General features: G+C 62.2%; 117 protein-coding genes (1 of these 117 running past the window's edge). 52 read left to right on the plus strand and 65 right to left on the minus strand.

Annotated elements, in window-relative coordinates:
• The 8 genes from KO538_RS15860 to KO538_RS15895 all read right to left on the minus strand — a co-directional run.
• On the minus strand, positions 1–226 hold a 226-nt coding region (locus KO538_RS15860; RefSeq protein WP_219328913.1), incomplete at its 3' end, for a DUF4880 domain-containing protein.
• Complete coding sequence (locus KO538_RS15865; protein WP_219328914.1) at positions 223–732, minus strand: sigma-70 family RNA polymerase sigma factor; 510 nt, start codon at positions 730–732, stop codon at positions 223–225. The genes KO538_RS15860 and KO538_RS15865, both read right to left, overlap by 4 nt.
• 128 nt (positions 733–860) lie before the next feature.
• The gene (locus KO538_RS15870) at positions 861–2,063 is read right to left on the minus strand and encodes a HupE/UreJ family protein (RefSeq protein WP_219328915.1); all 1,203 of its coding nucleotides are present in this window, start codon (positions 2,061–2,063) and stop codon (positions 861–863) included.
• Positions 2,060–3,271, minus strand: a complete 1,212-nt coding sequence (locus KO538_RS15875; protein ID WP_219328916.1) for a lipopolysaccharide assembly protein LapB — start codon at positions 3,269–3,271, stop codon at positions 2,060–2,062. The genes KO538_RS15870 and KO538_RS15875 overlap by 4 nt, the downstream gene beginning before the upstream one ends.
• Before the next feature lie 66 nt (positions 3,272–3,337).
• Positions 3,338–3,586, minus strand: a complete 249-nt coding sequence (locus KO538_RS15880; protein ID WP_128143105.1) for a hypothetical protein — start codon at positions 3,584–3,586, stop codon at positions 3,338–3,340.
• A 13-nt stretch (positions 3,587–3,599) separates the two neighbouring features.
• On the minus strand, positions 3,600–5,099 hold the full coding sequence (locus tag KO538_RS15885) for a DUF4331 domain-containing protein (RefSeq protein WP_219328917.1): 1,500 nt from the start codon (positions 5,097–5,099) through the stop codon (positions 3,600–3,602).
• 375 nt (positions 5,100–5,474) lie between these two features.
• Positions 5,475–6,122: an NrsF family protein gene (locus KO538_RS15890; RefSeq protein WP_219328918.1), complete on the minus strand. Its 648-nt coding sequence runs from the start codon at positions 6,120–6,122 to the stop codon at positions 5,475–5,477.
• Entirely contained in the window at positions 6,119–6,703 is a 585-nt protein-coding gene (locus tag KO538_RS15895) for a sigma-70 family RNA polymerase sigma factor (RefSeq protein ID WP_219328919.1), read from the minus strand. Before KO538_RS15895 ends, KO538_RS15890 begins: the two co-directional genes overlap by 4 nt.
• A gap of 145 nt (positions 6,704–6,848) precedes the next feature.
• Here KO538_RS15895 and KO538_RS15900 point away from each other — a divergent pair, with 145 nt between their 5' ends.
• The 8 genes from KO538_RS15900 (at position 6,849) to KO538_RS15935 (ending at position 12,581) form a co-directional block, all read left to right on the plus strand.
• Complete coding sequence (locus tag KO538_RS15900; RefSeq protein ID WP_219328920.1) at positions 6,849–7,655, plus strand: thioredoxin family protein; 807 nt, start codon at positions 6,849–6,851, stop codon at positions 7,653–7,655.
• On the plus strand, positions 7,655–8,251 hold the full coding sequence (locus KO538_RS15905) for a cytochrome b/b6 domain-containing protein (protein WP_219328921.1): 597 nt from the start codon (positions 7,655–7,657) through the stop codon (positions 8,249–8,251). The genes KO538_RS15900 and KO538_RS15905 overlap by 1 nt, the downstream gene beginning before the upstream one ends.
• A 49-nt stretch (positions 8,252–8,300) precedes the next feature.
• On the plus strand, positions 8,301–9,032 hold the full coding sequence (locus KO538_RS15910; protein ID WP_374106859.1) for a molybdopterin-dependent oxidoreductase: 732 nt from the start codon (positions 8,301–8,303) through the stop codon (positions 9,030–9,032).
• Between the two features lie 83 nt (positions 9,033–9,115).
• Positions 9,116–9,403, plus strand: a complete 288-nt coding sequence (locus tag KO538_RS15915; protein ID WP_219328923.1) for a pentapeptide MXKDX repeat protein — start codon at positions 9,116–9,118, stop codon at positions 9,401–9,403.
• 108 nt (positions 9,404–9,511) lie between these two features.
• On the plus strand, positions 9,512–10,066 hold the full coding sequence (locus tag KO538_RS15920) for a GNAT family N-acetyltransferase (protein WP_219328924.1): 555 nt from the start codon (positions 9,512–9,514) through the stop codon (positions 10,064–10,066).
• Between the two features lie 66 nt (positions 10,067–10,132).
• On the plus strand, positions 10,133–11,341 hold the full coding sequence (locus KO538_RS15925) for an MFS transporter (RefSeq protein WP_219328925.1): 1,209 nt from the start codon (positions 10,133–10,135) through the stop codon (positions 11,339–11,341).
• A 54-nt stretch (positions 11,342–11,395) separates the two neighbouring features.
• A complete protein-coding gene (locus KO538_RS15930) occupies positions 11,396–11,878 on the plus strand; it encodes a hypothetical protein (protein ID WP_219328926.1) in 483 nt (160 codons plus the stop codon).
• Positions 11,879–11,939: 61 nt separating this feature from the next.
• Positions 11,940–12,581: a CatA-like O-acetyltransferase gene (locus KO538_RS15935; protein ID WP_219328927.1), complete on the plus strand. Its 642-nt coding sequence runs from the start codon at positions 11,940–11,942 to the stop codon at positions 12,579–12,581.
• On the opposite strand, the gene KO538_RS15940 is transcribed toward KO538_RS15935, so the two are convergent.
• A complete protein-coding gene (locus KO538_RS15940) occupies positions 12,578–13,336 on the minus strand; it encodes a helix-turn-helix domain-containing protein (protein WP_219328928.1) in 759 nt (252 codons plus the stop codon). The two genes, KO538_RS15935 and KO538_RS15940, sit on opposite strands and share 4 nt — an antisense overlap.
• A gap of 86 nt (positions 13,337–13,422) precedes the next feature.
• Here KO538_RS15940 and KO538_RS15945 point away from each other — a divergent pair, with 86 nt between their 5' ends.
• Positions 13,423–14,184, plus strand: coding sequence for an alpha/beta fold hydrolase (locus tag KO538_RS15945; RefSeq protein WP_219328929.1), 762 nt, complete (start codon positions 13,423–13,425; stop codon positions 14,182–14,184).
• Here KO538_RS15945 and KO538_RS15950 read toward each other — a convergent pair whose 3' ends face one another.
• Entirely contained in the window at positions 14,185–14,826 is a 642-nt protein-coding gene (locus KO538_RS15950; protein WP_034755914.1) for a LysE family translocator, read from the minus strand.
• A gap of 106 nt (positions 14,827–14,932) precedes the next feature.
• The gene (locus KO538_RS15955) at positions 14,933–16,009 is read right to left on the minus strand and encodes a YeiH family protein (RefSeq protein ID WP_219328930.1); all 1,077 of its coding nucleotides are present in this window, start codon (positions 16,007–16,009) and stop codon (positions 14,933–14,935) included.
• Between the two features lie 106 nt (positions 16,010–16,115).
• Here KO538_RS15955 and KO538_RS15960 point away from each other — a divergent pair, with 106 nt between their 5' ends.
• Complete coding sequence (locus KO538_RS15960) at positions 16,116–17,018, plus strand: LysR family transcriptional regulator (protein WP_070302580.1); 903 nt, start codon at positions 16,116–16,118, stop codon at positions 17,016–17,018.
• A 12-nt stretch (positions 17,019–17,030) separates the two neighbouring features.
• Here KO538_RS15960 and KO538_RS15965 read toward each other — a convergent pair whose 3' ends face one another.
• On the minus strand, positions 17,031–18,119 hold the full coding sequence (locus KO538_RS15965) for a flavodoxin family protein (RefSeq protein WP_219328931.1): 1,089 nt from the start codon (positions 18,117–18,119) through the stop codon (positions 17,031–17,033).
• Positions 18,120–18,235: 116 nt separating this feature from the next.
• Here KO538_RS15965 and KO538_RS15970 point away from each other — a divergent pair, with 116 nt between their 5' ends.
• The 4 genes from KO538_RS15970 to KO538_RS15985 all read left to right on the plus strand — a co-directional run bounded on the left by KO538_RS15970 (position 18,236) and on the right by KO538_RS15985 (position 20,152).
• Entirely contained in the window at positions 18,236–18,808 is a 573-nt protein-coding gene (locus KO538_RS15970; RefSeq protein ID WP_219328932.1) for a helix-turn-helix domain-containing protein, read from the plus strand.
• Positions 18,809–18,815: 7 nt separating this feature from the next.
• A complete protein-coding gene (locus KO538_RS15975; protein WP_219328933.1) occupies positions 18,816–19,346 on the plus strand; it encodes a GNAT family N-acetyltransferase in 531 nt (176 codons plus the stop codon).
• A 179-nt stretch (positions 19,347–19,525) separates the two neighbouring features.
• Entirely contained in the window at positions 19,526–19,789 is a 264-nt protein-coding gene (locus KO538_RS15980; RefSeq protein ID WP_051991725.1) for a DUF378 domain-containing protein, read from the plus strand.
• 12 nt (positions 19,790–19,801) lie between these two features.
• On the plus strand, positions 19,802–20,152 hold the full coding sequence (locus KO538_RS15985) for a hypothetical protein (RefSeq protein WP_219328934.1): 351 nt from the start codon (positions 19,802–19,804) through the stop codon (positions 20,150–20,152).
• Between the two features lie 59 nt (positions 20,153–20,211).
• Here KO538_RS15985 and KO538_RS15990 read toward each other — a convergent pair whose 3' ends face one another.
• The 3 genes from KO538_RS15990 to KO538_RS16000 form a co-directional block, all read right to left on the minus strand.
• Positions 20,212–20,619, minus strand: coding sequence for a cytochrome c family protein (locus tag KO538_RS15990; protein WP_219328935.1), 408 nt, complete (start codon positions 20,617–20,619; stop codon positions 20,212–20,214).
• Between the two features lie 82 nt (positions 20,620–20,701).
• A complete protein-coding gene (locus tag KO538_RS15995) occupies positions 20,702–21,580 on the minus strand; it encodes an EamA family transporter (protein ID WP_189396476.1) in 879 nt (292 codons plus the stop codon).
• A 176-nt stretch (positions 21,581–21,756) separates the two neighbouring features.
• Positions 21,757–22,473, minus strand: a complete 717-nt coding sequence (locus KO538_RS16000) for an immunity 52 family protein (RefSeq protein WP_219328936.1) — start codon at positions 22,471–22,473, stop codon at positions 21,757–21,759.
• 427 nt (positions 22,474–22,900) lie between these two features.
• Here KO538_RS16000 and KO538_RS16005 point away from each other — a divergent pair, with 427 nt between their 5' ends.
• From KO538_RS16005 to KO538_RS16015, 3 genes are all read left to right on the plus strand, one after another.
• Positions 22,901–23,344 (plus strand): hypothetical protein, encoded by a 444-nt coding sequence (locus KO538_RS16005; RefSeq protein WP_219328937.1) that lies wholly within the window; start codon positions 22,901–22,903, stop codon positions 23,342–23,344.
• Between the two features lie 355 nt (positions 23,345–23,699).
• On the plus strand, positions 23,700–23,843 hold the full coding sequence (locus KO538_RS16010) for a hypothetical protein (protein ID WP_219328938.1): 144 nt from the start codon (positions 23,700–23,702) through the stop codon (positions 23,841–23,843).
• 78 nt (positions 23,844–23,921) lie between these two features.
• Positions 23,922–24,338: a hypothetical protein gene (locus KO538_RS16015; protein WP_219328939.1), complete on the plus strand. Its 417-nt coding sequence runs from the start codon at positions 23,922–23,924 to the stop codon at positions 24,336–24,338.
• A gap of 60 nt (positions 24,339–24,398) precedes the next feature.
• On the opposite strand, the gene KO538_RS16020 is transcribed toward KO538_RS16015, so the two are convergent.
• Both KO538_RS16020 and KO538_RS16025 read right to left on the minus strand, forming a co-directional pair.
• Entirely contained in the window at positions 24,399–26,267 is a 1,869-nt protein-coding gene (locus KO538_RS16020; RefSeq protein WP_219328940.1) for a phytase, read from the minus strand.
• Between the two features lie 17 nt (positions 26,268–26,284).
• Positions 26,285–28,807, minus strand: coding sequence for a TonB-dependent receptor (locus KO538_RS16025; RefSeq protein ID WP_257620403.1), 2,523 nt, complete (start codon positions 28,805–28,807; stop codon positions 26,285–26,287).
• 315 nt (positions 28,808–29,122) lie between these two features.
• On the opposite strand from KO538_RS16025, the gene KO538_RS16030 reads away from it, so the two are divergent.
• The 6 genes from KO538_RS16030 (at position 29,123) to KO538_RS16055 (ending at position 36,163) form a co-directional block, all read left to right on the plus strand.
• Positions 29,123–30,031: a GGDEF domain-containing protein gene (locus tag KO538_RS16030; protein WP_070302561.1), complete on the plus strand. Its 909-nt coding sequence runs from the start codon at positions 29,123–29,125 to the stop codon at positions 30,029–30,031.
• Entirely contained in the window at positions 30,031–31,056 is a 1,026-nt protein-coding gene (locus KO538_RS16035) for an AraC family transcriptional regulator (RefSeq protein ID WP_257620404.1), read from the plus strand. The genes KO538_RS16030 and KO538_RS16035 overlap by 1 nt, the downstream gene beginning before the upstream one ends.
• A 264-nt stretch (positions 31,057–31,320) precedes the next feature.
• A complete protein-coding gene (locus tag KO538_RS16040) occupies positions 31,321–32,715 on the plus strand; it encodes a class I SAM-dependent methyltransferase (RefSeq protein WP_219328942.1) in 1,395 nt (464 codons plus the stop codon).
• Positions 32,715–34,058 (plus strand): sensor histidine kinase, encoded by a 1,344-nt coding sequence (locus KO538_RS16045; RefSeq protein WP_219328943.1) that lies wholly within the window; start codon positions 32,715–32,717, stop codon positions 34,056–34,058. Before KO538_RS16040 ends, KO538_RS16045 begins: the two co-directional genes overlap by 1 nt.
• A gap of 1 nt (position 34,059) precedes the next feature.
• On the plus strand, positions 34,060–35,157 hold the full coding sequence (locus KO538_RS16050) for a hybrid sensor histidine kinase/response regulator (protein WP_219328944.1): 1,098 nt from the start codon (positions 34,060–34,062) through the stop codon (positions 35,155–35,157).
• Positions 35,150–36,163, plus strand: coding sequence for a response regulator (locus KO538_RS16055; RefSeq protein ID WP_219328945.1), 1,014 nt, complete (start codon positions 35,150–35,152; stop codon positions 36,161–36,163). The genes KO538_RS16050 and KO538_RS16055 overlap by 8 nt, the downstream gene beginning before the upstream one ends.
• Before the next feature lie 72 nt (positions 36,164–36,235).
• On the opposite strand, the gene KO538_RS16060 is transcribed toward KO538_RS16055, so the two are convergent.
• Positions 36,236–36,763, minus strand: coding sequence for an SRPBCC family protein (locus KO538_RS16060; protein WP_034755971.1), 528 nt, complete (start codon positions 36,761–36,763; stop codon positions 36,236–36,238).
• Between the two features lie 227 nt (positions 36,764–36,990).
• Here KO538_RS16060 and KO538_RS16065 point away from each other — a divergent pair, with 227 nt between their 5' ends.
• Both KO538_RS16065 and KO538_RS16070 read left to right on the plus strand, forming a co-directional pair.
• The gene (locus KO538_RS16065; RefSeq protein ID WP_034755976.1) at positions 36,991–37,776 is read left to right on the plus strand and encodes a DNA/RNA non-specific endonuclease; all 786 of its coding nucleotides are present in this window, start codon (positions 36,991–36,993) and stop codon (positions 37,774–37,776) included.
• A 21-nt stretch (positions 37,777–37,797) separates the two neighbouring features.
• Positions 37,798–38,052, plus strand: a complete 255-nt coding sequence (locus KO538_RS16070) for a hypothetical protein (RefSeq protein WP_070218411.1) — start codon at positions 37,798–37,800, stop codon at positions 38,050–38,052.
• Positions 38,053–38,104: 52 nt separating this feature from the next.
• On the opposite strand, the gene KO538_RS16075 is transcribed toward KO538_RS16070, so the two are convergent.
• From KO538_RS16075 to KO538_RS16100, 6 genes are all read right to left on the minus strand, one after another.
• The gene (locus tag KO538_RS16075) at positions 38,105–40,939 is read right to left on the minus strand and encodes a TonB-dependent receptor (protein ID WP_175560463.1); all 2,835 of its coding nucleotides are present in this window, start codon (positions 40,937–40,939) and stop codon (positions 38,105–38,107) included.
• Positions 40,940–41,596: 657 nt separating this feature from the next.
• Complete coding sequence (locus tag KO538_RS16080) at positions 41,597–44,473, minus strand: pitrilysin family protein (RefSeq protein WP_219328946.1); 2,877 nt, start codon at positions 44,471–44,473, stop codon at positions 41,597–41,599.
• Between the two features lie 80 nt (positions 44,474–44,553).
• A complete protein-coding gene (locus KO538_RS16085; RefSeq protein ID WP_219328947.1) occupies positions 44,554–44,886 on the minus strand; it encodes a type II toxin-antitoxin system RelE/ParE family toxin in 333 nt (110 codons plus the stop codon).
• A 1-nt stretch (position 44,887) separates the two neighbouring features.
• Positions 44,888–45,175 (minus strand): type II toxin-antitoxin system Phd/YefM family antitoxin, encoded by a 288-nt coding sequence (locus KO538_RS16090; protein ID WP_219328948.1) that lies wholly within the window; start codon positions 45,173–45,175, stop codon positions 44,888–44,890.
• 82 nt (positions 45,176–45,257) lie between these two features.
• Positions 45,258–46,244 carry a diguanylate cyclase gene (locus KO538_RS16095; protein WP_257620405.1) on the minus strand — a complete coding sequence of 329 codons (987 nt, stop codon included), beginning with the start codon at positions 46,242–46,244 and terminating at the stop codon, positions 45,258–45,260.
• A gap of 89 nt (positions 46,245–46,333) precedes the next feature.
• The gene (locus KO538_RS16100) at positions 46,334–47,233 is read right to left on the minus strand and encodes a sensor histidine kinase (protein WP_219328950.1); all 900 of its coding nucleotides are present in this window, start codon (positions 47,231–47,233) and stop codon (positions 46,334–46,336) included.
• A 288-nt stretch (positions 47,234–47,521) separates the two neighbouring features.
• Here KO538_RS16100 and queE point away from each other — a divergent pair, with 288 nt between their 5' ends.
• From queE to KO538_RS16140, 8 genes are all read left to right on the plus strand, one after another.
• Positions 47,522–48,157 (plus strand): 7-carboxy-7-deazaguanine synthase, encoded by a 636-nt coding sequence (queE, locus tag KO538_RS16105; RefSeq protein ID WP_219328951.1) that lies wholly within the window; start codon positions 47,522–47,524, stop codon positions 48,155–48,157.
• A 9-nt stretch (positions 48,158–48,166) separates the two neighbouring features.
• Positions 48,167–48,613 carry a 6-carboxytetrahydropterin synthase QueD gene (gene queD / locus KO538_RS16110; RefSeq protein ID WP_034755997.1) on the plus strand — a complete coding sequence of 149 codons (447 nt, stop codon included), beginning with the start codon at positions 48,167–48,169 and terminating at the stop codon, positions 48,611–48,613.
• Positions 48,606–49,115 (plus strand): tRNA adenosine(34) deaminase TadA, encoded by a 510-nt coding sequence (gene tadA / locus KO538_RS16115; RefSeq protein ID WP_219328952.1) that lies wholly within the window; start codon positions 48,606–48,608, stop codon positions 49,113–49,115. The genes queD and tadA overlap by 8 nt, the downstream gene beginning before the upstream one ends.
• 201 nt (positions 49,116–49,316) lie before the next feature.
• Complete coding sequence (locus KO538_RS16120; RefSeq protein ID WP_219328953.1) at positions 49,317–51,680, plus strand: TonB-dependent hemoglobin/transferrin/lactoferrin family receptor; 2,364 nt, start codon at positions 49,317–49,319, stop codon at positions 51,678–51,680.
• A 62-nt stretch (positions 51,681–51,742) separates the two neighbouring features.
• On the plus strand, positions 51,743–52,900 hold the full coding sequence (locus tag KO538_RS16125) for a hemin-degrading factor (RefSeq protein WP_219328954.1): 1,158 nt from the start codon (positions 51,743–51,745) through the stop codon (positions 52,898–52,900).
• A gap of 151 nt (positions 52,901–53,051) precedes the next feature.
• Positions 53,052–53,969: an alpha/beta fold hydrolase gene (locus tag KO538_RS16130; RefSeq protein ID WP_219328955.1), complete on the plus strand. Its 918-nt coding sequence runs from the start codon at positions 53,052–53,054 to the stop codon at positions 53,967–53,969.
• Positions 53,970–54,001: 32 nt separating this feature from the next.
• Positions 54,002–54,919 (plus strand): muramoyltetrapeptide carboxypeptidase, encoded by a 918-nt coding sequence (gene ldcA, locus KO538_RS16135; protein ID WP_219328956.1) that lies wholly within the window; start codon positions 54,002–54,004, stop codon positions 54,917–54,919.
• Positions 54,920–54,933: 14 nt separating this feature from the next.
• The gene (locus tag KO538_RS16140; RefSeq protein WP_219328957.1) at positions 54,934–56,115 is read left to right on the plus strand and encodes a DUF418 domain-containing protein; all 1,182 of its coding nucleotides are present in this window, start codon (positions 54,934–54,936) and stop codon (positions 56,113–56,115) included.
• A gap of 1 nt (position 56,116) precedes the next feature.
• On the opposite strand, the gene KO538_RS16145 is transcribed toward KO538_RS16140, so the two are convergent.
• Positions 56,117–56,830 carry an SOS response-associated peptidase gene (locus tag KO538_RS16145; protein ID WP_219328958.1) on the minus strand — a complete coding sequence of 238 codons (714 nt, stop codon included), beginning with the start codon at positions 56,828–56,830 and terminating at the stop codon, positions 56,117–56,119.
• A 146-nt stretch (positions 56,831–56,976) separates the two neighbouring features.
• On the opposite strand from KO538_RS16145, the gene KO538_RS16150 reads away from it, so the two are divergent.
• On the plus strand, positions 56,977–57,198 hold the full coding sequence (locus tag KO538_RS16150) for a hypothetical protein (RefSeq protein WP_219328959.1): 222 nt from the start codon (positions 56,977–56,979) through the stop codon (positions 57,196–57,198).
• A 7-nt stretch (positions 57,199–57,205) separates the two neighbouring features.
• On the opposite strand, the gene KO538_RS16155 is transcribed toward KO538_RS16150, so the two are convergent.
• The 10 genes from KO538_RS16155 to KO538_RS16200 form a co-directional block, all read right to left on the minus strand.
• On the minus strand, positions 57,206–57,451 hold the full coding sequence (locus KO538_RS16155; protein WP_034756010.1) for a hypothetical protein: 246 nt from the start codon (positions 57,449–57,451) through the stop codon (positions 57,206–57,208).
• Positions 57,452–57,524: 73 nt separating this feature from the next.
• Entirely contained in the window at positions 57,525–57,830 is a 306-nt protein-coding gene (locus KO538_RS16160) for a hypothetical protein (RefSeq protein WP_034756011.1), read from the minus strand.
• Positions 57,831–58,063: 233 nt separating this feature from the next.
• A complete protein-coding gene (locus KO538_RS16165) occupies positions 58,064–58,270 on the minus strand; it encodes a hypothetical protein (protein ID WP_034756014.1) in 207 nt (68 codons plus the stop codon).
• An 87-nt stretch (positions 58,271–58,357) separates the two neighbouring features.
• Positions 58,358–58,927: a manganese efflux pump MntP gene (gene mntP / locus KO538_RS16170; RefSeq protein ID WP_034756017.1), complete on the minus strand. Its 570-nt coding sequence runs from the start codon at positions 58,925–58,927 to the stop codon at positions 58,358–58,360.
• Positions 58,928–58,985: 58 nt separating this feature from the next.
• Positions 58,986–59,840 carry an undecaprenyl-diphosphate phosphatase gene (locus KO538_RS16175; RefSeq protein WP_219328960.1) on the minus strand — a complete coding sequence of 285 codons (855 nt, stop codon included), beginning with the start codon at positions 59,838–59,840 and terminating at the stop codon, positions 58,986–58,988.
• A gap of 110 nt (positions 59,841–59,950) precedes the next feature.
• Positions 59,951–60,802, minus strand: coding sequence for an alpha/beta hydrolase (locus tag KO538_RS16180; protein WP_219328961.1), 852 nt, complete (start codon positions 60,800–60,802; stop codon positions 59,951–59,953).
• A gap of 85 nt (positions 60,803–60,887) precedes the next feature.
• Positions 60,888–61,523, minus strand: coding sequence for a hypothetical protein (locus KO538_RS16185; RefSeq protein WP_219328962.1), 636 nt, complete (start codon positions 61,521–61,523; stop codon positions 60,888–60,890).
• Positions 61,524–61,627: 104 nt separating this feature from the next.
• Positions 61,628–61,960, minus strand: coding sequence for a hypothetical protein (locus KO538_RS16190; protein WP_219328963.1), 333 nt, complete (start codon positions 61,958–61,960; stop codon positions 61,628–61,630).
• A 25-nt stretch (positions 61,961–61,985) separates the two neighbouring features.
• Positions 61,986–62,666 carry a hypothetical protein gene (locus KO538_RS16195; RefSeq protein ID WP_219328964.1) on the minus strand — a complete coding sequence of 227 codons (681 nt, stop codon included), beginning with the start codon at positions 62,664–62,666 and terminating at the stop codon, positions 61,986–61,988.
• Between the two features lie 97 nt (positions 62,667–62,763).
• A complete protein-coding gene (locus tag KO538_RS16200; protein WP_219328965.1) occupies positions 62,764–64,437 on the minus strand; it encodes a DUF6138 family protein in 1,674 nt (557 codons plus the stop codon).
• A gap of 137 nt (positions 64,438–64,574) precedes the next feature.
• Here KO538_RS16200 and KO538_RS16205 point away from each other — a divergent pair, with 137 nt between their 5' ends.
• A complete protein-coding gene (locus KO538_RS16205; RefSeq protein ID WP_219328966.1) occupies positions 64,575–64,943 on the plus strand; it encodes a DUF1488 family protein in 369 nt (122 codons plus the stop codon).
• A 304-nt stretch (positions 64,944–65,247) separates the two neighbouring features.
• On the plus strand, positions 65,248–65,940 hold the full coding sequence (locus tag KO538_RS16210; protein WP_034756036.1) for a DUF3334 family protein: 693 nt from the start codon (positions 65,248–65,250) through the stop codon (positions 65,938–65,940).
• A 69-nt stretch (positions 65,941–66,009) separates the two neighbouring features.
• Here the strand turns inward: KO538_RS16210 and KO538_RS16215 are convergent, their stop codons facing one another.
• From KO538_RS16215 to KO538_RS16225, 3 genes are all read right to left on the minus strand, one after another.
• Positions 66,010–66,456 carry a GNAT family N-acetyltransferase gene (locus tag KO538_RS16215; RefSeq protein WP_219328967.1) on the minus strand — a complete coding sequence of 149 codons (447 nt, stop codon included), beginning with the start codon at positions 66,454–66,456 and terminating at the stop codon, positions 66,010–66,012.
• Positions 66,457–66,521: 65 nt separating this feature from the next.
• Positions 66,522–67,175 carry a hypothetical protein gene (locus KO538_RS16220; protein ID WP_219328968.1) on the minus strand — a complete coding sequence of 218 codons (654 nt, stop codon included), beginning with the start codon at positions 67,173–67,175 and terminating at the stop codon, positions 66,522–66,524.
• 12 nt (positions 67,176–67,187) lie between these two features.
• Positions 67,188–67,736 (minus strand): DUF2939 domain-containing protein, encoded by a 549-nt coding sequence (locus tag KO538_RS16225; protein ID WP_219328969.1) that lies wholly within the window; start codon positions 67,734–67,736, stop codon positions 67,188–67,190.
• Between the two features lie 210 nt (positions 67,737–67,946).
• Here KO538_RS16225 and KO538_RS16230 point away from each other — a divergent pair, with 210 nt between their 5' ends.
• The 4 genes from KO538_RS16230 (at position 67,947) to KO538_RS16245 (ending at position 72,511) form a co-directional block, all read left to right on the plus strand.
• Positions 67,947–69,545 carry an ABC-F family ATPase gene (locus KO538_RS16230; protein ID WP_034756044.1) on the plus strand — a complete coding sequence of 533 codons (1,599 nt, stop codon included), beginning with the start codon at positions 67,947–67,949 and terminating at the stop codon, positions 69,543–69,545.
• Between the two features lie 211 nt (positions 69,546–69,756).
• The gene (gene nadA, locus KO538_RS16235) at positions 69,757–70,890 is read left to right on the plus strand and encodes a quinolinate synthase NadA (protein ID WP_034756048.1); all 1,134 of its coding nucleotides are present in this window, start codon (positions 69,757–69,759) and stop codon (positions 70,888–70,890) included.
• Positions 70,887–71,753, plus strand: coding sequence for a carboxylating nicotinate-nucleotide diphosphorylase (gene nadC, locus KO538_RS16240; protein WP_219328970.1), 867 nt, complete (start codon positions 70,887–70,889; stop codon positions 71,751–71,753). Before nadA ends, nadC begins: the two co-directional genes overlap by 4 nt.
• The gene (locus KO538_RS16245) at positions 71,753–72,511 is read left to right on the plus strand and encodes an ABC transporter substrate-binding protein (RefSeq protein WP_034756058.1); all 759 of its coding nucleotides are present in this window, start codon (positions 71,753–71,755) and stop codon (positions 72,509–72,511) included. The genes nadC and KO538_RS16245 overlap by 1 nt, the downstream gene beginning before the upstream one ends.
• 51 nt (positions 72,512–72,562) lie before the next feature.
• Here the strand turns inward: KO538_RS16245 and KO538_RS16250 are convergent, their stop codons facing one another.
• The gene (locus tag KO538_RS16250; RefSeq protein ID WP_219328971.1) at positions 72,563–73,453 is read right to left on the minus strand and encodes a neutral zinc metallopeptidase; all 891 of its coding nucleotides are present in this window, start codon (positions 73,451–73,453) and stop codon (positions 72,563–72,565) included.
• A 153-nt stretch (positions 73,454–73,606) separates the two neighbouring features.
• Between KO538_RS16250 and KO538_RS29425 the strand changes: the two genes are divergently transcribed.
• A complete protein-coding gene (locus KO538_RS29425; protein WP_257620406.1) occupies positions 73,607–74,500 on the plus strand; it encodes a GNAT family N-acetyltransferase in 894 nt (297 codons plus the stop codon).
• A 9-nt stretch (positions 74,501–74,509) separates the two neighbouring features.
• On the opposite strand, the gene KO538_RS16265 is transcribed toward KO538_RS29425, so the two are convergent.
• The gene (locus KO538_RS16265) at positions 74,510–75,208 is read right to left on the minus strand and encodes a DAPG hydrolase family protein (RefSeq protein ID WP_257620407.1); all 699 of its coding nucleotides are present in this window, start codon (positions 75,206–75,208) and stop codon (positions 74,510–74,512) included.
• A 107-nt stretch (positions 75,209–75,315) separates the two neighbouring features.
• On the opposite strand from KO538_RS16265, the gene KO538_RS16270 reads away from it, so the two are divergent.
• The gene (locus tag KO538_RS16270; protein ID WP_034756065.1) at positions 75,316–75,990 is read left to right on the plus strand and encodes a TetR/AcrR family transcriptional regulator; all 675 of its coding nucleotides are present in this window, start codon (positions 75,316–75,318) and stop codon (positions 75,988–75,990) included.
• Here the strand turns inward: KO538_RS16270 and KO538_RS16275 are convergent.
• From KO538_RS16275 to KO538_RS16305, 7 genes are all read right to left on the minus strand, one after another.
• On the minus strand, positions 75,953–76,633 hold the full coding sequence (locus KO538_RS16275) for a DNA alkylation repair protein (protein ID WP_219328972.1): 681 nt from the start codon (positions 76,631–76,633) through the stop codon (positions 75,953–75,955). The two genes, KO538_RS16270 and KO538_RS16275, sit on opposite strands and share 38 nt — an antisense overlap.
• A gap of 66 nt (positions 76,634–76,699) precedes the next feature.
• Positions 76,700–77,476 (minus strand): peptidylprolyl isomerase, encoded by a 777-nt coding sequence (locus KO538_RS16280; RefSeq protein WP_034756072.1) that lies wholly within the window; start codon positions 77,474–77,476, stop codon positions 76,700–76,702.
• Positions 77,477–77,587: 111 nt separating this feature from the next.
• Positions 77,588–78,367: a peptidyl-prolyl cis-trans isomerase gene (locus KO538_RS16285; protein WP_034756076.1), complete on the minus strand. Its 780-nt coding sequence runs from the start codon at positions 78,365–78,367 to the stop codon at positions 77,588–77,590.
• A 113-nt stretch (positions 78,368–78,480) separates the two neighbouring features.
• Positions 78,481–78,783 carry a BolA family transcriptional regulator gene (locus KO538_RS16290; protein WP_235194306.1) on the minus strand — a complete coding sequence of 101 codons (303 nt, stop codon included), beginning with the start codon at positions 78,781–78,783 and terminating at the stop codon, positions 78,481–78,483.
• Positions 78,780–79,409: a septation protein A gene (locus KO538_RS16295; RefSeq protein WP_219328973.1), complete on the minus strand. Its 630-nt coding sequence runs from the start codon at positions 79,407–79,409 to the stop codon at positions 78,780–78,782. The genes KO538_RS16290 and KO538_RS16295 overlap by 4 nt, the downstream gene beginning before the upstream one ends.
• An 80-nt stretch (positions 79,410–79,489) precedes the next feature.
• Complete coding sequence (gene msrB, locus KO538_RS16300) at positions 79,490–79,891, minus strand: peptide-methionine (R)-S-oxide reductase MsrB (RefSeq protein ID WP_034756083.1); 402 nt, start codon at positions 79,889–79,891, stop codon at positions 79,490–79,492.
• A 9-nt stretch (positions 79,892–79,900) separates the two neighbouring features.
• Positions 79,901–81,343, minus strand: a complete 1,443-nt coding sequence (locus tag KO538_RS16305) for a YdiU family protein (RefSeq protein ID WP_219329128.1) — start codon at positions 81,341–81,343, stop codon at positions 79,901–79,903.
• Positions 81,344–81,604: 261 nt separating this feature from the next.
• On the opposite strand from KO538_RS16305, the gene KO538_RS16310 reads away from it, so the two are divergent.
• Positions 81,605–83,257 (plus strand): 3-(methylthio)propionyl-CoA ligase, encoded by a 1,653-nt coding sequence (locus KO538_RS16310; protein WP_257620408.1) that lies wholly within the window; start codon positions 81,605–81,607, stop codon positions 83,255–83,257.
• A gap of 5 nt (positions 83,258–83,262) precedes the next feature.
• Here the strand turns inward: KO538_RS16310 and KO538_RS16315 are convergent, their stop codons facing one another.
• Genes KO538_RS16315 through KO538_RS16330 form a run of 4 tightly spaced genes read right to left on the minus strand, consistent with a single transcriptional unit; the run spans position 83,263 to position 87,819 of the window.
• The gene (locus tag KO538_RS16315) at positions 83,263–84,786 is read right to left on the minus strand and encodes a chemotaxis protein CheW (protein WP_257620409.1); all 1,524 of its coding nucleotides are present in this window, start codon (positions 84,784–84,786) and stop codon (positions 83,263–83,265) included.
• Complete coding sequence (locus KO538_RS16320) at positions 84,773–85,297, minus strand: chemotaxis protein CheD (protein WP_219328974.1); 525 nt, start codon at positions 85,295–85,297, stop codon at positions 84,773–84,775. The genes KO538_RS16315 and KO538_RS16320 overlap by 14 nt, the downstream gene beginning before the upstream one ends.
• Positions 85,294–86,118, minus strand: a complete 825-nt coding sequence (locus tag KO538_RS16325; RefSeq protein WP_034756091.1) for a protein-glutamate O-methyltransferase CheR — start codon at positions 86,116–86,118, stop codon at positions 85,294–85,296. Before KO538_RS16325 ends, KO538_RS16320 begins: the two co-directional genes overlap by 4 nt.
• Positions 86,119–86,121: 3 nt before the next feature.
• Positions 86,122–87,819, minus strand: a complete 1,698-nt coding sequence (locus tag KO538_RS16330) for a PAS domain-containing methyl-accepting chemotaxis protein (RefSeq protein WP_219328975.1) — start codon at positions 87,817–87,819, stop codon at positions 86,122–86,124.
• A gap of 566 nt (positions 87,820–88,385) precedes the next feature.
• Between KO538_RS16330 and KO538_RS16335 the strand changes: the two genes are divergently transcribed.
• The gene (locus tag KO538_RS16335) at positions 88,386–90,473 is read left to right on the plus strand and encodes a 3-hydroxyacyl-CoA dehydrogenase NAD-binding domain-containing protein (protein WP_219328976.1); all 2,088 of its coding nucleotides are present in this window, start codon (positions 88,386–88,388) and stop codon (positions 90,471–90,473) included.
• A 94-nt stretch (positions 90,474–90,567) separates the two neighbouring features.
• On the opposite strand, the gene KO538_RS16340 is transcribed toward KO538_RS16335, so the two are convergent.
• The 3 genes from KO538_RS16340 to KO538_RS16350 all read right to left on the minus strand — a co-directional run bounded on the left by KO538_RS16340 (position 90,568) and on the right by KO538_RS16350 (position 92,253).
• Entirely contained in the window at positions 90,568–91,416 is an 849-nt protein-coding gene (locus KO538_RS16340) for an alpha/beta fold hydrolase (RefSeq protein WP_219328977.1), read from the minus strand.
• Between the two features lie 100 nt (positions 91,417–91,516).
• A complete protein-coding gene (locus KO538_RS16345; RefSeq protein ID WP_219328978.1) occupies positions 91,517–91,915 on the minus strand; it encodes a VOC family protein in 399 nt (132 codons plus the stop codon).
• A 98-nt stretch (positions 91,916–92,013) separates the two neighbouring features.
• Positions 92,014–92,253 (minus strand): DUF2798 domain-containing protein, encoded by a 240-nt coding sequence (locus KO538_RS16350; RefSeq protein ID WP_034756106.1) that lies wholly within the window; start codon positions 92,251–92,253, stop codon positions 92,014–92,016.
• Positions 92,254–92,363: 110 nt separating this feature from the next.
• On the opposite strand from KO538_RS16350, the gene KO538_RS16355 reads away from it, so the two are divergent.
• Positions 92,364–93,302, plus strand: a complete 939-nt coding sequence (locus KO538_RS16355; RefSeq protein ID WP_219328979.1) for a LysR family transcriptional regulator — start codon at positions 92,364–92,366, stop codon at positions 93,300–93,302.
• A gap of 116 nt (positions 93,303–93,418) precedes the next feature.
• Positions 93,419–93,622, plus strand: coding sequence for a hypothetical protein (locus KO538_RS16360; RefSeq protein ID WP_070302494.1), 204 nt, complete (start codon positions 93,419–93,421; stop codon positions 93,620–93,622).
• Positions 93,623–93,713: 91 nt separating this feature from the next.
• Here KO538_RS16360 and KO538_RS16365 read toward each other — a convergent pair whose 3' ends face one another.
• Entirely contained in the window at positions 93,714–95,414 is a 1,701-nt protein-coding gene (locus KO538_RS16365) for an MFS transporter (RefSeq protein ID WP_034756115.1), read from the minus strand.
• 229 nt (positions 95,415–95,643) lie between these two features.
• Here KO538_RS16365 and KO538_RS16370 point away from each other — a divergent pair, with 229 nt between their 5' ends.
• The 3 genes from KO538_RS16370 to KO538_RS16380 all read left to right on the plus strand — a co-directional run bounded on the left by KO538_RS16370 (position 95,644) and on the right by KO538_RS16380 (position 98,416).
• The gene (locus tag KO538_RS16370; protein ID WP_034756118.1) at positions 95,644–96,822 is read left to right on the plus strand and encodes an acetyl-CoA C-acyltransferase; all 1,179 of its coding nucleotides are present in this window, start codon (positions 95,644–95,646) and stop codon (positions 96,820–96,822) included.
• A 127-nt stretch (positions 96,823–96,949) separates the two neighbouring features.
• Positions 96,950–97,252, plus strand: a complete 303-nt coding sequence (locus tag KO538_RS16375; RefSeq protein ID WP_219328980.1) for a Dabb family protein — start codon at positions 96,950–96,952, stop codon at positions 97,250–97,252.
• A gap of 165 nt (positions 97,253–97,417) precedes the next feature.
• Positions 97,418–98,416, plus strand: a complete 999-nt coding sequence (locus tag KO538_RS16380) for an NADP-dependent oxidoreductase (RefSeq protein ID WP_219328981.1) — start codon at positions 97,418–97,420, stop codon at positions 98,414–98,416.
• A 73-nt stretch (positions 98,417–98,489) separates the two neighbouring features.
• On the opposite strand, the gene KO538_RS16385 is transcribed toward KO538_RS16380, so the two are convergent.
• Positions 98,490–99,686 carry an FAD-dependent monooxygenase gene (locus tag KO538_RS16385; RefSeq protein WP_219328982.1) on the minus strand — a complete coding sequence of 399 codons (1,197 nt, stop codon included), beginning with the start codon at positions 99,684–99,686 and terminating at the stop codon, positions 98,490–98,492.
• Between the two features lie 125 nt (positions 99,687–99,811).
• Here KO538_RS16385 and KO538_RS16390 point away from each other — a divergent pair, with 125 nt between their 5' ends.
• The gene (locus tag KO538_RS16390; protein WP_219328983.1) at positions 99,812–100,612 is read left to right on the plus strand and encodes a helix-turn-helix domain-containing protein; all 801 of its coding nucleotides are present in this window, start codon (positions 99,812–99,814) and stop codon (positions 100,610–100,612) included.
• 68 nt (positions 100,613–100,680) lie between these two features.
• Complete coding sequence (locus KO538_RS16395) at positions 100,681–101,106, plus strand: GNAT family N-acetyltransferase (protein ID WP_219328984.1); 426 nt, start codon at positions 100,681–100,683, stop codon at positions 101,104–101,106.
• Positions 101,107–101,180: 74 nt separating this feature from the next.
• Here the strand turns inward: KO538_RS16395 and KO538_RS16400 are convergent, their stop codons facing one another.
• The 9 genes from KO538_RS16400 to KO538_RS16440 all read right to left on the minus strand — a co-directional run bounded on the left by KO538_RS16400 (position 101,181) and on the right by KO538_RS16440 (position 110,824).
• Complete coding sequence (locus KO538_RS16400; RefSeq protein ID WP_034756126.1) at positions 101,181–102,191, minus strand: hypothetical protein; 1,011 nt, start codon at positions 102,189–102,191, stop codon at positions 101,181–101,183.
• 160 nt (positions 102,192–102,351) lie between these two features.
• Positions 102,352–103,851, minus strand: a complete 1,500-nt coding sequence (locus tag KO538_RS16405; protein WP_070302480.1) for a sugar ABC transporter ATP-binding protein — start codon at positions 103,849–103,851, stop codon at positions 102,352–102,354.
• 82 nt (positions 103,852–103,933) lie between these two features.
• Entirely contained in the window at positions 103,934–104,869 is a 936-nt protein-coding gene (locus tag KO538_RS16410) for an ABC transporter substrate-binding protein (protein ID WP_161781521.1), read from the minus strand.
• Positions 104,870–104,922: 53 nt separating this feature from the next.
• Positions 104,923–105,873, minus strand: coding sequence for a transaldolase (tal, locus tag KO538_RS16415; RefSeq protein WP_072453545.1), 951 nt, complete (start codon positions 105,871–105,873; stop codon positions 104,923–104,925).
• Positions 105,874–105,875: 2 nt separating this feature from the next.
• Positions 105,876–107,360 carry a xylulokinase gene (xylB, locus tag KO538_RS16420; RefSeq protein ID WP_219329131.1) on the minus strand — a complete coding sequence of 495 codons (1,485 nt, stop codon included), beginning with the start codon at positions 107,358–107,360 and terminating at the stop codon, positions 105,876–105,878.
• 31 nt (positions 107,361–107,391) lie between these two features.
• Complete coding sequence (locus tag KO538_RS16425) at positions 107,392–108,399, minus strand: LacI family DNA-binding transcriptional regulator (RefSeq protein ID WP_219328985.1); 1,008 nt, start codon at positions 108,397–108,399, stop codon at positions 107,392–107,394.
• 292 nt (positions 108,400–108,691) lie between these two features.
• Positions 108,692–109,429, minus strand: coding sequence for an NRDE family protein (locus KO538_RS16430; RefSeq protein WP_034756140.1), 738 nt, complete (start codon positions 109,427–109,429; stop codon positions 108,692–108,694).
• Positions 109,420–109,710: a DUF4936 family protein gene (locus KO538_RS16435; RefSeq protein WP_034756144.1), complete on the minus strand. Its 291-nt coding sequence runs from the start codon at positions 109,708–109,710 to the stop codon at positions 109,420–109,422. The genes KO538_RS16430 and KO538_RS16435 overlap by 10 nt, the downstream gene beginning before the upstream one ends.
• 7 nt (positions 109,711–109,717) lie before the next feature.
• Entirely contained in the window at positions 109,718–110,824 is a 1,107-nt protein-coding gene (locus KO538_RS16440; protein WP_219328986.1) for a folate-binding protein YgfZ, read from the minus strand.
• Positions 110,825–111,000: 176 nt separating this feature from the next.
• On the opposite strand from KO538_RS16440, the gene mltG reads away from it, so the two are divergent.
• Positions 111,001–111,311, plus strand: the 5' portion of a protein-coding gene (gene mltG / locus KO538_RS16445) for an endolytic transglycosylase MltG (protein ID WP_034756592.1). It continues 676 nt past the right edge of the window; only the first 311 of its 987 coding nucleotides appear in the window; the start codon lies at positions 111,001–111,003; the stop codon falls past the right edge of the window.

Genomic DNA, 111,311 nt, shown 5'->3' on the forward strand with positions numbered 1-111,311 from the left:
GCGCCAGGGCGCTGCGCGCCACGTCGCGCGGCAAAGTGTCGAATTGCCGGGCGAAGCGCTGCAGCCGGGCCCAGGCCCGTTCGTGTTCGGGGTGGGCGGCGCGCCAGGCGGCGCAGGCGTCCGCATCGGCCGCGCTGGCGTCTTCCGCCCACAGCCGCGCCATCCACTCGGCGGCGCGCTGCAGCGCGGCGGGGGCGATGGGGGCGCTGTCCAGCTGGGAGCTCATGCGAATTGCGCCGCGCAGCAGGCCAGCAGCGCGCGGGCGATGTATTTTTCCACCGACGAGACGGAAACGTCCAGGCGCGCGGCGATGTCGGCGTAGCCCATGCCTTCGAGCTTGCACAGCAAGAAGGCGTCGCGCACTTTAGCGGGCAGGCTGGCGAGGATAGCATCGATTTCCATCAGTGCCTCGACGATCAGCGCGCGCATTTCCGGCGTGGGTGCGGCCGCTTCCGGCTGCGCGGCGATGGCGTCCGCGTAGGCTGATTCGATATGCCGGCGGCGGAACAGGTCGACCACGAGGCCATTGGCGATCTGCGCCAGGTGCTGGCGTGATTCGTCGCGTCCGGGCGCGCGGCCCCGCGCGAGGATGCGCAGATACGTGTCGTGCGCCAGGTCGGCCGCATCGAAGGCGTTGCCCAGCTTGCGGCGCAGCCAGCCCTGCAGCCAGCCGTGGTGGTCGCTGTAGAGCACTTCGATTTGCCGGTGCAGTTCCAGTTCGGGGCGTAGCATGCAACCTTTCCATGCCATGGTCCGCGGACAAACAGGCCTTGATGCGATTGAGAATTGTTCGTATTGTAGCCCGGTTGTGCGCGCTTGTGGCCGGCTTGTGGCCGGCTAGTGGCTGTCCAACAACGCCATCAGCTTGAAATCAGCTTGATGTCGACCACTCTCTCCACCAGCCAGACGGCCGCCACCAGGGCGATGGCCAGCGAGCCGACGGTCAGCACTTGCCGGTACAGCCACGTCTTGCGCAGCAGCCAGGCAGCGGGCAGGAACGCGGCGACGATGGCCAGCTGGCCCAGTTCCACGCCCACGTTGAAGCCCAGCAGGCTGGCCAGCAAGGAACCCTGCGGCAAGCCCAGGTCGCGCAGCACGCTGGCAAAGCCGAAACCGTGGATCAACCCAAACGCGAAGGCGGCTACGGGGCGCTTGCCGCGGAACAGCGGCAGCAGGTTGTTCAGCGCGGCCAGGATCACGGAGGCGGCGATCGCCGATTCCACCCAGCGCGATGGCAGCGAGATGAGCGACAGGCTGGCCAGGGTCAGGGTGATGGAATGGGCGAGTGTGAAGGCGGTGACGACTTTCAGTACGTCGATGAATGCGCCTCTTAACCCCCAGCTCAAGACCTGGGGTCGGACCCGCCGGGTCCGACCCCGGCTCTCCGCTGCGGGGGGCAAGGGATTCTGCGGCACGTTTGAGCGTGTGGACTGGTGGGCTTGAGGCAGCAGCACGGCTGGCAGCAGCAAGGACAGCAAGAACAGGATATGGTCGTAGCCGATCCAGATATGCCAGACGCCGTGTTTCACATAGGCGCCGAACTGCGCCAGGCGGTCGGGCGCGGCCAGGGAAAGCGTCTGGCGCGGGCTGTCCGGGTCGAAGATGGCCGTTTGCGTATTGCCACCGCTATCGATTTTGACGAGTCCCTTGTGCTGCGGATCGAGGTCGGCGAACAAGGTGTAGCCGATGGCGAGACTGGCCGGCGCAGCGCCGGGGCAGCTGGCCTGGAAGCGCAGCACGCTGTAGGCGCCGTCGGTATGGTTGTCGATCAGCTGCTCGACGGCTTTCAAGGGGCATGCGCCCTGGTCGCTGGCCACTTGCAGGCGCTGCAGCGCGTACGCGGCGATGGCTTCGTGGCGCGCGCGGATTTCATTCCAGGTCAGGGCGCCATCGCCATTGCCATCGAGGCCGATGGCGAAATCGAGGTCGCGCAGGGCGATATCCCATTGTCCTTCGATCTGCTGGCCGTGGACCTCCAGGCTCAGGTAACTGTCGCTGGGCTTGTGGGCTTGTGCGGGAGAGAGCCAGGCGCACAGCAGCAGGATGAACAGGTATCGCTTCACAGTACACCTGCCTTCTTCGCAGCACTGATTTTTGCGCCATCCTGTGGCCCCAGCTGCCTGACGAGGCGCTGCAAGGCCACGTCTTCCACGCCATTGGCCGCGATCCAGGCCAGCACGGGCTGTGCCGCCGTATAGTTGCGCGCGGCCAGCGATGCTTCCAGCAAGATGCGCATGTCGGGCACTTCCTTCTGGATGGCCCAGTTTTTCTGCGCCAGTTGCAGGGCGGCGGGAACATCCTGCTGCAAAAACAGGGCGAAGCGGGCCTGTTCGCGCTGGTGCACGGTGTCGCCGCGCTGCATGGCGGCGTTGAAGCGGGCCGCCAGCTCCGCTTTTGCCGCCAGGAAGGCGGGCTGCTGGCCGGGCAGCGCCTGCAGGGCCAGCGCGTAGCGCAGCAGCAGGGCATCGATGCGCTGCTGCTCTTTCAGCAGCTTGGCGACTTCCTGCGGGCGCTGCCGGTCGAGCAGGAAATCCGCGTAGGCGCCCAGCAGATAGCTGTCGCGCGGCTGCTGGGCCAGCGCCTTGGTGTAGCGGGCTTCGGCCAGCGCCCACTCTCCGCGCCGGGTGGCCATTTCCGCCAGCAGGGTTGCGGCCCAGCTTTCCAGTTCGGGCGCCGCGCCGGCGCTACGCTGCAAGGTCAGGTCCAGCAAACGCTCGCTGGCGGCGGCGCGGCCCGTGACGCTGGCGATGTTGGCAAGGCAGGTGACGGTGACGAGCTGCGTTGTCAAGGCGGACAGCCGGGCGCAGCTGGCGGTCGCTTTCGCATAGTCGCCCTGCACGGTGAGCACGGTGGCGCGCGTCAGCCACGCTTGCCCGTTGGCTGGCTCCTGCGCTATAACGGCGTCGAGATCCTGCAGCGCGGGGCCGAAATGGTGGGTGCTTTGCAAAATGGTGGCGCGCAGCAGGCGCACGGGGACGGGCGGCGCCGCTTGCCGCCACCACGGCGCCAGCGCCGCTTGCGCGTAGCCCAGGTAGCGCGGATCCGTGTCGCTGCGCGCCAGGGCAATGTAGCGCTGCGCCAGGCCGCTGGCCAGGGCCAGGTCTTGTGGCTTGGCGTCGAGTTGCTGGCGCAGGCCGCGCAGGGCCAGCTGCGTGGCGTCGGCGCGGCGCGGCAGCTGTTCGATGACGGCGCTGCCATCTTTCGGCGTGTAGGGCGCGGCCCATGCCAGCAAGGGCAAACAGGCGCACAGCAGGGAAATCGGTGTTTTCATCGTGGACGCCATCGACGGGAATGGGCAAGGGCGCCGGGGAGCTGACTCCCCGGCGCCCGATAGGGCTTACAGAGGCACCGGCTCCGTATTGTCCGGAGACGTCGCCATGATGGCGTCGATGCCGACGCCATCCTTGTCATCGCTGGTGGTCAGGATGACGTTGCTGACGGCCACATAGAAGGCGTCGAGCAGCACGACGGGAGGAGGGTTGACGCCGCCGTCGCCATTATCGCCACCGTGGCTGCTACCGCCGCCACCGCAGCCGGCCAGCAGGGCCGTGAGCGCCAGGGCGCCGCATACATAGAGCTTTTTCATCGCGTTCTCCTGGTTACAGCTGCGGCGAACCAGCCACGGGATTTTTCAGGTAGGGGAAGCCTGCCGTGAACGACGTTTCGTCGAGGAAGGCGCCATCCGTGAAGTGCAAGCCGCCGGCGGGAGCGTCGGCCGGGGCGCAGCCGATGTTCAGGGTGCACAGCTTGCCCATGGCCACGCGCAGGACGACGTCGACCACGTCGTCGCCAGGGCGGCGGCCGTTCGGGAAGCCGGCGTTATCGCCGCCGATGACGCCGAGGCGGTTCTGCGCACCGACGCTGGTGGCGGCGATGGACGTATTGAGGCGCAGCATTTCCGACGCCGTCACGGTGACGGGCTGGTTCACGCCCTTGATGCCCGTCAAGAAGGTGGCGACCAGGTCGTTGCGGGGAAAGTTGGTGGGCGCCTTGGCGCCGGCCGAGCCGTACAGCACTTCCACCAGGGCAGGCGCCGTGGGGTTGGTGACGTAATCGGCAAATTGCGCGTCGCCCGATGGCTTGCTGGCGTTGAAGCGGTCCTTGTCCTTCAGGCCGATCACCAGTTCATTTACCAGCGGCATGCCCAGGCGCGACACTTGTACCCACGCGCCGCCTTCCTTCGACGCCGCGGTGGCCGTGCCGGGAGCAGGATTGAGCAGGCGTCCCTGGCGCAGGCTGGCCGTGGTCCAGCCGCCGATGACGGGGTCGGCGCCCGCCGTCAGGCAGGCGGTCGGCACTTCCATTTCGATGGCCGTGACATTTTTCTTGGCCAGGTCATCCTTTGCGGCCGACTCCGCATTCGCGGCAAACTCCGTGGCTGGCGCCTTGATGTTGATCAAGTCGAACGTTTCGCCCAAGTTTACGACGAACGGGTCCTTGCGCTGGCCGACGAACAGGCGCGCCGGCGTGGCGCAGCCGGGAATGTTGACGGCGTACACATGCTGCGCGGCATACGCGGCGTAGTTGGGGATGGCCTTGTTGCCGATATTGTCGACAGGCTTGTCGAAGGTCGTGCCGCCGCCCGTGGCATTCGTGACGCTGCTGCGCGTGCCTGTGCGGCGGTCGCCCCGCACCACCGTCACGCTATAGGTTTCGCGCACGTTCAGGCCGGCCGGGTTGACGGAATCGATGGCGCCGCCGTTGATAACGAGCGGAATCGAGACTTTCTTGCCGCCCACGGTGAACTGGCCATCCTTGATGGTGTTGGTGAAGCGGAACTGGAAGGTGAGGTCTTCCTTGCCGTCGCCATTGTTGTCGATATGGATTTCGTACAGCGCGTTCGGGTCCATGGCGAAGTAATTCGGCCCGCCGTAGGCGTCCTGCAGGGGGATATAGTCGGCCACCAGCGTGGTGTAGGCGCCGCGCCCCGTTTCATAGCTGCGGAACATATAGAAGTCGGTGGCGTCGACCTTGGGGTTTTGCGTGATGAACGGCGCTTCGCGGTGGCTGGAGGCAAAGGCCGATGGCGTGATCGCCAAGGCCAGCAGGTTGCCCAGGAGGGCGGCGCCCAGTGCGGTTTTCGAGTGTAACAATGACATGTCGATTCTCCCTGATTGTTATGTGCATACGTAGGACTAGCGGGAATTACGGGGCTGCATCAGTTGTACGGGGCGCCAGCACGATCGGATTCATTCCTTGCAAATTATTTTTAGGCAGCGGAATGAACGGCCGTCGATCGTCAGGGGGCTGGCGCACGAGGTCGAATCTACGTGGATATTGCACGGCAGTAAGAAAAAATATTTTGTGGACACGAAGAGACGCCGCCGTCAGTGATGGCGATAGCCTGTTGCGCTATGTCGCAGTGTCTGCGAAGGCGTGCACGGGGCGCGTGGGAATGCGTGAGTATGCGGATATGGAGACGATAGACGCTCGAAATCCGCTTGACCGGCGCCCCGCTTGCGGGGAGAGTGCGCTTACCAGGCCAGCACTTTGGGGCCGATGGCCGCGCCGATGGCAGTTGGCGCCAGCATGCCCAGCACATACCAGAAACCGACGAAACTGGCGGCCAGCTCGGGGCAGTGCAGGCAGTACACGAGGGCCGCCATGGCTCCGGCGGCAAACCCGGCGGCAGCGCCGGCCAGGCGCAGGCGCGTGGGCGCCAGCTGGCGCATCAGGCGCAGCACAGCGGCCAGGATGGGCAGCGACAGCAGGGCGATGAGCAAGGGACAGCTGCGCCAGGTGGCGCCCCAGAACAGCTCGGCGCGTTGTTCGGGCAGGGCTGCCTGCAGGATGATGGCGCCCAGCGCCCACATCAGCAGCAGCGGCATGGCGAGCAGCAGGGGCAGGGCGCGCGTGGCGGCGCCCGGCACGCACAGGCGGCGGCTGACGTGCCAGGCCGCCAGGGAGAGGCAGATGACGAAACCGACCTTGATCCAGAAGTCGGGCAGCAGGGCCAGCTGTTCCAAATTGGGCCGCACGCCCAGCAGCATGACCATCAGCGTCACGCTGGCCAGCAGTCCGGCGCCCAAGGTGGACGCGGTGCGCCAGTGCGTGCCCGGGGGCGGGGCGGCTGCCACGTCGGGGCCGTTGGCCAGCATGGATATCAAGTCATCGGTTTTCATGGTGTCGTTATCCTCAAGTTGGCTGCCAGTGCCTTCAAGCCGCGATGTACTGCCACTTTGACGCTGGCTTCCGAAATCTGCATGGCCGCGGCCGTGTCGCGTACGGACCAGCCGTCGAGCTTGGTATGCACGATGGCGTCGCGCTGCTGCGCCGGCAAGGTGGCCAGCAGCTTGCCCAGGTCGCGGCTGGCCTCGGCCGCCTCGGCATCGGCGCTGGAAAACAGTTCCTGCGCGCTATCTTCTTCGTCATACGGCAAGTGCTGTGCCTCGCGCCGCCCATGCCGGCGCAGCCAGTCGATCAACTTATAGCGCGCGATCGCATGGATCCACGACGTCAGCGGCACCCCCGTGTCATACGTCAACCGCTGGTTGTGGATGGCCAGCAGACACTCCTGCACCAGGTCTTCCACCTCGTCCGGCCAGCGCAGCAGGCGGCGCCGGAAAAACGCGCGCAAGTGCTGGCTGCTTGCCTGCAAAAAACTGCGGTAGGCCGCCGCATCGCCATCGAGCCCGCGCAGCATCAAGCCATGCAGCCGCAATTCCGTGCCATGCAGGTGTTCGCTTACAGGTATTCGTTGCATGCAGGCCTTTGGTGACAGGCGTTGAAAAAAATAAATTCAAAAAATAATGGAGGGTGGCTGTAACCAATCCGCGGCATGCGGCGAATTGACAGGCAAGCACGCTTCTTCATTCACGCTTCTTATTTCAATATACCGGGTAACGACCATGGACATCAAGCACCGCCTTGCAACACTGCTTTTACCCGTACTGAGCATGGCTGTGGTCGCCCCGGCCATGGCGCAAATGGTATCCGGCCAGCGCTGCGCCGTGCAAAGCGGGCCGCAGACGGCGGCGCTGGTGGAGCTCTACAGCAGCGAAGGCTGCTCCAGCTGCCCGCCCGCCGACCAGCGCCTGAGCGCCTTGCGCAAGGAAGCGGGAGCGGCCAGCCTGATCGTGCCGCTGGCCTTGCATGTCACCTACTGGGACCAGATCGGCTGGACGGACCCGCTGGCGCGGGCGCAATTCGATGCGCGCCAGGCCGAATTGCTGCGCCACCAGCCGCGCCACGTGGCCTACACGCCGCAGTTTTTTGTGGGCGGCACGGAATTGCGCAGCTGGGATACGCAACTGCCGGCCGCCATCCGCCGCATCAACGCCACCGCCGCGCCCGTCAACATCGGCCTGTCCGCCACGCCGGGGCCCGGTGGGAAACTGGTGCTTGAAGCCAATGCCAGCGCGCCGGACGCGCAGACGAGCGGCCAACTGTACGTGGCCATCAGCGAAAGCGCCATCGTGTCCAAAGTGCTGCGCGGCGAAAATCGCGGCGCCACCCTGCATCACGATGCGGCCGTGCGCCTGTGGCTGGGGCCAGTTGCGATGTCGCAAGGCCGTGCCCAGCTGCGCCGTGAAGTCAAGCTGCCCGCCAGCTGGCGCCCGGAGCAGCTGCAAGTGGTGGCCTTCGTGCAGCGCAGCGACAGCAGCGCCATCCTGCAAGCCGTCAGCACGGCATCCTGCGCGAAGGGAGCGATGTGATGAACGGACAAGCAAGCGTGATCCATCCAGCCTGGCTGCGCATCACGCACTGGCTCAATGCCGTGGCCGTCGTCGTGCTGGCCACCAGCGGCTGGCGCATCTATAACGCGGCGCCATTCTTCCCGTTCGAGCTGCCGCGTGCCCTGACCCTGGGCGGCTGGCTCGGCGGCGCGCTGCAGTGGCATTTCGCCGCCATGTGGCTGCTGGTGGCCAATGGCTTGCTGTATCTGATCATTAATATCGTCTCGGGGCGGCTGCGGCGCCAGTTCTTTCCCCTGTCGCCGCGACTGCTGCTGGCCGATTTCATGGCCGCGCTGAAGGGCAAGCTGGCTCATTCTGACCCGCGCCACTACAACATGGTGCAGCGCGCCGCCTACCTGTTCGTCATGCTCGACTGCATCGTGCTGGTGCTGTCCGGCCTCGTGCTGTGGAAATCCGTGCAATTCCCCCTGCTGCGCGAGCTGATGGGCGGCTACGAGAGCGCGCGCATGGTCCACTTCATCGCCATGGCGCTGCTGACGGGTTTTGTCGGCGTGCACCTGCTGATGGTGGCGCTGGTGCCGCGCACCCTGGTCGCCATGCTGCGCGGCCGCTAAGGAGATGAGCATGAAAAAAACCATCATCGTGCAAGAGCAGGGCCAGGCCATGCTGGCCGACGCCTTGCGCCAGATCAAGCAGCCGTCGCGCCGCCTTTTCCTGCAGCGCAGCTTGACGTTGGGCGGCCTGTCCTTGCTGACGGGGTGCAGCGCCAGCGACCCGGCCAGCATCGAGACAGCCTTGACGGCGGTGTCGCGCTTCAATGACAAGGTGCAAGGCTGGCTGTTCGACCCGAGCAAGCTGGCGCCCACGTATCCCGATTCCATGATCACGCGGCCGTTTCCCTTCAACGCGTATTACGGCGAGGATGAAGTGGAAGAAGTTGACGGCGACGCCTGGCGCCTGGAATTGAGCGGCCTGATCGCCGACAAGAAAGCGTGGACCCTGCCGCAGCTGCGCGCCTTGCCGCAGGAAACGCAGGTGACGCGCCACATCTGCGTGGAAGGCTGGAGCGCCATCGGCAAGTGGGGCGGCGTGCCGTTTTCCCACTTCCTCAAGCGGGTGGGCGCCGACACGACGGCCAAATACATCGGTTTCAAATGCGCCGACGATTATTTTACGAGCATCGACATGGCCACGGCCCTGCACCCGCAAACCATCATGGCCCTGACGTATGACGGCCAGGAATTGCCGCCGAAATATGGCTACCCGATGAAACTGCGCATGCCGACCAAGCTGGGCTACAAGAACCCCAAGCACATCCAGGCCATTTTTGTCACGAATACCTACCCGGGAGGGTATTGGGAGAATCAGGGATACAACTGGTTCGGCGGCTCTTGATTACTTTTGGCAACACCTGTAGCACAGCAACAGCTTTACCACCGGGCAATCTCGCCCATCCCACACTGAGACAAGGACTTATCATGAAAACCACCATCACCGCCATCATCGCTTCCGCCATCCTCATGTCGGGCGCCGCTTTCGCCCAGGACGCCATGAAAAAAGATCCGATGGCCAAGGACGCTTCGGCCGATGCCATGCACAAGGATGCGATGGACAAGGACGGCATGAAGAAGCCGATGGCCAAGAAGCACATGAAGAAGGATCACATGGCCAAGGATGGCATGGCGAAAGACGGCATGAAAAAGGATGAAATGAAAAAGGATGAAATGAAGAAAGATGGCATGGCCAAGGATGCGATGGCCAAGTAAGTAAAGAACCCTTGCGCCGCCTGTCGTGGCGGTGCAAGGCCAACGATGGTATTGACGCGGCAGGCCGGATACCGCAGAGTGAGGTGACAATACCGACTCCGGATACCCATGCAGCCATTGCCCACGATTGTAACGCCACAGACCATTTTGACCGTGCTCCACTCCGGCAATGCGGATCTGCTGCTTGCCTACCAGCAGGAAAACAGGCATCACCTGGCGCCGTGGGAGCCTGAACGCGACAGCCAGTTCTATACCGCAGATGCCTGCCATGCGCGTGCCGCAAGCGCGTATCGCGCATTCTTGGATGGCAATGCCGTCAATTTCATCGCCATCGGACGCGACTCGCAGAAGATGGTTGCCGGGTGTAACTTCACGAATATCGTCAGGGGGCCGCTGCAAGCGTGCAATCTTGGCTACTCCGTCGCCAAGGCTTGCGAGGGCCGAGGCCTGATGCGCGAAGTGGCGGCGGCGGGGATCGGCTATGCCTTCGGGGAGCTGGGCTTGCACCGCATCATGGCCAACCACATGCCGGCCAACGTGAAAAGCGAGCGCCTGTTACGTACGCTGGGATTCGAGCGCGAAGGTTATGCCAGGGCCTATCTGAAAATTGCCGGCCAGTGGGAAGATATGGTGCTCAATGCGCTGATCAACCCGCAAGGATAGGAAGCGGTGGCACGCGGATGAGCAGAGACTTGTATACTAGATATCTCTCCCGATACCCGCAGAGCCATGACCGACCCATCTGCCACCTCGCTGTCCGCAACGCCCACCGTTACCGACAAATCCCTGCGCCGCCGCTCGCTGTTCGCCGCCTGCAGCGCGCATGCCGTGCATGACGGCTTGACGGACGTGATCTATGTGCTGCTGCCCATCTGGCAGACGCAGTTCGCCATCAGCTATGCCATGGTGGGCCTGCTGCGCGGTTCCTACTCGGGCATGATGGCCGGCTTCCAGTTGCTGGCCAGCCGCATGGCCAAACGCTGGGGGCGCGAACGCCTGCTGGTGGGCGGCACGGCGCTGGCCGGCGTCGCTTACCTGATCGCGGGGCAGGCGGGCGGCCTGGCCGTGCTGCTGTTCGCCTTGCTGCTGGGCGGCCTGGGCGCCAGCACGCAGCATCCGCTGGCCTCGTCCATCGTCACCGACACGCACGAGGCGGGCGGCGGCGTGAAGGAAGCGCTGTCGCACTACAACTTTGCCGGCGATATCGGCAAGACCCTGATCCCCGCGCTGGTGGGCTTGCTGTTATTGGTCTGCAGCTGGCAAGCCAGCGTCTCGCTGCTGGGCTTGTTGGGCCTGGCGGCGGCCGGCTTGTTGTGGTGGCTGCTGCCGAAACCGGGCGAATTGCCGGCTGGCGCAAAGAAGGCGGGCAAGACCATTGCCGGCAGCGGCTCGAAAGGCAGCTTTCGTGCGCTGCTGGCCACGGGCACCCTGGACAGCGCCGTGCGCATGGGTTTTCTCACCTTTTTGCCATTCCTGCTGAAAAGCAAGGGTGCGGGCACGGCCGGCATCGGCGTGGCCTTATCTCTGCTGTTCGTGGGTGGCGCCTTTGGCAAGCTGCTGTGCGGCTATCTGGGCGCGCGCATCGGCATGATGAAGACCGTGTGGCTGACGGAATCGATGACCTCGCTGCTGATCGTGCTTGCCCTGTGGCTGCCGCTGGCCGGCGTCATGGCCATGCTGCCCCTGCTGGGACTGGCTCTCAATGGAACTTCGTCCGTGCTGTATGGCGCCGTGCCGGAACTGGCCGAGCCCGGCAAGCGCGAGCACGCGTTTGCCCTGTTCTACACGGGCAGCATCGGCGGCGGAGCCCTGTCGCCCGTGCTGTTCGGCGCGCTGGGCGACCATACGAGCGTGCACACGGCCTTGCTGGCGCTGGCGGCCGTATTGCTGCTGACCTTGCCACTGGCGTGGAAAGTGCAGCGGGGTTTGGCAAACTGAGGGGTATAGCAAATTGCCCTTAAATCATCATTTCACGCATTTCAAGAGCTAAACATGCCACAACTCGCTAACATTGGGGATGCCCAGGCTGCTGAACTGGCCTGCGCGCATATACTTGCGCAAAAGGAATTGTTCTACAAAAATATGTTCTTTCATGAGGGCGATAATTTGCTCTGCGGCCGTCTTCTTGCTGTCTTGGGCAGCAAACCGGTATTCGGCAACAGCGGCATCGCGCCTGTCCTGTTGCTGCATTACTCGGACCAGGCCGGATTGACGGAGTTCCGTGCCGGATCATATTGGACGCTCGGCGTTTCGCTGGACAGGGGGCGCATCCAGCGGCTCACGAATGTGCCAAATATGAGCGACATCAAGGCCGTGTATGCGATGCGGTATGCACAGGAGGGGGCGCATGCCGATGGCACCCGTTCGGGTGAATATGCAAGCTTTGCATTCACCAGGCAGGCAGGCGCTGAAGAAGTTACCTTGTTCCAGGACGTCGGCAGCGAATACTTTGTCTGCCTGCCGTTCTCCAATTGAATCATCCGGGGCGATGGCAGCACAGCTTGCCCGCGATCACCCCATCGTCTACACTCGCCGCATGAAAAATTTTGAAAAGCGGCGCGACCGCTATGACTTGTTCCGGGCATTTGACAATCCCCTCGTCAATATCAACTTCCAGCTCGACGTGCCGGATTTCCGGCCCTGGTGCAAGGAACGGAAAATTCCCGTGTTTCACTTTTTCCTGTTCTGCCTGCTCAATACGGTCAGGGAAATCGACAACTTCATGTACCGCATCCACCAGGGCGAGGTGATCAAGATCGACGATTTTCCCGCCTCGTACACCGTCATCAACGGCGACGAGAACCTCAACTACACGCGCTTCGCGATGACGGACCAGCTCGATCTATTCATTGCACGCAGCCTGGAAGCGAAACGCCTGGCCGAAGCGAGCTGCGCGCTGATCAACACGGGTGAGGGAGAAACCGAGCGCGAGCAGCGCAACAATATCTTCATCACCTGCCTGCCATGGCTGGAGCTGGCGGCCATCGAACACCCGATCTATCGCCACCGCGACGCCGACATCCCGACCTTTACCTGGGGCAAGTTCGGCCCCGCGCAGGACGATGGCCGCATGCGCGTGCCGTTTTCCGCGCAAGCCCACCATGGCTTTGTCGACGGCTACCATGTGCAGAAACTGGCGCACGCATTGGCGCAGCGCATTGAGAACGTCATTTCCTAGGCTAGATAATCGCTGGGCGCCTGGCCCAGCACACGGCGGAAGGCGGCCGTGAAGGCGCTGGGGCTGGCATAACCGAGGTCGAGCGCGATCCTGGTGACGGCTTGTCCCTCGGCCAGCCGCGTGATGGCTGCCAGCAGGCACGCTTGCTGGCGCCATTGGGCAAAGGCCAGCCCCGTCTGGGCGCGGAATTGCCGCGTAAAGGTGCGCCGGCTCATGCCCGCCTGCGCCGCCATCGCATCCAGGCTGCTATCCAGGCTCGGTTGCTGCAGCATCTCCGTACACAGCCGCGCCAGCCGCGGTTCCTGCGGCAGGGGAGCACTCAGGGGCAGGGGCCTGGCCGCTGCAATGTCATCGAGCAGCAAGGCCATCAATCGTCCGGCCCGCGATTGTTCCGCATACAGGGCGTCGACGGTCACTGCCTCGGCCAGCAACTGGCGCAGCAGCGGCGAGGCATTGAGCACCTGGCAGTGGGGCGGCAAGCCGGCCCCGTCGATGGCGGGCGCGTCGATAAACACGTTGTGCATGGTCACGACGCCATGCATGCGCATGCCGTGGACGAGCTGGGCCGGCACCCAGCAAGCGCGCTGTGGCGGCACCAGCCAGTTGCCTTGCGGCGTGTGTACGCTGATGACGCCGCGCGCCGCATACGCGAATTGCCCGCGCGCATGACTGTGACTGGGAAACATTGCGCCTGCGCCATAGTCGCGCGTCGTGGCGATCAAGGGGCGCGGCACTTCCGTATAAAAATCATCCATGACCCGTACTCTACAGTATTTGACCTAGCATCGAAGGCGGGCCGACGGCTGGCCGCTTACCATCACACTCTTTTTCAGGAGTGAATATGCACAACACCTATCATCGCGTGGGCCATGGCCCCCACGCCGTCATCGTCCTGCACGGATGGTTTGGCGACGCGCACGCGTTCGGGCCGATGGAGGCGGCCCTCGATGGCGGCGCTTTCAGCTATGTCTTCATGGACAATCGCGGCTATGGCGGCATGCGCGGTGCGCAGGGCAATTACTCGATGGACGAGGTCGCCCGCGACGCGCTGGCCCTGGCCGATGCGCTGGGCTTTGCCACCTTCAGTGTGGTGGGCCACTCGATGGGCGGCATGGCGCTGGAACGGCTGGCCTTGCTGGCGCCCTTGCGCCTGCGCAAACTGGTGGCCGTGGCTCCCGTGCCCAGCTGCGGCATGGCGCTCGATGGGGCGGCGCGGCAACTGTTTCTCGACGCCAGTGGCAATGTGCAGGCGCGGCGCGCCATCATCGACCGCAGCACGGGCGAACGCTTGCCAGCCGCCTGGCTGGACTGGAAGGCGAAATATTCTTGGGAAAGTGCGGACCAAGCGGCGTTTGCCGCCTATTTTCTCGCGTGGAGCGGGACGGATTTCAGTGAAGACATCAAGGCGGCGCGCGTGGAACTACCGTTGCTGGCGCTGGTGGGGGAGCACGACCCCCGTTTTGATACGGCCCTGATGCGCCGCACGTATCTGGCGTGGTACCCGCAAGCCCGGCTCGAGGTGCTGGGCAATGCGGGACACTATCCGATGAACGAAACGCCGCTGGCCCTGGCGGCCAGCATCGAGGCGTTTTTACTACAGTAGTTACGCGGCCTTGCTGCGCAGGCGCAGCAGGCTCAGGCCCAGCAAGACGAAGGCGCCGCCCGTGATGCGGTTGAACAGCTTGGCGCGACCCGGCGTGGCCAGCTGGGTTTTCAGCAGGCGCGCCAGGTTGGCGTAAAACAAGTGGGCCAGCATGGCGCAGGCGACAAACGAGGTCGTCAGCACGGTGAACTGGATCGCCACCGGTTCGCCTGGTGTGATGAATTGCGGGAACAGTGCCGAAAAGAACAGGATGGCTTTCGGATTGGTCAACGCGACCGTCAAGCCCTGGCGGAACAGTTTCCAGAAGGAATTTGGATTCGCCGCGCCGGCCACCACGGGAGCATCGGCCACGACGCTGGTCTTGCTGCGCCATTGCTTGATGCCCAGGTACACGAGGTAGAGGGCGCCAGCCAGTTTCAGCAGCATGAAGGCCGTGGCCGAGGTGGCCAGAACCACGCCCATGCCGGCCATGGCCACGCCGGAAATGATGAACAAGCCAAAACCATTGCCCATGCTGCTGATCATCGCGCGGCGGGGGCCGACGGCGATGGCATTCGAGATGGCCAACAAGACGGCCGGGCCGGGAGAAAACGTGACGAGCAGGGCGACGCTGCAGAAAAGCAGCCAGTTCGAGAGGTGCATGGATGTTCCTGGATGGGGCCGAAGCCGGTTTGAGAGTCAAAACACCTGTATTGTACGAAGTTTTCGGCTCCCGCGTCAGCGGCCCCGGCTTGAATCCGGCTCGAGGTCAGGCAAACAGGCTGGCAACCACGTGGTTGATGGCGGCGCCACCGGCGATCAGCCAGCAGAACAGCAGGCCGGCCAGCAACAGGGGCTTGATGCCGGCGCGGCGGATGGCCGACATATGCGTCGTCAAACCCAGGGCCGCCATGGCCATGGCTAGCAGGACCGTGTCGAGTTCGGTAATGGCGGCCACGGTGTCCGCTGGCAGCAGGCCCAGCGAATTGAAGGCGACCACGGCAATGAAGATGAAGGCGAACCAGGGGATGGCCAGCTTGGCCGCTTTTTCCTTGCCACCGGCCTTCGCCTTGCCGCGCGCCAGCACGGCCGACAGGATGACGAGAAACGGCGCCAGCATCATGACGCGCACCATCTTGGCGATCACGGCCGCATTAGCCGCTTCCTGTCCGATCGACTTCCCGGCCGCCACCACTTGCGCCACTTCATGCACGGTCGAGCCGATATACACGCCAAAGGCGGCAGGCGTGGCACCCAGCACATGCCAGCCCAGGTTCAGCTGGTACAGCAGCGGATACAAAAAGATGGCGATGGTGCCGAACACCACGACCGTCGAAACTGCCACGGTGACATCCTCGCTGCGTCCCTTGACGACGGGTTCCGTCGCCATCACGGCCGCCGCGCCGCAGATCGAACTGCCCGCGCCGATCAAAATGGCGCTGTTGCGTTCCAGCTTGAATACCTTGGTGCCGAGGAACATGGCCAGGCCAAACGTGGACGCCAGCACCAGCGCATCGATGGCGATGCCGGCCAGGCCGACCTGGCCGATATCCTGGAAAGTCAGACGGAAGCCGTACAGGATGATGCCGAGTCGCAATAACGTCTGCTTGGAAAAGGCCACGCCCGCGCCGCAAGTAGGCGCCAGGCGGCCGTACACGCTGTTGCCCAGCACGATGCCCAGCATGATGGCCAGGGTCAGCGCGCTCATGCCGTGGCTTTGCATCCATTCCAGCTTGCCCAGCGCGATGGCGGCATAAGCGATTGCGCCGCTCAGCAGCAGGCCCGGCAGAAGGCGCCCATAGCGGTCGCTGAAACTTGTTGTGTTCGTTGTTGAGAGGGATGACATACCGTACTCCGTGTTCTGTATTCGTATGCCATGACTGTACAGTTCGCTGATTAAATGGTAAAACGGATTGTTTTTGTATGTTTAACTGAAAAAATAGGTAGATGAGATGGCGTTGACCTTGCGGCAGTTGCAGATTTTCCTCGCCGTGGCGGACACGGGCAGCACCAGCGCGGCGGGCGACTTGATTGCGCTGTCGCAATCGGCCACGAGCGCGTCCCTGAATGAGCTGGAAACCTTGCTGGGCGCGCAATTGTTCGACCGCGTGGGCAAGCGATTGTTGCTCAACGACAATGGCCGGCTGCTGTTGCCGCAGGCGCGGCAGATGCGCGACGGCGCCGCCAGCATCGAGCGCCAGTTCGCGGGCGCCGACCCGTCCGTGCCCGTCAGCCTGCAGATCGGCGCCAGCACCACCATCGGCATCTATCTGCTGCCGCAGATCCTCGCGCAGGCGGCTCAGCAATACGGGCGCAGCATTCCGCAGGTGACGATTGCCAACACGGCCGACATCGCGGCCGCCGTGGCGGAGTTCCGTGTCGATATCGGCCTGATCGAAGGGCCGTGCCACGAAGCGGGCTTGCTGGTGGAACCGTGGCTGACGGACCAGATGCTGATCGTGGCCGCGCCCACGCATCCCCTGGCGCAGCTGCGCCATCTGCTCAGCTTTACGGAACTGAACCAGGCAGGCTGGCTGCTGCGCGAAGCGGGCTCAGGCACGCGCGAAGCCGTCGAGCAGGCGCTGGTGCCGTATCTGCACTATCTGCGCGCCGCAGGCGAATTCAGCAACTCGGAAGCCATCAAATATGGTGCGGCGGCGGGGCTGGGCATCGCCTGCCTGTCGCGCGTCGTTGTGGCCGATTTGCTGGCCAGCGGGCAACTGGTGGAACTCGAGACCATGCTGCCGCCATTGGAGCGCAACTTTTATCTGATCCGCCAGTCCAAGAAGATACTGTCGCCGCGCCTGGCCGGTTTCCTGGAGCTGTGCCGCCACGCATCGCGCATGGCCGGGTAGCTGTGCCGGGTGTCATTTTGGCCGGGGAGGCTGGAGCTCCGCATCGGGCGGCGCCAGCGTGCCTGCGCGCAGCCGTTGGGTGGCGATGGCCACGGCGCGCGCCACGTTGCGCACTTCTTCCTGCAGATTGGTGTCATGGTCGAGAGTATCGTGGCTTTGCGCGTAACTGTCGTAATAGCCGATGTAGCGGTCCAGCCGCGCCTTGGCGCCTGCGTCAATCAAGCCCATCCAGTCCAGCCAGTCGGACAGGCCCCGCCGCACGCCTTCGATGCCGGCCACGTCGCCATGCACGACGAGGCCATACGCGCGCCCGGCCAAGTGTTTCGGATAATTCCAGCCTTGCAATTCGAGTGCCTTCGCTTCCACGGCTTTCTTGCCGTGCGTGGACGTGGGATCGGGATTGCCGCCATCGGCGCAGACGAGCCGGTCTATCATCAGTTTCAGCACGCTAGGCGTCTGGTACCAGTACACGGGCGTGAGGATGATGACGGCGTGCGCAGCCGTCCAGCGCTCGTAAATTTCCGCCATCCAGTCATTCGTCTGCCGTTCGCCATGGTTCGGGTAGCAGCTGCATGGCCAGTGGCACAGTGGCATGGCTGTCGAGACACAGCCCTTGCACGGATGAATGTGCAAATCATATGAAGAGGTCAGCAAGCTCAGGTCCAGCACGTCCGTTTCGATATTGTCGGCCTGCAGCACTTCCCTGGCCCATTGCGTCATGCGCCACGTTTTCGACATTTCACCGGGGCAAGAACCGTCATTGCGTGCCGCGCCGCAGATCAGCAGCACGCGCGACGCCGTGCCGGGGTCTTTCTGGCGCGCTTCGGCGGCCAGCAGGCGGTCGCGCGTGGCTTTCCACTCCACGGACAAGTCGTAATCGGGGTCAAGAAAACCGGGCCCCGCCTTTTGTGTCACGGGCGCCTTGCGGCCATCCTGGTAATTCTTCCACGCCACTTCTTCCACTTGCACCAAGGCACCGCGCACGGCGTCGAACGCGGGATCGGCATACGAGCGAATGAACTGCAAATGGAATTCGACCCTGCCCAGCGGCGCGGGCGCCTGGCCCAGACGTAGCTGGGGAGTGGCGGGAGTGGAGGCCATGGCTTTTCCTTGAAGTGATGGCGTATCGTGCCTGGGGAGGGCTTGCTGGTCTGTGCGCTGAACAACTGTACAGCAACTGCTTGCCAAGTTCTCTTTTGTGGGATAAATTCCCATATATGGAAAATCCAACATTGACTGATAACGAGACGGAACAGCGGCTGGCGGCGCGTTTAAAGCAGTTGCGCGTGGAGCAGGGCTGGTCGCTGGACCAGCTGGCCAGTGCCAGCCAGGTCAGCCGCGCCACCCTGTCACGCCTGGAAAATGGCGAAGTCAGCCCGACGACTAGCGTGCTGGGCAAGCTGTGCGCCGCGTATGGTTTGGCGATGTCGCGCCTGCTGCGCATGGTGGAAGACGATTTTCCACCGCTGCTGCGGCGGGTACAGCAAAGCGTGTGGACTGACCCGGACATGGGTTTCCGGCGCCGCTCCGTCTCGCCCCCGTCACGCGCGCTGGCCGGCGAAGCGCTCGAATGCGAACTCGATGCGGGCGTGACGATCACTTATGCCGCCTCGCCCCGGCCCGGCATGGAACACCATCTGTTACTGCAGGAAGGCAAGTTGAACGTGACCGTCGATGGCCGCGCACACGATTTATTGGCCGGCGACTGCCTGCGCTACCAGCTGGACGGCCCCAGCGCGTTCACGACGCCGCCAGACAGCGGCGCCCGCTATTTTCTCTTTCTTGTCTGAGGTCGCCATGTCCGCATCGCTACGCCATTTTTCATCCACCGATATTCGTGAACGCTTGCCGGAACTGGGCGCCTTGCTGCAAGACTGCGTGCACGACGGCGCCAGCATCGGTTTTATCTTGCCCTTTGATACGGCGGCCAGCCAGGCGTTCTGGACCGATAATGTGTTGCCGGCCGTCACGCGCGGCGTGCGCCTGTTGCTGGTGGCCGAAGTCGATGGCCAGGTGGCGGGCGCCGTGCAGCTGGACTGGGACACCAATTCCAACCAGGCGCACCGGGCCGAAGTGCGCAAGCTGCTGGTCGCGCCCACTTTCCGCCGGCATGGCATCGCCCGCCAGCTGATGCAGGTGCTGGAAGCACAGGCGCGCCAGTTGCCGCGCAGCCTGCTGACCCTGGACACGCGCAGCGGCGACCATGCGCAAGCGCTGTACTTGTCGCTCGGCTACTTGGTGGCCGGCAGCATCCCCGCTTATGCGCTGGCGCCGGACGGCAACCGCCTGGATGCCACCACCATCATGTACAAGCAGCTGCGGCAATGAGCTGCAGTTACCCGATGCGCGCTGCCGTCTGGCTTGTTGCCAGATAAAATCACCCGCCTGATTACAGAGTCTTCCTACTTGAATGCCCGGCATCGTCCGACTGGCGCGTGCCGGTGCCGCGCCTACACTGTTCCTTGATAGACCCGGCGGCGGGTCCTTTCTTCTTACAGGAGGCTGATATGGCGAATATCCAGGCAGGATCGGACGGTGCGGCAAAACAGGAAATGTCGGCAAAGCGCTTGAACGTGGTCGACTGGATCTCGATGATCCTCTTGATCGTGGGCGGCTTGAACTGGGCGCTGGTGGGCTTGTTCGATATCGACATCGTGGCCAGCATCCTTGGCGCCATGACGGCAGCTTCGCGGGGCGTGTACGTGCTGGTGGGACTGGCGGCGCTGTATTCCATTTACCTGTGCCTGCGCAAGTTGCCGGCCAAACCGTAGACGGGAGGGGACATGCCTGTCGGTGCAAGCCCCAAGCGTGAACGCGAATTCAAGAAGCTGGAACGGGATTTCAAGCAGGAAGGCCGCTATCCGGGCCGTGAGGAAGAAGTCGCGGCGCGCATCGTGAACAAGCAAAGGGCGCAGTCCGGTGAAACGAAGGAAGCGCAGGAGCGGAAAAAAGCCGGTGGCGCTGCCTCGGATGCGTCATCGCCGGACTTGCCCATCGCCGGCTACCAGCAATTGACGGTGGCGCAGATCCGCGACAAGCTCGATGGCCTGTCCGCCGCCCAGCGCAAGCGGCTGCGAGTCTATGAAGCAGCGCACAAGAAGCGCAAGGGCGTGCTGCAGGCGCTGGAAGCTTGATCCGGCGTCAAAGGCTGGATGCGGTGTGCGCCTGTCCGTGCATGCGTTATGGGCTGGGCTTACTGCGTGCGCAGGTAGGCCAACAAGTCGGCCACCTGCTGCGCATTGCCGATACCCCAGAAACGCATGTTATTTCCAGGGATGAAATCGCTGGGCGCCTTGAGAAAGCCGGCCAGGTTTTGCTCGGTCCAGACGATATTCGCGTTTTTCATCGCCGCCGAATACTTGTAGTCGGTGGTGGCACCGGCTTTGCGCCCGATCACGCCCGTCAGCTTGGGGCCGAAGCCGCCGCGCGCCGATGGCCCCACCTGATGGCAGGAAGCGCATTTGCGAAACGCGGCCTTGCCTGCTTCCGCATTGCCCTTGAGGGCGGCCGGAGCGGCAGCTTGCGCGACGGCGACTGGCGCCAGCAGCACGGCTGCGGCAGCGAAAGGGGAGAGCAGGCGAAAAAGAAGTGTCGATGTCATCGGTGGGACAGAGTGGGCGATATGGCAAGCAATGACGCATTTTACAGGCGGGCATCAAAACCTGCCCGCCCGTCGAGCACTGCTAGCGCTTGCCGCCCTGTGCGCCGAGCGCCGCCATGGCCGACGCGAACACGATGCAGGCGATGGCCAGCCACTGCGTCAAACTCAGCATTTCTCCCAGCACCACCATGGCGGCCAGCGCGCTGACGGCCGGCGCCGCGCTGCTGAACATGCCGAAAACGCCTTGCGGCAAGCGGCGCAGGGCAAAGATTTCCAGCGAATATGGCAGGGCGCTGGACAGCATGGCAATGGCCAGGCCCATCAGCGCGATCGATGGCGCCAGCAGTGCCGTCCCCGAGTACGCGACGCCGATGGGCACCGTTACCATGGCCGCCACCGTCATGCCCCAGGCCACGGCCTGGCCGCCTTGTAATGTCGAGGCGCGCTTGCCGAAGATGATGTACAACGCCCAGCAAAGGGCCGCCCCCAGCGCATATGCCACGCCGACAGGGTCCAGGCTGCCCGGGCTGCCTTGCAAGGGCAGCAGCAAATACAAGCCGAACACGGCACAAGCCACGGCCAGCAAATCGCGCGGCCGGCGCGACGACAGCATGGCCACGGCCAGCGGCCCCGTCACCTCGATGGCGACCGCAATGCCGATCGGTATCAGCGCAAACGCCCGGTAAATCAGCAAATTCATCAGCCCCAGCACGGAACCGTAGACCAGCAAGTTCAGCACGTCCTTGCGCGTCAGCCGGTAGCGCCACGGCCGGAAGATAGCCAGCAAGATCAGCGCCGAAAACCCCACGCGATATGCCGTAATCCCCTCGACCCCGATGACAGGAAACAGATTCTTCGCAATCGCCGCCCCCAGATTGACGGAAATCTGCCCTCCCAATACGGCCAGGGAAGGGAGCAAGATGCTGTCGGGGAGGGAAGAGGTCGAGGCGGGGGAGGTCATGGGACGGTATTTTAATACGCAACAGGCCGCCAGTCGCTGGTAGACATGCAAGCAACCGTAATTTATTGGCCTGTACTGGCAGCCGATATTGCAGATGGATGGCGATGCCAGTCGTTTTGGTGTTCACTGCCGGCATGGCAGGGTATTTCCATACGGGCAAAACGAGTTATCCTTCATTAAATATCGACATAGCGAGGCAGCAAGTCCTGATCGACCAGGCGAATTTCAATGGCGTTGGCGATCCTGACATGCTCGGGGTTCTCATCAGAAAAAGGCTCGTCGGTGACACTGACGATGACGGTGCCGATCTGCTGGTCTTCACCTTGCTCGTCCATCGCCATCACGGGGATCAAGGCGCGGGCTTCTGGTACTTGCTGGATCGTCAGTACACGCGGCAAGTACAACATCCAGCCCACACCCGGACGATCCTTGAAGACTTGTTTTTTAAAATACTGATTACGTGCAACCGTGATCAAGACCGGCCGTAGGGAGCCACCGATAATGGACAGCAGTTCTTTTACACCATCAATGCCGAGCCGTCTGGCGGCTTGACCGTAATCGCTGATCTTGAAAGTCCGGGCGGGCCAGTCACTGTCGCTGAACCCAAGCGCCATACTTGCACCCTCACCGTCTGCGAGCTCGCCATTCCAAGCACTGAGATATCGAAATTGTTCATCCTTGAACTCGGCCTCGAGTACGGCTTCGGCCGCAGTGGTGAGTTCGCCCGAAGCATCGAAAACCGGATATAGAAACGACTCTGCTTCTGTCTCCTGCGACAGAAACCAATTCTTTCCAAACGCCTCCGTTTTTTGCAAGAAGCGGATAATCGTCGCGATTTTCTGGACGGAAGGTCGGAACGCAATGGATGGATTTTCTGTATCGCGTTTGAACAAAGATTTTATTATCATAATATTATTTTGTGTAATAAGTGGTAATACCCAGTGCACTTAAACTGGGCAGCATGTGTTCATACGCGAGTGGCGTGTGAAAGTGCCAAGTCTGCGAGGCCGGCGGGTTACAAGTCCTGCTATCAACCCCATTTCGTGCCAATCAGGCAGCCATTAATCCTTGCTTGCAATCGCGTGCGGCGGGCGACAGCTTGCGAGAGTCACTCTCGTGGCGATATTTATCCTTTAATATTGTCATAATGCTTGCAATTGAGAAATATATATTGCAAGATTGTTTTTTGAAAAAGTCTAACACCTCATGCTCAAGCTGTGGTGCGCCATTTGCATTATTCGGAGCACCCTTTTCGCTGCTGCACTGGTCGTCGGGACGGCTGTGCATGTGTCATGATATTGTAGAAAAAGGAGCGGTAAAATGAGTAAGGTTGCAAAAATTGCCGTGGGTCTCGCTGTTACCATCATTTGCGTTAACTCGTTTGCGGCTCAGGGGCGGTGGACTGAAGGTTTTGGGCAGGGAAATCTCGAGTACTTTATCGATCAGGATGGAATGCGGCTGTATATTGGCTGTCCAACGCAAGATGGCAGTGCAGAATCCCAATCGAGCGTATCGCTTTCGCAATTGAATAATAATAAGGAAGTTGAGAAATTTACCGTTGACGTCAATGGCGTTTCTTATGATGGGCCATTCAGCGCCGACAGCCGTGCAGGTGATAATAACTTCATTTCCTTGCTGGAGAATCTGAGAAAAGGAAATGCCGTTGTGAAGTTTAATGGGAAGGCAATAAAAATCCCTAAAAGTAACGCAGCCAAGATTATTCCTGTTTATGGCAAGAAATTTAGCTGTAATCTTTCCATGTAGACTGTTACTGTCCAGTCCCATTTGATCATGTCCTGCGTCGCGCTCAGCGTGGTATGCAGTGTATGGGTCCGGTGCGAATGGTTTTGTACATCGTCCCGCTTGAGCCACTTGGCAGCCGTGCACGGGTGATATTGAAGACCTTGGCAGCTTCGCGGTCGGACAGTCCGGAGTCCTTGATTTCCTGCCGGATCTTCGGGGTGGTGCGGGCTTGGGGGGGAATGCGTGAGTTCATGGACTGAAGTCTATGCGATGTGCTGCAACCGATGGGACGATCTCGGTGGCAAACCGCCTATCAACTCGTCAAGCACAGCTCCGGCACGGAACAGGGCCATGTTGCGACGAGGAATATGATCACATGGCTAAACAGCTGGCGAATGTCACGGCATGGATGCCGTATGGAATCGGGACCATTTCGCTCGGCAAGACGCGCAGCGAAGAGCTGCTTGCCTATTGCAAGGCCTATGCATTGAACGCTGATGCCGATCTCAGCGAAATGTGACCATATTGGCAGAGCGCTTCGCTAATCTGCTGGCCTGTCGAGCAGTGCATTAACGTGTCAATCAGGAGTAGAAGGGCAATGTATATATTTAGTATCGGCGACACCAATTTTGAAGTGGATGTCGCGAAATCCCGGATCAGCCTGGAGGCGCGCGTCGATGGCATGCGGGAAATTAATATCACGATCGAGGCCGACGACGACGTGTTCATGCGGCTGACGGAAGACGACGATGCGCCCTGGTCGTGGGCGCTGTATCCGCCGTCCTTCTCTTTGCAGGGCTTGCTCGTCGCGGGACCGGATGCCGCGCCCGTGCAGATGCTTGCCGTCGATGCCGGCAATCCGCACTGTGAATCCGCGCTTTACATGATGGAATACCGTGACGTAGCTGATCTGCGCCTGGAGGAATTGTCGGCACAACGCCTGGCAGTGACGGGCAGCGTGGACTTTTTTGGAAAAAGTCTGCTTTTTGTCATCGATATGCCGCGTACAAGGTAGCGGCAATCTTTAACACTCCTATCGTACATGGGGCAGCCATTGCTGGCCGCCCCATGCTCATTACTCCAGCTTCAACGCCTTCGCCACGTCCCCCCACGCTACATACTTGAAGTTCTGCGGCCCGTCGGGCAGGCGCTTGTAGCCGTCCTGGATCACCAGCATGCCTTGCGCGTACGCGCCGCCCAGGTTGGCGGAGGTGACGTCGAGGCCGTCCGTTTCCGAGGTGCCATCGATGCCTGCCGGTAAATTGAATCCCACCTTGAAACGGCCGCGCACCTTGTAGGGGGCTTTGGCATCGAGTACCACGTAGCTGTTGTCGCCCTGGCTGGAGACGATCAGGTAGCCAGAATCAGTATTGCCGCCAGGCTGGCGGTAGATGGCCATGCCTTCCACGTCGGCCGTCAACTGTGCGCCCACGGGCAGGACCATGGCGAGGGCGTCGGGCTTGGCGGCGTCGGCCGAGGTGGTCCAGATGCCGCGCGTTTCCTCGCCGAGGAACAATCTGGCGTTGGCGTCGTCGGCCACGCAGCCTTCCGGTTGGGTGGCGACCTTGAAGCTGCGCAAGAGGGTGGCGCTGAACTTGTTGCCGCTCATGCCGCTCATTTCGACCTTGTATTGCTGGAAGGTGCCGTCCTTGTCGTTGATGAACGCTTCCACGCCGCCGCTGGCCGGCTGGTACAAGCACATGCCGTAGATGCTTTTCAGACCGGTCGGGAAACGGCCCGCTTCCGCCACGACGCCATCGGCATTGATTGTGAACAGCATCATGCTGTTGTCGTCGCGCTGGGTGGCGACGGCCAGGTCGACCTTGCCGCCGCCAAGGCTGATGTTTTGGCGCACATCGACGTTATTCAGGCGGCCCACTTCCAGCAGCTGCGTCTGCTTGCCTTGCAGGTCGTAGACGAGCAGCCCTTGTTTCTTGTTGGTGCCCAGGATGCGCGCGTCGGCAGGGTTGCTGGACAGCCAGATGGCCGGATCATCGGCCGCGTCGCCCTGGCGCGCCATCGGTTCCGTTTGGGCTTGCGGGGCGATGATGGCCACCGCAGGCGATGTTTCCGCTTGGCCAGCCCATTTCAAGGGCCGCGCTTGCCAACCGTTTTTGCCGCGCAACATCAAGGAATTTCCGTCGAGCACCAGCTGGCTGTCGCCCTTGCGCACGTTCAAGGCGACGGCTTGGGCTGGCTGTGCCGTCCATTTACTTCCCTGATGGGAATACAGGTGCAGCTTTTCCGCCTTGCCATCGAGCATGGCAACGCCGCCCGGCAGCACGGCCAGCGCGCCGGCGCCCCCGTCCAGCTGGCCATACGGCTTGCGCAGGGCCACCACTTCGCGCTTGCCCATGCCTTCGGAATCAGCTTCATACGACCACACGCCCATGTTGGCCTCGCTGACCAGCAGGCGCCGGGCGCCATCGTCGGCGCGGCAATGCTTGGCGTGCGGCGGCAAAGCGAGTTTGCGAACCAGGCTGCGCTGTTCACCTTGCATCACCCACTGTTCCGCTTGCCCATCCTTGCCGATCAAGAACAGATGGTCTAGTTGCTGGGCGTCGCGGTACAGGCACGATGCTTCCACGGAAAACGTCGGCACGGGAAACGGCGCCAGCTTGACCAGCTTGCCGGCCTGCACGTCGACGGAGACGGGCAGCGGGCGCTGCGTGTCCGCTTCCAGGAACACGGCCAGCACTTTGCCGCCATTGATGCGCGTATCGAGCTGCTTGGCGCGCACGGCGATGCGGTCCTGCTCCTGGCCGCTGGCGTTGAACAGGCGCAAGCCGTGCTTGTCCAGGGTCAGCCAGCCGCCGCCGGGCAGGCGGGCCAGTTCCTCGGCCTCTTGCGTGAAGGAAGGCAAAGTGTTGGCTGGGGCGGCGAAGACGGCACCGGTGGCGCAGAAGGCGGCCAGCAAAGCGCTGCAGAGTACGTTTTTTTTCATGTTAGTAGAAATCATCATCAGAAGGCGCTGGCTTTCAGGCTCACTTTGAAAGTGCGGCCGTATTGTTCGTTCTGCACGTTGTATTGCTTCGTGCCCTGGTAGACATAGTATTTCTCGTTGTTCAGGTTCGCCGCTTCGAACAGTACCTGGAACTGTTTGTTGATCTGGTACGACAGCGAAAAATCAAGCTGCTTCTGGCTGGCGACGATATGGTCCTGGCTTTGGTCAAGGATGTCGTTGCCCATTTCCAGCAGATACGGCGACTTGTAGTTGAGGGCCAGGCGGGCGCTGACCGGGCCTGTTTCATAGCCCAGCATCAAGTTCATTACCTGGTTCGACTGGCCAGGCAGGCGGATGTCGCGGTGCATCTGCTTGTTGCTGGCCTTGTCGTAGCGGCCGATTTGCGCGCTCGACGTGCTCAGGGTGCCATTCACGCCGATAAGAAACTTGTTGAACGGTGCAGGCAGCATGCGCAGCGGCTGCATATAGGCCAGTTCGATGCCTTTGACTTTGGCCGCGTCGCCATTCGCATACGACGTGGCCGTCGTGTAGCCCGCCCATTGGCCCGTGCCGGCCAGGTTCGTCGTGTACGTAAAATTCTTGATGTCCTTGTAGAAGCTGTAAGCCGACATCACGCCGTCGTTGCCCAGCACCCGTTCAATACCGAGGTCCAGATTGTTCGCCTTCAGCGGCTTCAAGTCCGGGTTGCCGATCACGGCTTCCGTATTGCTGGCCAGGCTGATGCCCGGCGCCAGCTGGCTGAAGTTGGCGCGTACGACGGCTTGCGTCCAGGCGGCCCGCACGCTGGTCTTTTGATCCACGTCATAGCGGGCTTGCAGGTTCGGCAGCCAGTTGGTGTACGAACGCTCGCGCGTCAAGGGCGTTGCCACGCCGGCGCTGTCCACTTGCGAGCCGGCCGCTTCAAAGCTGGTACGTTCGGCACGCACGCCGCCGAGGATGTGCCAGGCGTCGAAGTCGTAGCTGTTTTGCACATACATGGCGTTGATGTCTTCGTGCATGCGGTAGTCGTTGATGATCGATTCCGTGGCCAGGCGCGCCTTGGCGCGGTCGAGGCCCGCCACGCGGGCGCGTATCAGGGCTGGATCGAGCGCCACGCCGATGTTACCCAGGTCGTAGTCGAGATTGTGGCCCTGCACGAAATTGCTCATCGACGTGGAACCGGCGCCCCAATAGTTGCCGCTGGTGGCCTTGCTGCTGTTATACGCCCATTGATCCGTGTCATTGGTCTTTTCGCGGCGGCTGACCTTCGCGCCGAATTTCAGGGTGGCGATGTCGAACTTGCGCGCCAGGTCGATGCGCGCATGGTGTTCATTGTCCTTCGAGTAGCGCTTTTGCAGGGTGATGGCGTTGAGCGCGTAGCTGGCCGGGTCGTACAGCGAGGCGGGGCCGCTCAGCTTGGGCTCCTGCGTATCCGTAAAGCTGATGCCGGCGAAATTGCTGAGGCCGCGGAAACGGCCATCGTTCAGGGATTCCGGCGTGTCTTCCGTGGCGCGGCTCATGCCGCCTTTCACGTCCAGGGTCCAGTCGCCCGATTTCTGCTGCGTGCCCAGTACGAGCGAGCGCACTTGCTGCGTGTATTTGCGCTGGCGGATGCGGCGCTCGGCGCGCGCGCTGGCCGTCTGGTCTTCGGCCAGGCTGCCGCCCGCGATATTGCTGATGGTCAGGCGGTCGCGCACTTCATTGTCGGAAAATTCGCTGACGAACGAGCGCAAGAACCAGCTGTTGCCCGCTTCGGGGCGGTAGTCGAGGTTGACGGCCAGGGCGCCGCGCTTGCGCACGGGCAGGTAGTCGCGCAATTCCAGGCCGGACAATTTCCCCTTGCTCCAGGCACCGCCCGTTTCCACGTCATCGGAGCCGAACGAGCGCTTTTCCGCGCTCAGGCCGGCTGCCACGCCCAGCTTGCCGTCGAGGAAGCGCTGGGCCCACAGGGCGCCGCCGCTGGGGCTGGTCTTGCCTGTCTTTTCATCGTAGCTGGCGCCCACGTTGGCCGACAGCAGCTTGCCCGGCAAGTCGAAGGCGGACAGCGATTTCACTTCGACCGTGGCGCCCAGCGAGTTGGCGTCCATTTCCGGCAGCAAGGTCTTCGAGACTTCCAGGGTGCGGATCAGGCCGGCGGGCAGGATGTCGAGCGCCACGGCGCGGCGGCCCGCTTCCGGCGACGGCACGAGGGCGCCATTGATGGTGACGGCATTCAAATCCGGGCCCAGGCCGCGCACCGTGATGTAGCGGCCTTCGCCCTGGTCGCGCTGCACGGACACGCCCGGCAAGCGGGCCAGTGCTTCGGCCGCGTTTTTATCGGGCAAGCCGCCGATATCGTCGCTGCTGATGACGCTGATGATGTTGTCGGCTTTCTCTTGTGCCGCGATGGCGTTGCGCAGGCTGGCGCGCTGGCCGCTGACGACCACGGTGGCGGCCGGCTGGCCGTCCGCATCTTGCGCATGGCTTTGACCGCTGAAGACGGCCATGATGCCGAGGGCCAGGGCCGTCAGGCGCAGCGGGGAGGGAGTCGAAGTGTGCATGGTTTTCATGAAGAGCTCGGTTAGGGGAAGGAACCGGGCGGATTCTAGGCAGCAAATATGACGGTTGCGTGACAGGCAAGGGCTTGCCACCCTGAAAACAACGGCCCGTGAACGCTTTCCGGCTGGAAATGGACTGTGGTGAGCTGAAATGACCTGCCGGTCGTGGGCACATGGGGCACGGCATGCCGTATTTGCATGAGCGCCCAAGGTAATGATGAGCCGTTTGCACCTGCCGCACGGGCGTGGGGCATGTCATCGTGCCGTCATGGGCGGGCGCTATCGTGGCGACAGCACCACTTTTAAAGGTTTTCCCACATGCTGCCATTGCACCGTAACAGCCTGATTGCCGCCGCACTGGCCTTGCCCCTGTTCTTGTTCCTGTACGCCACGTTAGGGCACCCTAAACCGATTGCCATCTGGAAGTGGATGGACATCGTCTGCGAAGGCGGCACGGCCGTCATGGCGGGCATCTGGTTTTTGTTTACCCTCAGCAGCCGGCCGCGCGGGCTGGTGACGAGCCTGATCGCCGGCGGCCTGTGCGCCATCATGCTGGGCTCCTGGGCTGATTGCCTCGACGAATTCTTCGCCGTCGACAAGAGTGCCGTGTGGGATAACTGGCTCGAAGGCTTGATTCCGTTTGGCATGCTGCTGGTAACAATCGGCATGTATTACTGGCGCCAGGAACAGTTCCGCCTGAACGAGCACCTGCAAAAGCGCGAGCGCCTGTTCCGCGACCACCGTGCCTTCGACCGCATCACGCAGTTGGCCGATGCCAGCTACCTGCGCACGCAGATGCGCCTGGAGCAGGAGCGCCGGCCCGGCCTCGATTGCGCGCTGGTCTTGCTCGATATCGACAGCTTTCACCTGATTAACCGCGAATACGGCCACCGTGAAGGCGACCGCGTGCTGCAAGCCGTGGGCCACATGCTGCTGCTGAACCTGCGCAATGACGATTTGCTGTGCCGCTATGCGGGCGACCGCTTCGCCGTGCTGATGCCGGGCGTGTCGCGCGAGGACGGGGCCGTGAAGGCGCGTCACCTGTGCGCCATGGTGGGGCAGATGCGCCACCACGCCAACGACAACCGTGAAATCCGCTTGAGCCTGCGCCATGCCTGCTCGCTCACCGATGGCGTGCCGGAAGTGGTGCTGGCCGAGCTGAGCCGTGCCGTGGAAACGCCGGGCCGGAGCACCGGTCCCCGGGCCGGTACCGCCGCGCCTGCCTGATGCCGCTGAACCAGCAAAGCGACTCCAGCATCGCAGCCCACCACCAGCCGGCGCTGGTGCTCGACTACGCGCGCAGCCGCGAGTTGCCCGTAGCGCCGCTGCTCAAGGGCACGGGCCTCGATGGCGGTGCGCTGCCGTCCGCGGAAAGCCAGGTCAGCGCCGCGCAATACCTGCAATTGCTGGCCAATGTGGCGCGCGGCCTGGACAGTGCCGACACGAGCTTCATGCTGGGCCAGCAAATGTTGCCCGGCCATTACGGCGCGGCCAGCCATGCCTTGTTGCAGGCGCAGAACCTGCGCCAGGCATTGACCATCCTGTGCGATTTTCATACCTTGCTGTGTCCGCTGCTGCAGCCGCGCTTGCGCGAAGCGGGCGACATGCATGTGCTGTACTGGGTCGACGCGTTCGGCGCGCCGAGCCAGCTGCCTTTTCTCGTGGAAATGCACATGACGGCGCTGGCGGCCATGTGCCGCTGGCTGGCCGGAGAGTCTTTGCCGTGGCGCTTCTGCTTCAACCGCGCGCGGCCCCGTCACGTCGAGCAGCACGAAGTGCACCTGGGGCAGTCCCTGCGTTTCGATTGCCAGGTCGACGCCATGCTCATCGATTCCAGCTTGCTCGACAAACCCTGGCCGCGCGGCAATGCCACGGCGGCCGCGCTAGCCTTGCGCGCGGCGGCCCTGGCGCCAGTACCGGCAGCGAGCCTGCTCGGTGCGCTGTACGATTATCTGCTGGCCAATATCCGCTGCGCGCCAACCCTGGAGCGCACGGCGCACGAGTTCGGCGTCAGTCCCGCCACCCTGAAGCGTCATCTGGCGCGCCATGGCACGCATTTTCAGGCCGAGCTGGACCAGGTGCGCGCGCACAAGGCGATTTATCTGTTCCAGGCACATGGCTACGACAACGACGCCGTGGCCGCCTACCTCGGCTTTCATGATGCCACCAACTTCCGCCGCTCGTTCAAGCGCTGGACCGGGCAAACGCCGCAACTGTTACGTCATGCGCTGGCCTTGTTCGTCGCAGGATGAGCGCCGGCGTTGCGCGCCAGCGCCACGGACAGTCGTTCCTGAGGGAACAATTGCCCGTTCTGCTACATCCATAGTACACTCGATCAGAGAGCGAACAGATGCGCTTTGAGGCGCTCCGGCACGGCGTCGCGCGACGCCGCAATACCGTCATTGCGATGGCGGAGCCGGCGGCAAACGACCGGTGTGCCGTGCCTTAACCCAGCCTGGAATCTGGTGTCACCAGTGTGGTGCGCCGGAAACCGGGCAACTTGATAATGCTCAATCGTGTATTCACAATCGCAGATCGATCCAGTCGTCAGTTTCCGCAACACCCAGGGTGAGGCGGTGCGCGGCACGATTTTCAACTTGCAGCGCAATTCGCTGGTCATGGAAATCTACAATCCATACTCGATTGTGCAGGTCAGCGAGGTGCTCAATGACGTGACGGTACGCATGGGGGCGAAAAACGCCTACGTCGGCAAGGCCGTCGTCATCAGCAGCGTCAACACAGGCCTGACCGCCATCGTTTCCGTGACCCTGATCGACGAGTGGCGCGAATTGAGCGACGTGGTCGTCGTCAAGGGCGCCGTGGCGAAAGAGTCCAGCGCCTTTGTGGCGGGCTGGGGCGAGCGCTTCCGCATCCGCCGCGACTACCAGATCGTCGTCAACGAAATGCGCGCCTTTTTGTCGGAAGTGGCGCGCTGGGTCGAGCAGGTCGACTTGTCCGACTCGCTGCCGAAGGAAAACGGCCGGCTGCGCCCCGATATCTTCGATGAACTGGCCTTGCCGCTGATGGAGCAGACCCAGCTTTACTTGCGCCAGCTCGAGGTGGAAGCCTCGCTCGTCGAGGAAGAGCGGGCACCGGCCCACCGCGCATTCGCCCAGGCGGCGCTGCACCCCTTGATCCTGCGCGCGCCGTTCGTCTTCCGCACGTTTACCAAGCCGCTCGGCTATGCGGGCGATTACCAGATGGTCAACCAGCTGCTCGACGATCCGCGCCAGGGCCCAAGCACGTATTTTCAGATCGTCAATGCGGCCTTCTTGCAGGCGGCCGTGGCCACCGCGCACCGCAACCGCATCGATATCCTGACGGAATTTTTGGCAGAAAAGGCGGCCGCGGCGCGTGCCGCGGGGCGTGTGTACAAAGTGCTCAACGTGGGCTGCGGCCCGGCCATCGAAGTGCAGCGTTTTCTCGAGACATGCCCCGATGCGCAATGGCTTGCCTTCGAGCTGGTCGACTTCAGCAGCGAGACCCTGGACTGGACGCGCGCGCGCCTGACCACCATCATGCAGCGCACGGGAAGAGTGGTCGAGATCGATTATGTGCACGATTCCGTGCATAACCTGCTCAAGCGCCGCCATGGCTCGGGCATCACGGGCTTGCCCGGCAGTTTCGACGCCGTGTATTGCGCCGGCCTGTTCGACTACCTGTCCGACAAGGTGTGCGCGCGCCTGCTGATGCACTTCGCCTCGCGCGTGGGGCCGGGCGGACGTTTGCTTGTCACCAATGTGCATGCGAATAACCCGGGCAAGTTCGGCATGGAGCATTTGCTCGAGTGGCATTTGATCTATCGCAATGAAGCGGGCCTGTCGGCCTTGCTGCCCGAGCACGCGACGGATCCGCTGATCTATGTCGACGCGACGGGCGTGAATGTGTTCGCGGAAGTGAGCATTCCTTGATGGATACCCCAGGCCTGCACGCCGGCTATACGGCCGTTTTGCGCGACTTCCGCCTGGAATTCAGCCGCGGCGGGGCGTACACGGGCATCGTGCTGATCCTGCTGGGCATGGGCCTCGATTCGGCCCTGTATCCGGACAAGCAGTCGGCGTTTACCAGCGCGCGCATCATCGTCTCCGTGCTGATCTTTTGCGTCGTGCTGGCCATGCGCACGCGCTGGGCGCAAGACCGCATCCAGGGGCTGACGTTTGTCTGGCTGATCCTGCCGCAAATCATGATCGCCTGGATGATCGCCATCACGGAAGGCGCCACCTCGATCTATTACGTGGGCATGACCCTGGCCATCTATTCGTCGGGCATCGTGCTCGCTTTCGGCTTGTGGCAAAACATGGTCTTCGGCGCCATCTCCTGCCTGCTGTACGTGGGCGCCTGCGCCTGGCATGCGGGCGGCTTCGACTTGCCGGGCACCTTTGTCGTCAACTGCCTGTTCCTCATCATGTCGGCCAGCATCAGCGCCGTCTTTACGTATTTCAACGAGCGCGCCCGCTTCATGCTGTTCCAGCTGAAGGCGGAAGTGGCGCAAAAGAACACGCAGCTGGAAGAAACCAACAAAAGCCTGGCCGATATCAAAGGGCAGATGCTGCAGCAAGAGAAAATGGCCGCCATCGGCACCCTGGCCGCCGGCATGCTGCATGAAGTCAATAACCCCGTGAATTTCTGCATGATGGCCATCGAAGTGGCCATCGAAGACCCGGTCGCCAAGCAAAGCGCGCTGGTCAGCGAATGTCTGGCCGACGCCAAGCAGGGCATGCTGCGCGTGCAGCACATCGTGTCCGACTTGAAGACCTTTGCCTACCGCAAGAGCGGCAACCAGCTGGAAACGGGACACTTCCAGTTCCGCAGCGCGCTCGACGCGGCCATCCGCCTGGTGGGGCATGAAACGAAGAATGTCAGCATCAGCCACGACTTGCCGGTCGACACCCTGGTGCGCGGCGACGAGGCGGCCATCGTGGGCGTGCTGATCAACTTGCTGGGCAATGCGGTCCTGTCCATGCGCAAGGGCAATGCGCCGCCGTTCGAGATCCGCATCACGGCCCATTGGGATGACAAGCGCCTGCGCATCAGCGTGCGCGACAACGGTCCCGGCATCGCCCCGGAAAACCTGGCGCGTGTGTTCGAGCCGTTCTTTACCACGCGCGAAGTGGGGCAGGGGCTGGGCTTGGGCCTGAGCATCAGCTATGGCGTGATCGAGCGCCACGGCGGGACATTGAGCGCCGAAAGCGAGCTGGGCAAATGGGCCAGCATGAATTTCGACTTGCAGCGCTCCGATTGGGAGGGCCGCTAGCATGGACAGCGATAGCCGCGCCAGCGTGCTGTATGTGGACGACGAGGCGCTCGCCTGCAAGTATTTCGAGCGCGCCGTCGGTCCCCGTTACCGCGTATTGACGGCGCAGAGCGTCGATGCGGCGCTGGCCTTGCTGGAAGACGAGGCCGGCCAGATCGACGTGCTCGTCACCGATTACCGCATGCCGGACCGCCTGGGTAGCGAGCTGCTGCAGGAAGTGGCGCAGCGCTATCCGCACATCGTCTGCATGCTGGTGACGGCCTATGCGGACAAGGACGTGCTGCTCGAGCTGATCAATGGCGGCACCTTGTTCCGTTTGCTGGAAAAGCCGCTCGACCTGGCCGCCATGCAAACGGCGCTGCAGCTGGCCGTGCAGACGGGCCGCGAACGGGCCGCGCGCCGCCAGGGCCTGGTGGCGATGGAGGAATCGCTGGCTTTCCTCGCACATGAATTGAATACGCCGCTGGCGGCCATTGCCAATTTTGCGCGCGGCATCGCGCGGCGCGCGCAGGCGGACGCCGCACAGCAAGCCGAGATCGGCGAAGCGGCCGCCTTGATGCACGACAATGCGCGCTATTGCCTGTCGGTCCTGGCCAGCTTTATCGACACGGTGCGTCTGGCCAGCGCCGGGCCCGGCATGCAGGGCGGACGCCGCGCCGGCAGCGCGCGCCAGCTGCTGGACGCCTTGCTCGACAGTTATCCCTTGAGCGCGGCCCAGCGCGCCGCCATCACGGTCGAAGTGGGCGAAGATTTCTCCATCGCCGAGTCGCCCAATTGCGTCGCGCTGATATTATCGTCCGTGCTGGCGAATGCCTTGCGTTCGGCAGGCGAGCAAGCCCGGCCTGCGATCGGCATCCACATCGATGCCGGCCGCATCACGGTGCGCGACAATGGCGCCGGCATCGCCCCCGAGATTGTGGAACAGCTGTTGATCGACCCCGTCAGTGCCGGCGGCGGCGAAGGCAAGGGCTGGGGCATGGTGTTTTGCCACCGCATGATGCAGTCGTTCGGCGGCAACCTCGATATCGCCACCGAGTTTGGCACGTCCACCACGGTAACCCTGAATTTTCCAGTACATATAAGGAACGAGCATGATTGACGCCAATCTGCGTTTACCGGCTCAGCGTGAGCCGGCGCAAGGCTTGCCGACGATACTCTATGTCGATGACGAGGCCAACGCCCTCAAATACTTCCAGCGCGCCATCGCGCCGCTGGCCGACGTGCTGACGGCCACCTCGGTCGAGGAGGGCAAGCGCATCCTCGACGAGCAGGCCGACCGCATCGCCGTGCTGGTGTCGGACCAGCGCATGCCCGGCGCCTACGGCAACGAATTGCTGTCGTACGCCTGGGACCGCCATCCGCACATCGTGCGTATTTTGACCACCGCGTATTCCGAGCTCGAGCACACGGTGGAAGCCGTCAACCAGGGGCAGATCCACCGCTACATCCAGAAGCCGTGGGATATCGCGGCCTTGCGCATGGAACTCAAGCAGGCGCTGGAACTGGCGCGCTTGCGCAATGAACACGCCCAGTTGTTGCGCGAAAAGCTGATGGTGCGCCAGCGGCAAGCCGTCGCCAACCGCATCGGCACCCTGTACGCCCTGTGCGCCAGCCTGGCCGGTCCGGAACAGCAACTGCCCGTGGAAGCGTATCTGTCGGCGGCCCTGACGGCCGGCGTCACGCCGCCCGAGCCGGACTGGCTGCTGATGGATTATGCCGACCTGGTCAGCTCGGAAGCGTTCCGCGGCACGGCCTTTGCCGCCGCCGTACGCCAGCAGCTCGACACGCTCGAGCGCGAGCATCCGGGGCGTGGCGTGGAGCAGGCGATCGACATGCTGCTGCCCGTGTTTGGCGCGGCGCTGCAAAACCAGGGCGGCACGGCGCTGTTCCTCGATGGACGGCTGCTGACGGAATTCCTGGAAACGCCGACCACCACGCCCGTCTCGCCCATCCACTCGTTCTGGCTGGCCAGCTTGCTGTGGCTGGCGCGGCGCGGCTGGTCCCTGCAGTTGAGCAAGACGGAATCGGGCTTGCAGGGCAAGGTAGTGCAGGCTGAACCGGCGCTTACGCCAGACCACCTGGCCGCCTGGATCGAGCAGTTCTAAGCATGCCCCCGCAAGGGGGCGCCAAGTAAAACAGGGCCGCGCGGGCCCTGTTTCCTTTTGCTGCGAGCGGGCTTAGCGTTCCGCGGCCGCCTTCAGGTTGTTCAAGCCTTTTTCAAAATCCTTGCCGATCATCCTGTCCATGCTGACGAAGACCGTCATGACCTTGCTGACGTAAGGGCTGGGGCCCGTCATGGTCCAGTTCACCTTGGTGCCGTCGCCCTCGGGCGTCATGGTAAACGTGGTGGTGTTGTGGCTTTCGAAGGGCTTGAGGAAGTCCAGCTTGATGACGGTGCGTTCGGGCTGGGCCGCTTCCGTGATTTCCATGCGGCCGGCGCCCACCTTGTCATTGCCTTGCCATGCATATTGCGCACCCAGGCCATTGGCCGGCCCCGTAAACGTGCGGCGCATGGCCGGGTCGAGCTTTTCCCACGGCGACCAGGCGGCCCAGTAATGAAAGTCCGTGATCAGGGCGGCGATTTTCTCGGGCGGGGCCTTGATGGTGATTTCGCGCTGGACACTGAAAGTATCGGGCTTGGTGGTGGCATAGCCGAGGATGGCGGCGACGACGACAACGATCAGCAGCAGGGTTTTTTTGATCATATGCTCTCCAAATCTTGAATGGTCGATGCGAACGAATCTAGGCAATCTTAGCAGATATGAATGGCTGTGCGCGGCCTGTTGGCCTTTATTTGCGCCAGCTCTGCGCAGAGCCGCCCGTACGCCCATCTGCACGTCGCGCACAGGTGCGCACGCCAGGTTATGCAGGTTTGTGGTGACGGCCGCCGTCCGCTAGAATGCTGGCCTGCAAAGATTTCACTTAGGGAAATATGATTCAACGATCGATCGCCAGGCTGACCCTGGCGTGCGGCTTGCTGGCTTCCGCCTTTGCCGCGAACCTGGCGCATGCCGATGCCTGTCCGGCCCATTACGTCGATGGCCGCAAGCCGGAAATCACCAACCCCAAGCTGGACGTGGCGACCAAGGAGCTGTGCTACAACGTGTTTGGCGTAATGCACTCGGGTATCACGCGCACGCCGCTGTGGTCGGCCGAGCACTTGACGGCGAACAATCTGGAAGCGGCGCAGGATTTGTCGCGCGAAAACTCCTTCCACGCCGAACGCAAGCTGCCCGCCGCCCAGCGTGCCGAGCTGGCCGACTATGCGCGCAGCGGCTTCGACCGTGGCCACATGGCGCCCAACGGCGACATGCCGGACCGCCAGAGCCAGCGCGACAGCTTTACCCTGGCCAACATGGTACCGCAAGATTCGCGCAACAACCGCTATGTGTGGGCCGGCATCGAAGGCGCCGTGCGCAAGATGGCGAAAAAAGAAGGCGACCTGTACGTGATCACGGGGCCGGCTTTTATTGGCGGCAACTTGCGCAAGGTGGGCCGGGTGATCGTGCCCAGCCATCTGTACAAGGCCGTGTACAGCCCGCGCCAGCGCGCCGGCGCCGCCTACTTCATTGAAAACGTCGACACCAAGACGTATGAAGTGTTGAGCATTGCGCAACTGGAAGACAGGATAGGCATCGATCTGTTACCGTCGCTGACGCGCCAGCAAAAGCTGCGCATGCTGAGTTTGCCCAAGGTGAAAAGCAAGTCCAAGAAATAAGACCGTCAAAAAGGAAATCCCATGTGCGCAAAGAAATTCGTCCCGTATGCCAATGAAAGCGATGTGCTGGAAATCGGCAGCCTGACCATCGAAAACCGGATCGACCGCATCAGCATCAGCGGCGACATCGACCTGACCCTGGACAAGCCGGGCCTGGCCCTGGCCAAACAGCTGCAAAAACTGCTGGCCGACGTGGTGGCGCAGCTGGAAAAGCAGGAACTGCCTGACCAGCTGCCGCCGCCCGAGGTGACGTCGGTGGCCAATCCCTTCGAGTAGTGGTCACAAAAAACGCCTCCCGAAGGAGGCGTTGGTCTCTGCGTGCTGTTAATTAAAACGTATAGCGCGCATTAAAGGTGAAGTAACGGCCATAGGCGTTATGCAAGCCTTCGTTGTAACCCTCGAGTGGGTAGGCTGGATCGTATGGTGCGGCGCGGTCGAACAGATTCTGGATATTGATGCCCAGGCTCAGGTTCTTGAAGCCGGTGTACGTATAGCCCAGACCCACGGTGGTCCAGCTGGCGACTTTGCAGTCCGGGAAGGCTGCTTCATAACCAGGGATCGTAGTATTGCGATCCGGCGCCGCGTCGGTAGGCTTCTTCGTGCCGTAGTAGCAGAAAGGCTGGTCGTAGGTCTCGGCGCCGTCGCGGTTGCGCTTGAGCGATACGCTGCCAACGAAGTTCAGCGAAGCATTGACGCTATGGTCGCCACGCGTCCAGTTGGTGGTCAGCGAAGCCTTGACCTTCGGCATGTCGGTGCCGGTGGACAATTGCCAGTCATAAATGCCTGGACGCGTACCGGTGACGTTGCTGACCGTGTCGCCTTCATGCTGTTCCAGCTTGTAGCTGTAGACGTAGGTGCCGCGCAAGGCGGTGCTGAGCGAGCCCCATTCGCCGAGCTTGTTACGCAGACGCGTTTCAAAGTCCACGCCGCGCAGTTCGGTGGAACCCTGGTTGGACCAAGGAGTCTTGACCGACAGCAAGGTGCCCGTGCCGGGAATCGCATTGCCGTTCGCATCGGTGATGAAGTTGGCTGGATTCGGATCGCGCAGGACGTTTTCCGGCGCGCGGTCTTCGTTCTTCAGCGCTTCGCTGGCCGTACCCAGCGCCACTTCTTTTTCCTTGCGCACGCGATACACGTCAACGACAAAGTCGATGTTGGAGGTCGGCGAGTAGATCAGGCCCAGCGAGTAGCTTTTCGACGTTTCCGGCTTCAGGTCCGGATTGGCGCCACCGACGCCAGAGATCGATTTGCTGCAGTCGGCCGTCACGCCACCTGGACGCGGGGTGCTTTCATCTTCCTGGCAGCGTTTCGGATCCCACACGCCGGACAGGAAGAATTGCGCGCCGCCTGGTGTCACTTGCGACAGTGCCGGAGCGCGGAAACCTTCGGCATACGTGCCGCGGAAGGCCAGCGTATCCGTAGCGGTCCATTTGGCGCCCACTTTTGGCACGAAGTTGGTTTTGATGCCAGGGTATTTGTCTACCCGGCCGGCAAAATCCATCTCGAAGCTCTTGGTGAATGGCGTACGCAGCTCGACGAAGGCCGACTTGACGTTGCGTTGGCCGTCGATAATGGTATTCGACTGTCCGTAGATCTCGCCCTTGGCCACCTTGCTGTCCGGATCGATGCGGATTTTCTCCTGGCGCAGTTCGAAGCCGACGGCCAGGCCCATGGCACCGCCGCCCAGCTTGCCGAATTCCGTGCTGGCCTTGCCGTCGAGCTGGAAGATTTCCGCCAAGCCTTCGCTTTTCGGATCGTAGCCGATGGTCGGGTCGGCAGCCAGTTGGGCCAGCGACGTGCCGGTATTGAGTTTGCGCAAGGTAGGCAGGTACAGGCGGCCATATTGCGTTTCATCGCGTTCCGAACGGTTCCACAGCAGGCCGGTGTCCCAGCTCCAGCCGAAGTGATCGCCTTGCAGGCCCGTCAGCAAACGCATGTTCTGGTTGACCGTTTCCGAGCCGCCGCGCAGGTTTTCAAAGCGGTAGGCAACCGAGGCGCGGGCATTCGTCAGCGGATTGTCCGGATGGCCAATCGGCAGGATGGCCTGGAATGGATCGGCCAGGCCCGTCGCCATGTAGTTGGTGACGGAGGTCGTGCCGAGGGTGATCGGCACGCCCGTGTACGAACGCGAGGAGCGCGTGTAAGCCGCTTCGGCGTAGCCGGTGATGCTGCTGCTGAGCTTCAAGGTGCCGCGGCTCAGCACGCTGGCATCGCGGCCGTCGCCCTGGCTTTCGAGGAATCGGTCGGCATCGTAATTACAGAAGGTGCGGCCAATCAGGATGCTCGTAGGCAGCAGGCCATCCTTGGTGCCGCCCGTGATGCGTTCCGACGGGTCGCAGCCCAGATTGAACGTCACGCGCTGTGGCGCGTTCGCCTGGGTCACGCCGAAGTTGCGCGAGCCTGGCGACGATTCGCGGTACACGGTCGCGTACTTCGAGATGGAACTCGAGTAGTTGGAGCGGAAGCGGCCGTTCAAGTCCTGGTAGGTCGAGTAGGCGATATCCTTGGCGTCGCGGCGGGCAACGCGGTCGCGCTGCGAGAAGTCGGCTGCGACGAAGACGTTGTAGCCATCGGTTTCGAGGTCGCCCGTGCCGAAGAAGCCACTGACGTTCTTGCGGCGGAACAGGCCATCGTCGTTGGCGCCCGCGTTACCGGCGATTTGCGCGCCGCGATAGTTCGATTTGGTGATGAAGTTGATGACCCCGCCGATGGCGTCCGAGCCGTAGACGGCCGATGCGCCGTCTTTCAGGATTTCGACGCGGTCCAGAGCGGACAACGGGATGCTGTTCAAGTCATACAGGGTGGAGTTGCCGTTGTTCGGGTCGGCGTAGGCCGATGGCGTCATGCGCCGTCCGTTCAACAGAATCAGGGTGGAGCTTGAGCCCAGGCCGCGCAGCGAAGCGGTGGCGACACCCTTGGCAAAACCGGAACCGCCGAGCTGGTCCTGGTTGGTATCGGTGCCCATCGATGGCACCAGTTTCATCAGTTCGGCAACGGTCGATGCGCCGCTGTCCTTGATATCCTTGGCGGTAATCACGTCGACAGGGGAGGTGCCTTCCTTGTCGGCCCGCTTCAAGTTCGAACCGGTAATGAGAATTTTTTGCAGCGCTGGCTCCTGCGGTGCCAGTTGCGCGTAGACCAATTGCGAGGAAGACAAGGTCAAGGCGACTGCGATCACACTTTGTTTTAAGACTATTTTTTTAAGCAAAATATTCTCCATCGAATTTCAACTGCTGAACACATGGTCGGACATCGTTGTACGATGCGCGACTTTCCCGGTCTAGTGGATCGCTTCAGCGATTTTTGTTGCAAAACCGTATAAACAGTATTGCCTAGACCTTTATCAAAACATTTTCAGAAAAGTTGCGCCATGCTTTTTTCAACATTGTCACGTTGACACAACAGTTTATACAGAATATTTTTATGCTTACATATTTGGTAAAAAATTGATGGCAGGCAAAAGATTTTATGTTAAGAAATGTCTTAAAATTGATAAATAATTAATTAGAAAAATGCATCATTATCTTCTTAACTTATTGTTTTATAAGGAATAATTTAAAATTATTCTCTGTCATTGTTACTTTTTGTTGTTCTGCAGATGTCCATTCAAGTTGCAAACTTTTACATTTGTAATATGTTGCAGATGCACTATTCTGGTGCGGTGGCGGAGCCTCTATGATGTTCCCGGCGAGGCGAGATAATATCGGCAGATAATCGTAATCTGATGTTGCGATGCGCCATTTCTGTGCATAAAAAAAGCCGCCAGCTTTATGCTGGCGGCCATGATTGCATTTACTTGGTGCGTTATTTTTTGCTGCGCTTACTTCGCGAACGCCTGCGCCGCCGGTGTCACCGTGACGGCTGCAGGCTGGATGTTCAGCTTCATCGCGCCGATGACCTTGTCTTCATCGAGCAGGGCTTGCGGCTTGTTGCCGTCGTACTTGATGGGAGAAAACGCGTCGCTGACGAGCTTTTCCTTCAGGCCGGCCGCATCCTTGGCAACGATCACCACGGACAGGTTCTTTGCCGACAAATGTTGCTTGATGGCGCGGTTGACGTCCGCCAGCGTCAGTGTCGACAATCCATCACGCATCAGCTTGGTGAACTCGGGCGTGCCATACCATTGCGAATCGAGCGCATAGCCCAGTTGCTGGTCTTGCGTCGACGTCATGACGAAGACGTTCTTCATCAGGTAGTCGCGCGTGGTGGCGAAATCGTCCTGCGTGAGGCCATTGTCGACCAGCTTGCCCAATTCCGTCAGGGCCACGCGCAGCGCGAAGTGGGCATTGTCCGGCGCCACGGGGCGGATCCAGATTTCGAACAGCTGCGCCTTGCGGCCCAGGTTCGGGTTCGGGAAGAACTGGAACATGCCGCGCGGGAAGGCTTCAATGTACGCATAATCGCCATAGTTCATGCCGCGGATTTCACGGATGCGCTGGTACAGGTAGGAATTCGAGGCGCGGTGCTCGCCCAGCCATGTCTTCGCCAGCCACAGGGCAGGGAAGTCCGGGTGCGTGCGCGTCACCTCCAAAGGCAGGCCGAAGGAAATGGCCGTCGCGCGCGTGTTTTTCTCGATGATTTCCACTTCCAGGCCATTCGCCTTGCGGCCCGCGGGTTTCACGGTGGCGGGCAATCCCGGGCCGGCCGGCAAGCTTGCCAGCGCCTGCGTCAGTGACGCCGTCATGGCCTCGGAGACGTCGCCGGAAATGCCTACCTTGACGGCGCCTTGCGCATACGCGCGCTTCCAGAACTGTTTGACATCGTCGAGGGTGATGGCGTCGATGCCGGCGACCGTGCCCAGCACCGGGTGGCCGTACGGCGTGCCCGCATACACATTCGTTTGCAGGCGTTCCTTGGCGAATTCCTCTTCGTTATTGTCCTTCAGGTCCAGCAGCAGCGCGTTCTTTTGCGCGTCCTTCAGGCGGCGGAAGTCGTCTTCGCGGAAACCGGGCGAGAGCAGCAGGGGCAGGGCGATGGCGTTGAACTGCGTCCAGTTATCCTTGTGGATGGAACCCGTAAACGTCGTCATTTCCTTGTCCGTCTGCTGGCTGAAACTGCCGGCCAGCGGGAACAGGGCCTGGTTGACTTCGTCGATCTTGCGCTCGGACGAGCCGCCGGACGCCACCATGGACGCCGTCAGCGCGGCCAGGCCTTCCTTGCCTTGCGGGTCTTGCGCGGAACCGGCCATAAACAGCAGCTTGTAGCGGATTTGCGGCAGTGCGGACTTTTGCACCAGCACGTCGAACTTCGCGTTCGAGGCGGCCGGCAGCAGGCTGGCCAGCTTCGGCGCGGTGGCGATGGCGGCGGCCATCGGCTGATGCGACAGGGTGGTGACCACCAGGCCCTCGTCCGTCAGGTATTTGCGCGCGGCTGCCTGCAGGTCGGCCGGCGTGAGCGTATCGATCAGGCGGTAGTACTGGTTGATGGTGGCATACGAGCGGTCGAAATGCACGAACGACGCCAGGGTGCCGGCGATCTGCTCCGTGTTGTCGAGCGAGCGGATCAAGCCGTATTTTTCCGCCGACTTGGCGTCCGCCAGATCTTTTTCGCTCACTGGCGTGTCGCGCAGCCGCGCCACAGTGGCCAGGATGGCGTCGCGCACGTAGACGGCGTCATCGATATTTTTCACGCGCGCGCCCAGCACGGCCAGGGTCGGATCGACACGGTCCGGCGTCATTTCGAACAGCTGGTCGACCTTTTGCTCGTTTTGCACGAGGCGTTTATACAGCGGCGAGGTGCGGCCGAACGACAGCGACAGCAACGTTGCCAGTGCGGCCTGGTCCTTGTCCTTCACGGAAAACGCGGGCGCGTGGAAGCCGACGGCCACCCATGGCAGGGTCGGCGTAGGCCAGGCCACGTGCTTGTAGACGGGGCCGCGCGGCGCGGGCTCGACGGGCACGGCCGCCTGCTGCTTGCCGCGCTGCCAGCCGCTCCAGTATTTTTCCACCAGCGCGATGGCTTGCTGCGGTTCCACGTCGCCGGCGATGATGATGGTGGTGCGCTCGGGACGGTACCAGCGGTCGAAGAAGATCTTCGAATACGCGTACTGGTTCGGCATGTCTTCGATATCCTGGATAAAACCCATCGTCGTGTGCTTGTAGGTATGCGTCGTGTAGGCGCTGTCGCGCATCACTTCAAACAGTTTCGAGACGGGATTGGCGCTGTTCTTGTTGTATTCGCCCAGCACGGCCCGCGATTCCGTCTTGAACGCGTCTTCCGCATAGTCGAGGTGCTGGAAGCGGTCCGCTTCCACCTTCAGCACGGTTTCCAGGTCCTGCTTGGCAAACGTCGTGTGGTAATTGGTCAGGTCGTCGCTCGTATACGCATTCTGGCGTGCGCCGGCGCGGGTGATGACTTCCTGGTATTTTTCGGGCGGATATGCCTTGGTGCCGCGGAACATCATGTGCTCGAAGAAGTGGGCAAAGCCGGACTTGCCCGGCTCGACTTCATTGCGCGAGCCCGTCTGCACGGGTATCTGCAGCGAGACGAGGTTCGGGAAACCGGTCGGCACGATGATGATCTTCAAGCCATTGGACAAGGTCTTTTCCGTCGCCTTGAACGGCAGCAAATCGGCTTTGCTGGCGGTGGCGCTGTGGGCGGCCGCCGGTTTGACGGGTGCTGCGCCTAGGTTCGACGAGGCCATGGTCGACAGGGCCAGGGCGAAAGCGGGTAATAAAACGGGCATGATTCTTGACACGGGGGCTCCTTCTTTTTTTTGGAAATGTGGAAAGTGCAACGCCGCAGCATAGAATATTCGTGCCGCCGTGCATAGGGGCTTTAAAAGTCGGGCCGCAGGATGCGCTTGGTGAGGTGGGTCAGAAAGTCGCGCCGGGTCGGCAGGAACATGCGGATGTACACGATGTCGTGCGTACGGTCATGGTGGTAGAGGACGCGAATCTCTTCGCACAGGCGTTGCCGCACGTCCATGCCGACTTCGCGAGCGGCTTCGACGGGCGTGCCGTTGTCGGGAAAGGTTTTCAGATCAGAGAATAATTGCCGGAAAGCGACGATGAACTGCGCATGTGCGGCGGCAGTGTGGTGCGCCTTGAAATCGCTGCGCAGCTCATTGAAATCGGCTTGCGCGCTCTTCAGCACGACGATGTGCGTCATCTCAAACCTGGTCGAGGCTGGCCAGGAAATCTTCTTCGGACACGACGTCGCCGCGCGCGATGTCCTGGTTGCCCATGGCGATCAGTTTCATGAACGCATGCTGTTCCTGCATCTGCTGCGCTTGCCGCTTGCCTTCCTGATACGCGTGCATCGATAGCACGACCATTTTTGCTTCGCCATTTTGCGTGATGATGATGGGCTCGTCCTGGCCCGCGTCAAAGCCGTTGACGATCTCCGTCGTATTGGCCTTGAGGTAGGAAATCGGCTTGATGCGTTCCTTGAGGTTCATGGCGGCTCCGGATGCGAAAAATTGTGACAGGACCAAATATACACCAAATTTGGTCGTGTTTCCTGATACTGGGACTTGTTACTTATGTCAGTGTCGTTTCCGGCAGGCTGATGCGGTTGCGGCCCAGGTGCTTGGCGCGGTACAGGGCGCAGTCGGCCGTATGGATCAGCTGCCCCAGCTCCGTGCCGGGGCCGGGCAGGGCCGTGGCGGCGCCGATGCTGACGGTGACGCAGGCGCCGTCCGGACGCTTGCGAGGCAGTTGCAGCCGCTCCACGCGATGGCGGATGCGTTCAGCCACGATGGCCGCGCCCTTGAGGGACTGGTTCGGCAGGATGACGGCAAACTCTTCGCCGCCGTAGCGCGCCACCAGGTCGTTGGCGCGCATTTCGCTGGCGACGGCGCCGGCGACCTTGCGCAGGCACAGGTCGCCGCCCTGGTGGCCGTGGCTGTCGTTGTATTCCTTGAAATTGTCGACGTCAACCATCAGCAGCGACAACGGCTGGCCCTGCCGCTGGGCGCGCTGCCACTCGGCCAGGATGGTGTCGTCGAAGCAGCGCCGGTTGGCCAGCCCCGTCAAGCCGTCGCGCGTGGCCAGGCGTTCCAGTTCCACGTGTGCGCGCTTTTCATCCGTCATGTCGCGCAGGGTTTCGACGACGGCGATCAGTTCGCCGTGATTGCCGTAGATGGGGCTGGCATCGACGGCCAGGTAGCGCCGCCGTCCCGTGCGCGGCATGTCGCACCAGTTTTCCGCGCACAGATTGCTGCCCGTGCTGCTGCGGTATTGCTGCTGGGTATGCAGGGCGCGCATGTCGCCGCCGCGCCCGGCCAGCAGCAGGTCGGCCAGCGTGGGGCGCTCGTCGTTGTAAAAGCAGCGGCCCGGTTCGCGCGCACCCAGCACTTCGGCCGCCGGTACGCCCGTCAACTGCTCGCAGGCGCGGTTCCAGATCATCACCTTGCCATGCACATCGAGTACAAAGGTGGGCACGACCAGCAATTCCATCATCTTGACGGCGAAACCCTGGGCTTCACCATACGGCGATGGGCTGGCATGTGCGTGGCTATCCGGCATGAAAGCATCCTTCTCGGGCGTGAATGGGGCTGGCTCGTTGGCCATGATGCAGCGTGGGGTAGTGACGGTGTTGATATTGAGCAATATTTTCAGTGATGGACCATTGCTTCGTCGTGGCAGACCGGCAGGGGCAGCGACACGCGCAAGGTGGTGCCGGCGCCGCTGCGGCTGTCGATGTGCAGGCTGCCGCCGGCGGCGGCCACGCGCTCATGCATGCCGGACAGGCCGCAACCGAGGCGCGGCGGCGAGCCCGACAGTCCGATGCCATCGTCGCTGATGCGGCAAGCCACGGTGGCGCCCGTTTGCTGCAGACACAGCTGGACATGCGTGGCGTGCGCATGGCGGGCAATGTTCGCCAGCGCTTCCTGCACCACGTGATACAGCAAGGCGCCATGCGCGCGGCCGGCGGCGGCGTCGAGCCGGTAGTCGCAGCCGCAGCCGAGGCCGGTGGTACGCGTAAAGTCGGCCAGCAGTTCATCGCATGCCGCTTGCAGGCCCGCGTCGAGGGCAGGCGGGCGCAGGTCATGGATGACGCAGCGCAGCGCCGCGATGGTCAGGTCGACATTGCGCGCGATCACGGCCAGCTGTTGCGCCAGCTGGGGCGCCGCCTCATGCGTGCTGGTCTGCAGCATGGACAGGTCGATCTTCAGGGTCAGCAGATGCTGGCCCAGGTCGTCGTGGATGTCGCGCCCGATGCGCAGGCGTTCCTGCTCGCGCGCCTGCTGTTGCCCGCTGGTCAGGCGCGCCTGCTCGCCGTCCTCGCGCAGCCGTTCCAGCGCCTGCAGGCGCAGCGCCAGGCGGTGCTGGCGCCACAGCAGCAGCGTCAGCGCACCGAGCAGGACGGCGCAGGCCGCCATCAAGGGGGAGGGCGCACCGGCCGGCAGCTTTGGCCCGGCCGCGTATCCGGCGTGCAGGGTGGCGAGTGCGCTGGCCGCCAGACAGGCCAGAATGCTCAGACGGTACGGCAGGCGTAGCCAGCGTTGCATCATTTCTCGCTCCCTAAATGTTTTCCAGAAGGCAATCTTATTACAGAAAATATATTAACTGTGGGCTATTTATATTGTCTAAACGCAAAAGCCGCGCAGTTATGCCTTTCGCCGTGGCTTTCTGGTCCTTTGGCGCCGCACGGCCGGGTGACGGGCACGGCATTTGCACGGGAAGTGTCGTGGCGGCATATAATAGAGGGTTGTCAATCGGCTTTTGCGGTTCCGGCGGTATGCGCCGGCATCGCTGCGTACGCCCTGCGCGAGGACGCCAGCCAGCTCTTAGGAAATACAGTGACTTATAGCATCAAAGAGATTTTTTACACCCTGCAGGGCGAAGGTGCGCACGCGGGCCGTCCGGCCGTGTTTTGCCGCTTTTCCGGCTGCAACCTGTGGACGGGCCGCGAAAGCGACCGCGCCACGGCCGTGTGCCAGTTCTGCGACACGGATTTCGTCGGCACGGACGGCGAACTGGGCGGCAAATTCAAGACGCCCGAGGAACTGGCCGCGCTGATCGACAGCCTGTGGCCGGCCAGCTACGCACCGAGCAAATACGTGGTGTTTACGGGCGGCGAACCGCTGCTGCAGCTGGATACGGCCCTGATCGACGCCATGCACGCGGTCGGCTTTACCATCGCCATCGAAACCAACGGTACCTTGCCCGTGCCGGCCGGCGTGGACTGGATCTGCGTCAGCCCGAAGATGGGTTCGACACTGGTCGTCCACAAAGGCAATGAAATCAAGGTGGTCATTCCCCAGTTCCAGCAAGTCCTGGCCGCCTACGAACAACTGGATTTCGAGAACTTCTTCGTGCAGGCGATGGATGGCCCCCTGGCCGCGCACAACATGAAGCTGGCCATCGAAACGTGCAAAAGCAACCCGAAGTGGAAGCTGAGCCTGCAAACCCATAAACTCCTGCAAATACCTTAACAAAACAATATGCTGACTATCACACGCAAGCTCGAATTCGACGCGGGCCACCGCATTCCCGACCACAAAAGCCAGTGCCGCAACCTGCACGGCCACCGCTACACGGTGGAAATCACCCTGGTCGGCAAGGTCATCGAAGCGGAAGGCAATTCCGACAATGGCATGATCATGGACTTTTCCGACGTAAAAACCCTGGCCAAGCAGCACCTGGTCGACGTCTGGGACCACGCCTTCCTCGTCTACGAAAAAGACACGGCCGTGCGCGACTTCCTGGCCAGCCTGCCCGACCATAAAACCGTCGTCATCGACCGCATCCCGACCGTGGAAAACCTGGCGCGCATCGCCTTCGACATTTTGAAGGCCGCATTTACCGACCATTTCGGCACGGGCTTGCACCTGCATAAGCTGGTGCTGCATGAAACGCCGAATTGCTGGGCAGAAGTCACCGATGACTGAAATGCACGCTGGCGCGCAGGACGCGCGCTACATGCAGCTGGCCCTGGAGCAGGCCCAGCATGCGTGGGACCTCGGCGAAGTGCCCGTCGGCGCCGTTGTCGTCAAGGATGGCGAAGTCATCGCCGTCGGCTACAACCAGCCCATCGGCCGCCACGACCCCACGGCGCATGCGGAAGTGATGGCCTTGCGCGCGGCCGCCGAAAAGTTGGGCAATTACCGGCTGCCCGGCTGCGAGCTGTACGTGACCCTGGAGCCGTGCGTGATGTGTTCGGGCGCCATGCTGCATGCGCGCCTGGCCCGCGTGGTGTATGGCGCGGGCGACCCGAAGACGGGCGCCTGCGGTTCCGTGCTGAACCTGTTCGAGCAGCCGGCGCTGAATCACCAGACGGCTATCGAAGGCGGCGTGCTGGCCGACGAGTGCGGCGCTTTTCTCAAGCGTTTCTTTGCCGAACGCCGCCGCGCGCAGGCGGAAGCGCGCAAGCTGGCCCATCCGCCTGCCTGACATCAGCCCAAGATGCCAGCCATGCCAGCCCTCCAGGCTGGCATTTTTATAATTGTTGCGAAATAACATCTGTCTAGACCAATTGCCATTCTCAAATGAGAATGATTCGTGTTACAGTATTGTTTTCGCCAGCAAACTTCCCTTGCGCATCGTTATCGATCCGGGTTCAAGAGCCAGCCTTTACTCTTAGACCGGACCATCATGACTACTGTGCTTCCGCAGCGCACCGCTGCACCCGTCGTATCTTCAGCCCATCAGCCTGCCCGCCGCCATAACCTGGTGCTGCGCGCCGCCTTGCTGGGCCTGTTCGCCGCACCGATGCTGCCTGCCGTTGCACAAAATGCCGCCATCAACGCGGGCACGGCCGCCCAGGAACCGGCCAAGCTGCCGGTTTTCCCGGAAATTGTCGTCAATGCCAAGCAGGATTACGAGCGCCGCGCCGGCACCAAGACGGTCATTAGCAGCGACGACCTGGAGCGCCGTGGCGTGACGGACATGGGCGGCATCGTGCGCTACCAGCCGCTGATCAGCACGCCAATGGCGGCCTCGGGCGCCGGCAGCGTGTGGGATGGTTCGGGCAATACGGGCTACAACATCCGCGGCCTGGAAGGCAACCGGGTCAGCCTGGACGTCGATGGCATTTCCTTGCCGGACGCGGCACCGAAGCCTGATGGCAATACCCTCAACGCCTTCGGCACGGGCCGTGATTATTTCGATCCAGAAACCTTCCGCGAAGTGCGCATCGATTCGGGCACGACGGCCGTCAGCGGCGCCAGCCCTGGCCTGGGCGGCGGTGTGGCCTTTGTCACCAAGTCGCCCGAGGATTATCTGGGTGAAGGGCAAGACCATTACGTGGCCTATAAATACGGCCGCGCCACGGCCGACCGCAGCAATGCACACACTCTGACGGGCGCCGCCAAACTCGGCGCCAGCCTGCAAGGCCTGGCCGTGTACGTGCACCGCGATGGCGAGCAGCTTGACAGCCGCGGCAGCGCTACCGTCAACCCCGACGACTGGCATTCGAACGCCTTGCTGTCCAAGCTGGTGTGGGCCTTGCCTGGCGAACAGAAGCTGGACTTGACGGTCGACATGTTCGAGCGCAAGAACAAGCGCGATCTGCGCAACAAGGTCAGCACGTATTATCCGACGGGCGTGCAGCAGGATTCCACCACCAAGCGCACGCGCGTCAGCCTGGGCCACGACGTGGTGCTTAAGGATTTCGCCCTGTTCGACCGCCTGACGTCGAAAGTGTATCTGCAGAATGCGAAAACCGATGACAAGACGCAAGGCCTCTACACCTTCGGCAGCCCGGCACAGCGTACCATCGACACCAGCTTCAAGAACGACAGCATCGGCCTGACGTCGGAAGCGTTCAAGCAGCTCAATGCGGACAACGCGCTGCTGTACGGCGTGCAGCTGGAACAGCTGAAAACGCGCCGCCCGTGGCGCGAAGACCGTGTCATCGTTGCCACGGGCCAGCATCAGATCACCAACAAGAACCGCATGGCCGACATGGACACGACCAAGCTGGCCCTGTACGTGCGCGACGATCTCAGTTTCAATCTGGCCGGCAAGAAAGCCGTGCTGACGCCGGGCTTGCGTGCCGACTACCGCAAGAACGAGCCGAAAAATCTGCAAAACTATGTGATCGCCGTGCCGAACGCGGCCAGGGAAGTGCGCAAGGAAAGCGACACGTATTTCACGCCAAGCCTGAGCCTGTCCGTGGAAGTGTTGCCGCAAATGAACGCGTATGCCACCTTCACGCGCGGCACGCGCCTGCCGACGGCGGCCGAGCGCACCGGTACCTACGATTCCTTCAGCTACACGGGCAGGGGGACGGGCTATGCCGTGCTGGGCAATGCGAATTTGCGCAAGGAAACCAGCCAGGCCTATGAACTGGGTTTGAAGGGCGACATCGTCAAGGGCTTGAGCATGCACGCGTCCGTCTACCAGACGGAATACAAGAACATGATCGAGTACGTGATGCAGGAAGATGATCCCGTGAACTATCCCACCATCGTGCAGGGTTTGTTCCGCCCGGAAAACATCGGCGATGCCCGTACCTGGGGCGGGGAGCTGACCCTGCGCGCGGAGCTGGGCGCCTGGGCACCGGCCATGCAGGGCTATCGTGTCGACCTGGCCACGGGCGTGGCCAAGGGCCGCTCCTTCAATACCCGGACGGGCGAGAGCGGCGGTCTGGCCTCGGTGGCGCCAGCCAAGACGGCGCTGACCTTCGGTTACGACCACACCAACATGCTGTTCGGCCTGGAACTGACGGCGCTGCATGCCGGCGACAAGCAGGCGCCGAACGACTTGCTGATGGGTACGACCGCGCCGCGCTTCAAGGTGCCGTCGTACACCATCTTCGACTTGTCGACTTACTGGAACGTGCACAAGAACGCCAAGATCGTCGTCGGCGTGTACAACTTGACGGATCGCAAGTACTGGGATTACGCCGCTTCGCGCAGCCTGTCCGCCGGCACCACGGCCGCCAGCCGTGCCGAGATCGAGCGCTACGCCAAGCCGGGCCGCAACGTCGCCGCCAGTCTCAGCATCAGTTATTGATTTTTAACCGGGGAGGGGTGCTTGCCCCTCTGTTTTTCCATGTTTGATTGAATGGTCTCTCTATGAAGTTATCCAAACTCGTTCTATCCCTGCTAGGCAGCCTGCTGATCGCAAACGCATACGCGGCCCCAGCCACTTTGGCGGAACGCTGGTCCACCTTGCGCACGGAACAGCCGAAGCTGCAGATCCGCGACGCGGCCCGCGCGCTGGGTGTGTCCGAAGCACAATTGCTGGCAACCAATATCGGCAAAGGCGTCACGCGCCTGCAGGCCGACGGCAACCAGCCGCGTGAAATCATGCGCGCCGCGCTGGACCTCGGCATCGTGCAAGCGATCACGCGCAATGAAAACGGCGTCATTGAAACGACGGGCGTCGCCAGCAAGTTCAAGCAGGCGGGCGACAAGTCGGAACAGGCCGACGCCAAGCAAGACCCGGAAACGGAAGCGCGCCAGCGCAATATCGCAGGCGGCTACCTGGGCGGCCAGATCGACCTGCGTTTCCACTTTGAAAACTGGAAATATGCATTTGCCGTGGAGCAAGCGGGCCGCGATGGCAAGCCGACGCGCAGCCTGCAATTTTTTGACGCCAACGGCACGGCCGTGCACAAGATCTACCTGCGCAACGAGCCTGGCGTGGCCGTCTACGACAAGCTGGTGGCGACGTTCCGCATGCCCCAGCAAAGCGCGGATTTGAACGTGCTGGCCGTGGCGCCCAAGGCCGCTGAAAAGCCGGACGCCGAAATCGACGTCAAGGAATTCCAACTGGCGTGGAAAGACATGACGGACGTGCACCAGTTTGCGCAAATCATGCGCGAGTTCCATCTGTCGCGCGAACAGGCGTTGCGCCTGGCGCCGGCCGGCGTGGTCGAGCGCGTGACGCCGGAAGCGCTGCGCACCCTGCTGGAAAACGCGGCCAAGGACAAGGTCGCCATCATGGTGTTCCTGGGCAATGAAGGCTTGACGCAGATCTACAGCGGCAAGATCGAAAAAACCATGGCCGCCGGCGGCTTCTTCAATGTGCTGGACCCGGACTTCAACCTGCACATCCGCGACACGGCACTGCGCAGTGGCTGGGTCGTCAAGCGCGGCGGCGTCACTTCCGTCGAATTCTTCGACAAGGAAGGCACGCAAGTGGTCTCCTTCTTCGGCGTGCGCGAACGGGGCAAACCGCAGCCGCAAAGCTGGGTGGATTTGGCCGATTCCTTGCCTAAGGCCAAGTAAGTTGCAGCACAGTTGCCGCGCCGTACCGGCGCGGCAACACTTCAGTGTGAGTGCCGCGTGCCGGTCTCATGTCTGAAGCACAATAGTGGTATGCTGGTTGCAAGGCCGCAGCGATCGTGCCTGCGTGCTGGTTCCTGTAAGAGAGGCAATCATGGCAACCATCATGGCGAACGGCCTCAACATAGCTTATGAAAGCCACGGCGACCCCAACGATCCGTGCGTGCTGCTCGTCATGGGCCTGGGCATGCAACTGATTGCCTGGCCGGCGGACTTCGTCGAAGGCATCGTCGAGCAAGGTTTTCACGTGCTACGTTTCGACAACCGCGACAGCGGCCTGTCGAGCAAGATGGCGCTGGCGGGCAAACCGTATCTGCCGCTGGCCTACGTGAAAAACCTGCTGGGCTGGCCCCTGAAAACTTCCTACACCCTCAATGACATGGCGGACGACGCGCTCGGCTTGCTGGCGGCCCTGCGCATTGCCCAGGCGCACGTGATCGGCGTGTCGATGGGCGGCATGATAGCGCAAGTGATGGCGGCGCGCGCGCCGCAACAGGTGCTCAGCTTGACGTCCATCATGTCGAGCAGCGGCCGGCGCGGCTTGCCCGGCCCAACGCGGGCGGCGCGCAACGCCTTGTTGCAACGCCCGAAACGCAACGCCAGCCGCGCCGAATTGATGGAGCACATGGCGGCCACCGTGCGCGTCATCGGCAGTCCCGCCTATCCCGTGTCGGAAAAACTGCTGTACCAGCGCATCGAAGCGGCGTTGCAGCGCGGCAGTTGCCCGGAAGGCGTGGCGCGGCAGATGGTGGCCATCGCCGCCTCGGGCGAGCGCACAACCTTGTTGCCGAGCATCAGTTGCCCGGCGCTGGTGATCCATGGCGCGGCCGATCCCCTGATCCCCGTCGCCTGCGGCATCGATACGGCGGCGCTGATCCCGGGCGCCCGGCTCGAGGTGATCGAAGGCATGGGGCACGACATGCCGCCCCAGCTGATCGAGCGCCTGCTTGCCTTGATCGATGTGCATCTGCAAGGTAAGATGGCGCCCCAGATGCGCTCCCAGCCAGCCTAGGCGCGCCCACAACTTTTGAAGGCACGGGCATTTTGAAGACACCTGAGATTGGCATCGCCATCGTTGCACCGGGCGGTTATGCGCCCGACGCGGCGGCTTTGGAACGCGGCATCGCCCGCTTGCAGGCGCAAGGCGCCACTGTCCATAATTACTACGATCCCGACCACACATTCCAGCGCTTCGGCGGCACGGATGCGGGCCGCCTGGCGCAGCTGAACGCGGCCGCTGCCGACCCGGACGTGCAGGTGGTGATCGCTCTGCGCGGCAGCTACGGCATCAGCCGCATCCTGCCCGACATCAACTTTACCGCCATGGCCGATAGCGGCAAACTGTTTGTCGGCTACAGCGACTTCACGGCCTTCCACATGGGCTTGATGGCGAAAACGGGCCGCGCCAGCTTTGCCGGCCCCATGATCTGCGACGATTTCATCCGCGACGAGCCCGAGCAGTTTACGCTCGATCAACTGTGGTCGTGCCTGGCCGGTCCCACGCACACGGTCACGGGCACGGCGGCGGGCAATCCGCAGGTCGAGCTGCAAGGCAAGCTGTGGGGCGGCAACCTGGCCATGCTCGTGCATCTGCTCGGTACGCCGTATTTCCCCGAGATCGATGGCGGCATTTTGTTCCTGGAAGACGTCAACGAACACCCATACCGGGTCGAACGCATGCTGCTGCAATTGCTGCACGCGGGTGTGATTGGCCGCCAGCAAGCCGTGGTACTCGGCGATTTTTCCGCCTATAAATTGAGTCCGATGGATAATGGCTACGATTTCGACGCCATGCTGGCCTACGTGCGCGAACGCTTGCCCGTGCCCGTGCTGACGGGGCTCGAGTTCGGCCATATCCGCCGCCGTGTTACCTTGCCATTCGGCGGCCAAGCGCGCCTGCAATCGGATGCGTCCGGCTTCAGTCTGCAAGTGACCGACTACCCGACCCTGGCGCGCCCCTGAACGCCTTGAGCTCCATGTCCGCCAAGCCCGGCAGGCTGCTGCAGCTCGATGTGCTGCGCGGCATCGCCGTGTTTGGCATCTTGCTGGTGAATATCTGGGGCTTTGCCTGGAGCACCTTGTCCCTGCGCTACGGTACCTTGCCGGCGCAGCCGCCCGTGCTGGACCAGCTCGTCATTTTCGGCGTGGCGGCGCTGGCGCAATTCAAGTTCTATCCCATCTTCGCGTTTCTGTTCGGCGCGGGATTTGCCTTGCAGACACGTTCCCTGAAGCGCCAACTGGGCAGCTGGGAGCAGGCGCAAGCGGCTTATCGGCGCCGGCTGCGCTGGCTGCTCGTGTTTGGCCTGTTGCATGGTTTCCTCATCTGGAGCGGCGACGTGCTGACTTCGTATGCGGTGGCCGGCATGCTGATCCTGCCGCTGGCAGCGGCCAAGCTCAGCCGCATACGCAATCGCGCCTGGCTGGTGGCCGCCGGTTTTCTGTTATTCATGTGCTTGCTGATTCCCATGGACCAGCAGGGCGGCGCGCCGGACATCGCGCGCGACCTGCAAGGCTTTGCGGAGCGTTACACCATCTACACGCAAGGCGGCGCTTGGGCCGTGGCCAAGCTGCGCGCCAACGATTTCCTCGTTTCCCTGCTATACGCCATCGTCATGCTGCCGCACATCATCGTGCTGTTCCTGCTGGGCATCTTGTCCGTGCGCTTGGGCTGGCTGACGCAGCCGCAGCGCCATCAGCTGCTATGGCGCCGTGTGCGTGCCGTGGGGCTGGGCGTGGGCTTGCCGTTCAACCTGCTGGCGGCGGGCGCCGTCGCGTGGCAGGTGGCCGATCCGTATCAAACCGTATTCGACACGGCCCTGTTCGAAGTGGGCCTGTTCGCCGGCGGCCCCGTGCTGGCGGCTGGCTATGTGGCGGCGCTGATGCTGGCCGGTCCATTCATGCTGCGCTGGCTAGCGGTATGGCTGGCGCCCGTGGGACGCATGGCGCTCAGCAATTATCTGCTGCAATCGGTGATCGGCACGTGGCTGCTGCAAGGGCCGGGCCTGGGCTGGGGCGCAACACTGCGTCCGGCCGAGATGCTGGGACTGGCCGTGCTGATCATGGCAGGGCAGGTGCTGCTCAGCCGCTACTGGCTGCGACATTTCCGCCAGGGGCCGATGGAAGCGCTGTGGCGCCGGCTGGCGCGATTGCCCGCCTGAGTTAGTCGCCCCAGTCGAACGCGCTTTGCGCCGCGGCCGGTGGTGGCGGCTTGGGTTTGGCCGACGGCACGAGGGGATTATCGACGGCATGCCACTCGAACAGTTCCACGTCGAGCATGCAGGTGCGCGCCAGGTGCAGCGCTTGCTCCGGTGTCAGGGCGGGGTCGAGCCAGCGGTGCGCGTCTTCCAGGCTGACGGCCACGGGCCGGCGGTCGTGGATATCGACCATGCCGCCGAGGCTGTCGGCCGTCACCAGCACGAAACCCGCTTCTTCGCGGCTGTGCTTGTACGGGCCGAACTGGGCCAGCGCCAGCAGGAACAGGGGCGCGCGGTCCTTGCGGTGGATGTGCCACGGCTGTTTGCTGCCTTTTTCTCCCGTCCACTCAGACCAGCCGTCCACGCAGACGATGCCGCGTCCCGCGCGCAGCAGGGGCTTCCAGTAGGACCCGGCGAGTTTTTCCAGGCGGGCATTGATGGCGATGGGGATTTTTTTCTTGCCGGGCGCGGGCACGGCTTGCGCGGCCCAGGCGGGGCGGTAGCCCCAGAAGACATCGTCGACCCTGTGCACGCCATCCTGGATATGCAGCACGGGCCGGTAAGTACCGGGCGACACGTTCAGGTGCGGCTCGGCCTCGCTGTCGAATACCGCGTCGGTCCAGCCGAACGATGACGCCAGCTCGGGCGCCGTGCCATTTTGATCGAGTCGTCCACACATGTTGAAATCATACCCGATCACCGGGCGCCGCGAGGCAGGCGCGTGCGTGCTTTCTGTGTGTGGTCAAACGTACAGACTGCTTGCGACAGGCGGCGCACAGTGGAGGCCAGTCAGGTTCCTGACGTTATTCTTGTATCGGAGGAATTATGTCTTTTGAAAACCCCACCACCCACAAAGGTTTTATCATCAGCGCGACGGCCAGCCAGCGCCGCGATGGCCGCTGGGTCGGTTCGTATGTCAGCCAGAACCAGGCGTGCGGCGCCTATGCGGATACCTGCGACTATGACGATTGCAGCAATGAAAAAGAAGCGCAGCAACTGGCCTTGTCGATCGGCTGGCGCCTGGCCGATGGCGTGCCGGCACGCTGAACCGGCCTTAGCGCTTGCCCCGCAGGGCCAGCACCAGGCCGGCGAGCGGCAGCAGCAGGGCGGCGCCCAGGCGTACGGAGGTCAGCGATGCGGTCTCCACGCCCAGCACATGGGGCAAGGCCAGCAGTAGCAGGGGAGCGGGCACGGCAATCGCGAAGAAAAACAGATACCACGAGTAGCCGTTTTTCTTGGCCAGCAAGGCGATCAGCGCGCAGCCGACGAGGAAGACCAGCGGTAAATTCACAAATTCCATGGTGTTGAGTTTTCATCCGGGAAAGCGCGTCATTATACGCACCGTCCCGAATAACCGGACGGGCTTGCCTGCGTCAATTGCCGACGAAATCCGGCGGCTGCGGCGCCTGTTTTCCGGCTAGCTGGCCATCGGCCGGCAGCAAGGCCTTGATGGCGCCGTTATAGATGAGTTCCTGCGCATACGCCGAGGCCTCGATCAAGGCCGCATGCACGGACTTGAAACTGCTCGCCGTTTCTATCAATACGGGCTTGGCATACACCTGCTGCGTATCGCCGCGCTTGCTGATCAAAATCATGCCCCGGTAGCGCCCATCCTTCTCCAGCGCCCCCGCCACATGAAATTCATAGCCCCTGATCTGGTGTTTTTGTCCCTGATCCATGTCTCCCGCCTCCAGACCTGATTGTCATGGCTTTGGACTATCCATTCGATTGGAACGGTTGAGTGTTTGATTTGAATCAATACGTTCACAGAAAAGCTTTAACGAGCGTATCGACGTTTGCCGCAAGCGTAGCGAGCGGAGGGGATGTGTGGCTGAGAAGCGCAACCGCACTTTGGTGCGATGAGCATCGCCAGCCGCAAGGCGCCGCGCGCAGTAGCTTGCGGCAGCCGTCATCACCCAGCGCGAATGGCGCGGATTTGTTGGGCGGTTTCCTCAATCTCCCGATACGCTTCCTGGATATAGCCATTGATCGGGTGCCCATCCATCCACTCGAAATAGGCACGCTCGTCGTGTTTGATGGCAAAAGGAACGTGGTGGTCGCGTATCGATTCGGCAGTTTCGCGCACCAGCGAGGCAAAAAGCAGCTCAATAGTTTCCATGATGGTCACCTTGTGAGACAGGAATGCAGAGCATTGAATGTAGCACAAAGCGCGCCGCCGGGGCCGCGCGCATCGCTTGTCCGGACCTCAGGCCGGATGGCCGATATGCTCGTACAGGATCACGCAGCCGATGACGATCAGCACGAGGCCGCCCACCAGTTCGGCGCGCCGGCCCGCCACCGTGCCCAGCACGCGGCCCAGCATCACGCCCAGGGTCACCATGACGAAGGTTGAAAAGCCGATGGCGGCGGCAGTGACGACAATATTCGCGCCCAGCAAGGCCAGGCCCGCACCCACCACCATGGCGTCGATGCTGGTCGCCAGACCGGTGACGGCCAGCACCCAGAACGAGTGCGACTGGGCCGGCGCTTCCTCCTCATCGCTATCGCTCAAGGCATTGCGTATCATCAGCAAGCCGATGATGCCGAGCAGGCTGAAGGCGATCCAGTGGTCCCACGCTTCCACGTAGGGCGCCGCCACGCTGCCCAGGGCCCAGCCGATGATGGGCGTGATGGCTTCGATGACGCCAAAAATCAGGCCCGTGCGCAGCGCCTCGCGCCATTGCGGCTTGTGCAGGGCGGCGCCCTTGCCCACGGCGGCCGCGAAGGCATCGGTGGACATGGCAAGCGAGAGGGCGGCGGTGGCGGCGAAATTCATCGTTGGCTTTCAGTAGAACCTGGCTGGGATGTGTGTGCAAATTGCAAACCCGGCGATTTTACCCTACGTACAGCACCACCAAGGAGGCCAGCAGGCAATACGCGCCAAAGAAATGCCAGCGCCCCTGTTCCAGCCAGCGTGACAGCCAGCGCAGGGCCAGTAAGCCGACCAGGAACGACAGCAGCATGCCCAGCAGGCTTGGGCCGAGCAGGTGCAGCAGGCTGTTGCCGTGTTCCAGGTGGTCCAGGCTGCCATTTGTCACGGCCTGGTAAAAGCGCCAGCCTTCCTTGGCCAGCACGGCCGGCGTCAGTACGACGGCCAGGGCGAAGCTGAATTCCTCGGCGCGGCGCTGCGGCACGCCCATGGCGATACCGGCGGAAATGGTGGCGCCCGAGCGGGAAAATCCCCGGAAGGGCAGGCACAGGCCTTGCACGGCGCCGATCACCATCGCCTTGCCGATGGACAAGGTGCCATGCTGGCGCGCTTGCTGGCGTGAGGACACAATGATCAGCACGCCGGCGGCGGCCAGCGCGGCGGCTATCAGTTTCGCGTTGCCGAACAGGTGTTCGATTTCAAAGCCGGGCGCATCCTTGCTCATGACGTGCGTAATAACCTTCAGCAAGCCAAAGCCGACGATGCCCGTCAGGGCCGTGGACGCTGCGAGCAGCAGGACGTTGCTGCGGAAAGCGCTGGTCGAACTGAAATACGTGGCGCGCCAGGATGCCCAGAAATACACGATGACGGCGAACATGGTGCCTGTGTGCAGCATCACCAGCAGCATGGTCAGCTCCGGCGACGTGGGATCCAGCCCCATCAATTTCTCCGCCATGATGACGTGGGCGGAGCTGGACACGGGCAGCAGCTCGGCGAAGCCCTGGACGATGGAAAGAATAAATAGTTGAAGAAAACTCATGGGTATCTGTAATCGGGCGGGGAAAGAAGGGCCGCCGATTTTACCCGCCCGATGTGGCGGGCAAGCCCCGCGCCAGATTACAGTTTGTCCATGTCTTGCTGCCCGGCCGCTTATTGCGGTTTGAACACGGCGCGGAAAGCCTTCAGGGCTGCCGGGTGATAGATCGTGCCATGGGTTTCTTCTGGCATTTTTTCCACATGCCATTGCAAGCCGGACGGCGTCTGTTTCTCCAGCACGTCAGCCAGGCGCTGCACTTCGATGGCGATGCCTGACTCGCTGCTCGAAGCCAGGTACAGGCTGCGCTTGCCTGGCTTGCCCTTGGCCAGCAAGGCTGCCGCTTCGCGCGGCAGGGCGCCGCGATTCCACCACAGGCTGGGGTCGAATGCCAGGTAATGGTCGAACAGCTGCGGTTCCAGCAGATACGTTTCCACGACGAACAGGCCCGCCAGCGATTCGCCGACGATGGCCGTTTCGCCCGTCGTGCGGTAGCGGCGCGCAATTTCCGGCATCAGTTCATCGCGGATGAAGGCCCGGTAGGCGGACGCGCCGCCAACCAAGGGGGCGATCTTGCGGTCTTCCGCGCTGTCCGTCGGCCCCGTCAAGTCGCGCCGGCGCTGCGTGTTTTGCATGCCGACCAGCATGAAGGGGCGCATCGTGCCATTTGCTACCGACACTTGCAGCAAGCCGGCCACGTGCAGGAAATCTTCCGCGACGCCACCGTCCGGCATGTACAGCACGGGCAGCGGTGCATCGGGCGCAGTATCCCAGGCACGCGCCATGTACACATTGATGTGGCGCTTTTCCTGCAGCGCCTGCGAATCGATGTTGAAACTTTCACCGATGACGAGCGGCGTAGCCGCGCTGGAGGCCGCGGTAACGGCGGGCGCGGCAGTGGCGAGATGGAAGGGGCTGGACAGCAGCAGGGCTGCGGTGAGGTGCAGTGCAAGGCAGGGGCGGCGCATGTTTTCCTGTGATAAGAGTTGGATCGGTGGCATGTACTCGTATGGACATGCCATCGGGCGATTCTATCTTATCTTTGATGCAGTATTACTTGATCGTCAAGAGTTGCCGCTCGCGCACGATGCCGGCCTTGTCGAGCGTGTAGGCAACCAGCAGCGCGCCATCCTCGGCGCAGGCATGGCAGGTCATCAGGGGCGTGGAAAACAGCAGGCGCTGGCCGCCATCGTCGGTGGCCGTGCTGCCGACGAAATCGGCGGGCGCAAACGGGACGGAGTCCGGATGGGCGGCGGCAAACGCGCGCCAGGCCGGCGTGGCGCGGTCTTCCTCGCGCACGGAACCTTCGTCGACGTCGATGGCCGCGCCATCGCTGCCGATCAGCAAGGTGCCTTCATTCGTGTTGGCGCGAAACGGATAGGTGACGGTGGCCAGGGCCGCCTTGCCCAGCGGACGCCAGGCCGAGATGAAGCCCGCCTTGTTTGCCTTGACCAGCATCCTGGCGGCGGCGATGGCTTGCGGACGCGCGCCGCTGCGCTGCATGGCGCGCAGCAGACAGACGTCGGGCGCCGTCGGTGATTGTTCGCTGCGGCAAGCCGACAGCGAGCGTTCCTGCCAGACGGCGCGCGCGTCGATGGGGCCGGTAGCTTGGGCATGGGCCGCCTGCATGGCGGCCAGGCCGGTGAAAGCAAGGGCGCTCAATACGCGGCGGGAAGATCGTGTGGACATGGGCGTCTTTCAATAGCGGAAACAGAAGAGCTTCCGATTATAGGAGGGGGCTGGCGCGGAAGCGCGCACGGGATGGTCGTGCCGGCGTCCGGCTTGCGCCTCGGTCAGCGCTTTTTTGCCGCCGCCTGGCGCAAGGCCTTGGCTTCCTGCTTGTTGGGGATGTGCGGGCGCGTGGCCAGCTCGGCCTTGACGGCGGCGATGGCGGCGCCGAACAGCTGTTCGGCCTGCTCGACGCTGGCGCCCGCATAGTGTTGCTGGTTGGACTGGGCGGCACGCAGCCGGCGCAGCAGCGCCAGCAATTGCTTGCCGTACAGGGCGTGCAGATCTTGCGCCAGCACTTGCGCGCCCAGCGTGACCTCCACATGGTCGGGGGCAAGCAGGCGCAGCAAGGCCAAGCCTGCGGGCTGGGCGACTGGGGTCAGTTTGGGCTTGTCCATCGGCAGTGTATAGCTCCGTGAAGGATTACAGGTATTCCCAGATTTCATCGAAGGTTTCGCGCGCGAAATCGTTGCGCCAGGCTTCCGAGTTCTTTTCGCGGCTGACGGCAAACACGGCGCGCCATGTCTGCTTTGGCGAGCTCGTGTAGGTTGCGGCGATCTTTTGCAGGCCGGCCGTGCATTGCTCGACCTTGCAGCCGCTCTTCGCCAGTTGCTGGGCGGCAGGCGCCCATGCCACGGGCACCTTGACGACCTGGCATTCGAAGCTGACGGCCGTCGTTTGCATGCCGTTTTGCACCGTCACGGGGTCCGCCTTGGTGGCCTGGCACACGGCGCCATTCTTGGCGGCGATGACATTGGCGGCCAGCAGTTCGGCGGCCGGCGTGACGGCTGCGCGCATGTCGGCGGGGAACAGGTCGGCGATCAGCTTGCCTGTTTGCGTTGGAAACTGGGCGTCCGCTGCCTTCAGGGCGCTGTACGACGCGTATTCGGCGCTTTGATGGCCCGCCAGGCGCGTGGGGCGCAGGTAGGCGTTGAGTTTGGCGACGCTGGCTTCATCCTGGTTGATGATGGTCTTGATATACAGGTCGGCGACGGCCAGCGGCGCCAGTTCGACGGCAGTGGGTTCAGCCGCCATGGCGGGCTGCATCAGCGCGGCGGCGAGGGTGGCGGCCAGCAGTCTGGCGGCAGGAAATGGCTTGTGCATGTGTTTTCTCCATGATTCAATGTCAGGCGCCAAAAGATGCTTTTCGGCAATTTCGGCGCCCGCATTATAGATGGTGAAAGTCATAACGTTGCACACTTCAGGCGTGCGCCTTGCTGGCCGCTTCAAGCAAGGCCAGCAGCAGCTCCTTGCGCCGGCCTTGCGCCTTGCGCGCCAGTGCCGCCAGTTTTTCCAGTTTGCCCCAGACCGGATACAGCATGTGCTCGACCAGATAGCCGTCCAGCCCTTGCAGTTGCTGGCAGAACAGTTCCAGTTTCTCGATATCCTCCAGTTCCGCCTGGATCCTGACCTTTGCGTTATCCGTGCACGCGCGCAGGCACGCCGCCAGCACAGGGGCGGAGTCGCGCGTGACGCCATGTTGTTCGGCGAAGGCCGCCGTGAACTGGTCCTGCACGGACTGGTGTTCCTCGTCGACGTTGGCCATGTAGTGCTGCACCAGCGGGAAATAGCGGGCATCGAGCAGGCCCAGCCCAAACACGGCGTAACTGCCGGGCATGCAATTCTTTTCGCCTTCCGTGTCGGCATAGAATTCGAATTGCTCGATGGCGGCGCGTGCATACGCTTCCAGCTGCGGCCGCAGGGACGCATGGGCGAGGGCGTTGGCAAAGAAGCGGTGCGTATCGGATTTGGCCAGTCCCTTGATCGGCAAATATGCCTTGACCTTGGATTTGAGCTTGATCTGGTAGCTTTTCGGGAAACCGGCTTGCAGCAGATGCGTGATGAAGGCCAGCACCTGCGCATACGCGCCTTCCTCTTCCTGTGTGATGGTGATGTTGATCGTGGCAAACACATCGTTGGCGCGGCATTCCAGCAGCGCGTTTTTCACGTGGATGTCGGCATCGGGGAAGGTGCCGCTGCCTTCCTTGAGCATGCGCACGGCCCGTTCGCTGCCCAGTTCGCGCGCGATTTCCAGGAATTTGAGGCCTGTCGATTTGGCATAGCTCGGTTCGTGCCGCAAGATCATGACGGCGCCATACAGCAGCAGGTCGATCGGCGCCAGCGCCTGCGCGTCTGGCGCCGCGCCCGCCTTCAAGCTGTATTCCGCGCTGCGGTAGCTCGATTGCCGCACATCATAGAACTGCGGCAGGAATTGATTTTCCGCCCAGGCCGACACGGCCCGGATGATATCGCCGCGATGTTCGGCCAGCGCCTGCGGGCGTGATTTGTTCAGCTGCTCGATGCGTTCGAATTGCGCCAGCGTCCAGCCGATATCGGGCTGCGGAAACAGCTGGGGATCGAGCAGGTGGCGCGACAGGAAGAAGGTTTCCAGCTTTTTCGTTGGCCGCTTGCCGTGTTCAAGTTTTTGCGTGACGTAGCTGTGTATGCGCTCGAGCAGGGTCTTGCGCTTGCCTTCGTTGACGTAGTCGAGCAGGTTCAGGTGCAGCATGCCCTGTGCCGTCTGGAATTTGCCGCGAAAGTTGAAGCGGTAGTCGATCAGGGGCGTGTCCGCCAGTGTTTCCAGCTTCGCTAGCACAATGGCAACCAGTTGGGGCGCGATGATGTCGCGCACGACGGCTTCATCGAGGCGCGATGGCGTCCTCCTTGGTGCGAAATCCTCGGCATCGGCCAGCTGGAAATCGTCGGCCATGCTGCGTCCAGGTTTGTAGTCGAGCAATAACTCGTTGAAGATGCCCATTTGTAAGGTGGTGCGATTCACGGCGCTTTCCAGGTCGGTGCGCTTCAGGCGCTCGACAAACCACTCTTCTACGGCTGCCATCATTTCCCCCGTTGCCTGCTCTAACAGTGTGCTCATTGACTTCCTTGCATTGTGGGCGACGGTGCCATCGCTTGCCGTCACGATCATGTTTAATATAAAACACTATTTTAGGTGCCATGCCTGGCTGCAACAAGGGCCACACACGAGCGACTACTGGTATGCACTTATGTTCGGTGGCAGACGGTAGCTTGCGCACCTTGCCGCTATTCTCGGCGTATTCCCAGCGGGAAATGGCGCCGAGCTTGCGCCATTGCCGCGACAACCTTGCCAGGAGCCGCCCGGCCATGCCCTATGAAATTCTCCGCGACAGCATCGCGCTCGAGCAGGCGGGTGACGCCATCCGCTTCCACTTGTCCGTCTTCGGGGCGGAAAAGACGTGCCGCATCACCGTCACGGCATTGCACAGCCTGGACCAGGGGCAGGGCGGCGACTTGCTGGCCATCTTCGACACTCACCGCCTGCGCATCGGCCAGCGTGCCTTCTCCTACCTGAGCCGCGATCTGCTGGTCAGCGGCGTGGTGTTGCGCGCACTTGATTTCTAGTCACTTTTTCCTGCGACCATGCCCGTGACCTGGCCAGGTATGGTATTTCCGCACAGATCGTCAAGTAAATGCAGGTATGGCTGGACGGAAATGTTACATCTCGGTATTCTGCGCATGATACTTATTTCTATACAGAAAAAGGTAAGAGGGCGGTTCGGGCCGGCGGCAACGCGGCGCGCGCTGCCACGCAAGGTCAGGCATGCAAAGGTGAAGTCGTCCGCTTGCTGAGCGAAACGGTCGTGTTTCGGCTCGCGGCGGGCAGGGAACAGTGCTGTCATCTTTAAAATAGTAGGAGAGGTTGCTCATGGATGCAGAAAAGGATGTTGTGTACGGTACAGAAGATTTGTTGATGAGTTTGTGCAACTCGGTGGTTCGGGTGCTCAACGTTGCAACACAAAGCAAGGTCAATTATTCAGGCATGGTGCAGCGCATCACCAAGACGGGCCTGAAGCCGGACATCGGCTGCTTCGTGATGTTCGATGGCGGTTTCACGGGCCTGGTCGTGCTCAATTTTGCCGCCGATACGGCGATGGAAATCTACGAGCGCTACATGTTGCACATGGGTATGCCGAAGTCGGAGCTGGCCAGCTTCTACACATCGGACGAAGTGTCGAACATCATGGGCGAGCTGATGAACCAGATCGTGGGCGACTTCACGGGCAAGGTACGCCGCGAGCTGCAAACGAACATCACCCAGAGCCAGCCGAAGATGCTGGTGCTGAACAAGCAGGTGATGCTCAGTGTCGACACGCCGCTGGACCGCCCGGAAATGCGCCGCGTCACTTTCTACACGGAAAAGAACAATATTTTCTATCTGGAACTGGCGATCGACCGTACCGAGTTCATCAAGCTGCACGATTTCGATTCGCGCGAAGTCGATGCCGACTCGCTGATGGATGGCGAATTCGCGAACCGCGAACGTAACGCCGCCCCCGCACCTGCGGCGGAACCGGAAGACGACGACAACGCCGATCTGCTCAAGTCGCTGGGCATGTAAGCAGCGCTTGTTGACCGTGGTTGACCGTGGCTGGTGGCAGCTTTGCCGCCAGCCACTGCTGTCTACAGCCTACAAGGTCTTGCTCATGAATACCCGGCTCGTCCCTTCTGGACTGCAGGCAATGTCGCCGAAGCGGCGCCAGCCGCGGCGCTCGTAAAATTCGGGCGCCTGGAAACTGATGGTGTACAGCACCGCCGTGGCGCAGCCGCGCCGGCGTCCTTGTTCTTCGAACTGCCCCAGTATCTGGCTGCCCAGGCCCAAGCCTCGCAAGGCGGCGGGTAAATAAAACAAATCGAGAAACAGCAGGCCCAGCGAGGTCCGGCCCATGGCGCCGCCCAGCACCCGCTGGCTGTCGCGGTCGCGCACGACCACGCTCAATACCTGCCTGTCCTGGTATCCCGTGATCGCATCGTTATAGGCGTTCAAGCCCTCGAGGATGGTTTGTTCGACCTCCACGTCGATCGTGGCGCTGACACAGATGGTGTAGGGTAATTCGCTGAGCGGGTGTGCAGGCATGCTGGGCAGGCAAATAGTAAATAACTGTATAAATATACAGTATTTTGACTATTTTCGCCCGCTTATTATTGCAACGTCAATGTGTCCATGCGGCGCTTGCCGACCATGCCGCCTTGCTGGCTGTCGTCGAGCGACCAGTACTCAAGCGCATACGCATAGCTGCCATCGATGATGGTCAGCGTTTCCTTCTGGCGGCCGTTGGGCGCCTTGTAGTACAGGCGCCGCGCGGGCCGGCCATCCACCGTCTGCTTGAACGATTGCGCCGCCATGCTGGCTCGCTTGCCCGTCTTGCCCGCCATCGACATCGCCGTGATCGTCACGTAAGCCCGGTCCGGGCAGCGGGCCAGCAGGTGGGCGCCGCTCAGGACGGTGGGCTGCGCTGGATCGAGCGGGAAGCCGAACGGTTGCACGCCGACAATTTCCATACAGCCCATCTGTCGCGCCAGACCGGTCAGCGTTGCCGGATCGAGCGCGCTCGTATGGTGTTTTTCAGCGGCCTGCGCCTGGCCCAGCGCCAGGCGGCGCTCCAGCTCGGCCAGCGAAATGTCGCTGGGCACGGGCAGCAGGGCGGGGGCGTCAGGATCGGCGGCCGTGGATGTTTCCGCCCGCATGCGCGAGGCGACAGAATGGCTGCTCCCGGCCGTGCCATCGAGGGCGTGGGCGAGTGGCGTGGCGCTGGCAAGGGCGATTGCCAGCGATAAAGCTGGGTGTTTCAGCATGAAATTTCCCGGTTAACGTGCAGCCATCGCCGACGCAATCTCGATCGAACTCAGTTTCCAGCCCCACACGCCATGGCGCAGCAGGACCAGCGCGCCGTCCTGTGCATTGCCGTTTTTCGCGCGCACGACGAAGGTGTTCACACCGGCGTAGCCTGCCGAATACTCGGCCTTTTTCTGCGCGCCGTCGGCGGGCGTATCCGCGTTCGTATTCGCATCCGCCTGCGGGCTGATGGCGCTCTTGTTGACCAGCGCGACGACACCTGCGGGCGAGACCATGGTGTCGACCATCTTGCCCAGCATGGCGCTGGCGATCGACTGGCCCAGCGCGGCCAGCGGGTTGTCGCTGCCGGCGGTCGCCGCGATGCTGCGCGCCATGCTGGCCTCCAGCTGCGTCTTGACGCTGGCGCGCAGGGCGGGGAAGTCCACGTGTTCGGCCAGGGCGTCGGCATTGCGTTCGGCCAGCGCGGTCTTGATCTGGTGCAAGGCATAGTAGGGCGAAGCGTAGGCGGTGACAGCGAGGGCAGCGGCGGCCACGGCCGCGGCGATGGTGATTTTTTTCAAGTGAAGCCTGTAAGGTGGAGGGGAGAAAACGGATGCCGCGCAGCGTATCTGCTAAATGGAAATACGGCAATCATATTTTCTTGCCATTATTTCTCCGCATGCACTCGGGGCGCCCTCGGCGGACCACTATAGAGTGATGAGGGTGGGTGCTGTATAATGGGAGAAAAGTACTTAACTAGCTGTTTTAACTGAATAAAGACCCAATATCACATGCTATCTACAGCAAATATTACGATGCAGTTTGGCGCCAAGCCATTGTTTGAGAATATCTCCGTCAAGTTCGGCGACGGCAACCGCTATGGTTTGATCGGCGCGAACGGCTGCGGCAAGTCGACGTTCATGAAGATCCTGGGCGGCGACCTGGACCCGTCGGGCGGCAACGTCATGCTCGATACCAACGAACGCCTGGGCAAGCTGCGCCAGGACCAGTTCGCTTTTGAAGACATGCGCGTCCTCGACGTCGTCATGATGGGCCACACGGAAATGTGGGCCGCCATCCAGCAGCGCGACGCGATCTACGCGAACCCGGAAGCGACGGACGACGACTACATGCAGGCGGCCGAACTGGAAGGAAAAGTGTCCGAATACGACGGCTACACGGCCGAATCGCGCGCCGGCGAACTGCTGCTGGGCGCCGGTGTCGCCATCGACCTGCATCAAGGCCCGATGAGCAATGTGTCGCCAGGCTGGAAGCTGCGCGTGCTGCTGGCACAGGCGCTGTTCTCGAACCCGGACATCCTGCTGCTCGACGAGCCGACGAATAACCTGGACATCAACACGATTCGCTGGCTGGAAGACGTGCTCAACGAGCGCAACTCCACCATGATCATCATTTCCCATGATCGCCACTTCCTGAACCAGGTGTGCACCCACGTGGCCGACATGGACTACGGCACCCTGAAGATTTATCCAGGTAACTACGACGAATACATGTTCGCCTCGACCCAGGCGCGCAACCAGCAACTGGCCAACAACGCGAAAGCGAAAGACAAGGTTGCCGAGCTGCAGGAATTCGTGCGCCGCTTCGCCGCGAACAAGTCGAAGGCCCGCCAGGCCACGTCGCGCGCCAAGCAGATCGAAAAGATCAAGGTCGACGACATCAAGCCATCGTCGCGCGCCTATCCGTTCGTGCGTTTCGACGGCGAAAAGAAATTGCACCGCCTAGCCGTGGAAGTCGAGAACATCTCGAAAGGCTTCGACCGCCAGCTGTTCAAGAACTTTTCCATCATGGTGGAAGCGGGCGAACGCATCGCCATCATCGGTGCCAACGGCGCCGGCAAGACCACCATGCTGCGCTGCATCGCGGGCGATATCGCCGGCTTGCAGCCGGACCAAGGCCGCGTGAAGTGGGCGGAAAACGCCAACGTCGGCTACATGCCGCAAGACCCGACGGAAGATTTCGCCAAGGACACGAACCTGACCGACTGGATCGGCCAGTGGACGAAAGAGGGCGACGACGATCAGGCCGTGCGTTCCATCCTGGGCCGCTTGCTGTTCGGCGGCGACGATGTCAAGAAGGCCGTCAAGGTGCTGTCCGGCGGTGAAAAAGGCCGCATGATGTACGGCAAGCTGATGCTGGGCCGCCACAACGTGCTGATGCTCGATGAGCCGACCAACCACATGGACATGGAATCGATCGAGTCCCTGAACATCGCGCTGGAAAAATACGCGGGCACCCTGATCTTCGTGTCGCATGACCGCGAATTCGTTTCTTCGCTGGCCAACCGCATCATCGAGATCAAGGAAGATGAAGTGGTTGATTACCGTGGCAATTACGAAGACTATTTGAAGAGCCAGGGTATTGATTAATTTGTAGGGTAACGTTGTGTCGGATTACGCGCTGTGCGCTAATCCGACCTACGTCAGGGTGAGTTGGTCGCGTAGGTCGGATTAGCGCAGCGTAATCCGACATTACAACGTCATCCGCCAGCACCACACCGACGCGCCGCGGTCCATTCGTTCCGGCGCACCTGCTTTATTGCAATCGCGCCGGTCTATCCCGTTTTTGTTTGACACAGCCATGCAAACTTTAGCCATCAAATCCGTCGAGTACGAACATCCACAAGACGGAGCCAGCTGCACTGCCCACGCCTGGGCACGCACGCCAGCGACGCCGTCCCCGGCCGAGAAAGCCGAACTGATCACGCGCATCAAGCGCCTGCTGATCGAGCGCGAAGCCGTGCTCGTTGCCCACTATTACGTTGATGCTGACCTGCAAGACCTGGCAGAAGCCACGGGCGGCTGCGTCTCCGACTCCCTGGAAATGGCCCGCTTCGGGCGCGACCATCCGGCCAAGACCCTCGTCGTGGCTGGTGTGCGCTTCATGGGTGAAACGGCAAAGATTCTCAGTCCCGAGAAAACGGTATTAATGCCCGACCTCGACGCGACCTGTTCGCTCGACCTCGGCTGTCCGGTCGATGAATTCACGGCCTTCTGCGACGCCCATCCTGACCGCACGGTTGTCGTCTACGCCAACACCAGCGCGGCCGTCAAGGCGCGCGCGGACTGGATGGTGACCTCGTCCATCGGCCTCGACATCGTGGCCCACCTGCATGCGCAGGGCAAGAAAATCCTCTGGGCACCCGACAAGCACCTGGGTTCCTACATCCAGAAGCAGACGGGCGCCGACATGCTGCTGTGGCAGGGTAGCTGCCTCGTGCATGACGAATTCAAGGGCATCGAACTCGATCTGCTCAAGGAAGAGTATCCGCAAGCCAAGGTGCTCGTGCACCCGGAGTCGCCCGCGAACGTGGTGGCGCTGGCTGACATGGTGGGTTCCACGTCGCAAATGATTGCCGCAGCGCAAACCATGGACACGGACACTTTTATTGTCGCCACCGATAACGGCATCCTGCACAAGATGCGTGCCGCCGCGCCAGGAAAACGTTTCATCGAAGCGCCCACGGCCGGCAACAGCGCCACCTGCAAGAGCTGCGCGCACTGCCCGTGGATGGCCATGAACGGCTTGCTGAACCTGGCGCAGACGCTGGAAAACATGCACAACGAAATCCACGTCGATCCTGCCGTCGGCCAGCTGGCCGTGCGCTCGATCAACCGCATGCTCGACTTCGCCGCTGCCAAGAAGGCGGGCCTCAAGCCGGGCGCGGACCTGGCTAAAGAAACCACATTGTTCCAAGGAATCGGTCCAGCATGAGTACCCTCGTTAATTCTTTCGCCCCTTTCGATCCGGCCCTGGTGCGCGCGTTCGAAGGCAATTTGCTGGCCGCCTTGCTGGAAGACGTGGGCCAGTGCGACCTGACGGGCGAGCTGGTGCCGCCCGACCACATCGTCACGGCCCGTGTCATCGTGCGCGAAGCGGCCGTGCTGTGCGGCGCGCCGTGGTTCGAAGGCATCATGAAAAGCCTGGATCGCAGCATCGACATTGCCTGGCATTACGCCGAAGGCGACATGATGACGGCCGACAGCGTCGTCTGCACGATTGAAGCGCCGGCGCGCGCCTTGCTCACGGCCGAGCGCAGCGCCCTCAATTTCCTGCAACTGCTGTCCGCCGTGGCCACGGCCACGCGCCAGTATGTCGACGTGATCGCCGGTACCAAGGCGTCCATTCTCGACACGCGCAAGACCTTGCCGGGCCTGCGCCTGGCGCAAAAATATGCCGTGCGCGTCGGTGGCGGCAAGAACCAGCGCCTGGCCCTGTACGATGGCATCCTGATCAAGGAAAACCATATCGCGGCCGCGGGCGGCGTCAGCCAGGCCCTGGAAAACGCGCGCAATCTCGACGCGGGCGTGCCCGTGCAAATCGAGGTGGAAACCCTGGCGCAATTGCGCGAAGCGCTCGATGCGGGCGCCGTCTCCGTCTTGCTCGATAACTTCAGCAACGACATGATGCGCGAAGCCGTGGCCTTGACCGGTGGCCGCGCCTTGCTCGAAGCGTCGGGCGGCATCAATTTCGACACCGTGCGCGCCATTGCCGAAACGGGCGTGGACCGCATTTCGATCGGCAGCCTGACCAAGGACGTGCGGGCCACCGATTATTCCTTGCGCATCGTCGGCTGATGAAAAAAGCAGGGCGGCGCCTGCTGGCCCTGGCGCTGCTGTGGCCGGCATTTTCCATGCCTCTGCAGGCACGCGAGTTGCTGGCCGTGGGCGCGCAGTTCGAGCGCGTGTTCGAGTACCAGGAGGGTGGCGAGTATGGCGGACTGGGCGCGGAACTGCTGCGCCTGATGGCGGCGCGCACGGGTAACACCGTGCGTTTTCGCATGGTGCCGTGGGCGCGCGCGCAAGCCATGCTGGTGCAGGGCCAGGCCGATATCCTGATCGGTCCCTACAAGACGCCCGATCGCATTGCCAGCATGGCCTTTTCCGACAAGCCGTTTTACCAGGACCAGATGGTCTTTTATACGCGCCAGAACGCCAGCTTCAGCTGGGACGGCGACTACGCGGTGCTGAAGAACCGCAGGGTGGTGCTGCTCAATGGCTGGGCCTATGGCGCGGAATGGGAGCGCGTGCGGCCCGGCTTGCAGGTCAGCGTGGCCAACAACGTGGAAAATGGCTTGAAGATGCTGGTGCACAATCACGTCGACGTCTTCGTCAGCAACCGTCGCAATACCGATCCCGTCATCGCCCGCCTCGGCTATGGACGCCAGGTGAAACCCCTGCCCAGAATCATCGAACTGCAAAACGGCTATTTTGCCTTCCCCCGTTCGCCCACTTTCGACAAGCTGCGTGTGCAGTTCGACCAGGAACTGAATAACCTGATCGAGACGGGCGAGCTGAAAAGACTGGGCAAGCGCTACGACGTCAGCTTGCCCTGATAGACGCATGCCGGACCGCAGGGCGGCATGCGTGGGTGATCGCGGATGCCACTACAACTGGCGTGCCTCGAACGTATTGCACTGGGCAATCTGACCGCTCTCGATGCCCTTGCTGAACCAGCGTACGCGCTGCTCAGAGGTGCCGTGTGTAAATGAGTCCGGCACGACATGGCCTTGCGCCTGGCGCTGCAGCGCATCGTCGCCGATGGCCGTGGCCGCTTTGAGGGCCGCTTCGACGTCGCCCTGTTCCAGGATCTTGCGGTCCTTGTTCGCGTGATACGCCCATACACCGGCAAAGCAGTCGGCCTGCAACTCCAGGCGCACGGACATGGCGTTGGCCTGGCGCTCCGATTGCGTGCGGCGCGCATTGTCGACCTTTTCCGACAGGCCCATCAGGTTTTGCACGTGGTGGCCCACTTCATGCGCGATCACGTACGCTTCCGCGAATTCGCCCGAGACCTTGAAACGCTGCTGCATCAGATTGAAGAAATCGAGGTCCAGGTAGACTTTCTGGTCGCCGGGGCAGTAGAAGGGGCCGCTGGCGCTCTGGCCCGTGCCGCAGGCCGTCGGGATGCTGCCCGAGAACAAGACCAGCTTGGGTTTCACATAGCTGCCGCCTTCGGCCTTGAACAGGGCGCCCCACGTGTCTTCCGTATCGGCCAGCACGGTTTTCACGAAGCGGGCCATCTCGTCCGATTCGGGCGGCTGGCGCGCCGGGGACTGGCTTTGCTGGGTGCTGACCTGGCCGCCACCGCCGCTGAGCAGATTGAGCAAGGTCAAGGGATTGACGCCCAGTACATACGAGCCGACGAGGGCGATGACGATGGTGCCGATGCCGATCGAGCGCCCGCCAAAACCAAAGCCGCCACCGCCGCCTCCGCCACCATCTTCGCCACGGCGATCTTCCACATTGTCGCTTTCGCGATTGCCTTCCCATTTCATGATATTTACTCCTGCTGCGATTTGCGATTGATTGGTGACGCCTGAATATGTTTCTTGCGACGAATCTTGTTATTATCGCAGTAAACTGCGTCGCGAAAGAGGTGACAATGTTACCCTTTGCAACTTTCCACCCACTCCACAACAGGTACACGCATGGCGCTTGCCAACGATACACTCATTTCGCCAACGGCGGTGGTCCAGGCGCAACTGGACGCCTACAACGCGCACGACGTGCCGGCCTTGCTGGCCATCTACGCAGATGATGCGCAGCAATTCCAGCACCCCGATACCTTGCTGGCGCAGGGCGGCACGCAGATCGGCGCCCGTTTCACGGCCCGTTTCGCGGCAAGCCGGCCGCGGGCGCAGTTGCTCAACCGCATAGCCTGCGGCAAGCTGGTGATCGACCATGAAATCGTCCATGGCGACACGGACGATGGCGTGTCGGCACAGGAACTGGTGGCGACGTATGAGGTGGAGCGGGGCCGCATCAGCCGTGCCTGGTTCAGCTTTGGCGCGTTGACGCGCTTGCGCGTGGCGTTGCCGGCCGATGTGCCTGCCATGAATGCGCTGATCGCCCGCTCCGGCGTGGCACTGAGCGCGGGGTTTTATACGCAGGAACAGGCCGAGGCCGTGACGCGCCACGTGTTCGGCGTCGATACGCAGCTCGTGGCGGACCGGACGTATTTCGTGATCGAACGCGATGGCGTCATGCTGGCTTGCGGCGGCTGGAGCCAGCGCGCCACCCTGTATGGCGCCGACCGCGCCAAGAGCGGGCCGGATCCGCTGCTCGACCCATCCAGCCAGCCGGGCCGCATCCGCGCCTTCTTTGTGGAGCCAAGCGCCGCCCGCCAGGGCCTGGGCAGCATGCTGATGCGCCATTGCGAACGCCAGGCGCTGGCCGCCGGTTTTACCGCTCTGGAACTGGCCGCCACCTTGCCCGGGGTGCCGCTGTACCTGGCCAGAGGCTTTGCCGTGACGGAAGAGTTTCACCTCGACTTGCCCGATGACATCAAGCTGCCGCTGGCGCGCATGCACAAGCAGTTGTAAAACCATGTTTTACCAGGGCAGCGGCGCCTTTTCCCCGTTGGCATGCTCACCGTAATACAGCGATGGCAGGAAGCGCGACAGATAGGTAAATTCGCTGTAGCAATGGCGCAGCAAATTCAGGCCCAGTACCTCGGGCACGTCGCGCACGGGGTCCAGGCTATTGCGGCCCAGCAAGAAGCGGCTGCGCAGCACGCAGCCTGTGGGCGTATCACGGGTCAAATGCAGCATCTCGCCATCGAGCGGGTCGCCCAGCGGGTCCAGTTGCACGTGCTCGCCAAAGCCGATGCGCGCGCAGATGGCAGCCGACAGGGTGCCGCTATCCTTGGCCTGCTGCAGTTGCGCCGGATCAAATACCTCCTTCGGATCATGGAACTTCAGCTTGGCTTTCACGGGCGGAATGTCGCCCAGCGATTCCACGGCCTCGATCGAGGCGCCATAGTAACTCTCTCCCTTTTTCCACGCATTGTTCCAGCCGTGATGTGCCACGTGGTCGTGCGGATGCCACCACTTGATGTGCTGGGTCGTTTCGAAAAACGTAAACCACCAATCCAGCATGCGCCCGCTGCAGCCGTGCAGTTCCGTGCGCGCCGCCACCAGCAGACAACCGTCTTCCAGGCGCGTAATGCCGGTTTCCAGGTGCAAGGGAAACGGGTTGAGCAAGTCGCCCGTGCTGATGATGCTCCATGGGAATTCCATATGTTTCGTCATATCGTTCTCCTTTGTTGGGGTGGACCAATTATATATTAAAGAAACGATTTTCGTTTCCTAAATATGTTTCAGTGTAAAATTGCCCATCGATCAAGCTTGGAGTCGGCATGCAGGAAGAAGAGAGCAAGGCTGTGCGTGGACGGGGCCGTCCGGCGCGCCCGCCCGAGGAAGCGCGCGAGGCGGCTGTGCAAGCGGCCACCTGGCTGCTGCTGCACGAAGGCTATGCGGCCACGACCATGGAAGCGGTGGCGCGCCACGCGGGCATGGCCAAGAAGTCGCTGTATCAATACGCGGCCAACCGCGAGGAACTGGTCGCCCTGGTGGTGCGCGGCTGGACGGATGCGTTCCTGCCTGCCATGGCGCACGATGCGGCCGGGCCTGGTGACGTCTTGCCTCTGTTAAAAGAGATATTGCAGGCGATGGCGGCGCGCGTGCTGACGGCGGATGCTGTGGGCCTGTTCCGCCTGCTGTGCACGGAGTTTCCCGCGCGTGCGGACTTGCTGGCCGTGTATCAGCGCAACGGCATCGAGCGGGGCACGGCGATGCTGGCCGAATGGCTGGGCCGCCAGGCCGCGCGCGGCCACATGACGATCAGCAATGCGCCTGAACTGGCTGGCCTGCTGCTGGCCATGGTGATTGCCGAGCCGCTGCGGCAGATGGCGCTGGGCTTGCTGGCGTCCGTGCCGGCCTGGGATGCCGCGCCGCGCATCGACGCCGTGCTGCGTCTGCTGGGCGGGTCGGCGTTCAGTGTGGCTGGTGCTTCAACGCCTCGCGGTAGCTGAGCGCAGACAGTTGCTGGCGGTGCTTCGTTGCAAAAAACAGCACCTCTGCCGGCGCGTGGCGCGCGTAATCGCGCAGGGCCCAGCCGATGGCCTTGCGGATGAAAAACTCGTCTTCGTGGGCCAGCGCCAGCGCCGCGCCGAATAGCCAGCCGGCACCTGTGTCGGCGCGCCAGCCCAGCTGGTGCAGCATGGCGATGCGGCGCAGCCAGAAGTCTTCATGGAGCAGCGCGTCATCCATGTGCGCATGGCCGTCGCCGCCGCGCTGGTGCTCCGCCTGCAGCACCTCGCCGACGATACCCGCCATGCCGTCGACGCTGTCCCACCACGCGCGCTGGCGTGCCAGGCCGAGCAGGGCGGGGATTTGCCCGATGTTCAGCTGGCGCCAGTGCAGCGCCAGCATGTCGAGCGCCACGTGCTGGTATTCGCGTTCCGGCTGTTGCCACAGCAGCTGCGCGTGCTCGAGCAAGGTCGCGGCATCGATGCCCTTCAAGCCCGCCAGCAAGTCCCTGGTGGCCAGTCGCCGCTGCGGCGCTGCAACGCCCAGGAAAACGAACTGGTCGCGCATATACGCCTGCATGGGCGCCGCGCGGCCCGGTTCGGCAGCAGCTTCCAGCGCGGCTTTTAATTCTGCATGTAGATCCATTTCATCTCGCTTTCTTCAGGCGTAAAAAAAGCGCCCCAAGGAGCGCTTTTTCATGCCTATCCAGTATTACTGAATCTTGGCCTTTTTCATCAGTTCGTCGCGGTAGGCGGCGAGTTTCTTCTGTTGCAGCGACTCGGCCACTTGACCCTTGACTTCTTCCAGTGCCGGCAGCTTCGTCGGACGGGTTTCTTCCAGCTTGATCACGTGGAAACCGAATTGCGATTGCACTGGCGTTTGCGTGACCTGGCCTGGTTTCAAAGCAACCATGGCGTCGGAGAATGGCTTCACGTACGAAGCTGGGCTAGCCCAGTCCAGGTCGCCGCCATTGGCTGCGGAACCGTCTTTCGATACTTTCGCCAGTTCTTCGAACTTGGCGCCGCCTTTCAGCTTGGCGATGATGTCTTTCGCTTCCGCTTCGGTGGCCACCAGGATGTGGCGTGCATGGTATTCCTTGTCGCCCGCTTGTGCCTTGAACTTGTCGTACTCTGCCTTGATTTCAGCGTCCTTGACAGGGTTCTTCTTGACGTAGTCGGCCAGCAGGGCGTTGATGATGATGCTTTGACGGGCATTGTCGATCTGCGACTTGACTTCCGGACGCGTGCCGTAGCCTTGCTTGTCGGCTTCCTGGATCAGCACTTCACGGCCGATCAGGTCTTTTTTGATGGCTTCGCGCAATTGCGGAGAATCCGCTTGCTTGCCTTGGGCGACGACTTGCTTGACGACCTGGTCAACGCGCGACGACGGGATGGCCTTGCCATTCACGGTGGCGACGTTTTGCGCGAACGCAGGGATCGCTACAACGGCGACCAGGGCTAAGATCAAACGGGCTGGCTTCAAAATCATGTTCATTCCTAATAAATATACTAAAAATCGATACGCGCGGCTGTCGCGCAGTGCGCATTCAGGCGCAGAATACACGACCGGCGCCGAAAAGGGCGCCGGGGAGGTCAGTTCTTACTGAACTTTCGCTTTTTTGATCATTTCTTCCTGATACGCTTGCAGTTTCTTTTGCTGCAGCGCTTCGGCGATCTGTGGCTTGACTTCTTCCAGGGTCGGCAGTTTTGCCGCGCGGGTGTCGTCCAGCTTGATTACGTGGAAACCGTTAGGCGTTTGCACCGGGGTGTCGGTGACCTGGCCTTTTTGCAGTTTCACGAAGGCGTCCGAGAATACTTTCGGGAACGACGATGGGGCTGCCCAGTCCAGGTCGCCGCCGTTGTCGGCCGAGCCGGTATCTTTCGATTGCTTGGCCAGGTCTTCGAACTTGGCGCCGCCTTTCAGCTTGGCGATGATGTCTTTCGCTTCCGCTTCGGTGCCGACCAGGATGTGGCGCACGTGGTATTCCTTGTCGCCGGTCTGGGCCACGAACTTGTCGTATTCGGCCTTGATTTCAGCGTCGTTGACCGGGTTCTTTTTCAGGTAGTCGCCGACCAGGGCGTTGATGACGATGGCCTGGCGTGCGTTCTCGATTTGCTGCTTGACTGCTGCATCTTTACCGAAACCTTTGTTTTCCGCTTCTTGCATCAGCACTTCACGGCCGATCAAGTCTTTCTTGATCATTTCGCGCAGTTGCGGCGAATCCGGTTGCTGGCCTTGGGCGACGACTTGCTTGACGACTGCATCAACGCGCGACGATGGGATAGGCTTGCCATTAACAACGGCAACATTTTGCGCAAAAACAGGTACCGCGACAACGGCGAGTAGTGCGATCAGCAAGCGGGCTGGCTTAAAAGTCATTATTAAATCCTGTTAGGGAAAGTTTCGTAAAAAACGCATGGGAAGAAAACGCGTGCATGGCGCTTGCGGCAAACGGCATACCAAGTTGCCCCGGTACGCCAAAAACGCCGTCCTTACACTACTTCGGACGGCGCCAGGGCCACAATCGCCAATGCATGTATCTCATTATGCATCATATCGTGCACGGAATCATACACCAGTCGATGGCGCATGACGAGCCTGAGCCCTTCAAATTGACTAGAAATTATGCGTAGATTGTAATGGCCTCCGCCCGAGGCGGCGCCCGCATGGCCCCGGTGGCGCGCCGAGTCATCTTCCAGCACACATTCCAGAGGGGAAAGTGCCGTTTCCAGGCGGGTACGAATGCGCTGCATGCGCGTTTCCGGCGCGGTGTTTTCAGTGGTGGAGTTCATCATGCGTCTTCCTTGATATGTTTGGCCAGGAACAGGGTTTGCGCCACGATAAAGGCAAAGAAGATGCCCGTCGCGCCAAACGCCTTGAAGCTGACCCAGGCGGCCATGTCGCCCTTGTACAGCACGAAGGCCACGAACAGGTTCAGTGCGCCGATGGCGCCAAAGAAGATGATCCATGCGGCAAGCAGCTGGTTCCACACAACTTCGGGCAATTGCACTTGCGCTTCCATGGTCTTGCGGATCAGGTTTTTCTTGAAACCCACGTGGGCGATCAGCAGGGCCAGGCCGGACAGCCAGTAGATCAGGGTCGGCTTCCATTTCAGGAAGAAATCGTCATGCAGATAAATGCTGGCGCCGCCGAACACGACAAAGATGAACAGCGACAGCCAGAGCATGCCGTCCACCTTGCGCCCGCGCAGCAGCAGATAGCTGACCTGGCAGGCGGTGGCGACGATGCCGACGAGGGTGGCGAGTATCCACGGCGCCTGGTCGGCCTTGATCAAGCCGCCAGACACGAAGCCGGACAGATATTGCTGCACGAAATCGTGCGTGGCCGCTTCATACATGCCGCCCAGCTTGAAGGCGGCGAAGAAGGCGATCAGGGGGAATAGGTCGAATAGAAATTTCATGGCGAGACTTTACACGGGTCTTGTTACATTCATCTTAGGAATGGCTTAGGAGCAAGATGCCCGCCCGCCATTCCAGTGTCTCACGGTTGCGGATCGAAGCGCAGCGATGCCGAATTGATGCAATAGCGCAAGCCGGTTGGCGGCGGGCCGTCCGGGAAGACGTGGCCCAGGTGGGCGTCGCAGACGGCGCAGACGATTTCCGTGCGCACCATGCCATGGCTGCGGTCGACGATTTCCGTCACGTTGGCCGGGTCGAGTGCCTGGAAATAGCTGGGCCAGCCGCAGCCCGAGTCGAACTTGGTGTCCGAGGCAAACAGGGGGGTGTTGCAGCAGACGCAGGTGTAGACGCCATGTTCATGGTGGTCCCAGAACTTGCCCGTGAAGGCCCGTTCCGTGGCCGCGTGGCGCGTGACTTCGTATTGCATCGAATCGAGCATGGCGCGCCATTCGGCGTCGGTTTTCTTGACTTTATTCGTGGTCATAATGACTCCTCAGGATGAGCAACTGACTTCAAGGTGGCTGGCCCAGTCGGGCGGCAGGGCCGCATAGTGCTGGTGTTCGGGCTGTTCGTCAAATGGCTTTTGCAAAACTTCCAGCAATGCCGCCACTTCCGTGTAGTCCTGCTGCTGGGCTTTCTCGATGGCCACTTGCGCCAGGTAGTTGCGCAGCACGTATTTCGGGTTGACCTGGTTCATCGCCGCTTGCCGCTCGGCATCGACGCTGTGCTCCTGCCGCAGGCGCGCGCGGTATTGTGCCGCCCACGTATCGAAGGCGGGGCGGTCGATGAACATGTCGCGCAGCACGGTGTCGTGCTCGGGGGCCGCCACCTGCAGTGTCGCCAGGGCGCGGAAGAAGTTCGTGAAATCCACGTGATTGGCTTGCATCAGCGCAAACATGCTGTCGAACAGCTGCGTATCGTCGTCCTGGCTCGTTTGCAAGCCCAGCTTGGCGCGCAGCAGGGCATTCATCTTCTCCGCAAAAGCGGGCTGGTAGCTGTCCAGCGCCGCCTGCGCCAATGCCACTTCGCCGATCAACGGCAGCAGCGCCTGGCCCAGCGCATAGCAGTTCCAGTGGCCCACCTGCGGCTGGTTGGCGTAGGAATAGCGGCCTTGCTGGTCCGTATGGTTGCAGATGTGCTCGGCGTCAAACGCTTCCATGAAGCCGAAGGGACCGTAATCGAGGGTCAAGCCCAGGATCGACATATTGTCCGTATTCATGACGCCATGCATGAAGCCCACGGCTTGCCACTGCGCAATCATGTGCGCCGTGCGCACGCACACTTCGGCCAGCAAGGCTTGATATGGATTTGATGCGGCGCGCAAATGGGGATAAAAACCATCGATAACGTAATCGGCCAGGATTTTCAGCTCGTCCGGCTGCTTGCGGTAAAACCAGTGTTCGAACGAGCCGAAGCGCACGAAAGTGGGCGCCATGCGCGTGACGACGGCGGCCGTCTCGACGGTTTCGCGCATGATGCCTTGCTGTGAACCCATGATGGACAGCGCACGCGACGTGGGAATGCCCAGCGCCGCCATGGCTTCCGAGCACAGGAATTCGCGGATGGACGAGCGCAGCACGGCGCGGCCATCGCCCATGCGCGAATACGGTGTGGCGCCGGCGCCTTTCAGCTGCAGTTCCATCGGGCCATCAGCCGTGGCGATATCGCCCAGCAGGATGGCGCGGCCATCACCCAGCTGGCCGGCCCAGACGCCGAACTGGTGGCCCGAATACACGGCCGACAGCGGTTGCGAGCGCTCGGCCACGGCATTGCCGCTCAGCAGCGCTACGTAATCGGGCTCGGCCAGGCGCGCCGCATCGAGACCGATCAGGGCCGCGGCTGGCGCGCTCGCGGCCACGAAATACGGGGCGGGCAGGGGCGTGGGCATCAAGCGCGTATAGAACGCGGGCGGCAAGGCCGCAAAGGCATTATCCAGTGGTAAGGTATGAGCGGTGATGGCAATTCCAGTCAGTAAGATGGACTGGCACGGTGCGCCAGCCTGGAATGCGATTTTACCGCACAGCGCCAAGGCGTGCGCCGGGCGCTGTAGTGGGTATCCGCGCGGCAAAAAACGGAACCGAAAATTCCATGCTGCATCGCAATATCGAAATGCGTTGACGATTTCCGCACGACCGTACGAAACTAGGGAAAATCTTTAAATTCCAACAATAACCGAGTATCCAACCCAGGAGACACGATGTCGGCATTCCCCTTGAGTCCAGTGATGGGCCAGATGATGAATCAGCCCCTGCTGATTTCCAGCATTATCGAGTTTGCAGCGCGTCATTATGGAGGCAGCGAAATCATTTCGCGGCGGGTGGAAGGCGATATGCACCGCTATACCTACCGCGATTGCCACCAGCGCGCGCGCCGGCTGGCGAACGCCTTGCATGGCCTCGGTGTCGGCATGGGCGACAGGGTCGCCACCCTGGCCTGGAATGGTTATCGCCATCTGGAAGCGTACTATGCCGTGTCCGGCTCGGGCGCCGTGCTGCATACGATCAATCCGCGTTTGTTTCCCGACCAGATCGCTTATATTTCCAATCACGCGGAAGACCAGGTCTTGCTGTTCGATTTGACTTTCCTCCCCGTGGTGGAGAAGATCGCCGCCGAGTGCACCTTCGTGCGCCATTTCGTGCTGATGTGCGACCGCGAGCGCATGCCCGCCAGCAGCACCATCCCCGATCTGCTGTGCTATGAAGACTTGATCGCCACGCATTCCGACGACTACACCTGGTCCCTGTTCGACGAGAATTCGGCCGCCACCCTGTGCTACACGTCGGGCACGACGGGCAATCCCAAGGGCGCCCTGTATTCGCACCGCTCGACCGTGCTGCACGCGTACGCGTCGGCGATGCCCAGCGCCCTGAACGTACGCGCTTCAGACACCGTGCTGCCCGTCGTGCCCATGTTCCACGTGAATGCCTGGGGCTTGCCATATTCCGTGCCCCTGTCCGGCGCGCGCATGGTGTTTCCCGGCGCGGCGCTGGACGGCAAGTCGTTGTATGAACTGTTCGAGGCGGAAAAAGTAACGTTCTCGGCCGGCGTGCCTACCGTCTGGCTGGGCCTGCTCAACCATGCCTTGCAGAATAATCTGCAATTTTCCACCTTCCGCCGCACCGTGATCGGCGGCGCGGCGTGTCCGCCAGCCATGATGGATACCCTGATCGACAAGTTCGACGTGGAAGTCATCCACGCCTGGGGCATGACGGAAATGTCGCCGCTGGGCACGGCGGGCGGCTTGCAGACCAAGCACCTGGACTTGCCGAAGGACGAGCAGCGCAAGATCCTGCAAAAGCAGGGCCATGCGATCTACGGCGTGGACATGAAGATCGTCGACGACGACGGCAAGGAATTGCCGTGGGATGGCGTGGCGTATGGCCACCTGCTGGTGAAGGGGCCGTGGATCATCTCGTCGTATTACAAGAACGAGGGCGGCGAGGTGTTGCAGGATGGCTGGTTCCCCACGGGCGACGTGGCCACCATCGACACGGATGGCTACATGCAGATCACGGACCGCAGCAAGGACGTGATCAAGTCGGGTGGCGAGTGGATCGGCACCATCGACCTGGAAAACCTGGCCATGGCGCACCCGGCCGTGCTGCAGGCGGCTTGCATCGGCGTGTTCCACCCGAAATGGGACGAACGCCCCGTGCTCGTCGTCGTGCTGCGCCCCGGCATGACCGTCACGCGCGAAGCGCTGTTGCAATTTTTCGAGGGCAAGATCGCCAAGTGGTGGACGCCCGACGACGTGCTGTTTATCGACGCCTTGCCCATGGGCGCCACGGGCAAGATCCAGAAGAACAAGCTGCGCGAGCAGTTCAAGGGGCACCGGCTGCCGGGGATGTAAGCAAGCTAGGCCGCCTGCGGCAGCGCGGCCCCCAGCTTTTCCAGCAGATGATCGCACTGGAAGAGGGAAAGGGTCTGGCGCTGCGCGTCCGTGCCAATATCGATCATTTCATCCATTTCGCTGCGCAAGTCCTCGTGCGCGCCCGTGCGGATGATTTGCGGCGCCGCAAAGCGCTGGCTGTCGGAGATGGTCATGATGTTGTCGACGTGGTCGACGAGGAAACCGTAGCGCTCGGCGCCCCGTTCCACGATCAATATCTTGCCGGCGCTGGCGTCCGGCAAGGCCGGCATCGCGTACAGCTGGCGCAGGTCGATGATGCTGATCATTTGCTGGCGCAGGTTGAGCATGCCCCGCATGCAGGCCGGCATGCCCGGCGGCGTCGTGATGGCGCCGCTGAAATCAATGATTTCGCGCACTTGCCCGATTTCCACGGCGAAGCGGGTTTCCACCGTAAACGTGATGTAGACACGGCGCTGCGCCTTGTGCGTGGCGGCCGCCGTTTCCGTCTCGGCCGGATACAGGCGCGCATGGCCGTCGCGCATCTCGATAATTTCCGCCTGCGACAGGATGCCCTTGTGGTCGAGGAAAATGATGTCGCCCAGCCCCTCTTTCGTGATGCAGCCGGCGAACATGGCGGCGCGCGCCTTGCTCAGCAGGGGAATCGGCAAGACCTCGTCGCCAAAGAAATGCACGATGCTGTCGACGGAGTCGACGAGGAAGCCCACGGTCGTGTCCTCGAGGCGCACGACGATGACGCGCTGGTCGCCAATCGCCGCCGTGCCGGATGCGGGCGCCTGCAGCAGGGCGCCGAAATCGACGACCGCCACCTGGCTGCCGCGAAAATGCATGCGCCCCAGGCACAGCTCGCTATTCAGCAGGGAGCTGTGCAGTTCCGGCACCCGTATGATTTCCTGGATGGCCAGCATTTCGAAGGCAAACGTGGCGCCGGCCGCGTGGAAGCTGACGCACTGGCGGCGTTCGCTTTGCGCGTGGTAGCGGGCCGTGCTCAGCTTGGCGCCCGTTGCCTGCAGGGCTAGCACATGGGGCACGTTTTCAATGCGCAGCAGGGCGTGCGGGTCGAGCACCTGCAGCAGGCGCGCGCCGCCATCGAGCAGGATCGTGCCGGCGATGACGGCATGGCTGTCGCCGGCCGCATATTGCAGGGCGCTGCGGGCGCTGGCGGGCACGCGCAGGATTTCTCCCGTATCCTGGAAGACGATGCCGATCAGCACTTGCTGGAAGTCCAGAATGGCGATCTTGTCCGTGGCCACGGCGCGCGGCGCATCGGCGCGGAACAGGCGGCCCAGGTTGACCACCGGAATGACGCTGCCGCGCAAGGTGAACATGCCTTCCAGATACGCGGGCGACAGGGGCAGGGCGGTGACTTTCGCGGGGTAGTTCACCACTTCGCGGATGCAACTGGCGGGCAGGGCGAATTCATCGCCGCCCAGGTGGAAGGAGCCGAACAGTTCGGTGGCCGTGTCGCTTGTGCCCTGCGCTTGCAAGCCCGTCGCTTCATGCATATCCATATGCGCCTTCCTTGCGTGGAATCAATTCAGGTTGCGCCACCACATCGGTGACGGCGTAGCTGTGCCGGGCGCAATCGATCAGCAACTGGCGCCCGTGGCGGCCGCCCAGCGCGCAAAAGCTGACGTGCAAGCCGCACTGGTCCAGGTATTTTTGCGCCGCTTCCGCGTTTTGCCTGCCTATCTGCAGCCGCCCGTTGCGCGGACCAAACATGCTGGCGCCGCCCGCCAGCACCACGTCGATATCGGGGTAATCGGCCTGGCGCACGCCCATCAGGCGCAGCAGCGAAGGCACGGCCTGGCTCACATAGCGCGCGCCAAGGGCGTTATCGGCGCCGGGCGCTTCCGGCAACAGACAATGGGCCAGGCCGCAGCATGGGCCATTCTTCCAGATGAAGCCGATGCCGATGCAGGAGCCGAGCAAGGCTTGCAGCTGCTCGCCGTGCGTGCCCACGCTCAGTTGGCCCATGCCGACATGGTGCAGCGGCAGGCGATGATCGATGATGATGCTCATGCGGTACCCGCCTTATAAATCATGGGAAACTCGAATTGGTAGCCGGTGCCGAGTCGGGTGATGGTTTCCGATTCGCCCAGGATCAGCCGGCCTTCATCCTTGAGACTCACGCGCGCCTGGCGCAGCACGGTTTCCTGGTGCTCGGCATCGAAATAGATGAGCACATTGCGCAGGAATACCAGGTCGAACTGCCGCGCCGGGCGCAGCGCTTCGAGCAGGTTATGCTGGGCAAAGCTGACGTGTTGCCGCAATTCCTCGTTGACCTGGACGCCATACGGTGCTGGCGTGAAATATTTGCGCAGCAAGTCCGGGTGCGACAAGCGGATGCGCTCGACGGAGCGCCCGCTGTACTGGCCGGCCCGCGCCGCGCCCAGGATCTGCTGCGAAATGTCGCTGGCCAGGATCTGGTAGCGGAAAGACGGCACTTGCAGCTTGAATTGCTCGCACAGCATGGCGATCGAATACAGTTCCTCGCCGCTGGCCGCCGCCGCCGACCAGATGGCCAGGCAGCCGTCCGGATGCGCGCGCACCCAGGCGGGCAGGTAGCGGTCGCGGAAGTAATCCCAGACCTGCGGCGTGCGGAAGAACAGGGTGTCGTTGGTGGTCACCAGGTCGATGAAATGGGCCACCTCGTCGCGGTCGCTGGCCACGCGCTCCAGGTAAGCCTGGTAGCTGTGCAGGGACAGCGCCTGCAGCCGTGGCTGCAAACGCCGTTCCAGCAAGACGCTCTTGCGCGCCGTCATGGCGATGCCCGTGTGCTGGCGTACCAGCGCGATCAGGGTCGTCAGCACCTCGGGCGTCAAGGTGGCCGCGTGGCTCATCGCCTACACCACGAAGCCGGAGACAGTCTGGTTCAGGCTGCCTGCGCGCTCGTTCAAGCCATCGGTCGAGCGGGCGATGCTGTCGCAGTTGGCGGCCGACTTTTCCGTTTCCTCGGCGATGTACTGGATGGCAGTGGACACTTCGCGCGCCGTCAGCAGCTGCTCGTTGGCCGCCTTCGAGATGTCGGAAATGGCCAGGGTGGTCTTCGCCACGCCCGAGACGATCTTGTCGAAGGCGTCGCTGGCCTGGCGTGAAATCTCGCTGCCTGTCGACACGCGCTTGACGGATTCGTTGATCAGCTTGGAGATTTCCTTGGTCGCCTGCGACGAGCGCTCGGCCAGTTTGCGCACCTCGTCTGCGACGACGGAAAAGCCCAGGCCGTGTTCGCCCGCGCGCGCCGCCTCGATGGCCGCGTTGAAGGCCAGCATGTTGGTCTGGTTGGCGATCTCGCTGATGACCTTGACGATTTCGCCGATGTCTTCCGACGAGCGGTTGATCAAGTCCATCGCCTCGATCGATTTGGCGACGGCGCGCGCGCCCGCTTCCGCTTCCTGCTGCGTGGCTTTCGCCAGGGAATCGGCGTTCGAGGTGTTTTCCGCGATGGAATTGATGGAAAACGTCAAGCCGTCGATGGACGCGTTCATTTCTTCCACCGTGGCGCCCAGCGCCTGCGTGCCCACGGCCACGCCCGTGGCCCGTTCGGCGATGGCGTTCGACGCGTCGGCAAAGCCGTTGGCGGCCGACACCACGTTGCCGATCACACCGCGCAAGTCGACGATCATCTTGCTGATGCCGCCGGCCAGCAAATCGATCGGTTCGCTGCCTTCGGGCACGATATTGCAGGTCAGGTCGCCTTGCGCCGCGCGCGCCACCGAGTCGAGCAGGGCATTGACCTTGCGGCTGTCGTTGGCGGCCTTGGCCTGGATGCTGTTTTCCAGGTTCACCTGGTCCGTGATGTCGATGGCGAACTTGACTACTTTATACGGTTTGCCGTTCAGGTCCAGGATGGGGTTGTAGGTGGCCTGTATCCACACCACCTTGCCATGGTTGCCCAGCCGCTTGTAGCGGCCCGCGTCGAATTCTCCGCGGTTGAGCTTTTGCCAGAATTTCTTGTACTCGGTGCTGCTGGCATACTCGGGTTCGCAGAACATGCGGTGGTGCTCGCCCTGGATATCGCTCAAGTCGTAGTCCATGACGGCGAGGAAATTGTCGTTGGCGTCCAGCACATTGCCCTGCATGTCGAATTCGATCACGGCCTGCGCCTTGCTGATGGCGCTGACCTTGCCTTCGTATTCGACATTGCGTTTTTTCAGGGCCGTGATGTCGGTAGCGAACTTGATGACTTTATACGGCTTGCCGTCCGCGTCGAGGATGGGATTGTAGGAAGCATTGATCCACACTTCGCGCCCATCCCTGGCGCGGCGCTTGTATTCGCCCTGGTCGAATTCGCCGCGTCCCAGCTTGGCCCAGAAGTTGCTGTATTCGTCCGTTTTGACATACTCGGGGTCGCAGAAGATGGCGTGGTGCTTGCCTTGCACTTCGGCCAGGGTATAGCCGACGACGCGCAGGAAATTGTCATTCGCATGCAGGATGGTGCCGTCAAGCTCGAATTCGATGACGGCCTGGACACGGTTCAATGCAGTATTTATCGCTTGTAAGTCCAGATCCTGCGAGTGGCTGACATGGCTGGCTGCGTCCATAGTATTTCCTTCGGGGTGAGAAGAGGAATGGGAACGATAAGGCTGCTGTTATTATTTTTTCCGCTATCGGTTTAAGGCAGGGATTAAGGCGGCGATGTTATTGCATTGCCGGCATCTGGTGATAATCGGTGAGAATGTGCGCGATCAACGGCCGTCAGTGTTCGCCCTGCGGTTTGCCTTTAGTAGATAAATTGTAGAGTATTGATTTGAATCAACAATTTTATTATTCCCCAGCGTCTGGCGAAAAACAAGGGGCGGGAATAAATAATGTAAAAACTGTCGTAATTGCCCCATGTCGGCATATAACAAACCCATTCTTCTACATAATAAAACGTTGTTATTATTGTTGTGGTTTTATTATTTAAATGAATATCCAAGTGATAGCTTCTACAAGAGCTTGCCGCTTGCAGCAGAATCTTTCCGCAAACGATGTTGTACCATGGCGTAGCATGCTGGCGCCGGGCGCGCCACGACAAAAATAATACGAGCGTTCTTTTATGCGGTATAGTGAAGCTTCATCCCTTGCAACCACCTCATCGCTGAGCAAAAATCAATAAGGAAGAGACATGAGTGCTGAATATCAAGTGAACGGCGCTGTTGCCGTCATTACCCTGGCCAACCCGCCCGTCAATGGCTTGGGCCTGGCGACGCGCACGGCCGCCGTGGCCGGCATCCGCCAGGCGCTGGCCGACGAGGCCGTCAAAGCCATCGTCATCACGGGCGCCGGCAAGGCCTTTTCGGGCGGCGCCGATATCAAGGAATTCAATTCGCCCAAGGCGCTCACGGAACCGACCCTGCACACCCTGATCAACGTCGTCGAACAATCGACCAAGCCGGTCGTGGCGGCTATCCACAGCGTCTGCATGGGTGGCGGCCTGGAGCTGGCGCTCGGTTGCAACTACCGCGTGGCCGCGCCTGGCGCGCAGATGGCCTTGCCGGAAGTCAAACTCGGCATCTTGCCGGGCGCGGGCGGCACGCAGCGCCTGCCGCGAGTGCTGGGCCTGGAAATGGCCCTGAACATGATCGTCTCGGGCACGCCCGCCGCGTCCGAAAAACTGGCCGGCACGGCCCTGTTCGACGAAGTCATCGCGCCTGGCGCCGATTTGCTGGCCGCCGCCGTGGCCTTCGCCACGAAAGTGGCCGACGTGCGTCCGCTGCCGAAAGTGCGCGAGCGCAAGGTGGACTACCCGAACCACGAAGCTTTCTTGCAGTTTTCGCGCAATACCGTCAAAGCCATGTCCGGCCCGTTCCCCGCACCGCTCAAATGCGTCGATGCCGTGGCGGCCGCCGTGACGATGAAATTCGACGACGGCTTGAAGTACGAGCGCGAACTGTTCATGCAGCTGGTGCAGTCGCCCGAGTCGAAAGCCCTGCGCCACGCCTTCTTTGCCGAGCGTGTCGCCAGCAAGGTGCCTGACGTGCCGTCCGACACGCCAGTGCGCGCGATCTCCAGCGCGGCCATCGTCGGCGCCGGCACCATGGGCGGCGGCATCGCCATGAACTTCGCCAACGCGGGCATCCCCGTGATGCTGCTGGAAACCAAACAGGAAGCGCTGGACAATGGCCTGGCCACGATCCGCAAGAATTACGAGAACACGGTCAAGAAGGGCAAGCTGACGCAGGAGAAGGCCGAGCAGCGCATCGCGCTCGTTTCCGGCACCTTGGCGTATGCCGACATTGCGCAAGCCGACATCGTCATCGAAGCCGTGTTCGAAGAGCTGGGCGTCAAGGAAACCGTCTTCAAACAGCTCGACGCCGTCATGAAGCCGGGCGCCATCCTTGCGTCGAACACATCGACTTTGGACCTGGACAAGATCGCCGCGTTTACCAAACGCCCGCAAGACGTGGTCGGCACGCATTTCTTCAGCCCCGCGAACGTGATGAAACTGCTGGAAATCGTCCGCGGCGCGAAGACTGGCAAGGACGTGCTGGCCACCGCGCTGGCGCTGTCGAAAAAGCTGAAGAAGACAGGTGTCGTCTCGGGCGTGTGCGACGGCTTCATCGGCAACCGCATGATCGAGCAATACAGCCGCCAAGCCGGTTTCCTGCTGGAAGAGGGTTGTCTGCCGGAACAGGTCGACAAGGCGGTCGAGAAATTCGGCTTCGCCATGGGCCCGTTCCGCATGGGCGACCTGGCCGGCAACGACATCGGCTGGGCCATCCGCAAGCGCCGCTATGTGGAAAAACCGGACGTCACGTATTCGAAGACGGCCGACCTGCTGTGTGAACTGGGTCGCTACGGCCAGAAGACGGGCGCCGGCTGGTACGACTACAAGCCGGGCGACCGCAAGGCGTATCCATCGGAGCAGGTCAACGCCATGATCATCCAGCACTCCGCCGACATCGGCGTGGCGCGGCGCAAGATCAGCGACCAGGAAATCGTTGAACGCCTCGTGTATGCGCTCGTCAATGAAGGCGCGCGCATCCTGGAAGAGGGCATCGCCCTGCGCGCCTCGGACATCGACATGGTGTATTTGACGGGCTACGGCTTCCCGCTGTTCCGCGGCGGCCCGATGTTCTATGCGGACACGGTCGGCTTGCCGAACGTGCTCGACACGATTGCCGGCTATGCCAAGGGCCGCCACGGCGAAGCGTGGACGCCGGCGCCGCTGCTGGTGAAACTGGCGGGCGAGGGCAAGGGTTTTAATAGCTAAACGGCCACGGTGTTGTCGGATTACGCGTGGCTTCGCCACGCTAATCCGACCTACGCGTCGACAAGGGGTTCAATCGCCGCGTAATCCGACGCCACTACTTCTTCTTCGCCACCATCTTGACCGCCTCGTTGACGATGACGGGGTTGTCTTTCTGGATGTAATAGCCGGCGCCCGTGATGCGCTCGATGGCGGGTGCGCCGGACAGGCGCTGCCAATCCTTTTCCTGGGCCCGCACCACGTTCTCGAACGAACCCATTTCCTCGATGCCGAACTTGTCGCGCACCAGCAGCATGGCGGGCACGCGCAGCGGGCTGCTCATGTCGACGTGCTGCAGGCACTGCGTCTGGGCATCGAATTCGGCCGATTCCGTACTGTTGAACATCAGCTTGCGCCGCGTTTTGACGAGCATGGCGTAGGTGGACGCGTCCGTCTGCAGGCGGTTCCACTGCTGCGGGTGGGTAGGATCGAGCAGGACGAGGCCGGCCACGTCCTGCGGATACAGCCTCGCATACACATACTGGTACAGCCCGCCCAAGCCATGGCCGACCAGCACATACGGCGGCTTCAGGCCCGCTTGCGCCAGCAGGGCGCGCTGCTGGGCGGCGATGGTGCAGGGGTCGCGCGGCGTGGTGGTTTTCTGGCTGTCGCCGTAGCCGGGACGGTCGTACACGAGCACGCGGTGCTGCCGGGCCACTTCGGGCACGACCTTGGACCACACGTCCTTGCCGTCGCCCATGGCCGACTGGAAGACCACGGGCAAGCCGCTCTGGCCGCTCAAGGTATAGGCGATGCTGGCGTCGGGCAGGGCCGCCGTGGCCGGCACGCCTGGCGTGACTGGCGTGGATGGCAACAGGGAGCAGCCGGAAAAACAGCCAGCCAGCAGCAAGCCGGCGCTGGAGAAGAGCATGGTGCGCGCGGGGCGGCCGACGAATAGATGATGCATGAATCTCCTTCTTTGTTCACGGACCGGTATGGCGTGCCAGCCATTATAGGCAAATCGTCCCGAAGTGGAAATGCCGAACAGAGCCGGATTTCCCGTCCTGTCAGCCGGCGTCGGCACGATGGCAGACGGCTTCGATGCGGTTGCCGTCCGGATCGAACAAAAAGGCCGCGTAATAACTGGCGTGATAGTGGCGCAGGCCCGGTGCGCCCAGGTCGATGCCGCCGTGCGCCAGCCCCGCCTGCCAGAACGCTTCCACGGCCGCGCGCGAGGAAGCCTTGAAGCAGCAATGGCGGCGCGGCGCGTCGTCGGGCTGCGGGCCCAGGCGCACGGAAAAGTAGCTGCGTTCAGGATGCTGCGCGTCGCTGCGCTCGCCATAGCCTATCCAGGCGTTGGCATGGTCGCTGCCCACCTTGGGCACGTCGAGCGCGGCAAAGACGGCGTCATAGAAGCGCTCGGCGCGTTCCAGGTCGCTGACGGTGAGGGAAACGTGATCGAGCATGGGCACTCCGCAGTAAAGAAGACGGCTATAGCATAGCCCGGATCAGGGCGGCCGTGGGCGGGAGTGACCGAGTGGTACTGCCGGCGGACGACTGCCGGTCAAGCGCGGCTGGCGAGCCGGGCCACGATGTTGCGGCTCATCAGCTGCACGCGGGGGGCGAACAGCATCACGGCGCAGAAGGCCACGGGCCAGGCGGCAAAGAAGGCATGGCGCCAGCGGGGCAGGAAATCGGCCTGCAGGCCGATATTGAGCCAGGTGACCCAGGCGCTCATCAGCAGGGTCATGAGCAGCGACATCAGGAAGGCAAATACGCAGCGCAAACGCAGGGCTTCGGACATGGAGCACTTTCAAATGGTGAAGATATGGCAGCGTAACAACTTGCAGCAATCTATACTAGAGCCATATTTTTAATTTCAAATTCCGAAAATGCAATCATGCTCGACGAATCATGCTTGATGATTTAGCCCTGTTTGTCTCCATTGTCGAGGCGGGCAGCCTGCATGCGGCGGCCGTCAAGGAAGACTTGCCCGCCGCTACCGTCACGCGCCGGCTGCAAAAGCTGGAAAGCCAGCTCGGCTACCGCTTGCTCAACCGCAGCGCGCGCCGCCTGCAGCCGACGGCGGAAGGCTGGCAATACTATGAGCAATGCCGTCCCTTGGTACACGCCTTGCGGCAAGCGACGCAGCAGCTCGACGCCAGCCTGTCGGCCGTCTCGGGCAGCATCCGCGTCTTGGCGCCCGTCAACTTCGCCAGCGGCTTGCTGACGCCGGCCTGGGTCAGCTTCATGCAGCAGTACCCGGACATCCGCCTGGAACTGGAGCTGTCGAACCTGCTGCAAGACCTGGTGGGCAGCGGCGCCGACCTGGCCATCCGCGTTGGCGCGCTCGACGATTCCTCGCTAATGCAGCGCCGGCTGGGCAGCGCTTCGCTGGTGATGGTGGCCGCGCCAGCCTACCTGGCGCGCGCCGGCGTGCCGCGCGACTTGCAGGAACTGGAAAAGCACGAGCTGATCGTGGCCGAGCCGCTGCGCAGCTGGCGCTTGCGCCGGCCCGGCGACGGCGCCGAAATGGTGATCGAACCGCAGGCGCGCCTGCGCGTCAATGAAATGCGCCTGGCCGTGGAGATGGCCGACGCAGGCATCGGCATCCTGCTGTGTCCGCTTCTGCAATGCCGCGACGAAGTGGCCAGCGGCAGCCTCGTGCGCGTCCTGCCCGACTGGATGCCGCAGCCGCGCCACGTGTATGCCGTGTGGACGCAGCGGCGCTACCTGCCGGCCCGCGTGCGCGTGCTGCTCGAGCACCTGGCGGCGTTCGCCGCTGGAAATCCGCTGTTGAGCGAGGATGCCAGCGCCGGTCAGCTCGTTGCGCCGGGAATCCTTTCCATTTAGTAATACCGAGCGCTTGTACTTTCCGCTGGGATCGCGTTAAGATAAAGCTGCTTGCTTATCCAGCGGGCAATCTGGTGTTTTTTCGCGCAATCCCGTCCCTATCCATGAGAGTAGCAATGAAATATCTGATCGTTCCCTTCTTGCTGGCGATGACCGGCTGCGAAGTACTGTATGACGCGAACCGGGACAAGATCGGCGAGTACTGCAACAGCCTCAATAATTTCGACGACCGCAATGCCTGCCGCAAGCGCAACCAGACCAGCTACCAGGAATACGTGCAGCAGCGCGACCAGCTGAAAAAGGGCAAGAGCGACAAATAAGCTTGCCACCGTATAATAAAAAAACGCCGCTGACCAGTCAGCGGCGTTTTGCTTTGCGGGCCCCGGCCTTGCGGCCGGGGCTTGCGCCGTATCAGTCGTCGGCGTAGATATTGTTGTCCTTCGTTTCCTTGACGAACAGGGTGCCGATCACGACAGTCGCCAGGGCGACGACGATCGGATACCACAGGCCGTAATAGATATCGCCCTTGAAAGCCACCAGCGCGAAGGCTGTGGTCGGCAGCAAGCCGCCGAACCAGCCGTTACCGATATGGTAGGGCAGGGACATCGAGGTGTAACGGATACGCGTCGGGAACATTTCCACCAGCATGGCGGCGATCGGGCCGTACACCATGGTCACGTACAGCACCAGGATGAACAGCAGCAAGACGACCATTGGCTTGTTGATCTGGTCCGGATCGGCTTTCGCAGGGTAGCCCGCTTCCTTGATGCCGGCGCCCAGTTCTTTCTTCAGCGCCACTTCTTTGGCCTTGCTGTCCGCATCGAAGTTCAGGCCGTCCGGCGTCATGACGGCGTTAAACGACGTGAATTCCTTCGTACCGATGCGTACCTTGGCGATGCTGCCGGCCGGTGCGTCTTCCTTCGTGTAGTTCACCGAGCTGTTCGACAGGAAGCCGGTGGCGATGTCGCACGACGATGGGAATTTCTTCGTGCCCGTCATGTTGAACTGGAAGTGGCAGGAAGCGGGATCGGCCACGACCACCACTGGCGAGTTCTTCAGAGCCGCTTCCAGCTGCGGGTTGGCGAAGTGGGTCAGGCCGTTGAAGATCGGGAAGTAGGTGGCCGCGGCGATCAGGCAGCCGCCGAGGATGATGTACTTGCGGCCGATGCGGTCGGACAGGCTGCCGAAGAACAGGAAGAACGGCGTGGCCAGCAGCAGGGCGATGGCGACGAGCACGTTGGCCGTTGCCAGGTCCACTTTCAGGGTCTGGATCATGAAGAACAGGGCGTAGAACTGGCCCGTGTACCAGACGACAGCCTGGCCGGCGGTCAGGCCGATCAGGGCCAGGATGACGATCTTCAGGTTTTTCCACTGGCCGAACGCTTCCGTCAGCGGGGCTTTCGAGGTCTTGCCCTCGGCCTTCATCTTGGAAAACGCCGGCGATTCATTCATGGCCAGGCGGATCCACACGGAAATACCGAGCAGGATGACGGAGACGAGGAAGGGAATGCGCCAGCCCCACGCTTCGAAATCTTTCTCACCGGTCGCCAGGCGGGTGCCCAGGATGACCATCAGCGACAGGAAGAAGCCCAAAGTGGCCGTCGTTTGTATCCACGCCGTGAACGCGCCGCGCTTGCCTTCAGGCGCGTGCTCGGCCACATAGGTGGCTGCGCCGCCATATTCGCCGCCCAGCGCCAGGCCTTGCAGGATGCGCAGGAAGACGAGGATGATCGGCGCGGCGATGCCGATGGACGCGTGGCCCGGCAGCAAGCCGACGATGAAGGTGGAGCCGCCCATGATCAGAATGGTGATCAGGAAGGTGTACTTGCGGCCGATCATGTCGCCCAGACGGCCGAAGACCAGCGCGCCGAACGGACGCACGATGAAGCCGGCTGCGAAGGCCAGCAGCGCGAAAATGAAGGTGGTGGTGGGGTCGCCGATGAAGAATTGCTTGGCGATGATGGAAGCGAGCGAACCGTACAGATAAAAATCGTACCATTCAAAAACGGTGCCGAGCGAGGACGCAAAGATGACCTTGCGTTCCTCGGGCGTAATCGGCGTTCCCTTGGTCGAAGTTTTCCGTACGTCGGCCGAGCCGGATGGTGATGCCATGGTTTGTCTCCCTATGTTTTATAGTGAACTGGTGCCGCGGTCTTTTTGACCATTCTTGCAACAGCTGGAGGCGAGTGTGTTCTCCGAACCTTACGTCATGCTTGCTTGAAACTTACACCAAGCTTACAAATTGGTGTTCGGCAGAAGTTTGCGAACGACCGTACTTAAATGTGCTATTCTCATTCCACAGATATCTCACCCCATAATATTTCCCACAAGGAGACACAGCATGAATGAAGCCGTCATCGTATCGACCGCCCGCACGGGCCTGGCCAAGTCCTGGAAGGGCGCGTTCAACATGACGCATGGCGCCACCCTGGGCGGCCACGTGCTGGCGGCCGCCGTCGAGCGCGCGCGCATCGAGGCGGAGGAAGTGGAGGACGTGCTGGTCGGCTGCGCCTTTCCCGAAGGCGCGACAGGCGGCAATATCGCGCGCCAGGTGGCCTTGCGCGGCGGCTGCCCCGTGACGACGGCCGGCATGACCGTCAACCGTTTCTGCTCGTCGGGCTTGCAGGCCATCGCCCTGGCCGCGCAGCGTATCATCGCCGGCGAAGGCGATATCTATGCGGCGGGCGGCGTGGAATCGATTTCCTGTGTGCAAAACGAAATGAATACGCATATGTACCGTGAAGTCTGGCTGCAGCAGCACAAGCCGGAACTGTACTGGCCCATGCTGCAGACGGCCGAAACCGTTGCCAAGCGTTACCAGATTTCGCGCGAGCGCCAGGATGCCTACGGCGCGCAAAGCCAGCAGCGCGCAGCAAGCGCCCTGGCCGCCGGCCTGTTCGACGCGGAAATCGTGCCGATGACCACCATCATGGGCGTGGCCGACAAGGCCAGCGGCATGCTGGTGTCGCGCGAAGTGACGATTGCCGCCGACGAAGGCATCCGTGCCGACACGACCTACGACGGCGTGGCGAAGATCCGCCCGGCCATTCCTGGTGGTGTCATCAGCGCCGGCAATGCCAGCCAGTTTTCCGATGGCGCTTCGATGGCCATCGTCATGAATGCGAAAGTGGCCGAAGCGAAAGGCTTGCAGCCGCTGGGCATCTTCCGCGGCTTTGCCGTGGCTGGCTGTGAACCCGATGAAATGGGCATCGGCCCCGTCTACGCGATTCCGAAACTGCTGAAAAAGGCGGGCTTGACTGTCGCCGACATCGGCCTGTGGGAACTCAACGAAGCGTTTGCCGTGCAAGTGCTGTATTGCGCCGATACCCTGGGCATTCCCATGGACCGCCTGAACGTCAACGGCGGCGCGATCGCCGTCGGCCACCCGTACGGCGTGTCGGGTGCCCGCCTGACGGGCCACGCCTTGATCGAAGGCAAGCGCCGCGGCGTCAAATACGTGGTCGTGACCATGTGCATCGGCGGCGGGCAGGGCGCTGCAGGGCTGTTCGAAGTGCTGTGATGTTTGCGTGAACCCGGTCTGCGGGCGGCTTCCAGAGCCGCCCGTTTGCATTGCGCGCCCGGTTCCTGCAAGGCGCGCCGATAGCGGTTACAGTAATGCTTCATTAATAAACAAGCAGCCTGCCACCATGATCAAGCACATCGTTTTCTGGAAACTCAAAGACCAAGCCGAAGGCGCCGACCGCGCCACGAACGCCTTGAAACTCAAGGCTCTGCTCGATTCCTGTTCCGGCCTGGTGCCCGGCATCCTGAAATTCGAAGCCGCCGTGGCCCAGCCGGGCCTGGAAGCGACCTACGACATCGTCCTGTACAGCGAATTCGCCAGCCGCGAAGCGCTCGATGCTTACCAGAACCATCCCGAGCACGTGAAAATCAAGCCGTTCTTTGGGGCGGTGCGGGAAGCGCGGCAATGCATGGACTACGAAGTGTAGTGACACCGAACCAAACCTACTGCGCGTCGGTATAGGCGGCCTGCGATGCTCACCGTACTAGAGTACGGTTGCGCGTCTCGACCACCTCTCCCTTCCGCTCGCTACGGTTTTGTTCGGTGTCGTGAATATCAATAGTAGTCATCAACTTTATTGACAGGAGCATTCATGACCACCTACCAACGCATCGTCCTCGCCTCGCGTCCTGCCTCCACGGAGGAAGTCAACCCGGCACATTTTCGCCTGGAAACTCAAGAGATTCCCGCCATCACGGATGGCCAGTTGCTGGTGCGTAACCAGCACCTGTCGCTCGACCCTTACATGCGCGGGCGCATGAGTGCCAATAAAAGCTATGCGGCACCGCAGGCGCTCGATGAAACGATGATCGGCGGCACGGTGGGCGTCGTGCTTGAGTCGAAGCATCCGAAGTTCGCCGTGGGCGACATGGTCGTGGGTACCCTGGGCTGGACGGAAGTGGCTGTATCGGACGGCACGATGCTGCGCAAGGTCGACACGACACACATTCCTGCTTCGGCTTACCTCGGTTCCGTCGGCATGCCGGGCATGACGGCCTGGTATGGCTTGAACCAGATCATGGCGCCGAAGGCGGGCGAAACGGTGGTCGTGTCGGCCGCCAGCGGCGCCGTGGGCAGCGTCGTGGGCCAGCTGGCGAAATTGAAAGGTTGCCGTGTCGTCGGCATCGCGGGCGGGGCGGAAAAATGCCGCTATGTTGTCGAGGAACTGGGTTTCGATGCCTGCGTCGACTACAAGGCGGGCAATCTGGAGGCCGATTTGGCGGCGGCGACGCCCGACGGCATCGACGCCATCTTTGAAAACGTGGGCGGCGCGATCTTCGATGCGGCGCTGGCGCGTACCAATGCGTTTGGCCGCGTGGCCGTGTGCGGCTGGATCGCCGGCTACAACGGCGAGCCGACGCCGCTCGACAATGCCCGCCTGATCCTCACCAACCGCCTCACCGTGCGCGGCTTTATCGTTTCCGAGCAGCCGGAATTCTGGCCGCAGGGACTGGCGGAACTGGGTTCCCTGGTGGCGACGGGCAAGCTGAAATTCCGCGAATCCGTGGCCGATGGCCTGGCCAGCGCGCCGGAAGCGTTCATCGGCCTCTTAAAAGGGCGCAACTTCGGCAAGCAGCTGGTGAAGTTGTAAGCGGGCTGTTTTGAAATGACCGAGCGCGCCGCCAGTTCCTTGCCCGGCTGCGCCCGGTAGCACAGCAATGCTTTCAATAGATCGGCAGCGTGAAATCCTCGTCGATCCTGCGCGCCCTGGTCTTGGCGTTCGCTTGCAACAGCGACTGGATCAATGCGCTGCCGACGCACCGTTGCAACAGATGCGCGATGGCTATGCCGAGCCGCGTCCGCACGTGCATGAGCCGGATGAGACGAGGGCTGAGCTCCTGCTGCGACCGCTCGGCATACGGGCGCAGGATGCGTTCATATGCCTCGAAAGCCTCGGTGTGGGTCGCACACCTCTTGATTTCCCCCGCCAGCACGTAGGCTCCCACCAGCGCCAGCGCCGTGCCCTTGCCCGTGAATGGCGTCGGGCAATGCGCCGCATCGCCCAGCAAGACCAGCCGGCCTTTTGACCAGGTCGATGCTTGCACCTGGCTCATCGGCCCGAAGTAGAAGTCCTGGACGGTATCCAGCTCGGCGACGATACGATCGGCGACCTTGCCCCGGCCTGCCAGCGCCGCGCGCAACATCTCGCGCCGCGACGGCGCCGTCGGACTCCGTATGCCAGGCTCAGCGGCTGGAAAGGTCATCAGCACGGTAGTTTCCGTCAAGCCACCTGGCCTGAGATTGATCATCGTACCGCCTATGCCGTTGACGGAGCAGGCCCAGAAGTCGTCTTCCGGCCGCCGGGGAATGTTGAAAAACGCCATGTAGGCGCCGAGGTAACGCATGCGCGTTTCAGCGGCCAGCGCCAGGTCTCTGGTCGGCGAGCTCACGCCGTCGGCGCAGATCACCAGCGCGAAGTCCTCTGCCGTGCCATTGGCAAAAGTTGCCCGCACACCATTTTCAATCTCTTCAACGCGGCTGACGGACGTGCCAAAACGGTATTCGCAGGTGCCGCGGGTCGCATCGAACAAAATACGGGCGAAATCGCCGCGCAGGATTTCGAAATCGCAGGTCAGTCCGCCGATACTACCTTTGGGAAAAACAGCCACCACCTTGCCGGCCGCGTCGAGCCACTTCTGTCCGCATTCCAGCGTGTCGCGTGCCTCGACCTGTTCCGTCAAACCCATGCGCTTGATGACCTGCTGCGCGGCGTCCTTCACATCGACGTTCTGCCCGCCGACCCTGAGGGCGCCGGCCTTTTCGACGAGCACCACGGAGTAGCCGTACTTGGTCAGCCACCAGGCACACGCAGGGCCGGCGATGCCGCCGCCGCAGATCAGGATTTTCTTCGTTTGTTCCATATAACAGCTTTCGTGGTTGTGATGTCAGCGCCCATGTTAGGCGCGCCACGTGTTGGTCACAATGAGCCAACAGGCCATGTTATATTGAATTCTTGCCACTGATTCTGACCCTTGAAAGGTGCCCGATGCCTGTTTTCAGCGACGACTCGTCCAGCGACTGGGAAGATCCCGACTGCGTGCCAAGGCCGGTGGTCACGCTTGGCGCCGTTGGCCGCGAGATGGATAGCCGCCAAGAGAAGGATTTCCATCACCATCGAAAAGGCCAATTCCTGCTCTGGATGCGCGGCGTGCTCACCTGCGAGGTGGACGGCGGCTTCTGGCTGGTGCCGCCAGGAAGCGCCATTTGGGTCCCCGGCGGCACACAACATCGAATGGATGGGGCCGGCACGGTCGATTGTTATGTCGTGTATGTCGACCCTGCGGTGGACGACGCCTTGCCGCGGGAGTGCTGCACCTTGTCGACCACGCCGCTGCTGCGTGAATTGGTGATCCGTTCAGCGGCATTGCCGATGCGCTATGAAGAGGGCGGCATGGCGTCACGACTGATGACACTGCTTCTCGACGAAATGGCGCTGGCGCAGCCCGGCCAGGTTCATCTTCCCCTGACGACAGACAAGCGGCTACGCAAACTGGTCGAGTGGATCATGGCGCGTCCGTCCGATCCCGGCAACATCGAATCATGGGCGCAGCGGATGGGCATCAGTGCGCGTACGCTGTCACGCCTCGTGTCCCGGGAAACCGGCATGAGTTTCGGACGCTGGCGCAGGCAACTGCATATCCTGCTCGCCTTGCAATGGATGGCCAGGGGCGCCACGGTCCAGCATGTCGCAGAGGGCTTGGGCTACGAGAACGCGAGCAATTTTGTCGTCATGTTTCGCAAGGTACTCGGTGAAACGCCTGGACGTTACCTGAAATCGAACGCTTGAGCCGCACCGGCTGCCAAGGCGTGGCAGGCCGTGCGACAATGGCGGCCTGTTTCTTTCTACCGTACACCATGACCAAGCACACCATCCGCCTCGGCGACTGGGCCACCCTGGGCCCCGACGCTACCGCCATCCGTTTTGAAGTCTTTGTCGATGAACAGAAAGTGCCGGCCGAGATCGAACTCGACGACATGGATGCCGTCTGCCTGCATGCCGTTGCCTATGACGACTTTGGTGCCGCCATCGGCACGGGCCGGCTATTGCCAGACGGCCACATCGGCCGCATGGCCGTGCGCCAGCCGGGCCGCGGCACGGGCGTGGGCGGCGCCATTTTGACCTTGCTGATGGACAAAGCCCGCGAGCGCGGCGATGCAGCGGTGGTCTTGAATGCGCAAACCGTGGCCGCGCCATTCTATGCGCGCCACGGTTTCGTGCAGCAGGGGGAACAATTTGAAGAGGCGGGGATTGCGCATGTGGAGATGCGCTTGCAGTTTTAAGTGCTGGGGTCAGACCCCCGATAACGTTGGCGCAGAGCTTTGCGTTAGCGGTGTTGAGGGTCTGACCCCGGATTTTAATTTTGCGCGTGCGACTGGCGCCATTTGTCCAGAATCACGGCCAGCACGATCACGACACCTTTGGCCACATACTGCCAGAACGACGACAGTCCCAAAATCGTCAAGCCATTGTTCATCACGCCGATGATCAGGGCGCCGATGACGGTGCCCCAGACGGAGCCCACGCCGCCCATCAGGCTCGTGCCGCCGAGCACGACGGCCGCAATCGCATCAAGCTCATAGCCCGTGCCCCAGTTGCCGTTGGCCGCATACAGACGGCTGGCCGACATGGCGCCGCCCAGGCCGGCGAACAGGCCGCTGATCGTGTAGACAAACATCAGGACGAGGCCAACCTTGATGCCGGTCAAACGTGCCGCCTGGATATTTCCGCCGACAGCGTAGATATGCAGGCCCAGTGTCGTTTTGCGCAGGATGAACCAGGTCAGCAGCACCACGGCCGCGGCCAGCCAGATCAGCCAGGGCACGGCCAGGAAGCTGCCGTTGCCCATCCATTCGAAGCTAGGGATTTCCGTGTTCAGCACGCTGGTGCCGTCCGCCAGCAGGTAGGCGGCGCCGCGCAGGGCCGTCATGGTGCCCAAAGTCACGACAAACGGGTTCAGGCCGACGAGAGCGACCAGCACGCCATTGAGCGCGCCCAGCAGCAGACCGACGATGAGGAAGGTGGGAATCGAAAAGCCGGCGAACTGGGCCGACAGCGACATCAGCATGCCTGCCACGGCCGAGACGGCCAGCACGGAACCGACGGACAGATCGATGCCGCTGGTCAGAATGACGAAAGTCATGCCGGACGCCAGCACGATGTTGATCGATACCTGGCGGAAGATGTTCATGGTGTTATTGCTGGTCATGAACGTCGACGTGCCATCGGCCGAGAAATACACGGTCAGGCCATACATGGCCAGGTAGAGCACCACCAGCACAGGCAGCATGCCCAGGCGGCGCATCAGGTTCGAGGCATTGAAGGGTTCGCCGGCGCGCGCGGCGCCGCTGGTGGTACTCGTTGTCATGGTTTATCTCCTGAATGATTATGCTAATACTATTCTTGGAACGCCTAACAAAACCGTAGCGAGCGGAAGCGAGTTGTGGTTGAGAAGCGGAACTGTGCGAATGCACAGTGAGCATCGGAAACCGCGACCCGCGACGCGCAGTAGGTTTTGTTGTGCGTTCTTATGCCGCTTCCAGATGGGTGGCATAAGCAAGGATGTTTTCCTGCGTGATATCGTCGCCCGTGACTTCGCCCGTCATGCGTCCTTCGCACATCACCATCACGCGGTCGCAAATGCCGACCAGCTCGGCCAGTTCGCTGGAAATGCACAGCACGGCCGTGCCCGCATCCGCCAGCTGGTGGATGATCTTGTAGATTTCGCTCTTCGCGCCCACGTCCACGCCGCGCGTCGGTTCGTCGAGGATGAGCACTTTCGGGGCGATGGCCAGCCAGCGCGCCAGCAAGACTTTCTGCTGGTTGCCGCCGGACAGGCCGCCCACGATGCCGTCCGGTCCCGACACTTTCACGTTGAGGTTGGCTATCGCCTCGCGCGTCAGCTGGGTCAGGGCGCCACGGTTGACGACGCCCGCCGTCGCATGCTTGGACAGGATATTCATCGACATGTTTTCCATGGCCGACAATTGCATGAACAGGCCCAGGCTCTTGCGGTCCTCGGGCAGGTAGCCGATGCCGTGGCGGATGGCTGCCAGCGGCCGGTGGATGTGCACTTCCTGGCCATCGAGCCATACTTGCCCCGTTTGTTTCTTGTCCGCGCCAAAGATCAGGCGCGCCAGTTCCGTGCGGCCCGCGCCGACGAGGCCGGCAAGACCCGTCACTTCGCCCGCATGCAGGGTGAACGAGGCAGGCTTGACCTTGCCGCCGCCCACGTTTTCCACGCGCAAGCGTTCGGCGCCGCGCGTGGTGCGCCGCTGGTGCGAATAAAAGTCGTCGGCGGGGCGGCCCACCATCATTTGCACGACTTTCTTTTGATCGAGTTCATCCTTGCCCAGCTCGCCCACATAGGCGCCGTCGCGCAGCACCGTGATGCGGCGCGCCAGGCGCTCCACCTCGGCCATGCGGTGGCTGATGTACAGCACGGCCAGGCCCTTGTCGCGCTGCTCTTCGATGATGCGGAATAATTGTTCTGTTTCCCGGTCGGACAGGGCGGCAGTAGGCTCGTCCATGATCAGGATGCGGCTTTCGTGTACGAGGGCGCGGGCGATTTCCACCTGCTGCTGCTCGGCGATCGACAGCGTCGAGACCATGGTGTCGGCATCGAAACGGGAACCGAGGTCGGCCAGGATGGCGTTCGTGCGCGCGCGCATTTCGCCGGCCTTGACGGTAAAGAACGGTCCCTTCGGCTCGCTGCCCATGAAGACGTTCTGCGCCACCGTCATGTTCTTGGCCACGCTCAGTTCCTGGTAGATCAGGTTGATGCCCAGCGCGCGTGCCTCGCCCGGGTTGCGGATGCGGATCGGCTTGCCGTCGAGAATGATCTCGCCCGCGTCCGGCGTGTACACGCCCGATAAAATCTTCATCAAGGTGCTCTTACCGGCGCCATTTTCGCCCATCACGGCATGGATTTCGCCGCTGCGCACCGTCAGGTGCACGCCGCGCAGCGCGCGCGTGGCGCCAAAGCGCTTCTCGATGCCGCGCATTTCAAAAATAATATTGTCGCTCATGACTGTCCTTCCTTGCTTTTGAAACTGTTGCCCGCCCTTGGCCCGGGGCCGGGCGGGCAACACGTGGTTCAGGTCAGGCAGATCAGTTCTTTACCCAGCCCGTGTAGGTGGCGACGTTTTCCTTGGTGATGGCCGGGGTCGGCAACAGCACCATCGTTTGTTTCGGCGTGCGGCCGTTCATGATGTCGTAGCCCATTTGCACGGCGTCGGTGGCCATGCGGTACGGGTTTTGCGCCGAAGTGGCGGCAAACAGGCCAGCCTTGTTTTTCAGGGCGTTCTGGCCATCGGGCGCGCCATCGACGGCCGTGATCAGTTTGACGTCCGTGCGCTTCGCTTGCTTGATCGCCAGTTCGGCGCCGATGCCGGTAGGATCGTTGATGGCGAACACGCCGTCGATCTTCGGATAGGCCGTCAGCAGGTTCGACATCACGGTCATGCCGCCGTCGCGGCTGCCGCCCGCGTTCTGGTTGTCGGACAGGATCTTGATATCCTTGAACGCGGCCAGGGTTTTTTTGCAGCCGTTGACGCGGTCGATCACGGACGTGACCGGCGGGCCGTTGAGGATCACGACATTGCCCTTGCCGCCGATCTGCTTGGCCAGGTAGGCGCACGACACGTCGCCAGCCATGGTGTTGTCGGACATCACGGTGGCCGACGCGCCCACGGCACCCACGTCGACGGCGATCACGACCACGCCCGCATTGCGCGCTTTCTTGATGGCCGGGGCGATGCCCTTGGAATCGACGGCATTCAGGATGATGATGTCGGTCTTGTTGGCAATAAAGTTTTCAATCTGGTCCACCTGGGTGTTCAGGTCATACTTGCTGGACACTGTGGTGACTTTCACGCCAGGGCCGCCCAGTTTTTTCGCGCTTTCTTCCGCGCCGCGGCCGATGGCGACAAAAAACGGGTTGGCCAGGTCGCCCACGCTCACGCCGATGGATTTCAGCGGTTTGTCAGCGGCGAAAGCGCCACAGGCGGCGGACAGCAACAGGGAGGCGGTAATGACTTTTTTCATGAGGATCTCCAAGGGTTTTTATTGTGAAAAACAAACGGTGCTACGGGTGAAACTTATTGATTGCGTAATTTCTCGATCATGGCGTCCAGCTTGCCCGCGTCGACGGCAAAGCCGCGGATGCCTTCAGCCAGCTTTTCGGTCGCCATCGCGTCGTCGTTCAAGGCGTAGCGGAAAGACGCCTCGTCATACGTGACGGCCGGCTGCGCGGCGCCCAGGTCGGCGCCCAGGGCGCGCTCGAATGGCACGTCGGATGCTTCGAGTTTCGCCAGCAAGTCCGGGCTGATGGTCAGCAAGTCGCAGCCGGACAGGGCCGTGATCTGCCCCACGTTGCGGAAGCTGGCGCCCATCACTTGTGTGGCGATGCCATGTTGTTTGTAGTAATTGAAGATGCGCGTGACCGACTGTACACCCGGATCGTTGGACAGGCTGCGCGCCACTTCGTCCCATGCCGCGCCCATCGATTTCTTGTGCCAGTCGTAGATGCGGCCCACGAATGGCGAAATCAGGCGCACTTTCGCGTCGGCGCAGGCGACGGCCTGGCAAAACGCGAACAGCAGGGTCAGATTGCAAAAGATGCCGTCTTTTTCCAGCTCGCGCGCCGCCTGGATGCCTTCCCAGGTGGCGGCGACCTTGATCAGCACGCGCTCGCGGCTGATGCCAGCCGCTTCATACAGGGCGATCAGGCGGCGCCCGCGGGCCACGGTGGCTTCGCGGTCAAAGCTCAAACGGGCATCGACTTCCGTCGACACGCGGCCCGGCACCACTTTCAGGATTTCCAGGCCGAAGCGCACCAGCACCTGGTCGACGATATCGTCGAGCGACGCATGCTTGTGCGCAGCGACCGTGCTTTCCAGCAAAGGCGCGTAATCGGGCTGCAGCACGGCTTTTAAAATCAGCGACGGGTTGGTGGTCGCGTCCTGCGGCGCGAAGCGCGCCAGTTGCAAAAAGTCGCCCGTGTCGGCGACGACGGTGCTGTACTGTTTTAGTTGTTGCAGCTGATTCATTACTATTCCTTATCACTGAGTTGGTGCAAGGCTTGCACGGCGGGAAACAAGCTACGGTAGCGGCCGTAACGGATGCTCAAGGCTGCGCTGTGCGCGGCATCGGGCAGGAAAGTGTTTTTGATGGGTAAGCTGGTGGCCAGCAACTGGCGCTGGCCGATGGCGGCAAAGCCCAGCTTGGCCGCGCCCAGGCTGGCCGACAGTTCGCTGTTGTGCAGGGTGCGCATCTCGCGGCCCAGCACATTGGCCAGCAATTGCGCCCAGTACTGGCTGCGCGCGCCGCCGCCCACCAGCATGCAGTGGGGAACGACGGCGCCCGTCGACGTGACGGCCGCCATGGCGTCGCGCAAGGCAAAGGCCACGCCTTCGAGCACGGCATAGCCGAGCTGCGCCGGCGTGCTGTCGTGGCCCAGCTGCAGGAAGGCGCCGCGCACTTGCGGGTCGTTATGCGGCGTGCGCTCGCCCGACAGGTAGGGCAGGAACAAGGGCGCGGACGGCGCGATGGGAGCGTCGAGCGGCAAGCCCGTTTCCACGAGCGCCAGCAGGGCTGCCTCGTCGGGCTGGCCCAGCACGCCGGTCGCCCAGCGCAGGCAGCTGGCGCCCGACAGGATCGCGCCCATCGCATACCAGCGGCCGGGCAGGGCGTGGCAAAAGCTGTGCACGCCGCCGGCCGGGTTGCCCAAAGGCGCCTCCGTGATGGAGACGATGGCGGCGCTGGTACCCAGCGAAATGAAACTGTCGCCGCCATTGACGGCGCCGATGCCCACGGCCGAGACGGGGTTGTCGCCGCCGCCGGCTGCCACCACCACGTCCGATGGCAAGCCCAGCTTGTCCGCAACGGCGGCCAGCACCGTGCCCGTGGCGGCGTCGCCCTCGGCCAAGGCCGGCATCTGTTCCGGTGCCAGGCCGCAGGCGGCCAGCATGGGGGCGAACCAGGCGCGCTTGGCCTCGTCCAGCCACAGGGTACCGGCCGCGTCGGACATGTCGGTGACCTTGTTACCCGTCAATTGCAGGCGCAGATAATCCTTGGGCGACAGCAGGCAGGCGATGGCATTGAAAGCGTCAGGCTCGTGCGTTTGCAGCCACCGCAGTTTCGGCGCCGTCAGGCCTGCCATGGGCAGGCTGCCCGTCACGTCCGCATAGGCGGGATAGTCGCGCGCCAGGGCAGCCGCTTCGGCTTCGGCACGCGCATCGTTCCACAGGATGGCCGGGCGGATCACAGCATCGTTGGCATCGAGCAGCACGGCGCCATGCATCTGGCCCGACAGGCCGATGCAGGCGATGCGCGCGTATTCCTGCGGCCAGCCGGCGCGCAGCTGGCCCAGCGCGTTGACGCAGGCGGCCCACCAGTCCTGCGGCGCTTGTTCGGACCAGCCCGGCTGCGGGCGGCTGGTATCGATGCGCACGGAAGCCTGGCCGCATACCGTGCCCATGCTGTCCATCAGCACGGTTTTCAGTTCGGAAGTACCGAGATCGATACCGAGGGAAATCGCTGGATGCATATTGGTCTGCTGTAAAAGGTCAGGGGCAGCCGCAGGAATTGCGCACGCGCAGGGTCGGCGACAAGCGCTGCACGTGCCGGGCGCGGCCCGGATTGGCGATACGGTCGATCAACAGGTCGACGGCCATGGCGCCCAGCTCTTCGAGCGGCTGCGCCATCACCGTCAGACGGGGGCTGAAGTAATCGGCCCAGTCGAAATCATCGAAGCCTGCCAGGGACACGTCTTGCGGTACCGCAATGTGCGCGTCGCGCAAGGCGTGCATGGTGCCGATGGTCATCAGGTTATTGCCGGCAACGATGGCCGTGGGACGCTGTCCGGCGGGCAGGGCCAGCAATTCGCGCGTGGCCGCGCCGCTGCGCTCGAGGTTGGAGTCGCCCGAGCGCAACAGTGCGGGGTCAAAGGCGATATTGGCGCGCTGCAAGGCCAGGCGGTAGCCTTCGATACGCTCGTCCGTCGTGGACAGGCCGGGCGCGCCCGCGATGAAGCCGATGCGGCGGTGGCCGTGGACGGTGATCAGGTGGCCGACCAGTTCGGCCGTCGCCTCGATATTTTCCACGCCCACCTGGTCGAACGGCTGCGCCGACATGCGGTCGACCAGCACGGAAGCGATCTTGTTGCTGGTCAAATAGTCGAGCGTGCGGTGGTGCGTGTCGCCCGACGGCGCCAGCACGATGCCGTCGACCCGGCGCTGGTGCAAGTTCTGCACCACCTTGAGTTCCTGCTCGGGATCGTCATGCGTATCGGAAAACAGCATCATCAGGCCGTGGCGCGTGCAGGCCGCCTCGATGGCGCGCACGGTTTCGCTGAAGTAATGATTGGTGAAGGCGGAAATGGCCACGCCGATGGTGCCAGAAGAGGAACCGGCGAGGGCGCGCGCCAGCATGTTCGGCACATAGCCGATCTGCTGCATGGCCGCGTTGACGGCGGCGACGGTTTTCGGGCTGACCTTGCGGGTGCCGTTCAGTACGTGCGAGACGGTCGACAGCGATACGTCCGCCGCCCGCGCTACATCTTCCATGGTGGCCATGGTGTCTCCTGATGGTTTTATTATTATTGTGTGCTGCGATTGAGTACGGCTGTGTCGCCGCGTTTGAATCTATCGTAAACAAAAGAAAGCGCTTGCGCAAGCGCTTTCTTTTTTGTGCGTGCGGATGGCTAGAGGTTTTTTGATGCGAGTTGGGACGCGAGCGTAGGTCGGATTAGCGCGCCGCAGGGGCGCGTAATCCGACGTTGGGGACGGCGGTGATGCCGGTTGAGTGTGGTGGTGTTGTCGGGTTACGCGCTTGCGCGCTAACCCGACCTACCCCGACCTACCGGACCTACTGAATCACCAGCTCATGCAGTTCGCCGGGAGAGTCCGGGAACAGTTTCACGACGGTGGACGTGCGCGTGCCGTAGCCCGGTGTTTCGATGCAGACGGCGGACAGCACGCGCTCGAGGTCGAGCGGCACGCCCGTGTCCGGCAAGCGGAAGTCCGGGGCGCGCGTGGTGTCGGCCAGCATGTCGAAATACGCTTCGTCGGGCGCGCCCTGGCACAGCAGGCTGGCGAACTGGGCCTTGGTCTTCAGGACCTTCGGCCACGGCGCGTCGAGTAGGGCGTTCGACAGGCCGTAGATGCCAGGTTCCAAAGGCTGGCCATTGCGCGCATCGCCATCACCGCGGTTGGAAAACCAGATCAGAGTATCGGCGTCACCGAGCACCAGATTGAAACCGTTGTAGGCACCGCTGCCGGGGCGGATTTGCGCGATGTAGTCTTGCGGCGACATATTGCCGGCCAAATAGTCGGCCACCAGGGCGCCGCGCGAGGGGGCGTCCGGGTTGCGGTCTTGCGGGCTGCGGATATTCGTGATGGCGGCAAAACGCGAGCTTCCGCCGCCGGCCTGGGTGATGCCCATCCAGCTGCCGCCCGCCTGCAGGTCGCGGCCCGCATACACTTGCGGGTGTTCGGGCCAAGCGCCGGCGGGGGCGCTGGCGCGTTCATAGAATTCGTCGCGGTTGGCGGCGGCAATCAGCGGGATGTGCGGATTGACTTTCCAGGCAAAAACGATCAGGCACATGGAGGCAAATCCATGAACACTTCCGTATGGCGCGCGCCAGCCGTCAACGACAGCAAGCCCGCTTCGTCGGATGCGCCGGCCAGCAGCTCCGTAAAACCTTCACCGACAACAGGGTAGATTTCCATCCACGTCTGCAAGCCATCCTTGCTGTCAGGACGGCGCTTCAGCTGCGGCGCCACGCCGGACGCGGCCGCCAGTTTCGCCTGCATGGCGCGGACCCGGGCTTCCAGCGCCTGGGCGTGCTCTTCTTTTACCTGATAGTAAACGTACAGATCTTTCATGGCATTCTCACAAGTCGAGTGCGTCGAGCACGTAAGGCATGGGCAGGAATTGCACGGCAGCGCCCTGGGCCGAGCCGTAGCGCACGGCGCCGACGGCGCTTGAACCTTCTTCGATCGCCCCCAGCTTCATTTCAACGAGGGCATCGATGCCGCCCACGCCGTTCGGCGCCGCGTTGACGACCATGCCGCACGGTTGCTCGGGGTCGCTGACGGCGAACAGTTCGCCGCCGGCCACTACCGAGGGATCGGCGATGCTGACGAGGGTGGTGCGACGTTTGAGCTTGCCCAGGTACTGGCTGCGCGCGACGATTTCCTGGCCCGGGTAGCAGCCTTTCTTGAAATTGACGCCGCCCAGCAGCTCGAAATTGACCATCTGCGGCACGAACTGCTCTTGCGTGGCGGCCGTGATCTGCGGGATGCCCGCATGGATCTCGGACAATTGCCAGGCGTCATTGCCGCCCTTGGCGAGAGTTTCGGCCAGCTGCGGCCACACGTCCTGCGCCGTGGCGGCCGACGTCAGCCATTCATAGCGGGCGCTGCCGAACGCATCGGCCACGCGCAGCAGGGTGCCCAGCGCGTGCTCGACCTTGCTGAACGGCGTGGCGGGCAGCGTGGGGAACCAGGCGGACAGGGCCGCGCTGGCTTGCTTGCCGCCGAGGCCCAGGATGACTTGATTGGCATCATCGGCGGACGCATCGTGCAGCTTGGCCTTGGCGCGCAGCACGAACATCTGCAGCCGCTTCTGGATGGCCGGCTGTATGGCGCGCGGCAATTGCAGATAAATGGTGGTGGCGTTGCGCCACATCAGGAAACTGGCCAGCAAGCGGCCTTTCGGCGTGCAGTAGCCGGCCAGGCGCACTTGCTCCTGGTTCAGGTGTTCCACGTCGTTGGTCAGCTGGCCGTGCAGGAAACTGGCTGCATCGTCGCCGTTCAAGCCGATCAAGCCCTGGTCCGTGATGGCCGCGACAAAACCTTCTTGCAGCTGGGCCACCGTCAGGGACTGGCCGAAATCGGCGACAGGGGAGTTTGCGGTGCCGTCAGGCGCGCCATCGGTGGCAACGGGGCGGGCGCCTTGAGCGGTTAAAAATTGATTCCAGTTATTCATAATTTCCATTAGATCAGCGATTAAGCATTATCATTACGGGTTCATTATAGTGATGTCGCGCAAATTGCGTCGGCAGCGGCAAGATTGCCAGTGTTGGCGCCGCTTTGCGCGCACTTGCTTCACAAATGAACGATCATAACAAGCGCGCGCTGCCTGCCAGCGGGCGCATCACAAGAATCGGAACAATGGCTTTCTTTAAAAAACTTGTAGTCAGTTCAGTCATCGCCGCCATCGGCGTCGGCGGTACTTTTGTGTATTGGGCGCAGCAGCCCATCACCACGGACGGCGAAGCGATCCCGTTTACGATCAGCCCGGGCAGCGGCGCGCATGCGGCCGGCCAGCAGATCGCGGACGCGGGCGTGCCCATCGTGCCCATCCTGTTCAACATGCTGGCGCGCATCGAAGGCAAGACCTCGAAGATCAAGGCCGGTTCCTACGAATTGAAACCGGGCACCACGCCGCAGCGTCTGATCACGCAGCTGGCACGCGGCGAGTT

The organism is Janthinobacterium sp. NKUCC08_JDC, assembly GCF_019345575.1.
GTDB lineage: Bacteria > Pseudomonadota > Gammaproteobacteria > Burkholderiales > Burkholderiaceae_D > Janthinobacterium > Janthinobacterium aestuarii.

Bases quoted from the DNA above. Each gene is read 5' to 3' on its own strand.
- KO538_RS15865 (WP_219328914.1), bottom strand. From the start codon at position 732: ATGCTACGCCCCGAACTGGAACTGCACCGGCAAATCGAAGTGCTCTAC.
- KO538_RS15875 (WP_219328916.1), bottom strand. From the start codon at position 3,271: ATGAAAACACCGATTTCCCTGCTGTGCGCCTGTTTGCCCTTGCTGGCA.
- KO538_RS15880 (WP_128143105.1), bottom strand. From the start codon at position 3,586: ATGAAAAAGCTCTATGTATGCGGCGCCCTGGCGCTCACGGCCCTGCTG.
- KO538_RS15885 (WP_219328917.1), bottom strand. From the start codon at position 5,099: ATGTCATTGTTACACTCGAAAACCGCACTGGGCGCCGCCCTCCTGGGC.
- KO538_RS15890 (WP_219328918.1), bottom strand. From the start codon at position 6,122: ATGAAAACCGATGACTTGATATCCATGCTGGCCAACGGCCCCGACGTG.
- KO538_RS15895 (WP_219328919.1), bottom strand. From the start codon at position 6,703: ATGCAACGAATACCTGTAAGCGAACACCTGCATGGCACGGAATTGCGG.
- KO538_RS15900 (WP_219328920.1), top strand. From the start codon at position 6,849: ATGGACATCAAGCACCGCCTTGCAACACTGCTTTTACCCGTACTGAGC.
- KO538_RS15905 (WP_219328921.1), top strand. From the start codon at position 7,655: ATGAACGGACAAGCAAGCGTGATCCATCCAGCCTGGCTGCGCATCACG.
- KO538_RS15910 (WP_374106859.1), top strand. From the start codon at position 8,301: ATGCTGGCCGACGCCTTGCGCCAGATCAAGCAGCCGTCGCGCCGCCTT.
- KO538_RS15915 (WP_219328923.1), top strand. From the start codon at position 9,116: ATGAAAACCACCATCACCGCCATCATCGCTTCCGCCATCCTCATGTCG.
- KO538_RS15920 (WP_219328924.1), top strand. From the start codon at position 9,512: ATGCAGCCATTGCCCACGATTGTAACGCCACAGACCATTTTGACCGTG.
- KO538_RS15925 (WP_219328925.1), top strand. From the start codon at position 10,133: ATGACCGACCCATCTGCCACCTCGCTGTCCGCAACGCCCACCGTTACC.
- KO538_RS15930 (WP_219328926.1), top strand. From the start codon at position 11,396: ATGCCACAACTCGCTAACATTGGGGATGCCCAGGCTGCTGAACTGGCC.
- KO538_RS15935 (WP_219328927.1), top strand. From the start codon at position 11,940: ATGAAAAATTTTGAAAAGCGGCGCGACCGCTATGACTTGTTCCGGGCA.
- KO538_RS15940 (WP_219328928.1), bottom strand. From the start codon at position 13,336: ATGGATGATTTTTATACGGAAGTGCCGCGCCCCTTGATCGCCACGACG.
- KO538_RS15945 (WP_219328929.1), top strand. From the start codon at position 13,423: ATGCACAACACCTATCATCGCGTGGGCCATGGCCCCCACGCCGTCATC.
- KO538_RS15950 (WP_034755914.1), bottom strand. From the start codon at position 14,826: ATGCACCTCTCGAACTGGCTGCTTTTCTGCAGCGTCGCCCTGCTCGTC.
- KO538_RS15955 (WP_219328930.1), bottom strand. From the start codon at position 16,009: ATGTCATCCCTCTCAACAACGAACACAACAAGTTTCAGCGACCGCTAT.
- KO538_RS15960 (WP_070302580.1), top strand. From the start codon at position 16,116: ATGGCGTTGACCTTGCGGCAGTTGCAGATTTTCCTCGCCGTGGCGGAC.
- KO538_RS15965 (WP_219328931.1), bottom strand. From the start codon at position 18,119: ATGGCCTCCACTCCCGCCACTCCCCAGCTACGTCTGGGCCAGGCGCCC.
- KO538_RS15970 (WP_219328932.1), top strand. From the start codon at position 18,236: ATGGAAAATCCAACATTGACTGATAACGAGACGGAACAGCGGCTGGCG.
- KO538_RS15975 (WP_219328933.1), top strand. From the start codon at position 18,816: ATGTCCGCATCGCTACGCCATTTTTCATCCACCGATATTCGTGAACGC.
- KO538_RS15980 (WP_051991725.1), top strand. From the start codon at position 19,526: ATGGCGAATATCCAGGCAGGATCGGACGGTGCGGCAAAACAGGAAATG.
- KO538_RS15985 (WP_219328934.1), top strand. From the start codon at position 19,802: ATGCCTGTCGGTGCAAGCCCCAAGCGTGAACGCGAATTCAAGAAGCTG.
- KO538_RS15990 (WP_219328935.1), bottom strand. From the start codon at position 20,619: ATGACATCGACACTTCTTTTTCGCCTGCTCTCCCCTTTCGCTGCCGCA.
- KO538_RS15995 (WP_189396476.1), bottom strand. From the start codon at position 21,580: ATGACCTCCCCCGCCTCGACCTCTTCCCTCCCCGACAGCATCTTGCTC.
- KO538_RS16005 (WP_219328937.1), top strand. From the start codon at position 22,901: ATGAGTAAGGTTGCAAAAATTGCCGTGGGTCTCGCTGTTACCATCATT.
- KO538_RS16010 (WP_219328938.1), top strand. From the start codon at position 23,700: ATGGCTAAACAGCTGGCGAATGTCACGGCATGGATGCCGTATGGAATC.
- KO538_RS16015 (WP_219328939.1), top strand. From the start codon at position 23,922: ATGTATATATTTAGTATCGGCGACACCAATTTTGAAGTGGATGTCGCG.
- KO538_RS16020 (WP_219328940.1), bottom strand. From the start codon at position 26,267: ATGAAAAAAAACGTACTCTGCAGCGCTTTGCTGGCCGCCTTCTGCGCC.
- KO538_RS16025 (WP_257620403.1), bottom strand. From the start codon at position 28,807: ATGCACACTTCGACTCCCTCCCCGCTGCGCCTGACGGCCCTGGCCCTC.
- KO538_RS16030 (WP_070302561.1), top strand. From the start codon at position 29,123: ATGCTGCCATTGCACCGTAACAGCCTGATTGCCGCCGCACTGGCCTTG.
- KO538_RS16035 (WP_257620404.1), top strand. From the start codon at position 30,031: ATGCCGCTGAACCAGCAAAGCGACTCCAGCATCGCAGCCCACCACCAG.
- KO538_RS16045 (WP_219328943.1), top strand. From the start codon at position 32,715: ATGGATACCCCAGGCCTGCACGCCGGCTATACGGCCGTTTTGCGCGAC.
- KO538_RS16050 (WP_219328944.1), top strand. From the start codon at position 34,060: ATGGACAGCGATAGCCGCGCCAGCGTGCTGTATGTGGACGACGAGGCG.
- KO538_RS16055 (WP_219328945.1), top strand. From the start codon at position 35,150: ATGATTGACGCCAATCTGCGTTTACCGGCTCAGCGTGAGCCGGCGCAA.
- KO538_RS16060 (WP_034755971.1), bottom strand. From the start codon at position 36,763: ATGATCAAAAAAACCCTGCTGCTGATCGTTGTCGTCGTCGCCGCCATC.
- KO538_RS16065 (WP_034755976.1), top strand. From the start codon at position 36,991: ATGATTCAACGATCGATCGCCAGGCTGACCCTGGCGTGCGGCTTGCTG.
- KO538_RS16070 (WP_070218411.1), top strand. From the start codon at position 37,798: ATGTGCGCAAAGAAATTCGTCCCGTATGCCAATGAAAGCGATGTGCTG.
- KO538_RS16085 (WP_219328947.1), bottom strand. From the start codon at position 44,886: ATGACGCACATCGTCGTGCTGAAGAGCGCGCAAGCCGATTTCAATGAG.
- KO538_RS16090 (WP_219328948.1), bottom strand. From the start codon at position 45,175: ATGAACCTCAAGGAACGCATCAAGCCGATTTCCTACCTCAAGGCCAAT.
- KO538_RS16095 (WP_257620405.1), bottom strand. From the start codon at position 46,244: ATGCCGGATAGCCACGCACATGCCAGCCCATCGCCGTATGGTGAAGCC.
- KO538_RS16100 (WP_219328950.1), bottom strand. From the start codon at position 47,233: ATGATGCAACGCTGGCTACGCCTGCCGTACCGTCTGAGCATTCTGGCC.
- queD (WP_034755997.1), top strand. From the start codon at position 48,167: ATGCTGACTATCACACGCAAGCTCGAATTCGACGCGGGCCACCGCATT.
- tadA (WP_219328952.1), top strand. From the start codon at position 48,606: ATGACTGAAATGCACGCTGGCGCGCAGGACGCGCGCTACATGCAGCTG.
- KO538_RS16120 (WP_219328953.1), top strand. From the start codon at position 49,317: ATGACTACTGTGCTTCCGCAGCGCACCGCTGCACCCGTCGTATCTTCA.
- KO538_RS16125 (WP_219328954.1), top strand. From the start codon at position 51,743: ATGAAGTTATCCAAACTCGTTCTATCCCTGCTAGGCAGCCTGCTGATC.
- KO538_RS16130 (WP_219328955.1), top strand. From the start codon at position 53,052: ATGGCAACCATCATGGCGAACGGCCTCAACATAGCTTATGAAAGCCAC.
- KO538_RS16140 (WP_219328957.1), top strand. From the start codon at position 54,934: ATGTCCGCCAAGCCCGGCAGGCTGCTGCAGCTCGATGTGCTGCGCGGC.
- KO538_RS16145 (WP_219328958.1), bottom strand. From the start codon at position 56,830: ATGTGTGGACGACTCGATCAAAATGGCACGGCGCCCGAGCTGGCGTCA.
- KO538_RS16150 (WP_219328959.1), top strand. From the start codon at position 56,977: ATGTCTTTTGAAAACCCCACCACCCACAAAGGTTTTATCATCAGCGCG.
- KO538_RS16155 (WP_034756010.1), bottom strand. From the start codon at position 57,451: ATGGAATTTGTGAATTTACCGCTGGTCTTCCTCGTCGGCTGCGCGCTG.
- KO538_RS16160 (WP_034756011.1), bottom strand. From the start codon at position 57,830: ATGGATCAGGGACAAAAACACCAGATCAGGGGCTATGAATTTCATGTG.
- KO538_RS16165 (WP_034756014.1), bottom strand. From the start codon at position 58,270: ATGGAAACTATTGAGCTGCTTTTTGCCTCGCTGGTGCGCGAAACTGCC.
- mntP (WP_034756017.1), bottom strand. From the start codon at position 58,927: ATGAATTTCGCCGCCACCGCCGCCCTCTCGCTTGCCATGTCCACCGAT.
- KO538_RS16175 (WP_219328960.1), bottom strand. From the start codon at position 59,840: ATGAGTTTTCTTCAACTATTTATTCTTTCCATCGTCCAGGGCTTCGCC.
- KO538_RS16180 (WP_219328961.1), bottom strand. From the start codon at position 60,802: ATGCGCCGCCCCTGCCTTGCACTGCACCTCACCGCAGCCCTGCTGCTG.
- KO538_RS16185 (WP_219328962.1), bottom strand. From the start codon at position 61,523: ATGTCCACACGATCTTCCCGCCGCGTATTGAGCGCCCTTGCTTTCACC.
- KO538_RS16190 (WP_219328963.1), bottom strand. From the start codon at position 61,960: ATGGACAAGCCCAAACTGACCCCAGTCGCCCAGCCCGCAGGCTTGGCC.
- KO538_RS16195 (WP_219328964.1), bottom strand. From the start codon at position 62,666: ATGCACAAGCCATTTCCTGCCGCCAGACTGCTGGCCGCCACCCTCGCC.
- KO538_RS16200 (WP_219328965.1), bottom strand. From the start codon at position 64,437: ATGAGCACACTGTTAGAGCAGGCAACGGGGGAAATGATGGCAGCCGTA.
- KO538_RS16210 (WP_034756036.1), top strand. From the start codon at position 65,248: ATGGATGCAGAAAAGGATGTTGTGTACGGTACAGAAGATTTGTTGATG.
- KO538_RS16215 (WP_219328967.1), bottom strand. From the start codon at position 66,456: ATGCCTGCACACCCGCTCAGCGAATTACCCTACACCATCTGTGTCAGC.
- KO538_RS16220 (WP_219328968.1), bottom strand. From the start codon at position 67,175: ATGCTGAAACACCCAGCTTTATCGCTGGCAATCGCCCTTGCCAGCGCC.
- KO538_RS16230 (WP_034756044.1), top strand. From the start codon at position 67,947: ATGCTATCTACAGCAAATATTACGATGCAGTTTGGCGCCAAGCCATTG.
- nadA (WP_034756048.1), top strand. From the start codon at position 69,757: ATGCAAACTTTAGCCATCAAATCCGTCGAGTACGAACATCCACAAGAC.
- nadC (WP_219328970.1), top strand. From the start codon at position 70,887: ATGAGTACCCTCGTTAATTCTTTCGCCCCTTTCGATCCGGCCCTGGTG.
- KO538_RS16245 (WP_034756058.1), top strand. From the start codon at position 71,753: ATGAAAAAAGCAGGGCGGCGCCTGCTGGCCCTGGCGCTGCTGTGGCCG.
- KO538_RS16250 (WP_219328971.1), bottom strand. From the start codon at position 73,453: ATGAAATGGGAAGGCAATCGCGAAAGCGACAATGTGGAAGATCGCCGT.
- KO538_RS29425 (WP_257620406.1), top strand. From the start codon at position 73,607: ATGGCGCTTGCCAACGATACACTCATTTCGCCAACGGCGGTGGTCCAG.
- KO538_RS16265 (WP_257620407.1), bottom strand. From the start codon at position 75,208: ATGACGAAACATATGGAATTCCCATGGAGCATCATCAGCACGGGCGAC.
- KO538_RS16270 (WP_034756065.1), top strand. From the start codon at position 75,316: ATGCAGGAAGAAGAGAGCAAGGCTGTGCGTGGACGGGGCCGTCCGGCG.
- KO538_RS16275 (WP_219328972.1), bottom strand. From the start codon at position 76,633: ATGGATCTACATGCAGAATTAAAAGCCGCGCTGGAAGCTGCTGCCGAA.
- KO538_RS16280 (WP_034756072.1), bottom strand. From the start codon at position 77,476: ATGATTTTGAAGCCAGCCCGTTTGATCTTAGCCCTGGTCGCCGTTGTA.
- KO538_RS16285 (WP_034756076.1), bottom strand. From the start codon at position 78,367: ATGACTTTTAAGCCAGCCCGCTTGCTGATCGCACTACTCGCCGTTGTC.
- KO538_RS16290 (WP_235194306.1), bottom strand. From the start codon at position 78,783: ATGATGAACTCCACCACTGAAAACACCGCGCCGGAAACGCGCATGCAG.
- KO538_RS16295 (WP_219328973.1), bottom strand. From the start codon at position 79,409: ATGAAATTTCTATTCGACCTATTCCCCCTGATCGCCTTCTTCGCCGCC.
- msrB (WP_034756083.1), bottom strand. From the start codon at position 79,891: ATGACCACGAATAAAGTCAAGAAAACCGACGCCGAATGGCGCGCCATG.
- KO538_RS16310 (WP_257620408.1), top strand. From the start codon at position 81,605: ATGTCGGCATTCCCCTTGAGTCCAGTGATGGGCCAGATGATGAATCAG.
- KO538_RS16315 (WP_257620409.1), bottom strand. From the start codon at position 84,786: ATGGATATGCATGAAGCGACGGGCTTGCAAGCGCAGGGCACAAGCGAC.
- KO538_RS16320 (WP_219328974.1), bottom strand. From the start codon at position 85,297: ATGAGCATCATCATCGATCATCGCCTGCCGCTGCACCATGTCGGCATG.
- KO538_RS16325 (WP_034756091.1), bottom strand. From the start codon at position 86,118: ATGAGCCACGCGGCCACCTTGACGCCCGAGGTGCTGACGACCCTGATC.
- KO538_RS16330 (WP_219328975.1), bottom strand. From the start codon at position 87,819: ATGGACGCAGCCAGCCATGTCAGCCACTCGCAGGATCTGGACTTACAA.
- KO538_RS16335 (WP_219328976.1), top strand. From the start codon at position 88,386: ATGAGTGCTGAATATCAAGTGAACGGCGCTGTTGCCGTCATTACCCTG.
- KO538_RS16340 (WP_219328977.1), bottom strand. From the start codon at position 91,416: ATGCATCATCTATTCGTCGGCCGCCCCGCGCGCACCATGCTCTTCTCC.
- KO538_RS16345 (WP_219328978.1), bottom strand. From the start codon at position 91,915: ATGCTCGATCACGTTTCCCTCACCGTCAGCGACCTGGAACGCGCCGAG.
- KO538_RS16350 (WP_034756106.1), bottom strand. From the start codon at position 92,253: ATGTCCGAAGCCCTGCGTTTGCGCTGCGTATTTGCCTTCCTGATGTCG.
- KO538_RS16355 (WP_219328979.1), top strand. From the start codon at position 92,364: ATGCTTGATGATTTAGCCCTGTTTGTCTCCATTGTCGAGGCGGGCAGC.
- KO538_RS16360 (WP_070302494.1), top strand. From the start codon at position 93,419: ATGAAATATCTGATCGTTCCCTTCTTGCTGGCGATGACCGGCTGCGAA.
- KO538_RS16365 (WP_034756115.1), bottom strand. From the start codon at position 95,414: ATGGCATCACCATCCGGCTCGGCCGACGTACGGAAAACTTCGACCAAG.
- KO538_RS16370 (WP_034756118.1), top strand. From the start codon at position 95,644: ATGAATGAAGCCGTCATCGTATCGACCGCCCGCACGGGCCTGGCCAAG.
- KO538_RS16375 (WP_219328980.1), top strand. From the start codon at position 96,950: ATGATCAAGCACATCGTTTTCTGGAAACTCAAAGACCAAGCCGAAGGC.
- KO538_RS16380 (WP_219328981.1), top strand. From the start codon at position 97,418: ATGACCACCTACCAACGCATCGTCCTCGCCTCGCGTCCTGCCTCCACG.
- KO538_RS16385 (WP_219328982.1), bottom strand. From the start codon at position 99,686: ATGGAACAAACGAAGAAAATCCTGATCTGCGGCGGCGGCATCGCCGGC.
- KO538_RS16390 (WP_219328983.1), top strand. From the start codon at position 99,812: ATGCCTGTTTTCAGCGACGACTCGTCCAGCGACTGGGAAGATCCCGAC.
- KO538_RS16395 (WP_219328984.1), top strand. From the start codon at position 100,681: ATGACCAAGCACACCATCCGCCTCGGCGACTGGGCCACCCTGGGCCCC.
- KO538_RS16400 (WP_034756126.1), bottom strand. From the start codon at position 102,191: ATGACAACGAGTACCACCAGCGGCGCCGCGCGCGCCGGCGAACCCTTC.
- KO538_RS16405 (WP_070302480.1), bottom strand. From the start codon at position 103,851: ATGAGCGACAATATTATTTTTGAAATGCGCGGCATCGAGAAGCGCTTT.
- KO538_RS16410 (WP_161781521.1), bottom strand. From the start codon at position 104,869: ATGAAAAAAGTCATTACCGCCTCCCTGTTGCTGTCCGCCGCCTGTGGC.
- tal (WP_072453545.1), bottom strand. From the start codon at position 105,873: ATGAATCAGCTGCAACAACTAAAACAGTACAGCACCGTCGTCGCCGAC.
- KO538_RS16425 (WP_219328985.1), bottom strand. From the start codon at position 108,399: ATGGCCACCATGGAAGATGTAGCGCGGGCGGCGGACGTATCGCTGTCG.
- KO538_RS16430 (WP_034756140.1), bottom strand. From the start codon at position 109,429: ATGTGCCTGATCGTTTTTGCCTGGAAAGTCAATCCGCACATCCCGCTG.
- KO538_RS16435 (WP_034756144.1), bottom strand. From the start codon at position 109,710: ATGAAAGATCTGTACGTTTACTATCAGGTAAAAGAAGAGCACGCCCAG.
- KO538_RS16440 (WP_219328986.1), bottom strand. From the start codon at position 110,824: ATGGAAATTATGAATAACTGGAATCAATTTTTAACCGCTCAAGGCGCC.